Below are 115,343 nucleotides of genomic sequence, written 5' to 3' on the forward strand. Positions count from 1 at the left end.
CCCACTATTATAACCTCAACCCAAACCACACCTTCCCCCCCCCCCCCTCCCAGCCCCGCGCCCCCCCCCCCCGCGGGGGGGGGCGGGCCGGGGGGGGGGGGGGGGCCGGCCCCCCCCCCCGCGGCCGAGGGGTCCGACAGGGTGTCAGCCTGCCGTGGAGGCAGGCTGTTGTCCGCGAATCTTTCAGAGGTCAGTCAGGGTTGCCGCCGTAGGGCCGCGGTGACTGGTCATCCTCACGTCATGGGTACTCACACGAAAAGCCGTTGGTTCGTCGGTGTCCCTCACGACGGCGTCCAGGAGTGCGTGCTGTACGCCTTTCCGCACGCGGGCGCCGGCGTGGCCACGGTGCGTCAGCTGTGCGTCGAGCTGTCCGACACGTTCGACGCCTTCGCGGTGCGCCTCCCGGGCCGGGAGTCCCGCGTCGGGGAGCCGGTGGAGACCGTCATGGCGGAGCTCGCCGACAAGCTCGCCGGCGAGCTGCTCGACCACGCGCGGGGGCGGCCGGTGGTGCTGTACGGCCACTGCGCCGGCTCGTCGATCGCCTACGAGGTGGCGCGGCGCCTGGGCCCCGGTACCGTGCGGGCGCTGGTGGTCTCCTCGCACCCGGCTCCCGGGAGCGTCCGCCGCGAGCCGACGTGGGCGTTGCCGCGGCCGGACTTCCTCCGGCAGGTCGTCACGGACGGGTACCTCCCGTCGCAGCTCCTCGCCAACGAGGAGCTGCTCGACATCGTGGAGCCCGCCCTGCGCGCGGACTACGAGCTCGTCGAGGCGTACGAGCTGGAGCTGTTCGAGAGCGGTGCCGCCGAGCCCGTCGCGGTGCCGACGGTGGCCGTGTACGGCCGTGACGACCACACCGTCGACCCGGTCGGGATCGAGGCGTGGTCCGCGCTCACCACGGGGCCGTTCCGGGTCGTGCCGGTGCCCGGCGATCACGACCTGCCGACCAGCCGTCCCGCGGACCTGGCGGCGATCCTCCGCGACACCTTGGCCTCCGTCGCCTGACACCGCCCGGCCGGGTCCGCCGGGTCCGCCGTGTCCCCGGTGGCAGGGATCAGGAGGAGGGCGAGTGGGGTGGGAGGGGCAGCTCGTAACGGCTGACCCAGGTGACCGGGCCGTCGTTCAGGCGCTGGCCGGGTGCGCCGCCCACCGGTGCGTCGCCCCGGTGGGTGAACCCTCGCGCTTCGTAGCCGCCACCCTCGGCCACCGCGACGACCCACCCGCGCACCCCTGACCACCCCGCGCCTCGTCCGAGCCCTGGCCCCGGCACCGCATCGCCCGCGAGGCGTCGAGACCTCACGGCGGCCGGTCCCAGCCCGGTGGGGAGCGGGCAACCATTGAGGTGCTGGACGTGTCATGGCGGGCATGAACGACATCGTCGCGCCCCTGGTGCTCATCTCCGTCTTCCTCCTCGTACCGTGCGGCGCGCTGCTGGTGCGCGACATCCCGCTGCGCAGCCGAGGTCTGACGGCCGAAGGCATCTGCGTGGCGGTGCACCACCATCGCAGTGCCGCGAAGCCGAGCTTCCGGTGCGAGTTCGAGTTCACCACGGCGGCCGGGCAGGTGACCCGGATGAAGACGACACCGCACAACCACCCCCTCGCCGCGGTCGGCGAGACCCGCACGGTGCACTACCTGCCGAAGAAGCCGCAGAGGGCGCGGATCGCGCAGGACTTCTTCCTCGGGGGAGCCGTCTTCGGCCTGGTGGTGGGCATCGCCCTGATCGCCCTGATGGTGTTCCTGCGGTGACCCGTCGGCCGGTGTCCCCCTCCTCCCCACCCCGCGGGCCGACCGCCGCGGCCGGACCGCGGTCCGCCCGGGCCCCGCGGGCGGGCCGCCGGGCGCGGTGCCCGCGGGGGCCGGGAAGCGGCTGTTACCCTGCTGGGGACGTTGACCGATTCGTCGAGGAGCCCAGACATGGTGGTGGACGACGACATCTCCGGGTGATACCCGGACCCGACAGGCCACCGGCCGGTGCGCGGACGCACCGCCGCCGTCGTGGCCTCGTTGTCGTTCCTTCCTTCCCTGTGTCTGCCGCCGAGGCAGAAGTGTCTTTCTGCCTCCCTCCCGCACGAGGTCACCTCCATGTCCGACGCCCGCGTCGTCTGCACCAACCTGTCCTTCTCCTGGCCCGACGACACCCCCGTCCTCGACGGCCTGTCCTTCACCCTCGGCGCCGGCCGCACCGGCCTGGTCGCCCCCAACGGCACCGGCAAGAGCACGCTGCTCAAGCTGCTCGCCGGCGAGCTGGAACCCCGCGCCGGGTCGGTCTCCGTGGCCGGTACGCTCGGCCACCTCCCGCAGACCCTCCCCCTGACCGGCGACCTCACGGTCGCCGAGGTACTGGGCGTCGCCGCCGTCGTCCGGGCCATCGACGCCGTCGAGTCCGGGGACGTCGCCGAGGAGCATTTCACGACCATCGGCGACGACTGGGACATCGAGGAACGCACCCGCGCCCAGCTCGACCGCCTCGGTCTGGCGGACCTCACGCTGGACCGCGGCCTGGCCACCCTCAGCGGCGGCCAGATCGTCTCCCTGGGCCTGGCCGCGCAGCTGCTGAAGCGGCCCGACGTCCTCCTGCTCGACGAGCCCACCAACAACCTGGACACGGACGCCCGCCACAAGCTGTACGCCGTGCTGGAGGACTACAAGGGCTGCCTGCTCCTGGTCAGCCACGACCGCGCCCTGCTGGACCGCATGGAGAACATCGCGGAGCTCGACTCCGGCGAACTCCGTTTCTACGGCGGCAACTTCGCCGACTACGAGGCGGCGGTGCGGGCCGAGCAGGAGGTCGCCGAGCGCAACGTCCGCAACGCGGAGCAGGAGCTGAAGCGGGAGAAGCGGGAGATGCAGCAGGCCCGCGAGCGCGCCGAACGCCGGCAGAGCAACGCGGCCCGCAACCTGAAGAGCGCGGGTCTGCCCCGCATCTTCGCCGGCGCCATGAAGCGGGGCGCCCAGGAGTCCGCCGGGCGGGCCGGCCAGGTGCACGCCGGCCGGGTCGGCGAGGCGCAGGCCCGGCTGGACGAGGCCGGGCGCGCGCTGCGCGACGAGCAGCGCATCACCCTCGACCTGCCGGACACGAACGTGCCCGCCGGGCGCACCCTGTTCTCCGCCGAGAACGTCCGGGTCCGCCTCGGCGGCAAGGACGTCTTCGCGGGCGACGGCGTCGACCTGACGATCCGCGGTCCGGAGCGCATCGCGCTGACGGGCCCGAACGGCGCGGGCAAGAGCACGCTGCTGAAGGTGCTCAGCGGTGACCTGACGCCGCTCGGCGGGGAAACCCGGCGGGCCGAGGGCCGCGTCGCCCATCTGTCGCAGCGCCTGGACCTGCTGGACGCGGACCGCACCGTCGCCGAGAACTTCGCCGAGCACGCGCCCGGGCGGCCGGAGGCCGAGCGGATGAACCTGCTCGCCCGCTTCCTCTTCCGGGGGCCGCGCGCCCATCTGCCCGTCGGCGTCCTCTCCGGCGGTGAGCGGCTGCGCGCCACGCTGGCCTGCGTCCTGTGTGCCGAACCGGCTCCCCACCTGCTGCTCCTGGACGAGCCGACCAACAACCTGGACCTGGTGAGCGCGGGCCGCCTGGAGGACGCCCTCAACTCCTATCAGGGGGCTTTCGTGGTGGTCAGCCACGACGAGCGGTTCCTGCGGGAGATCGGCGTGCGACGGTGGCTGCGGCTGGCCGACGGCCGGCTGAGCGAGGCGGGCTCCCCCGAGGCGGGCGCTCCCGAGGCGGGCGGTCCCGAGGCGGGCACTTCCGAGATGTGAGCCGCCGCGTGTCGCCCTGGCCCGTGTCGCGGCGTCCCGCCCCACGGGCCGTACACCGATCACGTTCTGGACGGACCTCATGCCTCACCCCGCCCTGCTCGCCCACGACCTCGTCCGCACCCTCGACGGCCGGCGCGTGCTCGACGGCGTCTTCCTGACCGCCTCGCCCGGACAGCGCATCGGGCTCATCGGGGAGAACGGCGTCGGCAAGTCGACCCTGCTGCGCCTGCTGGCCGGGACCGACGAGCCCGACTCCGGCCACGTCACCCGCCCGCCCGCGCTGGGCTTCCTCCACCAGGAGATGCCCTACGACAGCGACGCGACGATCTCCGACGTCCTCGACGACGCCCTGCGCGAGGCCCGGGAGGACCTGCTCGAGCTGGAACGGCTGGCCGAGCGGCTGGCCCGGACCGCGCAGGACGCGCCGGAGTACCCGGACCTGCTCGACACGTACGGCGCCCGCCTGGAGCGGGCGCAGGCCCGGGAGGCGTGGGACGCCGACCGGCGTGCCACGCTGGTGCTCGACGGCATCGGCCTGGGCGCCCTCACGCACGACCGGACGCTCGGTTCGCTGTCCGGCGGGCAACGCGGCCGGCTCGCCCTGGCCGCGCTGCTGGTCCGGCAACCCACCGCCCTGCTGCTGGACGAACCGACCAACCACCTCGACGACGACGCGGCCGCCTTCCTCGAGGAGCGGCTGCGCGCCCTGCCCGGCGTCGTCGTGCTGGCCAGCCACGACCGTGCCTTCCTGGACGCCGTGTGCACGGACCTCGTCGACCTCGACCCCGCCCTGGACGGGCCGGTCCGCTACGGCGGCAACTACACCGCCTACCTGGCGGGGAAACGTGCCGCCCGCGAGCGCTGGGAGCGCCGCCGGGCGGCGGAGCAGGAGGAGCTGGCGGCCCTGCGGGTCTCCACGGAACTGACCGCGCACCGCGTCGCGCCGGACCGGGGGCCGCGCGACAACGAGAAGATGGGCTACGGCCGCCGCGGGAACCGGGTGCAGCACCAGATCTCCCGGCGGGTGCGCAACGCCGCCCGGCGCCTGGACGAGCTGGAACGCGGCCAGGTCGGCGCACCTCCGCCGCCGCTGCGGTTCGTCGGCACGGCGCTGGCCTCGCCGTCGGAGGAGGGGGAGGGGGAGGGGCCGCTGGTGGCCCTCACGGAGGTGACGGTGCCCGGCCGGCTGGCGCCGGTGTCCGCCGAGGTGCCGGAGACCGGCCGTCTCCTCGTCACGGGCGGCAACGGGGCGGGGAAGTCGACGCTGCTGGCCGTGCTGGCCGGACGGCTCGAGCCCGAGGGCGAGCTGCGGCGGCGGCCCGGGCTGACCGTGGGCCAGCTCGCGCAGGACACCGTCTTCGACCGGCCGGAGCGGTCGGCCCGGCTCACCTACGTGTTGACGCTGGGCGACGAACGGGCGGAGGCGGTGCCGCTCGACTCGCTGGGCCTGCTGCGCGCGGCGGACCTCGACAAGCCGGTCGGCGCGCTCTCGGTCGGCCAGCGGCGGCGGCTCGCGCTGGCCCTGCTGGTGGCGATGCCGCCGCAGTTGCTGCTGCTCGACGAGCCCACCAACCACCTGTCGCCGAGCCTGTGCGACGAACTGGAGGAGGCGTTGCGGACCGGGCCCGGGGCGATCGTGGTGGCCAGCCACGACCGGTGGCTCCGCAGCCGCTGGCAGGGCCGCGAACTCCCCCTCACCCCTCCCGGGTGACGCCCGGTTCGCGGCCACGGCGCCCCGGGCCCGTCGGGCGGTGCCGGGGCGGCGCCCGATCAACGCATCGAGGGCAACAGTGCCTCCTTCGGTCACGCGGCGGGGCCCGCAGGCTTCCGACGGGCCTCCGTGACCTGCTGGACGGCGGGCGACTCGACTGCGGCCGCGCGGTGTCGGGCTCAGGGCGGGATCACCGTGCAGCGGCGGAGTTCGCGCACCAGCTGGCGGGCGACGACGAAGGGCAGGTCCGGGCTGCCGTCGAGTACCAAGGCGTCGCTGTCCGGTGGCCCTGGCTCGCCCGGCCTGGGGTGGAGCACTCCGCGGACGCCTACGCGTCCGGCTTCGCGTACGCGGAGCCGGACGTGGCCGGCCCGTAGTTGGGGGCAGTGCCGCGAGGCCAGTTCCGCGTCGTCCGCGCAGAGGGGCGGGATGGACGTCAGGACGCCGTCCCACGCGCCGTGGGGCGGGCTGTCCAGGAGGGGCAGGAGCCAGAGCATGCCGAGACCGGGGCGGCGATCGGCCGGCGTGGCGCATACCGCGCAGAGCAGGCGTTCCATGGCGTGCCTCTGGCGCTGCGGGTGCAGGTCGGTGTGCCGGGGGCGGCCGGTGCGGGTGCCGGTACATAGTTCCCACAGAATTCCGTCGTCGTCCCGGGCGGCCCGGTCGAGGTCGGGGTCGGCGTAGGAGACGCCGCCGGGGCTCACCACGGTCCGTGCGGGGAGCGGGTGTTCTCCGCTCCAGCCGGTGACATAGGGGACGTGCGTGTCGACCGTCGTCATGCCGTCCTCTTCCGCCCGGGCCCGGGCTCGGGCTCGGCCGAGGTGGGCCGGAGCCGGGCGCACGCCGCCTTGCCGCCGTCGCGCAGCGGGGTCCAGGTCAGGGATGCGCACAGCGCCGCCACGATGGGCAGGCCGCGACCGGAGACCTGTTCCTCGTCCGGCAGCGACCCTGCGGGAGCGGGACCGCCGGTGTTGTCGAGGTGGACCGGGCTGGGGTCGGACACGCGCAGCAGCACATCCCCGTCGGGTCCCGCGTTCAGGCAGACGCCGACCTGGCCGTCGGCTCGGAAGGCGTGTCGCACGGCGTTGGTGACGAGTTCGGACACCACCAGGAGCACGTCGTCGGTGGCGCCCTCCCGGCGGAGGTCGGCCAGCCGCCCCGCCGCCCACAGCCGAGCCAGGGCCGGGGCGCGGTCCGTCATCGGCAGCACGAGGCATTCGAGGCCGTGCCTCTGGAGTTCACCGGACACGGCGTCGTCCTGTGGGTGCGCAAGGACGGAACAGGGCATGTGCGGGCACCTCCCCTACTAGGCTTTTCCGGGACGTCAATGACGGTAGAGAGCCGCGTACGCGCCTCGAAGTGACTGCGAGTACAGGTGAGTTTCCGGCCCTCACCAGGAATGGACCTCCTATGAGGCCGAGCTCCCGGCAAACCCTGACCGGCGGTACGGGTACGGCGTCCCGTGCCCGCGCAGGACACATCAGCGGCTATGTCTTCCGGGTCGTCCGGGAGCAGCTGGGCTGCACGCAGCAGGAGGTCGCGGAGCATCTCCTGGTCTCTGTCGACACGATCGCCGGGTGGGAGACGGGCCGGCGCCCTCTGACCGCCGTGCCGGTCGGGCAGGTGCTCGTCCACCGGCACCGGCTCATGCGGTTGGGTACTCCGCCGGCGCTGCTGCAGGCGCTGGAGCGCGCGCTCGAGGCCGACGTACTGCTGCAGAGCGTGCTGGACAGGGACGTGCCGGTGGAGGAGTCGCCGTTGAACACCATGGTGCTGCGGCGTGACCTGGCCGAGGTTCTGACCTGGCCTCTGTCCGGCATCGCGCCGCGTCCGCTCCAGTCGCTGCCCGTTGCCCCGCGGCCTCGGCGGGGCCCGGCGCCGTCCGGGCCGGAGCTGAGCGCGGCGGAGCGCCGGCTGTTCTTCGAGCGGATGCGCCGCACGGCGGAGCAGGCCCGCGGCCCTGGCCAGTTCCTCCTCCGCCGGCAGGCCCTGTACCTCTCCGGCTACGACCGCGAGGCCGACACCGCGTCCTGGCTTGCCCATCAGCAGCGCAGTGAGCGGCCGTCCGACTGGCTGACCGGCTGGCTCAACCACCGTTCCGTGGCCACCGTGGCCGCCCGCCAGGGCGACCGTGACCGGATGCGGCACTTCATCGACGCCGCCCTCCTCGACGACAACGCCGGTGAGGCCGCCAACCTGACGTACTGGGCGTACTGGGTCGGTGAGACACCCACACCGCAGTTGTCCGACCACTTCATCGCCGACGGTTCCCTCGGTCCATGGTCCGGCGACGTGCTCCTCGCCCACCTCGTCGGCGGTCTGGCACCCCACCACGGGTACGTGGACCTGAACGTGCACACCCTCTGGGCCCTGCTGCAGGTCCGTCCGAACCTCCTGCGGCCGGGAACAGCCGCTGGGGAGGCCCTGCGCGAAAGGCTCCCGATCATGTTGGATGGCAAGGATCTTTCGCCGCAGGCGCGGCGGGAGGTGGAGAGCATCCGGTACGCGATCCGCCTCGCCGAGGCATGAGAGGAGCCCCACGGTGTCCGAGGACCTGAGCGCGGTTGCGCGATTCCTGTTCGAGGCGGGGACGCTGAAGCACACCAAGCGGACCGGCTGGTGGATGGCCGGGGTGAAGGATCCCGAGTCCGTCGCCGACCACAGCTGGCGCACCGCCGTCATCGCCACGGTCATCGCCAGTCTCGAAGGTGCCGACCCGGCCCGGGCCGCGTTCCTGGCCGTGTGGCACGACTCCCAGGAGACCCGCACCGGAGACGTCAACTACGTGGGCAAGAAGTACGGGGCGGGAGACGCCGACCCGCAGGCCGTCACCGCCGACCAGGTCACCGGTATGCCCGAGGCGCTCGCGAAGACGGTACGCGACGTGGTCGCCGAGTACGAGGCGAAGGACTCCCCCGAGGCCGTCTGCGCCCGCGACGCCGACAAGCTCGAGTGCCTCCTGCAGGGCGTCGAGTACCGGGACCAGGGCTATGCCAACGCGCAGCGGTGGATCGACAACAGCCGCGGCCGCCTCGTCACCGACACCGCCAAGCGGCTCGCGGACGCGGTGCTGGAGACGGGGTCGCTCGACTGGCTGCGGGCGGCCTTGGGCGAGAAGGGCTGATGAGCGGGCAGACGTCACCAGGCGGTTGGCGGCCGCGGCTAAGAGAGCACTGGTCGGCGAGCGTGCCCGGCTTGGCGGTCAGCGTGCGCAACCGAGGCAGGCCGGTGACAGGCGCGAGGCTGAACGGTGCGTGGTTCGACGCGCCGATGATCAGCACTTCCAGCCCGGGGTGAGCCGCGGCTTCGACGGTGCGGGCCCCCGAGGCACCGACCCGGACAACCACGGTGGGGCGGCGCCTGTCCTGTGATCGCCCACTGCTGCCGTTCGTCACCAGGCCGGTGAGGGAATCAGCGACAAGGTCGGCGCCCATGACGCGATCGTGACCGATGGCGATGACCTGCCCGTGGTGTCCGCCAGGGCCTGGAGTCACGTCGACGGCCATCAGGTCGCCCCAGCCGTTACCTCCGAACACGATCCACCCCGGCGAACCGGGCAGTCCCTGCACGGCGTCATCGGGTCCGGTGACAGCTGCTTCCTGAGCTGCGTAACACCATGAGGGCATGCGAAGGGTCCCCTCGAAGATGTGCAGTTCGTCCAGGGGAAGGAGGTCGCACCCCACGGCCTCGCGGTGACGTGTGTCCTCCTCGTCCTGGTCGTCCCAGTCCTCCCACCCGGCGCGGGTCACCCGGTAGAGCGTCTTGAGTTCCTCGGGCAGGGGGATGCCGAGGCGCCTCTCGGCGGCGGTGATCTCGTCCTCGTCGGCACCGGTGGCAGTGGGCAGACGCTCGCGCAGGATCCGCGCCAGCAGTTCCGGGTGCGCAGACTGCGCGGGCGCCGCGTCAGGTGTCGGATCGGGGAGCCGACGCCAGGGTTCGGGCAAGGCGCCCTCGACCAGGACGAGTTCTTCCGGGTGCGCGGTACCGAGTCCGGCTCCCGCGTCTTCGGTGGGGCCGAAGAGGAGAAGCACCGTTTTCCCGGTCGGGTGGATCTCCGCCGTGAAGGAGACCTCGTCCACGCCGGTATCCACGAGCGCGTCCTGCACAGGTCTCACCGCGGCGAAGTGTTCCGGCATGGGGCGCGGCAGTGGCAGGCTTGATCCGCTCCTGCTGATGCAGCCCGTCACCCGGAAGAGCAAACCGGACTCCTGCTCCTCCCGCCACAGGAGCCGGAGCACGGGTTCCCAGGTCGCGAAGTCGTCCATCCCCGCAGAGCGAGATACCTGATCAGCCATGAGCGGAACCTATGCCGAGGAGCTGACATCGCCGGTCGCGTTCGCCGAAGCAGCCGCCCGAGCCGCTGTCGGTACCGCTGTCGCACGCTGGATGTCGTCGTGATCTACGTCTCGAACATGTCACCCGAGTGGCGTCGGCGTCCGTGGCGGGTGTTAGCGTGGTGGTCCGAGCGATGACCAGTTCGCTCCCGGAGATCCAAGGAGGTGTGTTGATGACTGTCGTGGAGACGACCGCCGTGTGCGGCGCCCGGATCATCCTCACCTCCCGGGCCTCGTCCTGACCTTCGCCTGCCCTCCTCCCTCGTAGGGAGTGTCTTCGGCACGCCTGTCGTCCGGCGGGGCCCCCGTTCAAGGGTCTCCACGTTGTTTCATCGATCCACTCGATCCACTTCATTTCCACCTGCTCTCCCTCATGAGCGCGTCCTGACGCTCGCCGACTACGGCTGGGACACGGAACGTGAGCGCTCCTTCGCCCCGTCGCGGGCCGATGGGCTGGTTCCGGGCCGTGTCGTGCGGGCCGAGCGCGGCCTGTGCGATGTCGTCGCCGAGACCGGTGCCGTCCGTGCGGTGGTGCTTCCCTCCCAGGGCACCGGTGATCGGCCGACGCCGTGCACCGGCGACTGGGTGGCCGTCCGGCCGGCCGGCGCGGCGACGTCCGCCACCGTGGTGGAGGTGCTGGAGCGCCGCACCGCGGTGGTCCGCTCCACCTCCTCGCGCACCTCGCAGGCCCAGGTACTGGCCGCGAACGTCGACACCGTGGCGGTGGCCGTCTCCCTCGCCGACCCGCTCAAACCCGGGCGGATCGAGCGGATGCTCACCCTGGCGTGGGAGAGCGGCGCCACACCCGTGGTGGTGCTGACCAAGGCCGACCGGTCCGCCGACCCCGCGTCCGCGGCCGCCGAGGTGGCCGAGGTCGCCCCGGGTACGGAGGTGCTGGTCACCAGTGCCACCACCGGCGAGGGCCTGGACGTGCTGACCGCGGTCCTGTCGGGCACGGTCGTCCTGCTCGGGCCCTCGGGCGCGGGCAAGTCCACGCTCGGTAACCGCATGCTGGGCGAGGACCTCCTGGCCACCGGCGCGGTGCGCGGCGGCGACGGCAAGGGCCGGCACACCACCGCGTGGCGGGAACTGCTGCCGCTCCCCCACGGCGGGGTCCTGCTCGACACCCCGGGCCTGCGCGGCGTGGGCCTGCACGACGCCGACGAGGGTCTGGAGCAGACCTTCGCCGAGATCACGGAGCTGGCGGAGGACTGCCGCTTCACGGACTGCGCCCATGCCACCGAGCCGGGCTGCGCGGTGCTGGCCGCCGTCGAGGACGGCCGCCTCACCCAGCGGCGCCTCGACAGCTACCACCGGCTGCGGCGCGAGAACGCCTACGCCGCGGCCCGCACCGACGCGCGGCTGCGCGCCGAGCTGGAACGGCCCCTGAAGCAGATCTCGCGCCAGGTGCGCGCCCTCAAGCGGTCCCCGAACTTCAAGGCATGACGGAAAGGAATCAGGTCATGGACCTTCCCCGCATCTTCACCATCCGCGAAGGCAACCACCGCATCCACAACCCGCTGACCGCGGACCAGTTCGCCGTCCTGGGCGCATCGCTCCGCCTCCCCGCCGGGACCCGCGTGCTCGACCTGGCCAGCGGATCGGGCGAGATGCTGTGCACCTGGGCACGCGACCTGGGCTTCACGGGCACCGGGGTCGACATCAGCACGCTCTTCACCGAGCAGGCCCGGGCCCGCGCCGCCGAACTCGGCGTCGCCGACCGGGTCGAGTTCGTCCACGGTGACGCCGCCGGCCATGTCGCCGACCAGCCGGTCGATCTGGCCGCCTGTGTCGGCGCCACCTGGATCGGCAACGGCGTCGCCGGAACGACCGAACTGCTGCAGCGCAGCCTGCGGCCCGGAGGGATGATGCTGATCGGCGAGCCGTTCTGGCGGCAGCTCCCTCCGGACGAGGAGACCGCCCAGGCATGTCACGCCACGTCCGTCGCCGACTTCCTGCTCCTCCCCGCTCTGATCGGGCGGTTCCAGGAACTCGGGTACGACGTGGTGGAGATGACGCTGGCCGACCGGAACAGCTGGGACCGGTACGCCGCAGCCCAGTGGCTCAGCATGCGCCGCTGGCTCGACGAGAACCCGGACGACGAGCTCGCTCCCCAGGTGCGGGAGGAACTCACCACCGAGCCCGCCCTCTACGCCCGTTACGGGCGTGAGTACCTCAGCTGGGGTGTCTTCGCCCTCATGAAGCGCTGACGGTCTCGTCCCGTGCGGGGCCCGGATGCCATGCCACTCCTTCCGGGCCCCGCACGGGCCACACGTCACCGCGTCGTTCACTGCGGCGTTTCAGCGCGGCGCTCACTGCGGCACGTCAGTTCGCCTCCGGGCCGAACCGGCGCCTGTACGCCGACGGCGTGATGCCGGTCTCGCGGCGCATCAGCGTGCGCAGATGGGCGGCGGTTCCGAGCCCGCTGCGTCGCGCGACCACCTCGAAGCGGGACTCGCCTCGCTCGATCAGCCGGCACGCCAGGGCGAGCCGTTCCCCCGTCAGCCACGCCAGCGGTGTGGTGCCCAGTTGCGCCTGGAAGCGGCGGTGCAGCGTGGCCGGGCTGATCGCCGCCCGTGCCGCGAGGCCGGACACGGTGAGCGGTGAGTCGAGCCGTTCCTGGGCCCAGGCGAGGACGGGCGCCAGGGACTGGTCCGGCACGTCGGGCATGGGGCGTTCCACGAACTGCCGCTGCCCGCCGTCGCGGTGGGCAGCGAAGACCAGGCGTCGGCTGACGGCGTTGGCGACCTCCGCGCCGTGGTCGCGGCGGACCACGTGCAGCCCGAGGTCGAGCGCCGCCGCGCTGCCCGCCGCGGTGAGGATGTCGCCGTCGTCCACGAAGAGCACGTCCGTCTCGAGCCGGACGGAGGGGAAGCGGGTCCGGAAGGAGTCCGCCCATTGCCAGTGGGCGGTGGCCCGGCGTCCGTCGAGGACGCCGGCCTCGGCCAGGGTGAAGGCGCCGCTGCAGAAGCCGAGCAGGCGCGCGCCCCGGGCGTGTGCCCGGCGGACGGCGTCGAGCACGGCGGGTCGGCGGGGCACCTCGGTGTCCGGGCGGTTGGGGACGATCAGGGTGTCCGCCGTGTCGGCCGCCTCCAGGCCGGCGACTCCCGTGAGCGTGAAGAAGCCGTCGCGCATCAGGGTGCGGGGCTCGGGGGAGCAGAGGCGGAAGTCGTAGAGGTCACGGCCGAGCTCCGGTCTGCGCAGCCCGAAGACCTCGGTGGCGCAGCCGAGCTCGAAGGGGTTCGAGTTCTCGTCGACGATCACGACGACCCGGTGCGCGCCCGCCGTGCGGGCCTCGTGCGAGGATTCTTTCGCCATGTGCGATTCCTAGCACTCACGGCGGTCGGCCGGAAGGGCCGAGGGTGAGCGCATGAGCAGCGAACCCATCTCCCTCGGCGAGGCTCTGGCCTCCTTCGACGCCCTGTGGAGCCCCCGTATCGTCACGCGTGTCAACGACTACGACGTCCGTGTCGCCAAGGTCGAGGGCGAACACGTCTGGCACGTGCACGACGACACCGACGAGTTCTTCCTGGTGCTCGACGGCGAGTTGCACATCGCCCTGCGCGAGCCGGACGGGGAGCGCACGGTCGTTCTCCCGCGGGGAGCGGTCTTCACCGTCCCGCGCGGCACGGAGCACAGGCCGTCCGCTCCGTCCGGCGCCGCGATCCTCCTGTTCGAGCCCACCGGGACACCGAGCGTGGGTGATCGCCACGACGAGATCCCGGACCACGTCGACGCGACGACCGGGCACGCGCTCGGCACCTGAGCACGGGCGGGGAGCGGAAGGCCGCGCGCCCGGCACCCGGGGCCCGGCCGGGGCCGTCCCGCCCCGGCCGGGCCTCGGGTGGTGCTCGCCCGCTCCGGGGTCAGTGGTCGGAGCAGCAGGCGGTCTGGTGGCGCACCTCGAAGGGGATCAGGGCGTCCGCGCCCTGCTGGACGAGCAGGACGCACCGCCCGTCGCGCCACACGGGGCGGGCGAATCCGGTCAGGTCGAGGCGGGTGTCGGGGGTGACGACGGTGCCGGCGAGTCCCTCGACGGCGTCGAGGCAGCTCGCGGCGACCGCCTCGGCGGGGGTGATGCGGCGTTCGACGAGGGAGCGTCCCGGGTAGCGGGCCAGCCGGCCGGCGGTCCGGTGCCGTGCCTCCTCGACGGCGCTGCCGGAGTCGTCGACGACGGCGTCGGGCAGCGCGGCCCGCAGCCGGGCCGCGACCTCGCCGGGCTCCGGCCCGTCCGACCAGCTCACCACCGCCACGAACCGGCCGACCGGTTCCCGCACCGTGTGCGTGCTGACGATGTGGTCCTCGCCCGGGAACAGCCCCGCCAGCGCCTCGTCGAGGTCGTGGACCAGGTGCTCGGCCGCGCCGAGGCTGCCGGCCGCCCGGTCCACGGCCACCGCTGCGCGTTGCGTACTCACCGGACCGGGAGCACCCAGATCGGGTTGGTGTAGAACCACAGGTCCAGCCACGGGTCGGCGTCGCCGACCACGTCGATGGCCGGGCCGGCGGGGTCGATCCGCGAGCCGAGGTAGCCGGGCTGCTGCCGGTTGCCGTCGGTGCCGCGCAGCCGCACGTAGAACGGCTCCTCGAGCACGCCCAGGTCGTACCGGAGGGTGAAGGTGCCGGTGCGGCCGGAGGTGTCCGTCTGGACGACGACCCGGGTGTCCGGGGCGGTCAGCTTGTCGCGGTCGGAGTCGGCGTGGGCCGGGTCCACGGCGCCGCGGATCAGGTCGACCCGGTTCAGCTTGGGCAGGAACATGCCCCAGTTGGGCACGTCCTGCGCGGTGACGGTGACGACCAGTTCGAGCCGGCTGCCGCGCTTCGCGGTCAGGGTGCCGCCGAGGGTCTCCTCGCCGCGGCCGCGGCCCGAGGCCACCAGCCGGACGTCGAGGTTCTTCACCAGGTTGCCGTGGTCGACCCAGATCCGGCCCTCGCGGATGCCCCGCATCACCGCGGTGTAGCCGCGGGCGGACGCGCCGACGTGGGTGCGGCTGTACATGCCGGGCCAGAAGTCGCCGAGCTCGAGGTTGACCTGGCCGGCGTAGACCGGGTCGCCGTAGCGGCCGTCGCGGTCGAACTGGGCCGAGCCCGAGCCGTCGGGACGGCGAGAGGTGTCGCCCCAGTTGCGGTGCGAGTCGGAGTTGGCGGAGATCGACCAGGCCTTGCCCTCGGCGAGCAGCGAGTCCCACAGGCCGCCCACGGTGGCCGTGTAGAAGTCGAAGCCGCCCCACGAGCGGTAGCTCTCCGGCGGGTAGCCGGGGAACGAGCTGGGTCCGGCGGAGTTGCCGTAGCCGCCCCGCGCGTCGCCGGGACCGTAGCCGGTGCGGATGCCCGCGGCCTGGTGGCCGGGGGCGCCCTCCCAGCCCACCGCGATCCGCGGGTCGGCGTCGCGCCAGGCACGCACCTCGTGCGGGCTGTCGATGCCGTTGCGGGCCGGGTGGTTGGCGAGGAACAGGGCGTCCTCGATGCGGCGCCGGTCCTTCTGCGTGCCCAGCCACTGGATGCCGGCGACGGCCAGCGCCTCGTTCTGCGGGGTGTTGTCGCGGGCGTTCCTGACGCTGCCGTCGTAGTCGTTCTCGAACTGCTTGAGGACCTCGACCTCGTTCTTCCCCGGTGCGACGAAGACGGTGCCGTGCTCGGCGGCCGGGATGTTCCACTCGAGGCCCTGGAAGATCAGGGTGTCCTTCAGCTCGGCGCGCGCCGCCCGGATGTCCGGGTTCACGAGGTCCACGCCGAGGCGGGCGTGGGTGGCGCCGCCGTGGTCGGTGATGACCAGCCAGTCGAGGCCGTAGGCGGCGGCGTGCTGCGCCTGGTCCATGACCGTGTACTGGCCGTCGGAGGAGTACTGGGTGTGGATGTGGTGGTCGCCGGCCAGCCAGTGCCGGACACCCTTGCCGCCGTCGCCGTCCCGGCCGCGGCCGCGGTCGGCCTGGTCGGCCATGGCCGGGGTGACTCCCAGCATCCCGGAGAACCCGGCGGTGACGGCGCCGGTCACACCGGCGGCCCTGAGCAGCCGGCGGCGGGAGAGTTCACGCGGCGTCAGGTCCTTGTCGGAGACGGAGGTGTCCGCGGCGGCCCGGGTCGCCGGGTCGGCCTCGTGCGCGTGGGTGTGGCTGTGGGAGTGCGGGTGGGAGTGGGTGTGGCTGTGCCCGTGGTGGTCCGACACTTCGGCCCTTTCTCGTGGTGAACGAGGTGGAGGGGATGGCTGGTGGGCGCAGCGAATCCCGGGGCTCCTGCCGGGAAGGGGCGCCGGGATGGCGGAAGTCTGACCATCGGGTGAAACCGAGAAGCCGGAACCGGCCACCCGCGGGCCGGCGGGGGCGCGTGCCCCGCGCATTAAGGAACTCCACACCCGAGCACCCCGCGCCGGTCATGCACCGGTCAGGCCCGATCGGCAGAACAAGGGCTGACGGCGGCGCGCCCGGCCCGCCGCTCCGCATTCCTCCGGCCCTCAGGAGAACCCCGATGACCGTCGTCCTGGCCGCCCCTTCCCGGCCCGAGCTCTCCGACATCCCGCCGCGCTACACCGTCGCCCTCGCCCGTACGGAGGCGGAGGTGCGCGCCGCCCAGCGACTGCGGCACGAGGTCTTCGCCGGCGAGATGGGCGCCGTGCTGTCCGCCCCCCTGCCGGGGCACGACGTCGACGCCTTCGACGAGCACTGCGACCACCTTCTCGTGCACGACACCACCACCGGCCAGGTCGTCGGCACCTACCGGCTGCTGCCCCCGGAACGCGCCGCGGCCGCCGGACGGCTGTACGCGGAGACCGAGTTCGACCTGCGCGCCCTGGCGCCCCTGCGTTCCGCGATGGTCGAGGTCGGCCGGTCCTGCGTCCACCCGGACCACCGGGACGGGGCGGTGATCGCCCTCATCTGGTCCGGCATCGCCCGCTACATGACCGAGCGCGGTCACGAGTGGCTGGCCGGCTGCTGTTCCCTCCCCCTGGCCGACGGCGGTGTGTCGGCCTCCGCGGCCTGGGAGCGGGTCCGCGCCCGGCACCTCTCGCCCGAGGAGTACCGCGTCACCCCGCTGCGCGCCTGGCAGCCGCAGGAGCCGTCGTCCGGACGGGCCCCGCTGCCCGCGCTGCTGCGCGGTTACCTCCGGCTGGGCGCCTGGGTGTGCGGCGCGCCCGCCCACGACCCGGAGTTCGGCGTCGCCGACCTGTACGTCCTGCTGCGGATGAGCGACATCGACCAGCGCTACCTGCGCCACTTCCTCTCCTTGACGCCCGCCGCCCGATGAGCCCCTGGGACCCGACGGCGCCGTGCGCGGTGCCGTCCTGCGTGGAGGCGTTCCCCCGGGTGGGGCGGGCGCGCGCCGCGGCCCGTGCCGGAGCGCTGCTCGCGCTGCTGCTGGCCGGGCTGGCGGCGTGCCCGTTCGCCCGGCTGCTCCCCCGCCGGGCGGTCCGGCTGTGGTGCCGGGGTGTCGTCCGGGCGGCGGGGGCACGCGTCCGGACGTCCGGCGCGGCCCCGGGCCGTGGTGGGCTGCTGCTGGTCGCGAACCACGTGTCGTGGCTGGACGTCGCGCTGCTGGCCTCGGTCCGTCCCGCCCGGATGGTGGCCAAGGCCGAGATCCGGCGGTGGCCGGTGGCGGGGCGGCTGGCCGCGCTCGGGGCCGTCTTCATCGACCGGCAGCGGCTGCGCGCACTGCCCGGCACCGTCGCCGAGCTGGCGGAACTGCTGCGCGGGGGCGCCGCGGTGGCGGTCTTCCCCGAGGGCAGCAGTTGGTGCGGCCGGGCCCAGGGGCGCTTCCGGCCTGCCGTCTTCCAGGCGGCCCTGGACGCGGGCGTGCCCGTCCAGCCGGTGCGTCTCCGTTACCGGTTCGCCGACGGCACGCCGGCCACCGCCGCCGCGTTCGTCGGCGACGACACCCTCCTGGCCTCGGTGTGGCGCGTGGTGAGCGTGCGGGGGCTGGTGGCCGAGGTGGACGTCCGGCCCGCCCTCCCCGCCGGGAGCCGCCCGGACCGCCGCGCCCTGGCCTGTGCCGCGCAGCCGCACACCGCCGATCCGCTGCACGGTGCGGCGGGGGGACGCCGCCCTGACGTGCGGCGCCCTGACGTGCGGCGCGCGGGCGCGCGGGGCCGCGGCGCGCCCGTTCCCGGCGCGTCCGCGCCGGCGTCGCCCGCGGCCTCGCCCGTGTCCGTGTCCGCTGCCGCGGATGCCTTGGACTCGGCGGCGCGGGCTGCTCGGACGGCCAGGGCGACCGCGGAACCCGCGTCCGCGTGAAGGTGGCGGAGCAGCCGGGCGCGGGCCGCCCGTGCCCGTGTGCTCGCCGGGGCCGGCGGCATACGATGCCCCGACCTGGTCGAGTGGAGGGGCTTCCATGGCGGAACTGCCCGGCGCACGCGCGGAGTTGGAAAGGCTCGCTGACGACCTGCGGGAGCGGATCGCGGAGTTGGCCGAACGGCTGACCCCCGGTGCCGACCTCGGCCTGCTCCTCCCCCGCGAGCCGTCGGTCGTCGACCGGCACGAGCCCCTGGGCTTCCGGTACTCCGTCATGGCCCGCGGACACCGGCCCCGCGGGCTCGGCGCCCCGGCGCTCGTCGCCCGCGCGGCGGACCTGCTCGGCCGCCTCGACTGGGCCGTCACGGAACGGGACGGGGACGCGGCGGCCTCGGCGACCGGGACGGACGGGGAGGCCCTGATCACCGGCGGCACCGGCTACCGGCACATCCTCACCGCCCGCCACCCCGACGGCAGCGTGATCGAGGTACGCGTGGACGCCGACGGCCCGACCGTGCTGTACCTCGGGGAGACGCCCGTCACGGCCCTGTACGAGCCGGAGGAGTTCCGGTGGCCGGAGCCGGTGCGGACGCCGGGCACCGTCACGCCCGGCCACCTGCTCTGCTACGAGTGCGACGGCCTCGGTGCGTGCGACTGCTGCGGGGGCCGCGGGTGGCTGCCCGGTGAGCCGCACGGGCGCCGCCGCTGCCCCTAGTGCGCGACTCGGCGCGTCTGCCCGATCTGCCGCGGCGCGGGCGAGCTGTCCGTCTCCCTGCTGTCGCCGTACCAGCGGACGATGTACCCCGAGCTGGACCGGTGACCGTCACCCGCTGGCGCCGCTGCCGCTGCCGCCGCCACCGATGCACCGAACGACGCCGACGCTCAGGCGCGTTCCGCCTGTTCGGCGGCGCGTGAGGCAGCAGGGACCGCCGCGGGGGTGGAGCGGCGGGCGAGGTCCGGCAGGACGGTGGCCAGGCCGGCCAGGGCCATGAGCGCTCCGAGCCAGAGCGGGGCGCGCAGACCCCAGGCGTCGATCACGAGGGCGCCGATGGAGGAGCCGAGGATGATGCCGAGCGTGATGAAGGAGGAGTGGACGGTGTTGACCAGCGGGCCCGCGTTGCCGGCGCGCTGGACGCGGGTCGCCATCGCCGGGTTCATGGTGACGCCGACCAGGCCGATGCCCGTCATGCAGACGACGGCGGGTCCGGGCAGGTCCGCGAGGAGAGCGAATCCGGCCAGGAACACGGCGTTGAGAACGAGGCCGACGGCGAGCACGGGGACGGTGTGGCGGTCGGCGAAGCGGCCGACGACGTTGTTGCCGACGACGGTGGCGGCCCCGTAGGCGATCAGCAGGAGCGGGACAGTGCCGGTGGAGAAGCCGGCGAGTTCGGTGAGGATGGGGTTGAAGTAGCTGAAGGCGGAGAAGGTGGCGCCGATGATGAGCGTGCTGGTGGACAGCGCCAGCCAGAGTGTGGGCCGCCTGAAGACGCCGACCTCCTGACGGAAGCCGCCGCCGCTGTCGGCGCGCTCGACGCGGGGCACGCCGAACCAGGTGGCCACGGCGGCGATCACGGTGATCAGGCCGATGGTCCAGAACGCCGCGCGCCAGCCGAAACGTTCGCCGACCAGGGTGGAGATCGGCAGTCCGAGCAGGGTTCCCAGCATCAGGCCGTTCATCGCTACGGCGATGGCCCGGCCGCGGATTTCGGGGCGGGTGATCCGGACGCACAGCGAGATGCCCACGCCGAAGAACGCCTGGGCGGCGATGCCGGTGACGATCCGCGCGGCCATCATCGTGGAGTAGCCGGTCGCGGTGGCGGCCAGTACGTTGCCCGCGAGAAGGATGCCGAACAGCGTCAACAGTGCTGTCCGGGGCGGGAACTTCATGAGCGCCATGGTGAGGAACGGCCCGCCCGCCGCCATGGCCACCGCGAACGCGGTGATGAGGTATCCGATCTGCGGGACGGTGACGTCCAGGCCGTCGGCCATCTGCGGCATCAGTCCGGCGACCACGAACTCGCTGGTCACCATCGCGAAGATGCCGAGGGCCAAGACGTATACGGCACGGGGCATGGCGTTGTCTCCTGTGCGGGGCGGGATGGGACGGGACGGGACCGACGCCGACCGAAGTGAGGTCCGGGCGACGCGGGGGTGGCGTGTTATGTACTGCCCAGTCCAAAACTTGGGCGTGTGCAGGCATCGCCCAAGGGGCGCACAACTCAGCGGATCAACGGGTCAGAAGGTCAGCGGGTCAGTGCGTCGAGGGTGACTTCGGCGATCGACTCGAGTGCGGCCCGGTCGGCACCGCCCTGGCTGGAGATGCGCATCCCGCCGATCGCCGCGTTGACGAAGCGGGCCAGCGCGCCGGCGTCCCGCTGGGAGGTGATGCTTCCGTCCCGGCGGCCTGCCTCGATCACCGCGCGCAGCACCGCGAGCCTGCGGGCCGTGTCGCGCTCCAGCAGTCGCGCCGCCCGGCTGTCGCGACCCGCCATTTCGACCGTGGTGTTCACGGTCAGACAGCCCAGACCGCGACCGCCGGCCCGGTGCTCGGTCTCACCGTCGACCACCATCGCGAACAGGCCGCGGATGCGGTCGGCGGCACAGCGCCGCGGGTCCTCCAGGACGGCCAGCTGAGCGGTCGTCATGGTGTCGATGTAGTGGGCCAGTGCCCGCTCGAACAGGTCGCGCTTGCTGGTGAAGGTGTTGTAGATGCTGCTGCGCCCCAGGCCGGTGGCTTCGCACAGGTCCTGGGTGGAAGTGGCCTCGTAGCCCTTCTCCCAGAACGTGCGCATCGCCGCGTCCAGGGCCCGTTGCTCGTCGAACATCCGCGGTCGGGCCATGCCGCCACCCTAGCTGTTTTGGATCGACCGTTGCAATACATGTCACTCACCTTGCGGACGAAGGCTCCGGCTGACGAAGCCGCGAAGGCCTCTGGCTAAGCTCTCGATCCTGTGGAGATCCCTCGACGCCGCCACCGCCGAGGCCGCGTTCCGCTCGTCGATGCACGCCACGCTGCGCGGATGGACGACCCCGGAGGCGTTCCGCACTCTTCGCCAGGCCGAACTCGCGGAGCCCGTTCAGGGCTGTTGAGCTTGGCCGGCGCGGCCGGACGCAGGCGGCCGACCGGGCGTCAGGCGGTCAGCGCCGCGAGTTCCGCGTTGGCGCGCTCGGTGACCAGGGCGAGGACGCGGCCGGCGGCGGCCAGGTCCGCCTCGGGGATGCCGCCCCAGATGCGGGCGCTGACCGGGGCGGTCGCCGCGCCGACGGCGGCCATCAGCTCGCGCCCCGCGTCCGTGGGGCGAAGTCGCGGGCCGTCCGTCTCGAGCAGTCGCGCGGCGAGCAGTTCGTCGAGGGTGGCGCGGATGTCGGCCGGATCGGCCTTCAGGGAGTCCCGCACCTGGGCGACGAGGTCGTCCGGCGCGAGCGGGGCGCCGGCGGTGAGGGCGGCGCGCAGGGTGACCTGCTGCTGGAACGTGATGCCGTGCCGGGCCAGGACGTGCTCCAGGACGCCGCGGGCGGCGTAGTGGGCCAGCGCCAGGTCGCGGGCGTTGGCGACGGGTCCGGTGGTGGATCCGGTGGTGGTCATGGTGGTGTCCCCCTGGTGCTCTCGTCGTTCGGTACGGGTGGAGCGAGAGGTGCGTCGAGCAGGGCCGTCAGGTCGTCGGTGAACGCCTGCGTCCGCGGGGCGTCGAGGCCGCCGAGCGGCTCCAGCAACTGCTGGAGCAGTTCCTGGACCACCGCGATCGCCCGCCGCACGACGGCCTGGCCCTCCTCGGTGAGAGCGAGCTGCACGGCGCGCGGGTCGCGGGGGTCGCGGGTGCGCTCGATCAGCCCGGCCGACTCCAGGGCGCGGGCCAGCTTCGAGACGTACAACGCCTCCAGGCCGGTGTGGTCGGCCAGTCGGCGCTGGCTGGGCCGCTCACCCGCGCGCTGCATGCCGTGCAGCGACGCGAGCAGCGAGTACTGCGCGTGGGTGAGGCCCAGCGGAGCCATCGCGCGGTCGACCGCGACACGCCACTTGTTGGCGAGCCGCCATACGAGGAAACCGGGCGTGGGACCCGGCGAACCCTTGCTCATGGCCGATAGAGTACATGGCTACTATGTACATGGCTAGTGTTTGCCCGGCCGCCGTCCGGGCTGCCGCCCGTGGCCGGGAGACGCGACCGGGGCCGCCCGCGGGTGGCGGGCGGCCCCGGTCGAGGGGGTGGGGGGATCAGCCGACGAGGGTCTTGCCGGTGTCCGGGGTGGTGGGGCCGTCGCCGGCCTCCTCGGCGAGGCGCTCCAGACCGCTGGTGGTCTTCAGCGGCTTCTCCTTGACGAACAGCACCGCGATCAGCGCGAGGAACGCGAACGGGGTGGCGATCAGGAACAGGTCGGCGGTGGCGACCCCGTAGGCGTGCTCCACGATGTCCCGCATGGGGGCGGGCAGGGTGCTGATGTCCGGGACGCTGTGGCCGCCGCCGCCCGAGGCCTCCGTGGTCCCCGCGGGGACACCGGCCTGCTGCAGGCCCTTGGTCATCTCGTCGGCGACCCGGTTGGCGAGGATCGCGCCGAGGACGGAGGTACCGATGGTGCCGCCCATGCTGCGGAAGAAGGAGAGCACCGAGGTCGCGGCGCCCAGTTCGGCGGCCGGGACGTCGTTCTGCGCGGCGAGCACCAGGTTCTGCATCAGCATGCCGACGCCGATGCCGAGGACGGCCATGTAGAGGCTGAGCAGGCCGAAGTGGGTGTCGGCGTCGATCAGGGAGAGCAGGGCGAGGCCGGCGGTCATGACGACCGCGCCCGCCACCAGGTAGCTCTTCCACTTGCCGGTGCGGCTGATCAGCTGTCCGGCGACGGTGGACGACACCAGCAGGCCCAGGATCATCGGCAGGCTCATCAGACCCGCGACCGTGGGCGACTTGCCGAGGGCCACCTGGAAGTACTGCGAGAGGAAGACGGTTCCGCCGAACATGGCGACACCGACCAGGAGGCTCGCGACGGTGGTGAGGGTGACCGTGCGGTTGCGGAAGATGTCGAGGGGGATGACCGGCTCCGCGGCGCGGGCCTCGACGAGGACCGCGAGGACCAGCAGCAGGACGCCTCCGGCGACGAGCGCGGCGGTCTGCCAGGACGCCCAGTCGAACTGGTTGCCGGCGAGCGAGACCCAGATGAGGAGCGCGCAGACGCCGGCGACGATGAGGAACGCGCCGAGCCAGTCGATCTTCACCTCGCGCTTGACGGTGGGCAGCTTCAGCGTGCGCTGCAGCATCAGGATGGCGAGGAGTGCGAAGGGCACGCCGATGAAGAAGCACCAGCGCCAGCCGAGCCAGTCGGTGTCGACGAGCACGCCGCCGATGAGCGGGCCGGCCACCGTGCCGACGGCGAAGACCGCGCCGAAGATGCCGGAGTACTTGCCCAGGTCCCGGGGCGGGATGACGGCGGCCATGACGACCTGGGCGAGGGCGGTCAGACCGCCCGCGCCGATGCCCTGCACGACCCGGCTGAAGATCAGCAGGGTGGTGTCCTGGGAGAAGCCCGCCAGGAGGGAGCCGACCACGAACATCAGCAGGGAGAGCTGGAGCAGCAGCTTCTTGTTGAACAGGTCGGACAGCTTGCCCCACAGGGGCACCGTCGCGGTCATGGCGAGGAGCTCGGCGGTGACGACCCAGGTGTAGGACGACTGGCTGGCGCCGAGGTCGGTGATGATCGTGGGCAGCGCGTTGGACACGACGGTGCCCGCGAGGATGGCGACGAACATGCCGGCCATCAGGCCGTACATGGTCTGCAGTATCTGCCGGGAGGTCATCGGGGCGGGAGGCGCGTCAGCGGGCGCCTGTGATGCGGTCACGACTTCTCTTTCGAACGGTGGCTGTGGTGTGTGGTCGGTGGTCCGGGCGGGGCCGGCAGGCCGGCGGCCAGGAGCGCGAAGGTCTCCCGGAACACGTCGCGGACGGCGCGCTCGTCGGGGCGGGCGCACCAGTGCTCGACGCTGATCCGCAGGGCGGTGACGGCCACCGCGGCCAGCAGTCTCGGGTAGAGGTCCAGTTCCTTGCGCCGGGCCTCGTCGGAGGCGGCCGGGGCCGCGGCGGCCGGGGGTTCCGGCGTGGCCGGGGGTTGCGGTGCGGTGTCCGGGCGGATGCGCGCGGCGATGGCCTCGGCCAGTTCCGTCTCGTCCGCCGCGTGCGCGCCGAGGAGGCGTACCAGCAGGTGCGGGGCGGCGCGCAGCACCTCGGCGTGCAGCCGCCACAGGTCGTGGTGGTGCTCGGCCTCGGCCAGCTCCGCCGCCAGGGCGTCCTGGAGTGCTTCCAGGGGGGTGAGGGCGGGCGGCGCTCCGAGCAGCGCGCGGCGTATCCGCGCGCCGGCCTCGGCGTCGGTGAGGACGAACACGTCGTCGCGCGTGTCGAAGTAGTTGAAGAACGTCCGCACCGACACACCGGCGGCCGCGCTGATCGCCTCGACGGTCACCTTCTCGGCCCCGTGCTCGGCGGCCAGGCGGATCGCGGCCTCGGTGAGGGCGGCGCGTGTCGCCCTCTTCTTCCGTTCCCGCAGTCCGCCACCCGCGGTGTTCCTCTCCGACATAAGTTGCATGGTATGCAAAGATGCACGTCGTGCAAAATTTGGATCCGAGGTGGACGCCGGGCCAGGAGCCCTCATGGGCGGCCCGGGTGGGGTGGTGGCGGGCGGATAGGGTCGCCGGATGAGCAGCGGTGCGGGGAGTCTGGCGGAACGGCTGAGGTGGGCGCGCGAGCGCGCCTTCGTGGGGCGGCGGCGGGAACTCGCCCTGTTCCGCGACGCGTTGGCGGGGGCGGCGGGTGCTCCCGCGGTGCTCCACGTGCACGGCCCCGGCGGGGTCGGCAAGTCGACGTTGCTGCGCCGGTTCGCCGACGAGAGCCGTGACGCCGGGCGGCCCGTGGTGGAGGTGAACGGACGGCTGATCGATCCCTCGCCCGCCGGGTTCCGGGCGGAGGCCGGGGCGGTCGCCGCCGCGTCCGACGCCGTGCTGCTCATCGACGCGTTCGAGCACTGCCAGGGCCTGGAGGGCTGGCTGCGCGACCACTTCCTGCCCGGACTGCCCGGCCGGACCCTGGTGGTGCTCGCCGGGCGGGAGGGGCCCAGCCCCGCCTGGCGGGCCGACCTCGCCTGGAGCGAGGCGCTGGCCGTGGTGCCGCTGGCCGGCCTGGAGCCGGCGGAGGCGGAGCGGCTGCTGGAGCTGCGCGGGGTGGCGCCCGCGGTGCGGGAGCGGGTGCTCGGCTTCGCCGGCGGCCACCCGCTCGCCCTGAGCCTGGCCTCCGGCGTCGCCGCGCCCGGCCCGGCGGGGAGCGGGAGCAGCGCCGGGAACCCGGGCGGGGACGACGGCGGGAACGCGGGCTGGGCCCCGACCCCCGACGTGCTGACGGCGCTGCTGTCCCGGATGGTCGGCGAGGTGCCCGGCGCCGAGCACCGGCTCGCCCTGGAGGTCGCGGCGCACGCCATGACCACCACCGAGGGGCTGCTGCGGGCGGTGGTCGGGCCGCAGCGGGGCGCCGAGATGTTCACCTGGCTGCGCAGGCTGCCGGTCGCCGACTGGGCCCGGCAGGGCGTGTTCCTGCACGACCTCGCCAGCGACGCCGTCGACGCGGACCTGCGCTGGCGCGACCCCGAGGGGTACGAGGAGATGCACCGGCGCGTCGGCCACCACCTGCTGGAGCAGGCGCGCACCGCCGCCCCGGCCGAGGCGCTGGTGGCGATCCGCGAGCTCAGCTACCTCAAGCGGTACGGGCCGATGGGCCGGTACTTCCGCATGAGCCGGGAGGGCGACCACCACGAGGACGTCCTGCGGCCCGGGGACCACGACGCGGTGCGCCGGATGATCACCGAGACCGAGGGCCCGGAGTCCGCCGCGGTGGTGGAGTTCTGGCTGGAGCGGCAGCCGGAGGCGTTCTGGATGTACCGGGACTCCGCGACGGGCGAGCCGGTCGCCTTCATGACCTGGCTGCGGCTCGGCGGCGAGCCGGACCCCGAGGAGCTCGCCGCGGACCCGGTGCTGGCCCAGGCGTGGGAGCACACCCTGCGCACCGGCCCGCTGCGGCCGGGCGAGCACCTGCTGCTGGCCCGCTTCCTGATCCACCCGCCCGCGTACTACGAGATATCGCCGGTGCTGCACCTGATGCAGCTGCGCATCTGCGCCGACTGGATCCGCTCCGGGGCCCTGGCCTGGTCGTTCATCATCAGCCCGGTCCCGGAGCTGTGGGAGGCGCTGATGGAGCACCTGGGGCACGAGCGGGCCACCGCCCTGCCCTGGCCCAACGGGCACACCTACACGCTCTTCGCCTGCGACTGGCGGGTCACGCCCCTGTCGATCTGGTTCGACCGCACCCAGCCGGGCGCGCTGACCGAACCACCCTCCCGCCCGGCGGCCGACGCGGTGCCCGCCCCGCTGGCCCGCGCCGACTTCGACGCGGCGGTCCGCGCCGCCCTGCGCGACTGGCACCGCCCGGACGTCCTGGCCGCCGGTGCGCTGCGCACCGCCCGGATGGTCACGGGTCAGCCCGGGTACGCCGCCGAGCACACCGGGGAGATGCTGCGCGAGCTGCTGAGCGACGCCGTGGACGCCCTGCGCGCCGATCCGCGCGACGCCAAGCTGCACCGCGTGCTGGCCACCGCGTACTTCCACCGGGTGCCCAGCCACATGGTCGCCGCCGAGCGGCTGAGCCTGCCGTACAGCACCTACCGCAGGCACCTGCGGCGCGGCGTCGACAAGGTCTGCGACATCCTCTGGCAGCGGGAGACGGCCGGCGTCCCGATCCCCGCGCCGAGCGTCTGAGGCGGAGCCGAGCCCGCAGCGGGCCGGAACCGAGCCGGAAGTGAGCACCGAACGGCGGGCGGTGAGCGGGGAATGGACTGCCGGCCGAGCGGCGATCACGGCGAACGTGGCCCCACGACGAACCGATGTTCTCTCGAGGAGGCTTCCGATGCAGCGACGACCGGACGGACCGGACGCGGACGTGATCGTGATCGGCGCGGGACCCGTCGGCCTGGCGGCCGCGATGTCACTGGCTGGGCAGGGGCTGCGGGTCACCGTGCTGGAACGCGACGGACACGACCTGGGCCGGGGCCCGGATGTCGCGGAACGCGCGTGGGGGGACTGGCGCCGCCCCGGCGTGTCCCAGTTCCGGCAGCCGCACATCCTGCTGCCCGCCGGGACCGCGCTGCTGCGCGAACGGCTGCCCGAGGTCGCCGACGCGCTGGAGGCCGCGGGACCGCTGCGGCTCAACATCGCCGCCGCGGCACGGGAGTTGCCCGGCATGGACGGCCCGCGGCCCGGTGACGAGCGCTACGACACCCTCACCGCGCGCCGCCCGGTCCTGGACGCCGCCTTCGCCGCGGCGGCCGAGGCCGTGCCCGGGGTGGGTGTGCGGCGGGGTGTGGAGGTGACCGGTCTGCTCACCGGTCCCGCCGGTCCGGAGGGACGTCCCCGGGTGACCGGTGTGGTCACCCAGGACGGCGAGGAGCTGCGGGCCGCGCTGGTGGTGGACGCCGGCGGCCGGAACTCCCCGGTGCCCACGCTGCTCGCCCGGCTCGGCGGACCGCCGCCGGCCAGTGAACGGGCCGAGGCGGGCTTCGTCTACTACGCCCGCACCTACCGCGCCGCGGGCGGCGCCCCCGCCGCGCCCGTCTGGCCGCTCGTCCACCACGAGGGTCTGTCGACCATCGTGATCCCGGCCGACCACGACACCTGGTCCGTGGTCCTGGTCGTCTCCGGCCGCGACCACGCCCTCAAGGCCCTGCGCGAGCCGGCGGCCTGGGAGCGGGCCGCGCGGATCCTGCCCGAGCTGGACGGCCGGACCGGCGGGGAGCCGATCACCGCGCCGCAGGCCATGGCGGGCCTGCACAGCCGCATCCAGCACACGGTGGTCGACGGACGGCCGGTGGTGACCGGACTGGTGCCGGTCGGGGACGCCTGGGCGGCCACCGACCCGCAGTTCGGCCTCGGGCTGTCGATGGGGCTGACCCACGCGGTCGCCCTCGGCGACACGGTCGCCAAGACCGGGCTGTCCGACCCCCTCGACCTGGCCCTGCGCTTCGACGAGGTGACCGGGCGGACCCTCGCCCCGGTGTACGGGCGGCTGCGCGAGTGGGACCGGCACCGGATCGCCGAGATCGACGCCGCCGTCGCCGGCCGCCCCTACGAGACGGACGACGAGGCCTGGCACCTCACCAACGCCCTCGACGGCGTGAAGCTGAGGGACCCGGACGTGCTGCGGGCGATGACCGAGGTGGCGTGCATGCTCGACAGCCCGGAGAGCGCCTTCGCCGCGCCCGGCCTGGTCGAGCGGGCCCTCGCCCTGAACGGCGGCCCGGCCTGGACCTGGCCCGGCCCGGGCCGCGCCGAGGTGCTGGCCGCGGTCGAGGCGCGATAGCGGCGCACGCGGGCCCCTTCCCGGGCGGGGGCCCCTCCCCCACCGGCGCGGCGCCGGCCCGGGCGCTCGCACGGGGCCCGGGGGTTCAGGGAACCTGGCCGCCGGTCGTCCGCCGTGCTGCGACCAGGTCGAGGCACCGCTGCCGTTGCCCGGGGTCCGTGGCCAGTTCCACGCCGACGTGGGCGAGCGCGGTCGCGGCGTCGACGACGGCGCGGTCGGCTCCCGGCGAGTTCCCGTGGCGGGCGAAGGGCTCGGTGTGGTGGAGGGCTCCTCCGGTGTCGTAGCCGATGGTCGGGTGGAGGGCGGGCAGGACGTGGGAGACGTTGCCCATGTCGGTGGAGGCCATGACCTCGTTCCGTCGGTCGACGGGGTCGCGGCCGAGTGCGCGGGCCGCCCGGGTGTAGGCCGCGGTGAGGAACTCGTCCTGCCGCAGGTCCGCGAAGTCGGCGCCGTGCGGGGTGAGTTCGATTTCCGCGCCGGTGGCCAGGGCCGCCGCCTCCAGGCAGGCCCGTACCCGGCGGCGGGCGTGGGCCAGGTCCTCGAGGGTGCGGGCGCGCAGCTCGTAGCGGGCCCGGGCCGACTCGGGGATCACGTTGACCGCGTGGCCGGCCTCCAGGACGATGTCGTGGACCATGGTGCCCGGGGGCAACTGCTGGCGGAGCATGCCCACCGCGGCGTGGGCGAGGGTGATCGCGTCCAGGGCGTTGACGCCTTCCCAGGGGGCGAGCGCGGCGTGGGCCGGCCTGCCCCGGTAGACGACGTCCCAGGCGCCGATCGCCAGGGAGGACGCGCCGACGGAGTCCTCCGGTGCGGCGTGGGCCATGAGGGCGGCGGCCACGTCGTCGAAGACGCCGGCTTCCAGCAGCAGCGCCTTGCCGCCGATGTCCTCCTCGGCGGGCGTGCCGATGAGCTTCACGGTGATCCCGAGGAGGTCGGCGACGGCGGCGAGGCCCAGGGCGGCGCCGGCCGCGGCGGCGCCGTTGACGTTGTGTCCGCAGGCGTGGCCGATGCCGGGCAGCGCGTCGTACTCGGCGCACAGCGCCACCACCAGGTCGCCGGTGCCGTGGGTGGCGACGAAGGCGGTGGGCAGCCCGGCCACCGCGCGGGTGACCTGGAAGCCCGCCTCCTCGGCGAGGGAGGTGATCTTGGCGGCCGACCGGTGTTCCTTCAGGGCGGTCTCGGGCTCGGCGTGGAGGCTGTGGCTCAGCGCCACGAGGGCCCGGCGGTGGCCGCTGAGGCGGGTCAGGGCGGGGTGACGCCGCCCACGCGGCGTGTCAGTTCCCGGGCCGTCTGGGTCACGTGGTCGGCGATCCGCTGCCGTTCGGCGGCGTCGGCGGCGTCGCCGGGGAAGGTGACGGACACGCCGGCGATCGGGTGGGCGTGATGGTCCAGCACGGGGGCGGCGATGGAGGACAGGCCGGGGGTGACCTCGCTCTCCTCCGTCGCGTATCCGCGGCGGCGGGCCTGGACCAGCAGGCCGCGCAGGGCCGTCAGCGAGGAGGGGCCGACCCCGTGCCGCAGCACGAAGGCCGACCGGTCGGGGAAGATCGCCCGCACCTGGGCGGCGGGGAGCAGCGCCAGCACCGCCCGGCCGCTGGCCGTCAGGTGGGCCGGCAGTCGGACTCCGACCTCGCTGACCAGCGGCGCCCGGCCCGGGGCGCGCTCCTCGATGACGTAGATGACCTCCCGGCCGTGCAGCACGGCGAGGTTCGCGTTGTGCCCCGTGCGGTCGACGAGCGTGGCCAGCGGCGCCCGCGCCAGACGCTGGAGGGGTGCCTGCCGCTGGTACCCGGAGGCGAGTTCGAAGGCGCTGACGCCGAGGCCGTAGCGCCGTTCCTCCGGGAGGTGGACCACGAAGCCGCCCGCCACGAGGGTGTCGAGCAGGTGGTAGGTCGTGGAGCGCGGCAGGCCGACGTCGCGGCTGATGGCGGCGGCGGGGACGGGCGCCGCCTGCCGCGCCAGGTAGCGCAGCACGGCGAGGACCTGCGCGGCGGCCGGGACGATACCCATGGGGCGACAGTAGACCAGCGGCGTGGACCAGCGGTCACGCGGTCCTGGTGTCCGGGATCCCAGACGTTTCACCGGAAAAAATCTGGGATCCCAGACAACGGTCCCGCCGCGCCTGTCGATACCGGCCCGGACCTGCGGCTTCGATGGGATCATGACTGTTGTTGTCGGTGTCGGCGCGCTCTCTGCCGACGAAGTTGTGTCCGTTGCCCGTCTCGGCGCCCCGGTGGCCCTCGCCCCCGAGGCGCTGGAGGAGATCGCCCGCAGCCGGAAGGTGGTCCAGGCCCTCGCCGACGACGCCAAGCCACACTACGGCGTCTCCACCGGTTTCGGCGCGTTGGCGACCCGTCACATCCCCGTCGAGCTGCGCGCCCAGCTCCAGCGCAGCCTGGTGCGCTCGCACGCCGCGGGTTCCGGGCCCGAGGTGGAGCGCGAGGTCGTCCGCGCGTTGATGCTGCTGCGGCTGTCCACCCTCGCCACGGGCCGTACGGGTGTCAGGACGCAGACCGCGCAGGCGTACGCGGCGCTGCTCAACGCGGGCATCACCCCGGTCGTCCACGAGTACGGTTCGCTCGGCTGCTCGGGCGACCTGGCCCCGCTGGCGCACTGCGCGCTCGCCGTCATGGGCGAGGGCGAGGTCCGTACCGCCGACGGCGTGCGCAAGCCGGCCGCCGAGGCGCTCGCCGAGGCGGGCATCACCCCGGTCGTCCTGGAGGAGAAGGAGGGCCTGGCCCTCATCAACGGCACCGACGGCATGCTCGGCATGCTCGTCCTCGCCGCCCACGACCTGCGCCGCCTGCTGCGCACGGCCGACATCGCCGCCGCGATGAGCGTCGAGGGCCAGCTGGGCACCGACGCCGTGTTCGCCGCCGACCTGCAGGCGCTGCGCCCGCACCCCGGCCAGGCGGACAGTGCCGGGAACCTCCGCTCCCTGCTCGCCGGGTCGGCGATCCTGGCGAGCCACGCGGGTCCGGAGTGCGTCTACGTGCAGGACGCCTACTCGCTGCGGTGCACCCCGCAGGTCCACGGCACGGCCCGGGACACCCTGGCGCACGCGGAGCTGGTGGCCTCCCGTGAGCTGGCGAGCGCCGTCGACAACCCGGTCGTCACCGCCGACGGCCGGGTGGAGAGCAACGGCAACTTCCACGGCGCCCCGGTCGCCGCCGTGCTCGACTTCCTGGCCATCTCCGTCGCCGACGTCGCCTCCATCTCGGAGCGGCGGACGGACCGGTTCCTCGACCCCGCCCGCAACCGCGGTCTGAACGCCTTCCTCGCCGACGATCCGGGCGTGGACTCCGGGCACATGATCGCCCAGTACACGCAGGCCGCGATCGTCTCCGAGCTGAAGCGGCTCGCCGCGCCCGCCTCCGTCGACTCGATCCCCTCCAGCGCCATGCAGGAGGACCACGTGTCGATGGGCTGGTCGGCCGCGCGCAAGCTGCGCCGCGCCCTCGACGGGCTCGGCCGCGTACTCGCGGTCGAGATCGTCACCGCGGCCCGCGCCCTGGACCTGCGGGAGCCGCTGGCGCCGGCACCGGCCACGGCGGCGGTGCGGGACGCGCTGCGCGAGACGGTGGCCGGCCCCGGCACGGACCGGTGGCTCGCCCCCGAGATCGAGGCGACCGTCCAGTACGTCGCCTCGGGCCGCGCCGTGGCCGCCGCGGAGTCCACCACCGGCCCACTCCTCTGACCCCACTCCCCCGCCACCCCGGCCGCCGCCTCGGGGTCACGACCCCGGTACCGGCTCCCGGTCGCCGCCGCCCACCTCCTGACGCCTTCGCGTCGGATGGTGGGCCGGGCTTCGGGACGGGAGGGCGCCGTCGACGCGCCGGGGCGGGCCCTCCCGTTGCGGCGGGGGCCCGCCCCGGGGCCCCGTGATGGCCGGGCCCCGCGCCAACCCCCGTACAGGAGTACCGCATGGATCCGCACCACCGGACGAGCACGCTGATCACCGGCATCGGCTCGCTCGTCACCAACGACCCCGCCCTCGGGAAGGGCCCGCTCGGGCTGCTCACCGACGCCGCCCTGCTGATCGAGGGCGCCGACGTCGCCTGGGCCGGCCCCGCCGCCACCGCCCCGGCGGCCGACGAACGGGTGGACGTCGGCGGACGGGCCGTCATCCCCGGCTTCGTCGACTCCCACTCCCACCTGGTCTTCGCCGGGGACCGCACGGACGAGTTCTCCGCCCGCATGTCGGGGCGCCCCTACAGCGCGGGCGGCATCCGGACCACCGTCGAGGCCACCCGCGCCGCCGACGACGACCACCTGCACGCGGTGGTCGCGCGTCATGTGCGGGAGGCGCTCCGGCAGGGCACCACCACGCTGGAGACCAAGTCCGGCTACGGGCTGACCGTGGCGGACGAGGCACGCGCCGTGTCGATCGCCGCCGCCCACACCGACGAGGTCACCTACCTCGGCGCCCACCTGGTGCCCCCGGAGTACGCCGACGACCCGGGCGGCTACGTCGACCTGGTCACCGGCCCAATGCTGGACGCGTGCGCGCCGCACGCCCGCTGGGCTGACGTCTTCTGCGAGCAGGGCGCCTTCGACGGCGACCAGGCGCGGGCGGTCCTGACCGCGGCGGCGGCGCGCGGTCTCGTGCCGCGGGTGCACGCCAACCAGCTCTCCCACGGGCCGGGCGTCCAGCTCGCCGTCGAGCTGGGAGCGGCCTCGGCCGACCACTGCACCTTCCTCACCGACGCCGACGTCGACGCCCTCGCGCAGGGCCGGACCGTCGCGACCCTGCTGCCGGGTTCGGACTTCTCCACCCGCTCGCCGTACCCCGACGCCCGCAGGCTGCTCGACGCGGGCGCCACGGTGGCCCTCTCCCCCAACTGCAACCCCGGTTCCTCCTACACCAGTTCGATGGCCTTCTGCATCGCGCTGGCCGTCCGGGAGATGCGCATGACGCCCGACGAGGCCCTGTGGGCGGCGACGGCGGGCGGCGCCCGCGCACTGCGCCGTACCGATGTCGGCCGGCTGTCCCCCGGGGCGCGGGCCGACCTGGTGGTCCTGGAGGCGCCCTCCCACGTGCACCTGGCGTACCGCCCGGGGGTGCCGCTGGTCTCCGCCGTCCGCCGGGCCGGCCGCGCCTGCGCGGGGACGGCGTCCACCGCCGTGTGAGTGCCGCCGGAGGTCCGCCGCTGCCGAACGCCTCCCTCCCACCGCCCGTCAGGGCCGGGGAGGGAGGCGTTCGGCGTCGGCCCTCGGCGCCGCCGGTCCTCCGCGCGGGAACGCCGCGGCCGCCAGGCCGCGGCACTCGTCGCTCGCACGGCCTGGCGGCCTGTTCGGGGGGGGCGGGCCGTGCGGGCCCGCAGCAGGGGTCACGCCAAAGCGGTGGCCATCCGGTGGATCAGGCGGGCGCCGGCCCGGGCGGTGCGCCGGTCCACGTCGAACTCCGGGTTGAGTTCGGCGACGTCGCAGACCAGGAGCTTGCCGCTGGCGGCGACCCGGTGGCAGACCCGCTCCACGACCTCCATCGGCACCCCGTAGGCGGCGGGCGCGCTCACCCCGGGCGCGACCGCGGCGGGCAGCACGTCGAGGTCGACGCTCAGGTGCACGACGTCGCAGCTCGCGAGGAAGTCGTCGACGAACCTCTCGGCGCGGTCCAGGTCGGTCGCCCCGCAGTCGGTGTCCGGCAGCCAGCGGACGCCGAGCCGTTCCGCCGTGGCGAACAGCCGCCGGGTGTTGCTGGGCTGGCTGATCCCCAGCACCCGGTAGGTGAACTCCCGGCCGTGCCGGGCCTCGTCCCGCGCCATCTGCAGGAAGGGGGTGCCGGAGCTGGGCCGGTCGTCGTCGCGCAGGTCGAAGTGGGCGTCGAGGTTGAGCACCCCGAGCCGGGCGCCCTGGCGCAGCGCGCGGGTGCGCGCCAGCCCGAGGTAGCTGCCGTACGCCACCTCGTGGCCGCCCCCGAGCACCATCACCGGGTGGCCGCGGTCGACGAGTGCGGCGACCGCGTGTCCCAGGCGCTCCTGCCCCGTCTCCAGGGCGTCGTCGCCCTCTCCGGCGACCTCGACGTCACCGGCGTCGAGCGCCCGCAGCGGCTTCGGCAGGGCCATCGACGCCAGGGCGTGGCGCAGGGCCGCCGGGCCGTCGGCCGCGCCCGGCCGGCCCTTGTTGCGGCGTACGCCCTCGTCACTGCGGAAGCCGACGAAGGCGAGGTCGCCGGGGGCCGTCCCGCGGGGGTCGAGGTGGACGGCCCCGTGCCAGCGCAGGTCCTCGGCGCCGGGCCCGTCGTCCCGCCCGGTCCAGGGGGCGGCCGGCAGGTCCGTGGGGACAGGCGGGACGGGTGGGACGGGCCGGGTCTCCTGGCGCGGCTCGTGCCGCGTCGGCGCGGCGCTCACGCGGCACCGCCGTCGGTCTCCGTCATCGGGATGCGCACGCCGCGCTGCTCGGCCACCGAGGCGGCGTGCTCGTATCCGGCGTCGACGTGCCGGATGACGCCCATGCCGGGGTCGTTGGTGAGGACGCGGGCGAGCTTGCGGGCGGCGAGTTCGGTGCCGTCGGCGACGCAGACCTGGCCGGCGTGGATGGAGCGGCCCATGCCGACGCCGCCGCCGTGGTGGATGGAGACCCAGGAGGCGCCGGAGGCGGTGTTGACGAGGGCGTTGAGCAGCGGCCAGTCGGCGATGGCGTCGGAGCCGTCGAGCATCGCCTCGGTCTCGCGGTAGGGCGAGGCGACGGAGCCGGAGTCGAGGTGGTCGCGGCCGATGACGACGGGCGCGGACAGCTCGCCGGAGGCGACCATCTCGTTGAAGCGCAGGCCGGCGCGGTGCCGTTCGCCGTAGCCGAGCCAGCAGATGCGGGCGGGCAGGCCCTCGAAGGCCACGCGTTCGCCGGCCATCTTCAGCCAGCGGTGCAGGTGTTCGTTCTCCGGGAAGAGCTCCATGACGGCCTTGTCGGTGGCCTCGATGTCCTTCGGGTCGCCGGAGAGGGCGGCCCAGCGGAAGGGGCCGAGGCCTTCCTCGAACAGGGGCCGGATGTGGGCGGGCACGAAGCCGGGGAAGTCGAACGCCCGCCCGTAGCCGGCCTTGCGGGCCTCGTCGCGGATCGAGTTGCCGTAGTCGAAGACCTCGGCGCCGGCGTCGAGGAAGCCGACCATCGCCTCGACGTGCCGGGCCATGGAGGCGCGCGAGCGCTCGGTGAAGCCGGCCGGGTCCTTGCGGGCCTCCTCGTGCCAGTCCTCCACGCTCACGCCGACGGGGAGGTAGGCCAGCGGGTCGTGGGCGCTGGTCTGGTCGGTGACGATGTCGATGGGCGCGCCCCGCTCCAGCAGCTCGGGGAAGACCTCGGCGGCGTTGCCGAGCACGCCGATGGAGAGCGGCCTGCGGGCGTCGCGGGCCTCCACGGCGAGGCGGAGGGCGTGGTCGAGGTCGTCGGCGGCGACGTCGAGGTAGCGGTGGGCGATGCGGCGCTCGATGCGGCTCGGGTCGACGTCCACGCAGAGGGCCACGCCGTCGTTCATGGTGACGGCGAGCGGCTGGGCGCCGCCCATGCCGCCGAGACCGGCGGTGAGGGTGATCGTGCCGGCCAGGGTGCCGCCGAACTTCTTGCGGGCGACGGCGCCGAACGTCTCGTAGGTGCCCTGGAGGATGCCCTGGCTGCCGATGTAGATCCACGAGCCGGCGGTCATCTGGCCGTACATGGTGAGCCCGCGGGCCTCCAGGCTGCGGAACTCCTCCCAGTTGGCCCAGTCGCCGACCAGGTTGGAGTTGGCGAGGAGCACCCGCGGCGCCCACTCGTTGGTCCGCATCACGCCGACGGGCTTGCCCGACTGCACGAGCAGCGTCTCGTCGTCCTCGAGCGTCCTCAGCGTGCGGACGATGGCGTCGTACGCCTCCCGGTTCCGGGCAGCCTTTCCGGTGCCGCCGTAGACCACGAGGTCCTCGGGGTGCTCTGCGACCTCGGGGTCGAGGTTGTTCATGAGCATGCGCAGGGCGGCCTCCTGCTGCCAGCCCCGGCAGGTGAGTTCGGTGCCGCGCGGCGCGCGGACGACGCCGGGGGCCTCGGACGAGACGCTGGTCATGTGCACTCCTTGGGAGGGGTGGAGCGGTTGCTCCGCCATGACACGGCAGCGGCGGGCGCGGTACCAGCGTCGATCGCGCGGATTCTCGGATCCGAGACCGTTTCGCTTTTCGGCCCCGGCTCCGGCTCCGGCTGCGGTTCCCGCTCCGGCTGCGGCTGCGCCTGCGGCTGAGGTCCGGTCCCCGGTCCGGCCGGGTCTACGCGTCACCGGTCCGCGGGGCGTGGCCCGAGACGGCCGCGGTGAGCCGTGCGGCGCCCCGGCGGAGGGCGTCCCGGATCTCGTCCGTGTCGTGCCGGGCGTGGTGCAGGCGCCAGGTGGTGCTGATGGCCGTGATGGGCCGCTCGAGGTGGTCGAACGCCGCCACTCCCATCGAGCAGAACCCCCGGGTGACGAGTTCGATCTCCTGGGACCAGCCGCGCTCCCGCTCCTGGGCCAGTTCCTCCGTGAGGGCGGCCAGGGTGCGCGGACCCTTGCCGGTGCGGGTGGTGAGGTCGCCGGGCCGGGCGAAGAGCGCCCGGAGCTGCGCCGGGGAGGAGTGGGCGAGGATCGCGCGCCCGTTGGCGGTGAGGTGGGCCGGCAGGCGCACGCCGACGTCGGTGACGAGCGCGATGTCGATGTCGCCCGCCCGGCCCGCGGGCGGCCGCTCCTTGAGGAGGTAGACGGTCTCCGCGCCGTGGAGGATGCCCAGGTGCACGGTCTGCCCCAGGCGTCGGGCGAGCGTGCGCAGGACGGGCCGGGCGAGCCGCTCGAGGGGTTCGTGGCGCAGGTAGGCGGACCCCACTTCGAAGGAGGTGACCCCGAGCCCGTACGCCTGCTCCGACGGCACGTAGGTGACGAATCCGCGGTCGGCCAGCACCGTGAGGATGTGGTAGGCGGAGGACCGGGGAATGCCGAGGTCGCGGGCGAGCGTCGCCGCCGACACCAGCCCGGGACGCTCGGCGAGATGGACCAGCATGTCCAGGGCCCGCCCGACGGCGGGCGAGGCGCTGGACGACGTGCTCGTGGCCGCCTTGCGCTCACTCACCGGGCCGCTCCTCGCTCTTGACGCACGGGCGAGAAGTTACCGGACCGGAGGGGTGGGTTCCGTCCGCTCCCGCTCCGGCCTCACGCTCCGGGGACGAGTTCGTCGAGGGTTTCGGCGAGGAGTGCGGGGTCCTGGGCGGCTCGGCCGAGGGCGACTCCGTCCCAGTCGCCCTCCCGGCGGAGGTCGGTGTAGGTGCCGGGCACGACGGCTCCGCCGTAGAGGAAGCGGGTGTCGTGGCCCTGGGTGGCTTCGCGCAGTGCGCGCAGGACGTGGCCGGCGTGGGCGGGGTCAACGGCCTTGGCTCCGCCGATGGTCCAGGCGGGTTCGTAGAGGAACAGCAGGGGCCGCCCGGCCGGGACGGTGTCGGTGACGGTGCGGGCCTGGGCGGCGGTCAGTGCCGCCGCGTCGTGTGCGGGTGTGGGGTGGGTCTCCCCCACGCAGACGACGGGGGTGACGCCGGCGTGGCTGGCGGCGGCTGCCTTCCGGGCGACGAGTTCGTCGCTCTCGCCGAAGAGGGCGCGGCGTTCGGCGTGTCCGGCCATGGTGTGGGTGCAGCCGATCTCGGCGAGGAGGGAGGGGCTCACCTCGCCGGTAACGGCGCCGGCTTCCAGCCACACGTCCTGGGCGGCGACGGTGATGCCGCTCAGGCGCAGGCGTTCCCGGGCCGGGTGGAGCACCGGGTGCGGGAGGCAGGCGAAGAACGACAGGGCTGCCAAACGCTGCGCGTTCGGCAGCAGGAGCGTGTCGATCCAGTCGAGGGTCTGGGCCAGGCCGAGGTTCATCTTGGTGCTGGTGAAGCTGATCGGTGCGGAGGGTCCGGGCATGGGCGGCCGCCTTCCGGTGAGTCGGGTGTCATTCGAGGTTGGTGTGGCGGGCGTACATCTCGGTGGGGTCGATGTCGTGGGTGCGCTGGATGGCCAGGGTGAGGCAGTCGAAGAAGACGAGGGCGCCCTGTTCGAAGAGGGTGCCGACGAACTGCGTCGACGCGTCGGGTTCGAAGTCCTGGCTGTACTCGGCGAGATGGACGCGGATGTCGGCGAGCCGGGCCAGCGGGGAGTCGAGGTTCGCGGTCACGGCGGCGATGCGGGCGCCGGCCCGCCGTGCGGCTTCGGCGCGCTGGACGACGGTCGGGGTGTGTCCCGATCCGCTGCAGGCCACCAGGAGGTCGCCCTCGGTGATCGCCGGGCAGGTCACGTCACTGGCCACGTGGGCGGTCAGGCCCAGGTGCATCAGCCGCATGGCGAAGGCGTCGACGGCGAGTTTGGACCTGCCCGCTCCCAGCACCATGACGCGCCGGGCGTCGAACAGGGCGTCCGCGAGTTCCATGGCCTGGGTCTCCGAGGCGCGGGTGAGCAGGGCCTCGATCTCCCGCAGGACCGTGCGGCGGGCCGCCGCCAGGGAGCCGTCCACGCCGACCGTCAGCGGCGCGGGAGGGGGCGGCGGAGTGTTCTGGTCGACCATCCTCGGTCCTTTCGTGCATCGGGTCGTGCAGCGGGCCGGATTACCAGGTGTCGTGATGGAGGACGGTGTCGAGTCCGCGGCGGGGCGCCGCGCGGAAGGTGTCCCCGGTGGGATGCGCGACGGCCAACAGGGCCGCCTGGGTGACCCCTTCGGGCAGGCCGAGGATCTCCCCCGCCTCCCGCGCCCGGGTCAGGTGCAGCGTGGTCACCGCGCTGACCAGCGACTGCGCGCGCAGGGCCAGCATCAGGCTCCAGACGGCCGGCCAGATCGACCCGTAGTAGACCGAGTGGGCGGCGTGGTCCGCGGGCGGCGGATATCCCAACTGGTCGAAGAGGCCGACGTAGTGGCCGGGCCCGGTCTCGAGGCAGGGCACGATCAGCACGGGCACCTGGTCGAGGACGTCCGCCAGGTGCAGGGAGGCCGCCAGCACGCCCGGGTCGACGGAGCCGTCCTCCGCCCGGTGGGCCATGGCCTTCAGGTAGGGCTGCGCGGCCTCGCGGTAGCAGCGGGCGAGCGCGGCGCGTCGGTCGGGGGCGGTGACGACGATCCAGTGCCACGGCTGGTCGTTCGACCCGTTGGGCGCCTGGAGGGCCACCTGGAGCGCCGTGTGGACGAGGCCGAGGTCGACGGGCCGGTGGACGTCCAGCCGGCGCCGCACGGAGCGGGTGGTCTGCAGGATCCGCAGCACGGCGTCCCGGTCGGCGGCCGGTACCCGGCTGGGCATGGTGGGTTCGGGCATGACGCGTCCTTCGGGGGTCGGCGGCGACGGGGTACGGGGACCGACGTCAGACCGACGTGATCTCCAGGATCACCGTGCTGTAGATGCTCTGGACGGTGCCCAGGCCGAGGGTGCACTGGAGGACCTGGGTCGCGGGACCGGTCTGGGTCAGGAGCACGGTGTCGCCCTGGAACAGGCCGGAGGTGACGGTCCCGGTGATGACGACCTGCAGCAGCGCACCGACCACGGTGGTGTTGAAGTTCGCCGACACGGTGCTGGTCTGCCCGGTGTTCCAGGTGATGCCGATCGTCATGCTGCCACCGGCCAGGAGGTCGAGGCAGGACCGTTCCCGGGGCTGGTTGACGACCGTGGCCGTCCCGGAGGTGATGCCCGGCTCCGACAGCGAGACACAGGGCCCGAACTGGTAGGAGATGGAGGACTGGGAGGTCTGCGGCGTGTTGGTCAGCGGCGGGCTGTAGCTGGAGACCGCGCTGCTCGGCGGGGTGCAGGTGACGTCGAGCAGGCCGGCGGAGGAACTCGCGGCCGCGCCGGCCGGTGCCGCGGTCAGCAGGGCGCCCGCCAGCAGGCAGGCCGCCGAGAGCAGCCTGACGGGCCTGCTGCAGAGGAGGCTTCGGGTACGTGAGGTGGGGCTGGGAGACATGCCTGGTCCCTTTCCGTGCGTGATGCGCCGAGGGCCGGGGGCCGGTGAGGGCTCGCGACGGCTGCCGTGCACACGAGGCTGCTCCTCGCGGGGTGCGACGGACAAGGGTGTGCGGGGACGCCGATGGTGTGAACGGAACGCCCCCGCGCGCGACGGGAGTTGGCCACCGCGCGCGGGTGCTCGGGCTTGCCCGTGACCGGGTCGCGCGAGACCGCCGGCCCGGGCCGCCTTCGGCCACCACGCCCGCTCCCCCGGCAGCGCGGTCCAAGTCCTCCCCGGCGGGGTGACGGTGCCGCGCGGTGGCGACCGGTCGGACGGCGTCCCGTCCCAGGGGCGGTCGGGTGAATCGCCTGGCACCGGGGGTCGTCCGGCGACGAGACTGCACCGGTGAACGCCCTGCCTGCGCCGCCCGAGCGCCCGCCGCTGCCGGTCCCGGACCCCCGCTCCCGCCATCTCGCGCTCGATTACGCGGACATGCACGACCTGGTCGCCGGCCTGGTCCTGCCCGGTCACGCCTCGATGTGCGTCATGAGCGCGCTGGAGACCTCCCGTGAGCTGATCCGGCACTCCTCCTACCGGTACGAGTTCGCCACCGTCGCCGTGACGCACTCCCTGGTCGCCCTGGAGCACGTCCTGGCGGAGCGACTGGGCGCGGGGGACCCGCTCCCGGTCCTCGTCGAGCGGGCCGTCGGAGCGGGGCTCGTCCCGGCCGGGACCGCCGCCGAGCTCGACCGCGGCCTGCGGCTGCGCGACAACCTCACGCGGGGCGCCGTGTCGAGCGGCGCCCTCCCCCCGCTCGGGGCCCTCGCCGTCGTGCGTGCCGTCTTCGACGCCGTCTCCCTGCTCCTCCCGCCGCCGTCCACGGCCGGGGCGGCGGCCTTCGACGGGGGCGGAGCGCATCCCGGCGGCGACCTCGGCCGGCTGAGCGAGGAGCACCGGCGCGCCCCGTTCCCCGACGGCTTCCGCGGCGTGAGCATCGCCGACGTGGAGCTCGTCCTCCTGGACGCCGACACCGCCGGCCTCGTGCTGACGGAGCTGGAACGCGCACTCGACGGCGACGGCGTCGCCTCGCTCTGGCGCTGCGTCGCCGACCTCGACAGGGTCCTGCCGCTGATCGGCGAGGAGTACTGCGCCTCCTACTTCGCGAGACTGCGGACCATGGCCCGTCTCGCCGCGGCGCGCCACCTGCCGACCGCGACCTGACCGCCCGTCTCCGTCCCCTCTCCGTCCTGTCCCCTCTCCGTCCCGTCCCTCCTCAGCGGGCGTCGATGATCATGAGGGCGGTGTGGAGGGAGGTGCGTGAGGCGGGGTCGTCCAGGGAGACGCCGAGGATGCGCTCGACGGCGTGGAGCCTGCTGTAGAGGGTGGGGCGGCTGAGCCCGGTCAGCCGGGCCGTGCGGGTCTTGCTGCCGCCGCCGTCGAGGTGGGTGCGGAGCAGGTCCAGGAGGCTGTCGCCGGTGCGGACGTCGTGGTCGAGGAGGGCGCCCAGTTCGGTCTGGGCGAACCGCTGCACGCGGTGGTCCTCGCGGAGCAGGGCGACGAGTCCGCGCAGGCGCACGTCGGTGGAGCGGTAGAGCCGGTTCGTCTCCGGCATGGCGAGGCCCACTTCGGCGACGTGTTCGGCTTCGGCGATGCCGCGCGCCGCGGTGACCAGGCCGGCCGAGGCCGCCGCGGTGCCGGCGGCCCAGGTCTCCGCCTCGGCCTTGCCGGCGAGCCGTTCGCCCAGTCCGGAGCAGATGGCGCGCAGCACCCGGTCCGCTCCGTTCGCCGGGCAGGAGACGACGGCCGACACGGTTCCCTCGCGGCGGACGGCGAAGATCGCGCCGGCGCCGGCCGCGGCGACGGCCTGGCGCAGGGAGGCGAGCAGCCGCCGGTCGGACTCGCCCTGGGCCAGGACGCCGGTGTCGGCCGGACGTGGGACGCGGACGCAGAGCGGGGCGTAGGCGCTGTTGGGGCGCAGTCCCAGGGAGGTGGCCCTGGCGAGGGCTTCGGTCTCCTCGCGGATCCTGCCGTGGACGAGGTCGTCGAGGAGTCCTCCGAGGGCCTGGACGACGAGGGCTTCGCGTTCCTGCTGGATCATGCGGTGCAGCTGGAGGGACTGGGCGGCGCGTTCGAGGACGGCGCGGGCCCGGGGGTGGGCGGGGCCGTGGCCGGGCATGACCAGGCGTCCCCATTCCTCGGAGCCGACGCCGACGGGGACGGCCGTCCACGACGGGCCGGGTTCGGGGGCGCCGTCCGCCGGGGTGTGGAGGCGGGAGCGTTCGGCCCACTGGTGGAGGAGCCCGGCGGTGGAGGTGTCGAGGGCGCAGAAGGCGAGGACGTGGCGGCTGAGGTCCTCCAGGACCAGGGAGGCGCCGAGCGTCTGCGCGGCCTTGGTGACGATGTCGGTGGTGGAGGCCCGGGCGAGGTTGAGCGAGGTGAAGACCTCGTGCGTGGTGCGGGCGAACTCGACCTCCTCGTACTGCTCCGCCACGATCAGCCGGTGGACCTGCTGGGTGACCTCGATGAAGCGTGTCCTGGCCGCCAGGGTCACCACGGGGAACGCCAGGGAGCGGGCCAGGGGGGCCAGGCAGTCGGGTGCCGCGTCCAGGAAGGTGCCCAGTTCGACGACGAGTCCGGCGACGTCCTGCTCGGCGAGCATGCCCAGGTACGCCTCGACGGCGCGGGCGTCGCCGGTCAGGGGAGCGCCGGTGGTCAGGACGAGTTCGCCGCCCTCCAGGAGGTCCGTCAGGTCCGTCAGGTCGCTGACGTGCACCCAGCGGACCGGGCGGTCGAGGTGGGCGTGACCGCCGACGACGGTCGGCCGCCCCCTGGCCAGGGCGGAGAGCTGGAGGACTTCCCGGACGGTGGGCTGCATCGACACAGTGTAAAGATCCTCCGTCGCTGCTGTACAGACTGTCTGCTCCGTGGGCTGGGAGGCTGCTCGCGGGCCGGCCGCCGCGCTCCGCCGCGGCCGGGCCCGCCAGCTCGTGCGCGACCGGAACAAGGTGAGGGATCAGTGGTGACGACGGACCTGCAGCGCGTCGGACATTGGGTGGACAACAAGCCGTTCGCCGGAAGCGGCGGGCGCACGGCGCCGGTGACGAACCCGGCGACCGGGGCGGTGACCCGCGAGGTGGCGCTGGCGGACGTGGCGGACGCCCGGGCCGCCGTCGAGGCCGCCGCGGCGGCGTTCCCGGCCTGGCGGGACACCTCGCTGGCCAGGCGGACCTCGGTCGTCTTCCGGTTCCGGGAGCTGCTCAACGCGCGCAAGGAGGAGCTGGCGGCGATCATCACCGCCGAGCACGGCAAGGTGCTCTCCGACGCGCTGGGCGAGGTCGCCCGGGGCCAGGAGGTGGTGGAGTTCGCCTGCGGCATGCCCCACCTGCTCAAGGGCGCGTTCAGCGAGAACGTGTCGACGGGGGTGGACGTGCACTCGGTGCGCCGGCCGCTGGGCGTCGTCGCGGTCATCGCTCCGTTCAACTTCCCGGCCATGGTGCCGATGTGGTTCTTCCCCATCGCCATCGCGGCCGGCAACACCGTGGTGCTGAAGCCGAGCGAGAAGGCGCCGTCGGCGGCGCTGTGGCTGGCCGAGCTGTGGGCCGAGGCGGGTCTGCCCGCGGGCGTCTTCAACGTGCTGCAGGGCGACAAGCCGGCCGTGGACGAGCTGCTGTCGAACCGGGCGGTGAAGGCCGTGAGCTTCGTCGGGTCCACGCCGATCGCCCAGTACGTGTACGCGACGGCCACCGCGCACGGCAAGCGGGTGCAGGCGCTCGGCGGCGCGAAGAACCACGCCGTGGTGCTACCCGACGCGGACCTGGACACGGCGGCGGACGCGCTGGTCTCCGCCGGTTTCGGCTCCGCGGGCGAGCGCTGCATGGCCGTCTCCGCGGTGGTGGCGGTCGGCGGCGTCGGCGACGCGCTGGTGGCGAAGATCGCGGAGCGGGCGCGCGCGCTGCGCACCGGGGACGGCACCCGGGGCTGCGACATGGGGCCGCTGGTCACCGCCGCGCACCGGGACCGTGTCGCCGGGTACGTCGACCGCGCCGAGGCGGAGGGCGCGACCCTCGTGGTGGACGGCCGCGAGGTCGCCGCGGACGGCGAGGCGGACGGCTTCTGGCTGGGGCCGACGGTCGTCGACCACGTCACCACCGACATGTCGTGCTACACCGACGAGATCTTCGGCCCCGTCCTGTCGGTGCTCCGGGTGGACACCTACGACGAGGCCCTGGACCTGGTGAACGCCAACCCGTTCGGCAACGGCACGGCGCTCTTCACCAACGACGGCGGTGCGGCCCGGAGGTTCAACAACGAGGTGGAGGTGGGCATGGTGGGCATCAACGTGCCCATCCCGGTGCCCACGGCGTACTACAGCTTCGGCGGCTGGAAGAACTCCCTGTTCGGCGACAGCCACGCGCACGGCACCGAGGGCGTCCACTTCTTCACCCGGGGCAAGGTCGTCACCACCCGCTGGCGGACCCCCGCCGAGGGCGGCGTCGACCTCGGCTTCCCGCAGAACGTCTGAGAGGACGACCGTCATGACCGAAGTTCCCGCCGAGTCCCTGCTCGACGCCGCCGCCCGGACCTACGAGCTCGACCGCCGGCACGTCTTCCACTCCTGGTCGGCACAGGCCGAGATCACCCCGATGGTGATCACCCGCGCCGAGGGCTCCTACGTCTGGGACGGCGCCGGCAACCGCCTGCTGGACTTCTCCTCCCAGCTGGTGAACACCAACATCGGCCACCAGCACCCCGACGTGGTCGAGGCGATCGTCGAGCAGGCCCGCACGCTGGCCACGGTCGCCCCCCAGCACGCCAACGACCGGCGTTCCGAGGCCGCCCGGCTGATCAGCGAGCACACCCCGGGCGACCTGAACCGGATCTTCTTCACCAACGGCGGCGCCGACGCCAACGAGCACGCCGTGCGCATGGCCCGGCTGAGCACCGGCCGTCCCAAGGTCCTCACCCGCTACCGCTCGTACCACGGCGGGACCGAGACCGCGATCAACCTGACCGGCGACCCCCGGCGCTGGGCCAACGACAAGGGGGACGCGGGCGTCGTCCACTTCTTCGGCCCGTACCTGTACCGCAGCCACTTCCACGCCTCCTCCGAGGCCGAGGAGTGCGAGCGGGCCCTCGCCCACCTGGAGCAGGTCATCGAGCTGGAGGGGCCGCAGACCGTGGCGGCGGTCCTGCTGGAGTCGATCCCCGGCACGGCCGGCATCATGCTGCCGCCGCCGGGCTACCTCGCCGGGGTGCGGGCGCTGTGCGACCGGTACGGCATCGTCCTGATCCTCGACGAGGTGATGACCGGGTTCGGGCGTGCGGGCAGCTGGTTCGTCGCCGAGGACGAGGGGGTGGTCCCGGACCTGCTGACCTTCGCCAAGGGGGTCAACTCAGGGTACGTGCCGCTCGGCGGCGTCGCGATCGGGGAGCGGATCGCGGACCACTTCGCGCACCGCCCGTACCCCGGTGGTCTGACGTACTCGGGGCATCCGCTGGCCTGCGCGGCGGCCGTCGCGGCGATCACCGTGATGGAGCGGGACGGCGTCGTGGACAACGCCCGCCGGGTCGGCGAGGAGGTCCTCGGCCCGGGTCTGGCCGCGCTCGCCGCACGGCACCGCTGTGTCGGGGAGGTGCGGGGCCGGGGCGTGTTCTGGGCGGTGGAGCTGGTCGCCGACCAGGTGACCAGGGAGCCCGTGGCGCCGACCGGGGGCGGCAGCCCGGTGATGGCGGAGGCCGTCCGCGCCTGCAAGGAGCTGGGCATGCTGCCGTTCACCAACTCCAACCGGATCCACATGGTCCCGCCGTGCACCGTCACCGACGACGAGGCGCGGGAGGGCCTGCGCATCCTCGGCGAGGTCCTCGGCCGGATCGACGACCTGCTGGCCAAGGGCGACGGCTGACCCTCGTCCTCGCGGGCCCGCGGGCACCCCGGCCTCCGGGGTGCCCGCGGCGTCGCGTCCGCACGCATCCTTCCTTCGGTACCGACGAGCTGGAGAACTGACGGCAATGCAGATCGACGCAGACCACTTCATCGCGGGGCGCCGCCGCCCCGGTACGTCCGGCGAGCGGTTCGCGGTGACGAGTCCCGCCACCGGCGAGGTCCTGGCGTCCGGCGTCCTGGCCGGCCCCGAGGACGTGGACGAGGCGGTCGCCGCGGCCCGGGAGGCGTTCCCCGCCTGGTCGCGGGCCACGCCCGCCGAACGGTCCGAGGCGCTGTCGCGCTGGGCGGACCGGGTGCGGGCGCGCGAGGAGGAGTTCGCCGCCGTCGAAAGCCGGATGTGCGGCAAGCCGATCCGGCTGACCCGGGGTTTCGACGTGCCGGGCACGATCGACAACATCCGCTTCTTCGCCGGGGCCGCCCGCAACCTGGAGGGCCGTGCCTCGGCCGAGTACTCCGCCGAGCACACCTCCTCGATCCGGCGTGAACCGCTGGGTGTGGTCGGCTCGGTGGCGCCGTGGAACTACCCCCTGCAGATGGCGGCGTGGAAGCTGCTGCCGGCGGTCGCGGCCGGGAACACCGTCGTGCTGAAGCCGTCCGAGCTGACCCCGCTGACCTCGCTGATGTTCGCGGAGGCGGCGCGGGAGGCCGGCATCCCCGACGGCGTGATCAACGTCGTCACCGGCACGGGCCCGGTCGCCGGGCAGGCGCTGGTCGGTCATCCGGACGTCGCGATGGTGTCGTTCACCGGCTCCACCGCGGTGGGCCGGCGGATCGCGGCGCAGGCCGCCGGGACGGTCAAGCGGGTCCACCTGGAGCTGGGCGGCAAGGCCCCGTTCATCGTCTTCGACGACGCCGACCTGGAGGCCGCCGCCCGGGGCGCCGTCGCCGGCAGCCTCATCAACGCCGGCCAGGACTGCACGGCCGCCACCCGGGCCTACGTCCAGGGTCCGCTGTACGACCGGTTCGTGGAGCGGGTCGCCGAGCTGATGGACCAGGTCCGTCTCGGCCCGGTGGACGATCCGGCCACGGACATGGGCTCGCTGATCTCGTCCCGGCAGCGCGACCGGGTCGCCGGGATGGTCGACGCCGCCCGTGCGGCGGGTGCGACGGTGGTCCGCGGAGGCCGGGCTCCCGGTGGCGGCCTGGCGGGTGGCGCGTACTACGAGCCCACGCTGGTCACCGGTGCGGCGCAGGACTCCGCGATCGTGCAGCAGGAGGTCTTCGGGCCCGTCCTCGTCTGCCTGCCGTTCGGCTCCGACGACGACGGCATCCGGCTCGCCAACGACACGCCGTACGGGCTGGCCGCGTCCGCGTGGACCACCGACGTCTTCAGGGCGGGCCGCGCCACCCGTGAGATCCAGGCGGGCTGCGTGTGGGTCAACGACCACATCCCGATCGTCAGCGAGATGCCGCACGGCGGCTTCAAGGCGTCCGGCTTCGGCAAGGACATGTCGGTCTACTCCTTCGACGAGTACACAAACGTCAAGCACGTCATGTCCGAGAACACCGGTGCCGCCCACAAGTCCTGGCACGACATCGTCTTCACCGGCCGGTGACGGCGCCGCGCTCCCGGGTGCGGGGCCGGGGCGCCCGGCCCGGGAGCGGGCGGTGGGTCACAGGCTGATGTCGACGTGCTGGACGTCGGTGAACTCCACCGCCAGCCCCTGGGCGCGCCGGTCGTTGTCGCGGAAGTACATCCGGCCGAGGCCCTCGGCGGCGATCTCGCGGAGCCGGTTCTCGTCGGCGCCCTGGTCCCGGGCCGCGAACAGCCGGTCCGCGAACTCCGGCGGCAGCGCCTGCGTGATGTCGCGGATCCGGGCGTCGTCGGTGGTGCCCGGAGCCGCGGTGAAGCCGAACCGGGCGCGGGTGGAGACGACCAGGCCGTCGGTGGAGGCGGCCCTCTCCTTGGCCCGGGCGCGGATCTGCGGCTGCCACCGCTTCCTGACCTCGCGTTCCATGCGCTCGCGCAGGGCGGCGCGGGGCCGCTTCAGCTGCCCCTTGACGTAGCGCTCCACGGTGCGCTGGGAGACGCCGAGGGCCCGGGCGACGGCGGCGGTGCCCTTGAGCTGCTTGACCAGGTACCGCATCTGCGCCGGGGCGCTCCGCGGGACGGGGCGCGTGAACGCCGCCTCCAGCGCACGGTCCAGGCCGTCCCCGATCGAGTCCACCGGCGGTTACTCCCCTTCTCCCGCGTTCCGGTCCGTCTTGACGAGGTTGGCGATGTTGAAGACGCCGCCGTGCTCCTCGAACTGCTGCTCCGCCCACAGCACGGTCTCGGTGCCCTGGTGCTTGACCATGCCGGGCGAGACGCCGAGCCGGAAGGTGCCCGGGACCGGCCTGCCGTCGGGGGTGCGGGGCAGGAAGTCGAGGGGGGACGGTCCGGGCGAGGGGTAGACGAGGGCGTCCGTGCCGATGGCGACGGGGTAGACGCCGGCGGTGGCGGCGGTCTTCATCATCTTGCGGTGCATGCTCACCCGTACCCCGGCCAGCACGGCGGCCCGGATGTCCGGACGCCACGTCGGACGCTCCAGGGCCGGCCAGGGCTCGTAGTAGGGCACCTGGCCGCGGTTGCGCTGCCGCAGCTTGCCGATGCCGCCCTTCGCGGTGGCCTTGACCGCCTTCAGCACGAGGGCCAGCGCCGGGTCGGCGTCCCGGGAGCGGGCCATGGCGTCGAGGAACTCCTGGCCCCCGAGGTCCGTGGTGACGCCGAGGTCGGCCATCGTCGACACGTAGGCGTCCCGCAGGCGCTTGTACCAGGGGTCGAGGTAGCGGCCGGTGCGGGTGCGGACGTACGCCTCGAGGGGCGCGACGTCGAAGCCGAGTTCCCGGGCGTAGGCGACGGTGGGGGTGGCGTACCAGGCCGGGCCGGTGGGGCGGTCGCCGGTCGGCGTGAACGGGGACGGCAGCCGGTCCGCGTCGACGGTGCGGCCGTCGACCTGGACGCGGCCGAGGTCGACGTGGGAGAGGTCGACCAGCCAGGAGCCGGGGAGCGCCGGGTCGAACGGGGGGTTGCCGGTGAGGTGGGTGGGTCCGTCCAGGCCGACGGTGAGGCCGTTCGCGGCGGCGGCGAACGCCATGTTGACGTCGATGGCGACCAGGTACGGACGCATGCACTCGTCGTCGGTGAGCGGCCGGCACCAGTTGTACGGCTCCTCCATCAGCATCTCGGCCGGGGTGCGCTGGTGGTGCCGGGGGAACCTGCCCCTGAGGACCGGGTGCTCGTCGGGGACCTCGCACTCGACCACGTCGTACCGGCGGGTGAGCGCGTCGTCGTTGAACGCCTGCCGGAACTCGCCGGTCGCCGGGTCCTTCTCCGCACGGGTCGGGGGGCGCAGTGCCGTCATCAACTCCAGGCCGGTGACGGCCGTGGTGCCGCGCGGGGTCATCACCCGCTCGGCGTAGGTGCCGAGGAAGCGGGCCAGGTCCGCGGCGTGCATGGCGGGGAGGCGGGGGTCGTGCCGGTCGTCCCACTCCTCGGCGGGCAGCGCGCCCCAGGCGGGGACGGCGAGTTGTACGCAGCGGCGCCGGGAGCCCTCCGGCTCGCGGTAGACCCGCGTCCACGCCCCGAAGCCGCGCTGGGTGAGGTGCAGACCGGCCCGGGCGATCTGCTTGACCACCTTGTGGCCGGCGGGGAGGCGGCCGGCGCGTCGTTCCTCCGGCGAGAGCTCGGCGGGCAGGCCGTAGCGCTCGAGGGCGGCGGGGGCGAGGACGAGGACGGGGTCGGCGTCACGGCCGTGGCGGTGCAGGCGCGGCTGGCCGAGCCGGGCCTCGGTCAGTGTCCAGTCCACCAGGGCCGGGAGGGACTTGGCGGGCACGTCCAGGACCAGGCCGCCGACGCAGTACGCGACGACGCGGCCGTCGTCGTCGACGTCCACGACGGCCAGCGGTCCGTTCTCGAACCGAGGGTCCACGGCGGTCGCGTCCGCCTTCTGCGCCGCCCCCCGCGCCACCGGCCTCGCCGCCTTCTGCGCCGCCTCGCGCGCCGCGGGCCGCCGCCCGGCCACCGAGGCCCCGCCGCTCCCCGCCCGCGCGGGCGGGGCCGGGGCCGGGGTCGAGGCCGAGGCGGGAGCCGGGGCCGAACCCCGGGCGGGGCCTCGGACCGTGGCGGGGGCGGAACCCTGGGCGGGGTCGAGGACCGGGGCGGGAGCCGGGGTCGAAGCCGTGACCGGGGCGGGGTCCAGGACCGGGGTGGGGGGCGCCGGGGCCGGAACCGGGGCGGGGGCAGGCGGGGCCGGAACCGGGGTGGGAGCCGCCGGGGCCGGAACCGGAGTGGGGGCAGGCGGGGTTGCCGGCTGCGGCGGGGTCTGGGCAGGGCCGGGGGGCGTCTCGGCCTCGGCGCCGGGGGTGGGGAAGCGTTCGGCCAGGCGTTCCAGCAGCCGGGCGTACGCGGCCCGCTGCGGCGGCCGCGGCTCGTTCCGCCCGGACTCCCAGCTCGCGACGGTCTCGCGGCGCGTGTTCAGCGCCGCCGCGACCTGAGCCTGGCTCAGCCCGGCCGCCTCGCGCAGCCTCTTCCGCTCGGCGGGGGCCGGGAGGTCGTTCTGGGCGACCTGTTCCAGGAGCGCGTCCACCGCGCTGAACAACTGGTCCTCAGTGGACACGGACCTCACCTCCGGCGGCCACCCTACCCCAGTCCAACATCGAACCGCTCTTTCCTTCTCGCACGGATCTCACACGGAGAATGCGCCCTGGCGGAATGGGCAACGAGCGCTCGACGCATGATCTCTCGCAGCGAAGGTGGAGTGATCGTTTACGGCTGACTGTCCGGGGAGACGGTGGGGGGGAACCGGTAGGCGCGAGGACGATGTCGACGAGCGGACCGCGGAAGCGTTCGCCGCTAGCGAGCGGGCCTGTTCGGCGGCGGGCTGGGAGTACGCGCACGTCGGTGTTCCGGATCCGGTGTTCCTGGCGAACGTGCGGTGGCTGGCCCGTTACCGGTACGGCCGGTGCGGCCGTGAGAGCGACATCGCCGAGCGCCTGGGCGGTGTGGGCGGTCGGGTGCGGTTCGCCGGCCAGGTGCAGGCGGTGCTCGCGGTGTCCGCTCGTGCGGTGACGCTGCCCAAGGAGGACGACTCGCTGCGGGACGTCCCGCTGGCAGTGCTGCTGGGTGATGAGGGCGGGAGCGGGCGAAGGCGGCCGAGCTGACGGCCGCGGGCTACCGGGTCTGCGTGGGTACGGCTGGCAACTTCCGCCGCCGCTACCGCCTGGTTCGGTACCCGGCCGGCCCCAGGATGCGGGGCCGGCCGCGGGGTGCTGGGGATGCCCGCGCACCTGTCACCTGGTCGGAGTCCGCACCGTAGGGGTTGGCCGGTGCGGGCCTCCTGCCGGGGATCACCCGGACACCACGACGATGACAGGACGGCGGTCTCCAGGCGACAGGCCGAGCATCATCACGCATATGTCGAGCGTGGTTCACTCGACCCGCAAGGAACAGGGGAGCTTTCGGCGCGCGACTCGTTGCGTGGCGCGCACGATTCGGGGAGTTGGCCGTGGACGCGATCGACCGTCACATACTGGACATCCTCCGCAAGGACGGGCGAGCGCCCGTGTCGGAGATCGCGCGTGCTGTGGGACTCTCGGCGGCTCCGTGCGCGCGCCGCATCGAGCGCATGGAGAGGGCGGGCGTGATCCGCGGCTACACCGCAGTCATCGAGGACAGCCGGGCGGGCATGCTTCAGGCGTTCATCGAGATCCGCCTGCTCGGCGCGACCGACAGCGAAGAGATCCAGGGCATCGCCGAGAGCATCCCGGAGATCGAGGAGAGCCACAGCATCGCCGGCACCTCCGACGCCCTGCTCAAGCTCCGGGTCAGGGACGTGAAGCATCTTCAGCAGGTGATCAACGCCGTACGCCGGACCGGCACGGTGGAGGGCACCAAGACCTTCATCATCATGAACACCTGGACCCGCGCGACCGCGCGTGCCGCCACCCCGTAGCCCCGGAACGACGTCGTGCTGTGGCCCGGAGGCCGTCCCGCCTGCCGACGGCGACCCGATCGGTGGTGCGGGCCCGACGTCGTCGCCCGCTACACGACTGAACCCGGCGGCTTCAGGGGCCGTCGGGGCGGATCACTCGCGTGCTGGTGTGACGGTGTGCGCGAGTTGGAAGCGTGAGTGCAGGCCCAGTTTCCGGTAGACGCGGGTGAGGGTCGCTTCGACCGTCTTGACGCTGACGGTGAGGATGGTGGCGATGTCCCGGTTGCTCGCTCCGGCGGCGGCGAGTTCGGCGCAGCGCTGCTCGGCGGAAGTGAGGCGGGGGTGGGCGTCTCCGCCCGTGGGGACGGCTTCCAGCCGGCGGAGGGTGTGCGCGGCGGTTTCGGCCCAGGGGTGTGACTGGTGGGCGGTAAAAAGGTCGGCGGCGCTTTGCGCGGCGGCGCGGGCGCTGGCGCGGCGGCGTCCGCGGCGTTCGGTGTGGCTGAGCGCCAGGAAGGTCCTGCCGCGTTCGAGGGGGAGGTGGCGGAGCCGGTCGGCCGCGTCGGTGAGGCGCCGGGCCGCGGTGTCGTAGTGGCCGCGGGCGGCGTCCAGGAGTGCCTGGGCACGTTCGAGGGAGGGCAGGACAGTGTCCCTGCCGAGGTCGGTCGCGGTGCGGCGGGTGTCGTCCAGGAGGCTCTGTGCCTGGTCGAGGTGGCCGAGGGCGATGAGGGTCTCGGCGAGTTCGGGGTGCCAGCGCAGGACGGACGGGTCGCGGACCTGCTGGAACTCCTCCAGGGTGCGGACCTCCTCCAGGGCCTCCAGGGCTTCCTTGGGGCGGCCGGTGGCCAGGAGGAGGTGGCCGAGGGCGAACAGGTTGCGGGAGAGGAAGACCTTGTTGTCCTCATACCGGGCGGTGTCGACTCCGCGGCGTGCGTGGACGAGGGCGAGGTCGGTGTGCCGGGCGGTGCCCTCGACGAGGGCGGAGGTGTAACAGGCCGGTGCGGCCGACAGGGCGGTCCCGTCGGTCAGGGCCTGGGCGCGGTGGGCATGGTCGAGTGCTCTGGTGCACCGTCCGGCGCGGAGTTCGGCCTCGGCGAGGCTGCGCAGGATGTCCACGGTCGCCTCGACGTCTCCCGTCCGTTCGGCTTCGACGAGCAGGGGTAGCAGCGCGGTGCGGGCCTCGTCCGGGTGGTCGTCGAAAAGGGCGTGCCGGGCGGCGAGGTGCTGAGGCGTGCCGTTGACCGGGATGGAGGCGGCGCGTGGCAGGGACAGGGCACGACCGAGCGTGGTCCCGGCGTCGGGATGGCCGACGACGCGTTGAAGGCGGGCCCGCATCGTGAGGGCCATGACCGCGGTGGTGGTGTCGCCGGCGCTCTCGGCAAGGACGGTGGCCCGACCGGCCAGGGCACACGCCCGGTGGGGGTCACCCTCGCTGACGTTGGCCCAGACGGACTGGCGGATGAGGATCCGCGCGGTGAGGTCGGATCGTCCGGCCGCCGCGCGGAGTGCGGCGGCGAACAGTTCGTCCGCGCTGTACAGGTGCTGGCCGCTCGCGTCGATCAGGGCGACGAGGGCATCGACCCGCTGGTCCGGGGTGGTGTCCTGGCCCAGGACAAAGCGGGCGGCGGCCCGAGCGCGGGGGAGGTCACCGTAGTGGGCGGCGTCGCGTACGGCGGTCAGGGCCCGTTCGGTGAGCAGGTCGCCCTCGTCGTGCGGGGTGCGCTGGGCGGCGAGGAGGGAGAGCTCTGCCGCGAGTGCGTGGTCGCCGCGCTGCCGGGCGCGTACGGCAGCGCGGGCTGCGTGGAGGGCCGACCGCGGGTCGGCTGCATCGGCCGCCAGCACGGTGTGCCGGTCGCGGCGGACGCTGTCGTGGCTGGCCTCGGCCAGGCGGGCGTGCAGGCGCCTGCGCTCGTGGCCCGGCAGCCGGGCCACGAGTTCGGTAGCGATCGCGGAGGCGGTGAACCGTACGCTCCTGTCCGCCCGTCCGCTGTCGAGCAGCCCCGCTGCCTCGGCCTGGGCGAGGAGGGTCTCGGTTTCCAGGCCGGCGAGGCGGCCGAGCAGTTCGAGGTCGGGCCGGTCGTCCAGTGCGGCGAACGTCAGCAGTCCCTGTACCTGGGCCGGTACCTCGTCCAGCCACCCGCCCACCAGTCGGCGGACCGTCGGCGGCAAGGCCGACTCGCCAACACCATCCCGGCCTGGGGACGGGCGCGAGGCGTCGGCCAGGGCCAGGGCCAGGGCCGGGTTCCCGCCGCTGCGGGCGTGGATGCGCGTGACCTCGCGGGGGGTGAGCCGGTACGGGGACAGCAGAGTCGCGACCTGAGGGGCCGCCAGGGGTGGGATGCGCACCGCGCACACGTCCTCCCCGCACCAGTGGCCCGTGGCCCCCGGACGCCAGGTGCGCTCGGCCGCGATGACGGGAAGGTCCGGAGCCAGGCGCAACGCCCAGCCCAGAACGGCCGCACTGGCCGGGTCCAGCCACTGGGCGTTGTCCACCACCAGCGTCATGGGCGGTGCCTTCCGCAGCAGTTCGGCGGTCAGGCGGCGCAGCCGAAGTGCCTGACCGGCATCGTCCGGAGAACCGGACCGGCCGGCGGTCTCGTCGAGTGCCGCCGTCAGCTCCCGTGAAGCGGGCAGGGCCGGGAGGGCCAGCGCGAGTTCGAGCAGCCCGGTGTACGGGATCCCGGTGTCCTGTGGGCCCGGCGCCAGCCGGAGAACCGGCAGGCCCGACCGCCGCCCCAGGACACCGGCCGCGGTGGTCTTGCCACTTCCGGGCGGCCCGAACAGGACCACCCGGCGGATGCCGTCCACGTCTTCCGGCACCACCGGCAGCACGGGACCGGCCTCGTCGGACGCGTTCATCCCCATCGCAGAGTCTGGCATCGGGCCATGGTGCGCCCGCCGGGCCTCCCCGTCCAGGTCAAGGGGTTGCCCCGATGTCGGCCGCTCTCCGCGTCCCTAGCCTCATGGCCACAACCGAGCCAACTGCCGCCGAACACCCCCCGCACTCCAGGTGACGTCCTGCGGCGATCCCCGACGAGGCCCGGTGGAAGGATTTGTCATGTACCGCAAAAACGTCTTGGCTGCCGGTGTCGCGGCAGCCCTCGCACTGGGTTCCCTGACCATGGTGGCCACCCAGTCCACCGCCTCCCCCCAGCCCACCGCGGCCGCCGGCACCTCCGCCGACCAACCCGGCGCCGGCTTCCGGGCGATGACGGCCGACACGCGCAGCGAGGCGATACGCACGGCCAACCGGAACGCGGCCGCCACCGCCCGCGAACTCGGCCTGGGCCCCGACGAGCGCCTGGCGGCCAAGGACGTGCTGATCGACACCGACGGCACCAGGCACGTGCGCTACGACCGCACCTACAGAGGACTGCCGGTGATCGGCGGCGACCTGGTGGTCCACCTCGCCGAAGACGGCACGACCACCGGCTCAGACCTCGCGCACCAGGGCGCGATCAGGGTCGCCGGGACCACCCCGAAACTCACGGCCGCCGACGCCTCCGCCAAGGCCGTGAAGCACGCCAAGCACGTGAAGAAGGCGAAGGCCGGCAGCAAGGACAGCACCCTGATGGTGTACGCGGTCGGCAAGATCCCCGTCCTCGCCTACCGCTCGACCGTCACCGGCGAGGGCGAGACCGGCCCCACCTCGCGGGAGGCGGTGATCGTCGACGCCACAACCGGCGCGCCGCTGGACCAGTACGAGCTGCACCAGAACGTCACGGGCACCGGCAACGGCGTCACCGTCGGCCAGGTCTCCCTCGAGACCACCCAGACCGGCAGCGGCTACACCCTCACCGACCCGGCGCACGGCGGCACGGTCGTCTACGACTCCTACAACAGCCCGCAGTCGAACCCCAGGCAGAACGCCCGGGCCTTCTCCAAGACCACCAACTCCTGGGGCAACGGCACCACGTCCAGCCGCGAGAGCGCCGCGGTGGACGCCTCCTACGGCCTGGCGAAGACCTGGGACTACTTCAAGAACTCCTTCAACCGCTCCGGCATCCGCAACGACGGCCGCGGCGCTCGCGCCTACGTCCACGTCGACACCAACCTGCTCAACGCCTTCTACGACGACAACTGCTTCTGCATGTACTTCGGCGACGGCTCCTCGCAGAACGGCAACACCCCGCTCGCCACGCTCGACGTGGCCAGTCACGAGATGACCCACGGCGTCACCGCCGCCACCGCCAACCTCACCTACTCCGGCGAGTCCGGCGGCCTCAACGAGGCCACCAGCGACATCTTCGGCACCATGGTCGAGTTCTCCGCCGGCAACGCCGCCGACCCGGGCGACTACTACATCGGCGAGAAGCTCAACATGTCGGGCGGTTACATGCGCCGGATGGACAACCCGGCCGCCGACGGCAGATCGCTGTCCTGCTGGAACTCCGGCGCCGGTTCGGTGGACGTGCACCTCTCCTCCGGCATCGGCAACCATTTCTTCTACCTGGCCGCCGAGGGCACCGGGGCGAAGACCATCGGCGGACGCTCGCACACCGGTACCACCTGCAACAACGACACCTTCGCGGGCATCGGCAAGGACAAGGCCGCCGCGGTCTGGTACCGGGCGCTGACCACCTACATGACTTCCACCACCAACTACGTCGGCGCCCGCACCGCCACCCTGCAGGCCGCCGCCGACCTGTACGGCGCCAACTCCCAGGAGCGCTACCGCGTCTCCAAGGCGTGGGCAGCCGTCAGCGTCGGCACCGCCCTGCCCGACCCCGGCACGGGCACCCCCACCCCCTCTCCGACCGCCCCGACGCCCTCTCCGACCACGCCTCCCGGCGGGAACGCGCTGACCAACGGCAGCTTCGAGCAGGGCACCGGCGGCTGGACCCAGAGCGACAACATCATCACCAACTCGTCCCTGCAGACCGCGCGCGACGGGTCCTGGTACGCCTGGATGATGGGCTACGGCGCCGACGCCGTCGAATCCCTGTCCCAGTCGAACGTCGCGGTGCCCTCCACCGGCACCCCGAAGCTCACCTTCTGGCTGAAGGTCTCCACCCAGGAATCCGGTCCCACCGCCTACGACACTCTCAAGGTCAACGTCAACGGCACCACGCTGGCCACCTACTCCAACGCCGACGCGAGCTCCGGATACGTCCAGAAGACCGTCGACCTGTCCGCCTACAAGGGCCAGACGGTGAGGCTGGAGTTCGCCGGCACCGAGGACACCTACCTGTCGACCATCTTCCTGGTCGACCAGATCGCCATCGGCTGACCAGTCCTGCGCACCACCCGTGCTCCCGCGGCCGGACCCGCTCAGGTGCTCCGGCCGCGGGAGCGTGCCAGACGGTTCGGACATTCCCGCCCCCAGCGCACACCGCAGGCGAGCCCCCACGCTCGTCCCTCCGGCGTGCGTGGAAATCCATGAGGAGAGTCCATGTCACTCCTGCCGCGTAGAACATCGAGCAACCGGCGAGCCGGCCTCGCCGCCTTGCTCACCACCGCCCTTGCCGCGCTCAGCCTTCCCCTCGCCACGACCGCCACCGCCGTCCCCGCCGCCTCCCCGATCGCCGAATCCGCCACGGGCACCTACCTGGTCACCCTCGCCGACGAGCCCTTGGTCACCTACGACGGCGGGGTGGGCGACCTGCCCGCCACGGAGCCCGCCGAGGGCGACAAGCTTGATGTCGCATCGGCCGCCGCCAAGCGGTACCGCGCCCACCTGACGGACCAGCAGACCCGCGTCGCCAAGAAGGTCGGCGCCACCGTCCGGCAGCACTACGCGGTCACCACCAACACCTTCAGCGCCCGGCTCGACGCCCGCCAACTGGTGCGCCTCGCTCACACCGGGAGCGTCGTGCACATCGCCCCCGACCGGTTCCACCACGCCACCGACGACCGGAACTCCACCGACTTCCTCGGACTCTCCGGCCGCAAGGGGCTGTGGAACGCCCTCAGCGGGACCGCCGAAGCCGGCAAGGGCATCGTCATCGGCGACATCGACACGGGCATCTGGCCCGAGAACCCCTCCTTCGACGCCCCGGCCCTGAGTTCCCTCGAACCCGGCACGAGGGACCGCCACCGCCCCTACCGCGTGGGCACGACCACCGTGATGCACAAGGCGGACGGCGGAACCTTCAAGGGCACCTGCCAGAGCGGCGACAGCTTCACCGCCACGGCCTGCAACGAGAAGGTCATCAGCGCCCGCTACTTCGGCGACGCCTGGTTCGACGCCGTTCCGGAGTCCAACCGGGCCGGATACGTCTCCCCGCGCGACAGCCAAGGCCACGGCACCCACACGGCGGCCACCGCGGCCGGCAACGCCGACGTCCGCGCCGAGGTCGACGGTGAGGACCTCGGCACCGTCTCCGGCGTGGCCCCCGCAGCCACCATCGCCGTCTACAAAGCCCTCTGGCAGAGCAGGGGCGGCCAAGCGGACGGCGGTCTGACCAGCGACATCGTCGCCGCCGTCGACCAGGCCGTCGCCGACGGCGTGGACGTCATCAACTACTCGCTCGGCGGCACGTTCGAGAGCGCGTACGACGACCCGGCCCAGGTCGCGCTCCGCAACGCGGCCGCGGCCGGAGTCTTCGTCGCCACCGCCGCGGGCAACTCCGGCCCGGGGGCGTCCAGCCTCGACAACACCGCGCCCTGGACCACCACGGTCGCCGCGGGCACCATCAAGTCGCACACCGGCACGGTGACCCTTGGCAACGGCGCGAGCCACACCGGCATCAGCACCACCGTGCACCGGCAGGTCGGCCCCGCCCCGCTCGTCCGGGGCTCCGCGGTCCGGGACCCCGACACCGTGGACGTCTACGCGGACCACTGCATGCCGGACTCCCTCGACCCCGTCCGCACGACCGGGAAGATCGTCGTCTGCGAACGGGGCGTCAACGGCCGCGCCGACAAGTCCGCCGAGGTCAAGCGGGCCGGCGGCATCGGCCTCGTCCTGGTGAACCCCGGCAACGAGAGTACGGACGGCGACCTGCACAGCGTGCCGGCCGTCCACCTCGACAACGCGGACGCGGCCCCCGTGCGCACCTACGCCGCCACCAGCGGAGCCACCGCCACCCTCACCGAGGGAGGCACCTCGGACGTCTATCCCCAAGTGGCCGGCTTCTCCTCGCGCGGCCCCTCGCTCACCGGCAACGGCGACCTGCTCAAGCCCGACATCACCGCGCCCGGCGTCACGATCCTCGCGGCCGTGTCCCCGGACGGCAACCACGGCCACGACTTCGGCTACTATTCCGGCACCTCCATGGCCACCCCGCACATCAGCGGCCTGGCGGCGCTCTACCTCTCGGAGCACCCCAGCTGGTCCCCGATGAGCATCAAGTCGGCCATGATGACCACCGCCAAGCCGACGAAGACCGCGGACGGCAGGAACAGCGACGACGCCTTCGCGCAGGGCGCCGGCGAGGTGGACGCACGGGCCATACCGCGGCCCGGACTCGTCTACGACTCGGGCGAGCGGGACTGGCTCGCGTACCTCGAGGGCTCCGGTGTGGACACCGGAACCGGCGTCGAGGCCATCGACCCGAGCGACCTCAACCACCCGTCCATAGCCATCGGCGACCTGTTCGGCAAGCAGACCGTCACCCGCACCGTCACCGCGACCACGGCCGGCACCTACCGCGCCCGGGTGGATCTCCCCGGCATCAAGGCCACCGTGAGCCCGTCCGTACTGCACTTCAGCCACCCCGGCCAGAAGCGCACCTTCACCGTCACTCTGGACGTGACCACCGCGCCCGCCGGACGCGCCGCCACCGGGGCCCTCACCTGGACCTCCGGTCGCACCACCGTCCGCAGCCCGATCGTCGTCACCCCGCAGGTCGTCCGCGCCCCTGCCGAGATCAAGGGCTCCGCCTCCAGCGGCTCGACCAAGTTCCCGGTCACCCCGGCCACCAGCACTCTGACGGCCACCGCCTACGGACCCGTCACCTCACCCGCCACCCAGGGCAACCTGACCTCGACGCAGCAGATCTCCTACGACGCCGAGATCCCCTCCGGCACCAAGGCGTCGCAGATCACGGTCCGCTTCGACGCGGCGCACGACACGATCACGGGCGTCCTGTGGGGCAACAAGGTCGACGGGGTCCTCCAGGACGTCCACGTCGCCGTCCCCGACAGTGACGGAGTGGTCACGATCACCGTGCCGCATCCCACGGCCGATGCTCTCTTCGTGTCCCTGGTCGCGATGGGGGCCGACGGGGAGACCGTCACCCCGTACACCTACCGGGCGAACCACATCACCGCGGGCAGCCCCGTCACCGGCAAAGTCACGGTCACGCCCGACCGGGCCCGCGTCACCCCCGGCGTGCCGACCGACCTGACCGCCACCTGGTCCGGCGTCCCAGCGAACGCCCGGTCCGGCGCCTGGATCGAGTACGGCAACGAGGCGGGCTCCTTCCTGACCCTCAACTGAATCCCTGTACCCACCGGCGGGGCGGCACGCCCCCACGTGCCGCCCACACACACGCTCCGCACATGCCGGCTACTCGAACCGCGAGGTGTCGCCCGCGCCCCTGCGGACGATCTGCAGCTCGCCGGTGGGGAAGTCAATGACGGTCGTCGGCTCGGTGCCCCAGTCACCCGAGCGAGTAGTGGAGGCCCTCTGGGCGAGTGCGCCTTTTCACCCTTCAGCACAGGTGAAAGAGGCTCACTCCACCTTCGCGAAGAAGCGCTCAACCTTCACTGCGACAGGTCGGCATTTCCCCGGCGTCCGCGAAGGCGCGCGCCCGCGCATTTCGCGGCCCGCTCGAGAAGGCGTCCAGAGCGGCTCGAAGGACGCCTCGGTCCCGCTGTTCGCGAGAAGGGGCCCGCGGCGGCCCCCGGGAACGGCCGGTGCGGGGACGCGTCGTGGCCAAAAACCGTCCCGTCGGTCTCCGGCCAGGGAGAAGGGCCGGTCCCGGGGGTCACGGGCGCGTCGGCGCAGTACGGGATCGCCGCACCGACGGGATCACGTCACGGCGCCGACGGGGGCGCTCCACCGCTCCGCCCCGATGACCTCTGTTGCTTCTCCTGAGTCAGACATGCAAATCTGCCGACGGTTTGACTTCGGCATTGCCTCGGTTTTGAGAATTCTTATCGGAACCGGGAATCCGTGGGCCGGTATCTCGGCGGCGCGGGACGGGGAGCGGCGTCGGATCGGCACCACCGCTGGTCCGGAACCGTAGACGGGGAGGCGGAACCAGTCGTGCTGATCGAACGAGTCAATGAATTCGCCCGGCTCCGGCGGGACCTGCACGAGTGCGCGCACCACAGGAAGGGCCATGTGGCCCTGGTGACCGGCCCGGTCGGCAGCGGGAAGACGCAGTTGCTGGAGACCTTCCACCGGGGCGCGGTCGCCACCGGCGCGCGGGTGCTGACGGCCGCCGGGTCCCGTGCCGAGCAGGGCCTGCCCTTCGGAGTGCTGGGGCAGCTCCTGCACGGCGCCCGGCTGGCGGGCAGCGACACGGCGCGGGCCGAGAAGCTGATCCGCGAGGCCGCCGACGTCGTCCCCGCGGCCGAGGCCGGGTGGGAGGCGGCGGACGAGCTGCCGGCCGAGGGGGCCCAGTGGGCACCGCTGTCGCGCGAGGTGTTCGCGACGCTGCTCGAGCTGGTCGACCAGGGTCCGCTGGTCCTGGTGGTGGACGACCTGCACCACGCGGACGCGACGTCGCTGCACTCCCTGTTGTACGTGACGCGGCGGCTGCAGCACGTGCCGGTGATGGTGCTGCTGTCGGAGGCCCTGACGTCCCGTCCGGCGAACCCCTTGTTCCACGCGGAGCTGCGCAGCCAGCCGCGCCTGTCGCAGGTGGCGTTGCCGCCGCTGACCGCGGACCTGGTGGCGCGGGCGCTTCCCGCCCGCGGCACAGGGTCGCAGGGTGCGGGGGGCGGCGAGGCGCTGGAGGAGGCGCGGCGCCTGGTGGGGACGACGGGCGGCAGTCCGCTGCTGGTGCAGGCCCTGCTGGCCGAGGAGGGGCGCGAGGGCGAGGACGGCGGGTCCGCCCCGGTGCCGCGCGCCGGTGACGCCTTCGGCCAGGCCGTGCTGCACAGCCTCTACCGTCACGAGCCGGAGGCGCGGAAGGTCGCGCAGGCGCTGGCGGTGCTGGACCGGTCGGCGTCGCAGGAGCTGGTCGGCCAGCTCCTCGGCATGCCGCCCGGCTCCGTGGCGTCGGCGCTGCGGGTGCTGCACAGTTCGGGGCTCGTGGACACCGACCGGCTGCGGCATCCGCGCATCCTGCAGTCCGTCCTGGCCGACACGCCGGCCGAGGTGCGGCAGCGGCTGCACGAGCGGGCCGCCAAGGCGCTGCACGAGCACGGCGCCGCGTCGAGCGTGGTCGCCGGGCACCTGGTCGCCTCCGGGTGGACGGGCGAGGAGTGGGTGGCGCCGGTGCTGCGGGACGCCGCCGAGCAGGCCCTGGCGGCGGGCCGGCCCGATCTGTCGGTGGCGTACCTGCGGCTGGGCCGCGGGGCCGGTGCCGACGAGGGGCGGCGCGGCGCCCTGGCGACCATGCTGGTCGGGGCGCGCTGGCAGGTGAACCCGCTGGCGGCGGACCGTGATCTGGACCTGTTGGTGCAGTCGGCGGGGGAGGACGAGGACCCGGCGCCCGCGCCCGTCTCGGCGGTGCCGTACCTGCTGTGGCAGGGGCGGGCGGAGGAGGCCGCCGACGCGGTCGCCCCGGGCCGGGAGGCGAGAACCCCCGTCCCGGGGAAGGCGGAGCCGAAGGCGGGCGGGGCGGCGGGTACCGTGGACGGCCGGCTGCAGGCGATGCGCCTGCTGGTCTCCCTGTCCCACCCGGACTTCCTGGTGTCGGTGCGGGAGTCGCGGGACCGGTGGAGCCGGGCGGCCACCGCGCCGCACTCGGTCAGCCCGCTGCTGCAGGCCGTCTCGGTGCTGGGCAGTGCCCTGCTCCCCACGGAGGGGGTGGACAGCGCGGCCGCCGCCGAGCAGTTCCTGCAGCGGCACCACCTGGACCGGGGCAACCGCGGTCTGCTGGTCGCTCCGCTGCTGGCGCTGCTGTACGGGGGGCGCGCCGGCCGGGTCGTGGCGTGGAGCGACACGCTGCTGGGCCGCCCCGAGGCCCGTCACACCCCGGTGTGGCGGGGCGTGCTGCAGTCGATCCGCGCCGAGGCGGCGCTGCGGCTGGGCGACCTGGCCGAGGCGGAGCAGGGGGCCCGTGCCGCGCTGGAGGGTCTGCCGGCGCCGGCGTGGGGGGTGGTCGTCGGCGCGCCGCTGGGCACGCTGATCAGCTGTGCGACGGAGACCGGCAGGCACGCCGAGGCCGAACGGTGGCTCGCGGAGCCGGTGCCGGAGAGGATGTTCCGCACCCCGATCGGCGCGCACTACCTGGTCGCCCGGGGGTCGCACCATCTGGCGATGGGGCGCCGGCAGGCCGCCTCCTCGGATTTCCAGCGCTGCGGCGCCATGATGCGGGGCTGGAACCTGGAGGCGTCCGGGCTGGTGCCGTGGCGGCTGGAGCTGGCGCGGGTGCAGATGGGGCTCGGGGAGCGCACGCTCGCCGCGCAGCTCCTGCGGGACCAGCTGCACGTGTCGCAGGGGCTCGACGAGCGGACGCGGGGCCGGGCGTTGCGCCTGCTGGCCTCGACCGCCGCGCCCGACCACCGGCGCAAGCTGCTCTCCAAGGCGGTGGAGCTGTTCCAGTCCTGCGGTGACCGGCAGGGCCTCGCCCGGGCGCTGGCCGACATCGACCAGGTGATGCGGCAGTCCGGGGAGGCGGGTCACGCCCGGCGTTTCCTGTTCCGCGCGGACGAGACGGCGCAGGGTGCGGATGCCGCGTCGTGGGTGCGTCAGGCGCAGGAGTGGCAGGGCGCGCAGGGCGGGCAGGGCGAGTCGCAGGCCGGGGAGGGCGGTGACCGGGACGACCTGCTGAGCGAGGCGGAGCTCCGGGTGGCGGTGCTGGCCGCGCGGGGGCGGACCAACCGGCAGATCTCCGACGCGCTCTTCATCACGGTGAGCACGGTGGAGCAGCATCTGACGCGCACCTACCGCAAGTTGAACGTGCGGCAGCGCACCGACCTGCCGAGCTGGCTGCTGGCGGTGGACGGCGAGCAGCCGAGGAAGGTGCAGGAGAAGGTGAGCTGACCCGCTGACGGCACGACGGCGTGGCCCGGACCGGTGGTGAACCGGTCCGGGCCACGCTGTTGTGCCGGGAGGGTCAGTCGTCCAGGCCCGCGCCGAGCTGCTCCCGGATGAGGTTGATCAGCTCCTCGTCGTCGTCGGTGGCGGCGATCCGGTCGGCGACGGGTTCGCCGTCGGTGGCGGTGTCGGCCGTCGGGGCGGTCCTGGTGTTCCGGCCGGCCGGGCCGGTCGCCGTCCAGCTGTCCAGGAAGGCCTGGAGGCGGACGGTGAGGCGTGCCTTGGACAGTTCGTCCGGCGGGTTGTCGGCCGCCACGGCCTCCAGGGCGTCCAGGGCGCCGATGAGCGGGGCGACGTCGGTGACGGGTGCGGCGCCCGGGAGCGTGCGGTGCAGGTGCTCGGTGAGGGCGGCCGGGGTCGGGTGGTCGAAGACGAGCGTGGCCGGGAGGGGCTGCCCGCACTCGCGGGCCAGCAGGTCCCGGAACTCCACCGCGGTGAGGGAGTCGAATCCGAGGTCGCTGAAGGGCCGTGAGTCGTCGATCCGCTCGTCCGGGGCGTACCGGAGGACGACGGTGAGGGTGCGCCGGATCAGCCGGCCGAGTTCGGCAGGCCGTTCGCCGGCGCTCAGGCCGGCGAGCCGTTCGCCCAGGCCGGTGGCGCCCTCGTCGTCAGGGGCCTCGGCGGTCAGCGCGTGGAGGGCCTCGGGGAGTTCGCCGAGCAGCGGGCTGGGCCGGCCGGAGGTGAACACCGGTGCGAAGCGTGTCCAGTCGACGTCGGCGACGGTCAGCGAGGACTCTCCGCCGTCGACGGCCTGGGCGAGGGCGGCGGTGGCGAGCCGGGGGTCGAGGGGGGTGATGCCGCGGCGGAGCAGGAAGTCCTCCGCCTCCCCCGTCGCCGCCATGCCGGATTCCGCCCAGGGGCCCCAGGCGATCGAGGTGCCGGCCAGCCCGCGGTCCCGGCGTGCCCGGACCAGGGCGTCCAGGTAGGCGTTGCCCGCCGCGTAGAGGGCCTGTCCGCCGCTGCCCCAGGTGGCCGCGATGGACGAGAAGACGACGAAGAGTTCGAGGTCGGCGTGCGTGTCGGGTGCGGTGGTCAGGGCGTGCAGGTGGGCCGCGCCGCGGACCTTGCCGCCGGTGACGTCCGCGACGGCCTCGGGCCCGGTGTGTTCGACCAGTTCCGACTGGGGCACGCCGGCGGCGTGGACGACGCCGGTCAGCGGCAGGTCCGCCGGGACGGAGGCGAGGAGCTCGGCCACCGCCTGCCGGTCGGAGACGTCGCACTGCGCGACGGTCACCCGGGCGCCCCTGGCCTCGAGTTCGGCGCGCAGTTCCGCGGTGCCGGGTGCCCGCGGGCCCCGGCGGCCGGTGAGCAGGAGGTGCGCGACGCCGCGGTCGGCCAGCCATCGGGCCGTGGCGGCGCCGAGGGCGCCGGTGCCGCCGGTGACCAGGACGGTGCCGGGCCGTGACGGGGTCCAGGCCGGTGCGGTCTGCTCCGCGCGGTCGGCCCGGACGAGGCGGCGGCCCAGGACCCGGCCGCCGCGCACGGCGACCTGGTCCTCGCCGGTGACGCCCGCGAGGACGGCGATCAGCCTGGCCGGGTTGCAGCCGCCGTCGGCGGGCAGGTCGATCAGGCCGCCCCAGCGCTTGGGGTGTTCGAGGGCGGCGACCTGTCCGAAGCCCCACAGCTGGGCGTGGTCGGGCCGGGTGACCCGGTCGCCCGCGTTGACCGCGACGGCGCCGCGGGTCACGCACCACAGGGGGGCTTCGATGCCGGTGTCGCCGAGGGCCTGGACGAGGGCGAGTTCCATCGGGAGGGCGGCGTGCGGTCCCGCCACGTGGACGATGCCGGTGACGCCGCCCGAGACGGCTTCGGCGGAGGCGCGGAGCCGTGCGGCCACGTCGTGCCGGTCGGAGCGGGCCGTGTCCACCGCGAGGCGGACGACTTCGGCGCCGGCGGACCGGAGCGCGTCGCCGACACCGGCGTCGTCGTCGCAGTCGCCGGTCTCGATGACGAGCAGCCAGGTGCCGTCGAGGGCGGTGTCCGGGACCACGACGGGCCGCCAGTCCACCCGGTAGCGCAGCCCGGCCAGCTCCGAGTCCTCCCGGGTGCGTCGGCGCCAGGTGGAGAGCGCCGGGAGGAGGGTCCCGACCGCGTCGGGGACGTCGGGCAGGCCGATGGTGTCGGCGAGTCCGGCGAGGTCCTCGTGTTCGACGGCCTCCCAGAAGCGGGCCTCGTCCTCGTCCTGGTGCCCGGCCTCCTGGGCGTGCGCGCCGACCGCGGGCTCGGGCCAGTAGCGCTCGTGCTGGAAGGCGTACGTCGGCAGCTCGACGGGACGGCACTCGGGCAGCACCGCCGACCAGTCCACCTCCACGCCCGCGGCCCACAGGCGTCCGAGCGCGGCCGTCACCGACCCGCACTCGTCGCGGTCCTTGCGGAGCGAAGGCACGAACACGCCCTCACCGGCGGACTGCTGCGCGAGCGCGCACAGGACACCGTCGGGGCCCAGTTCGAGGAAGCGGGTGGCGCCGGAGTCGTGGGCCAGGGCGACGGCGTCGGCGAAGCGGACGGGCTGCCGGATCTGGCTCACCCAGTAGTCCGGGGTGGCCATGTCGCCAGGGGCGGTGGTGACGACGGGGATCGTCGGAGGGTTGTAGGTGAGCGACTTCGCGACGGAGGCGAACTCGTCGAGCATCGGCTCCATCAGGTGCGAGTGGAAGGCGTGCGAGACGACCAGCCGCTTCACGCGGACGCCGTGGGCGCGGAGCCGCTGCTGGAGGGCGTCGATGGCGTCGGCCGTGCCCGAAAGGGTGATGGAGGTGGGGCCGTTGACGGCCGCCAGGTCCACGCCGTCGGGCAGTTCCAGCCGATCCTCGGCGGTCTCGACGGCGAGCATCGCGCCGCCGGACGGCAGGGCGTCCATCAGCCGGCCGCGCGCCGAGACGAGGGCGCACGCGTCGTCCAGCGACAGCACCCCGGCGCAGTGGGCGGCGGCCAGCTCGCCGATGGAGTGACCGATCATGACGTCCGGGGTCACCCCCCACGACTCCACCAGGCGGAACAGCGCCACCTCGACCGCGAACAGGGCGGGCTGGGTGTACACGGTCCGCGCCAGCAGCTCCGCGTCGTCCCCGAACACCACGTCGCGCAGCGGCAGTTCGAGGTCGACGCGGGCGCACACGGCGTCGAAGGCGTCCGCGAAGACGGGGAACGCGTCGTACAGCTCACGCCCCATCCCGACCCGCTGGGCGCCCTGGCCGGAGAACAGCAGGGCCGGCCCGCCGGACCCGGCCTGGTCCCGCACCACGCCCCGGGCCTGCTCGCCGGTGGCCAGTGCGCGCAGCCCGTCCAGCAGTTCGTCCCGGTCGGCGCCGTCGACCACCGCGCGGTGGTCGAGCCGGGCACGCGAGAGGAGGGTGCGGGCCACGGCCGCGGGGGCCAGGTCCGGCCGTCCGGCGAGGAATCCGCGCAGCCGGTCCGCCTGCTCGACCAGTGCCGCGGCCGACCGGCCCGACAGCAGCCAGGGCGCGGCGGCGCCGTCCGTCTGACCGGCCGGGTGGGCCGGGTCGGCCTCGGCGGCCGGGGTGGCCGGGGCGGCTTCGAGGATGACGTGGGCGTTGGTGCCGCTGATGCCGAAGGAGGACACACCCGCCCGGCGCGGACGGTCCGCCTCGGGCCAGTCGCGTGCCTCGGTCAGCAGCCGCACCGCGCCCGTGGACCAGTCGACCTGCGAGGTCGGCTCGTCGACGTGCAGCGTCGCCGGCAGGACTCCGTGCCGCAGGGCCAGCACCATCTTGATCACGCCGGCCGCACCCGCGGCCGCCTGCGTGTGACCCAGGTTCGACTTCACCGACCCCAGGTACAGCGGCTCCTCACGGTCCTGCCCGTAGGTCGCGAGCAGCGCCTGCGCCTCGATCGGGTCGCCCAGCCGCGTACCGGTGCCGTGCGCCTCGACCACGTCCACGTCCGCCGGGGAGAGGCGGGCATTGGCCAGCGCCCGCCGGATCACCCGCTCCTGCGACGGACCGTTCGGCGCCGTCAACCCGTTCGACGCACCGTCCTGGTTGACCGCCGAGCCGCGCACCACCGCCAGCACCCGGTGCCCGCGCGCCACGGCGTCCGACAGCTTCTCGAGGACCAGTACGCCGACGCCCTCGCCCCAGCCGGTGCCGTCCGCCGCGTCCGCGAAGGCCTTGCAGCGGCCGTCGGCGGCCAGGCCGCCCTGCCGCTCGAACTCGGCGAACACCGTCGGTGTCGACATCACGGTCACGCCGCCGGCCAGCGCCATCTCGCACTCGCCGCTGCGCAGCGCCTGCGCCGCCAGGTGCATCGCGACCAGCGACGACGAGCACGCCGTGTCCACCGTCACCGCGGGCCCCTCCAGGCCGAAGGCGTACGCCACCCGGCCGGAGAGGATCGCGGCGGCGTTCCCGGTGGCCACGTGTCCTGCGACGTCTTCGCCGGAGGCGGCGACGACCTGGGGGTAGTCCTGGCCGTTCGTGCCGGCGAAGACGCCGACGGCGGTTCCCCGGACGCCGCGGGGGTCCACCCCGGCGGATTCGAACGCCTCCCAGGTGGCCTCCAGCAGCAGCCGCTGCTGCGGGTCCATCGCCAGCGCCTCACGCGGCGAGATCCCGAACAGCCCGGCGTCGAACCCGGCGACGTCCCGCAGGAAGCCGCCCTCGGGCACGGACGCCCTCCGGCTGTCGGCGGGGTTCCAGCCGCGGTCGGACGGGAACGAGGTCATCGCGTCGACCCCGCCGGTCAGGAGTCCCCACAGGTCCTCGGGCGTCGCCACGTCGCCGGGGAAGCGGCAGCTCATGCCGACGATCGCGACCGGCTCCTCGGTCGTGCCGTCCCCGGGTCCGGTGACGGGTCCGGCCACGGCCGCGTCCGGGGACCGCTCCCCGCCGAACATCTCCTGTTCGAGGAAGCGTGCCAGGTCCTTGGGCGTCGGCCGGTCGAAGACCAGGGAGACGGGCAGGGTCAGTCCGGTGCGGGCGCCGATCAGGTTGCGGAGTTCCACGGCCGCCAGCGAGTCGAAGCCGAGGTCCCGGAACGCCTGTCCGGTGCCCACCGCCTCGGCCGAGCGGTGACCGAGCACCGCCGCCGCCCAGGTGCGGACCGCGTCCAGCAGGAGGTGTCCGCGTCGGCCCGCGGGAGCCGCCGCCAGCTCGGCCCGGAAGCCGTCGGCGGGGCCGGTGTCCCCGCCCGGGGTGCGTGCGGTGGTGGCGGCCTCGGGCAGTTCGGACAGCAGGGGGTTCGGCCGGGTCTCGGTGAGGCCGGCGGCGAACAGCGGCCAGTCGATGTCGGCCACCGCCGGATGCGGTGTGGTGTCGTCTCCCGCGATGACCTGTTCGAGCGCGGTCACGGCGAGGCCGGGGTCCATCGGGGTCAGGCCGGCGCGGCGCAGCCTTCCGGCGACCGTCCGTTCGTCGGCGGCCATGCCGTCCTGCGCCCACGGTCCCCAGGCGATGGACGCCCCGGGCAGTCCGCGGTCGCGTCGCCCGCGCATCCAGGCGTCGACGAAGGCGTTGGCCGCCGCGTAGTTGCCCTGTCCGGCGCTGCCGAGCGTTCCGGCCAGCGAGGAGAAGGCGACGAAGAAGTCGAGGTCGTGCGAGCGGGTCACCTCGTCGAGGGCCACGAGGCCGCCCACCTTGGCCGCCAGTACCGTCTCGAAGCGCTCGGGGGTGAGCGTGTCGAGCGTGCCGTCGTCCAGGGCGCCGGCGGCGTGGACGATGCCGGTCAGCGGAAGGTCCGGCGGGAGCTGGTCGAGGGCGGCGGTCAGCGCGTCCCGGTCGCCGACGTCCGCGGTGGCCACGACGACCCGGGTGCCCCGCGCGCCGAGTTCCGCGACGAGTTCGGGCACGCCGGGGGCCTCGGTGCCGCGGCGGCTCAGCAGGAGCACGCACGGCACGCCCCGGTCGGCGAGGCGGCGGGCGACGACCGTGCCCAGCGCGCCGGTGCCGCCGGTGACCAGGACGGAACCGGGCCGCGACGGCGACCACGAGGCGCCGTTGCCGGTGGCCTCGGCGCGCACCAGGCGCCGCCCGTACGCGGCGGAGTCGCGGACGGCCACCTGGTCCTCGCCTGTGCCGCCGCCGAGGACCGCGGCCAGGCGTGTCCCGCCCCGCGCGTCCGGGACGGGCGGGAGGTCGACCAGGCCGCCCCAGCGGTCCGGGTGTTCCAGGGCGGCGACCAGTCCCAGTCCCCAGGTCTGCGCCTGGACGGGCCGGGCCGGCAGGTCGGCGCGCCCGACGCGGACCGCGCCGGAGGTGAGGAACCAGCAGCGGGCGGCGATCCGGGCGTCACCGAGGGCCTGGAACAGGTTCAGGTTGAGCGTGAGCCCGGCGGGGACCGCCGAGCCCGGTGCCGGCTGCTCGGCCCAGGCGGCGAGCGAGACCACTCCCCCGACCGGGCCCTCGGCGGCGAGCCGGGCGGCGAGCGTGGCCCGGTCCGTGTCGACGGGCACGGCGAACCGGACCGGCTCGGCGCCGGCGGCGGCGAGCGCCGCGGCGACGGCGTCGGCCGGTGCGGACGCGGCGTCGTCGGTGGGCGTCCCGGGGACGACCAGCAGCCAGCGGCCGGTGAGGTCGGCGGAGGCGGGCAGCTGGTTCACCGGGCGCCACGTCGTGCGGTAACGCCACGACGCGAGCGCGGAGTCGCCGCGCCGTCGGCGGTTCCACGAGGAGAGCACCGGCAGCGCCGGGGCGAGCACCTCACGGGAACCGTCGGAGCCGAGGAGGTCGGCGAGCTGGTCCACGTCGGCGCGGTCGACCGCGTCCCAGAAGCGGGCGTCCGCCGCGTCGGCGCTGGGAGCGCCGGCCACGGGACCGGCTTGCGGCCAGTACCGCTCGCGTTGGAACGCGTACGTCGGCAGCGTGACGCGACGGCCCTCGGGCAGCACCGCCGCCCAGTCGACCGCGGCACCCGACGCCCACAGGGCCGCCAGTGCGCGCAGCGCGGTGGCCGTCTCCGCCCGGTCCTCGCGGAGCAGCGGCACCGAGGGGTGGTCGGGGAGGGTCTGCCGGGTGAGGGCGCAGAGGACGCCGTCGGGGCCGAGTTCGAGGAAGGCCCGGGTGTCGGTGAGGGAGGCGACGGCGTCGGCGAAGCGGACGGGCTCACGGATCTGGCTCACCCAGTAGTCGGGGGTCGCCATGTCACCGGGAGCGGTGGCGACGACAGGGATCGTCGGGGCGTGGTAGGTCAGCGACTCGGCGACGGCGGCGAACTCCGCCTGCATGGGCTCCATCAGGTGCGAGTGGAACGCGTGCGAGACGGTCAGCCGCTTCACGCGCACGCCCTCGGAACGGAGCCGCTGCTCCAGCGCGTCGATCGCGGCGGCCTCACCGGAGACCGTGACGGAGGTCGGGCCGTTCACCGCCGCCAGGTCCACGCCCTCGGGCAGCTGCAGACCCTCCTCGGCGGTTTCGACGGCCAGCATGGCGCCGCCGGACGGCAGGGCGTCCATCAGCCGGCCGCGCGCCGACACCAGGCGGCACGCGTCGTCCAGCGACAGCACCCCGGCGCAGTGCGCGGCGGCGAGCTCGCCGATGGAGTGGCCGACCAGCACGTCCGGCCGGACGCCCCACGACTCCACCAGGCGGAACAACGCCACCTCGACCGCGAAGAGCGCGGGCTGCGTGTACACGGTCCGCGCCAGCAGCTCCGCGTCGTCCCCGAACACCACGTCGCGAAGCGGCAGTTCGAGATCGACCCGGGCGCACACCGCGTCGAAGGCGTCCGCGAACGCCGGGAAGGCGTCGTACAGCTCACGCCCCATCCCGACCCGCTGGGCACCCTGGCCCGAGAACAGGAACGCGGAACCACCGGGCGCGGCCTCGTCGCGGACGACGGACGGATCGGCCATGTCCTCGGACAGGGCCCGCAGCCCGGCCAGGAGTTCGTCCCGGTCGTCGCCGAGCACGACCGCCCGGTGGCCCAGCGCGGCGCGGCCCGTCGCCAGCGACCACGCCACGTCCTGCGGGGCGATGTCGAGTTCCGCGTGCACGTCGACCAGGCGTTCCGCCTGGGCGCGCAGTCCGTCCGCCGTGTGGGCCGAGACGACCCAGCCCAGGGTGCCCGGCGCGGTGGCCGGAACGGCGGCCGGGACGGCGGCCTGCGCGGTGGGCTCGGCCTGTTCGAGGATGACGTGGGCGTTGGTGCCGCTGATGCCGAAGGAGGAGACGGCCGCCCGGCGCGGACGGTCCGCCTCGGGCCATGCGCGTGCCTCGGTCAGCAGCCGCACCGCGCCCGTGGACCAGTCGACCTGCGACGACGGTTCGTCGACGTGCAGTGTCGCCGGGAGGACGCCGTGCCGCAGGGCCAGCACCATCTTGATGACGCCCGCGACGCCGGAAGCCGCCTGGGTGTGGCCGATGTTGGACTTCACCGACCCCAGGTACAGGGGCTCCTCGCGGTTCTGCCCGTAGGTGGCGAGCAGCGCCTGGGCCTCGATGGGGTCGCCCAGTCGCGTGCCGGTGCCGTGGCCCTCGACCGCGTCGACGTCCGACGGCGACAGGCCCGCCGCCGTCAGCGCCTGGCGGATGACCCGCTGCTGGGAGGGGCCGTTCGGGGCGGTGAGGCCGTTGGACGCGCCGTCCTGGTTGACGGCCGAGCTCCGCACGACCGCCAGCACGTCGTGGCCCAGCCGTCGCGCGTCGGACAGTTTCTCGAGGACCAGTACGCCGACGCCCTCGCCCCAGCCGGTGCCGTCGGCCGCGTCCGCGAAGGCCTTGCAGCGGCCGTCGGCGGCCAGGCCGCCCTGCCGCTCGAACTCGGCGAACACTCCCGGTGTCGTCATCACGGTCACGCCGCCGGCCAGCGCCATCTCGCACTCGCCGCCGCGCAGGGCCTGCGCCGCCAGGTGCATCGCGACCAGCGACGACGAGCATGCCGTGTCCACGGTGACCGCGGGCCCCTCCAGGCCGAAGGTGTACGCCACCCGGCCGGAGATCACGCTGTTGGCCGTGCCGGCGAGGAGGTACCCCTCCGCCCCGTCCAGGGCGCCGGTGCCGCCGTAGCCGGAGGAGGAGGCGCCCGCGAAGACGCCGACCGGCCGGCCGCGCAGCGAGCGCGGGTTCATGCCCGCCGACTCGAACGCCTCCCAGGAGGCTTCCAGCAGCAGCCGCTGCTGCGGGTCCATCGCCAGCGCCTCACGCGGCGAGATCCCGAACAGTCCGGCGTCGAACTCCGTCGCGGTGTCCACGAAGCCGCCACGGGCGGAGGCGCCTTCGACGGCTCCGGCGGGCCATCCCCGGTCGGCCGGGAAGCCGGCGACGCCGTCGCCCATGGTCGCGACGAGGTCCCACAGTTGCTCGACGGACCGCACTCCGCCGGGGTACCGCGCGCTCATGCCGACGATGGCGATCGGCTCGTCCGCGGCGGCCGCGGGGGCCGGGACGGCCGGGGTCGCCGAGGCGGACGGGCCGGCGTGCTCCAGCAGCGCACCGGTCAGGTGTTCCGCCAGCGAGCCGGGGTCGGGATGGTCGAAGACGAGGGTCGCGGGCAGGGCGAGGCCGGTCTCGGCGGCCAGGAGGTCGCGCAGTTCGACGGCGGTCAGGGAGTCGAAGCCGAGGTCGCGGAAGGACCGGTCGGCCTCGACCGCGGCCGGGGTGGGCAGACCGAGGCAGACGGCGGCACGCGAGCGGATCAGGTCGAGCAGCATGCCGTGGCGTCGGTTCTCGGGCGCCGCGAGCAGGCTGTCGCGGAAGCCGGAGGTCCGCTCGCCGGGCGCCGGCGCGGGCGCGAGGGCCGCGGCGGCTTCGGGCAGCGCGGTGAGGAGGGCGCTGTCGCGGCCGGACGCGAAGGCGGGGGCGAACCGCGCCCAGTCCACGTCGGCGACGGTCACGCAGCCCTCGCCCAGGTCGACGGCGCGGGCGAGGGCGGCGACGGCGAGGTGCGGGTCGAGTGCGACCAGGCCGTGGCGGTGCAGGTGCTCCTCCGCGCCGCCGACCTCGGCCATGCCGGGCCCGGCCCAGGGTCCCCAGGCCACCGAGGTGCCGGCGTTCCCGTGTGCGCGCCGCTGTTCGACCAGGGCGTCCAGGTAGGCGTTCGCGGCCGCGTAGACGGCCTGTCCGCCGCTGCCCCAGGTCGCGGCGATCGACGAGAAGACGACGAACAGGTCGAGTTCCAGGCCGCGTTCGCGGGTCAGTTCGTCGAGGTGCGCGGCACCGGCCGCCTTGGCGTCCAGGACGCGGGCGATCTCCGCGTCGTCGGTGTCCGCGAGCGGCGTCGCCTGTCCCGCTCCCGCGGCGTGGACGACGCCGGTCAGCGGGCGGGTCTCCGGGATGGCGTCCAGGACGGCCGCGAGCGCCGCCCGGTCGGTGACGTCGCACGCGGCGACGGTCGTCGCGGTGCCGAGGGCGGCCAGTTCGGCCACCAGCGCCTCGGTGCCGGGCGTGTCCGGACCCCGGCGGCCGACGAGCACGAGGTGGGGCGCGCCGCGTCCGGCGAGCCAGCGCGCGACGTGTCCGCCGAGGGCTCCGGCCCCGCCGGTGACGAGGACTGTGCCGGTGGGCGTCCAGGGCTCGGCGGCCGGGGTGTCGGCGGCCGGGGTGTCGGCGGTCGCCGTCCGGACCAGACGCCGTCCGTAGGCCCCGGAGGAGCGCACGGCGACCTGGTCCTCGCCGGAGCCGCCCGCGAGGAGGGACACCAGGAGCCGGGTGGCGCGGGCGTCGGGCTCGGCCGGGAGGTCGATCAACCCGCCCCAGCGGCGCGGCAGTTCCAGGGCGGCCACGCGGCCGAGTCCCCAGGCCTGGGCCTGCTCGGGATGGAGCAGCGGGTCGGAACGGCCGACCGAGACCGCCCCGCTCGTCACCATCCACACCGGTGCGTCGATCTCCGCGTCGGCGAGCCGCCTCAGCAGGTCCACCGATCCGGTCACCACCCCGGTGGCCGGGACGGCCACCAGGACGCCGGTGACGTCGCGCGGTGTGTCCTGGAGGCCGGTGGCGTCCCCGGTGGTCTCCAGGACGTCGGCGCCGGCGGCGCGCAGCGCGGTGGCGACGGCGGGCCGGTGGTCGCCCACCAGCAGCCAGGTGCCGGTCAGGTCGCCCGTCGACGCGGAGGTCTGCGGGAGGCCGGAGAGGGGCGTCCAGGTGACGCGATAGCGCAGGGACTCGATCCTCGCCTCCTCGCGGCGCGAGCGCCGCCAGGCGGAGAGTGCGGGGAGCACGGAGTCCAGGTGTTCCGGTGTGTCCGGGAGTCCGATGGTGTCGGCGAGCCCGGCGAGGTCCTCGTGTTCGACGGCCTCCCAGAAGCGGGCCTCGTCCTCGTCCTGGTGTCCGGCCGGACCGGCGTGCGCGCCGACCGCGGGCTCGGGCCAGTAGCGCTCGCGCTGGAAGGCGTACGTCGGCAGCTCGACGGGACGGCCCTCGGGCAGCACCGCCGTCCAGTCCACGTCCGTGCCCGCGGCCCACAGGCGTCCGAGCGCGGCCGTCACCGACCCGCACTCGTCGCGGTCCTTGCGGAGCGACGGCACGAACACGCCGTCACCCTCACCCTCGCACTGCTGGACGAGCGCGCACAGCACGCCGTCGGGGCCCAGTTCGAGGAAGCGGGTGCGCCCGGCGTCGAGCGAGGTGATCGCGTCGGCGAAGCGGACGGGCTGCCGGATCTGGCTCACCCAGTAGTCCGGGGTGGCCATGTCGCCGGGGGCGGTGGTGACGACGGGGATCGCCGGGGTGTGGTAGGTGAGCGACGTGGCGACGGTGGCGAACTCGTCGAGCATCGGCTCCATCAGGTGCGAGTGGAAGGCGTGCGAGACGGTCAGCCGCTTCACGCGGACGCCGTCGGCGCGCAGCCGCTCCTCCAGGCCCGCGATGGCCTGGGCATCGCCGGAGACCGTGACGGAGGTGGGGCCGTTGACGGCCGCCAGGTCCACGCCGTCGGGCAGTTCCAGCCGGTCCTCGGCGAGTTCGACGGCCAGCATCGCGCCGCCGGACGGCAGCGCGTCCATCAGCCGGCCGCGCGCCGACACCAGCCGGCACGCGTCGTCCAGGGACAGCACGCCCGCGCAGTGGGCGGCGGCGAGCTCGCCGATGGAGTGGCCGACCAGCACGTCCGGCCGAACGCCCCACGACTCCACCAGCCGGAACAACGCCACCTCGACGGCGAACAGGGCGGGTTGCGCGTACACGGTCCGGTCCAGCGCCTCGGCGTCGTCGCCGAACACCACGTCCCGCAGCGGCAGTTCGAGGTCGACCCGCGCGCACACCGCGTCGAAGGCCTCGGCGAACACCGGGAAGGCGTCGTACAGCTCACGCCCCATCCCGACCCGCTGGGAGCCCTGACCCGAGAACAGGAACCCGGTCCGGCCCTCGCGCACCGCGCCGGTGACGACCCGGTTCGAGGGTTCGGCGGCGGACAGCGCTGCCAGGCCGGCCGTGAGGTCGGACGGGGTGCTGCCGGTGATCACCGCGCGGTGGTCGAGGGCCTCACGGGTGGTGGCCAGCGACCACGCGACGTCCCGCGGGTCGAGTTCCCGCTCCGCGGACAGCCGGGTGAGGCGTTCCGCCTGGCCGCGCAGCGCCTGAGCCGTGTGGGCGGAGAGCACCCAGCCGAGGGAGCCGGGCACGGCCCCGGCCGGTGCGTCGTCCGTCGGACCGGCCGGGTCGGCCGGGTCGGCCGGGGCGGCCGGGGCGGCCGGGGCGGCCTCGGCGGACGGTGAGGCCTGTGCGGCCGGGGTGACCGGTGCGGCTTCGAGGATGACGTGGGCGTTGGTGCCGCTGATGCCGAAGGAGGACACACCCGCCCGGCGCGGACGGTCCGCCTCGGGCCAGTCGCGTGCCTCGGTCAGCAGCCGCACCGCGCCGGTGGACCAGTCGACCTGCGAGGTCGGCTCGTCGACGTGCAGCGTCGCCGGCAGGACTCCGTGCCGCAGGGCCAGCACCATCTTGATGACGCCGGCCGCTCCCGCGGCCGCCTGCGTGTGTCCCAGGTTCGACTTCACCGAGCCCAAGTACAGCGGCTCCTCACGGTCCTGCCCGTAGGTCGCGAGCAGCGCCTGCGCCTCGATCGGGTCGCCCAGCCGCGTACCGGTGCCGTGCGCCTCGACCACGTCCACGTCCGCCGGGGACAGGCGGGCATTGGCCAGCGCCCGCCGGATCACCCGCTCCTGCGACGGACCGTTCGGCGCCGTCAACCCGTTCGACGCACCGTCCTGGTTGACCGCCGAGCCGCGCACCACCGCCAGCACCCGGTGCCCGCGCGCCACGGCGTCCGAGAGTCGTTCGACGAGGAGGACGCCGACGCCCTCGGACATGCCGGTGCCGTCCGCGTCGTCGGAGAACGCCTTGCACCGGCCGTCGGAGGCCAGGCCGCGCTGCCGGTCGAACTCCGTGATGACGCCGGGGGTGGACATCACGGTCACACCGCCGGCCAGCGCCATCTCGCACTCGCCGTTGCGCAGGGCCTGCACGGCGAGGTGCAGGGCGACCAGGGACGACGAGCAGGCGGTGTCCACCGTCACCGCGGGCCCTTCCAGGCCGAAGGTGTACGCCAGCCGGCCGGAGGCCACGCTGGTCGCGGTGCCGGTCATCACGTGCCCGGCCGCCGACTCCGGCAGGTGCATGCCGAGCCCGTACTGGGCGTGGGCGGCGCCGACGAACACGCCGGTGGCCGATCCGTGCACGTCGGAGGGGACGATGCCGGCGGACTCGAACGCCTCCCAGGTGGCTTCCAGCAGCAGCCGCTGCTGCGGGTCCATCGCCAGTGCCTCACGCGGCGAGATCCCGAACAGCCCGGCGTCGAACTCGGTCGCCCCGTCGACGAAACCGCCGCGCGCGGCGTCTCCGGCGACGACCCGGGCCGGCCAGCCCCGGTCCTCCGGGAAGCCGGCGACGGCGTCCGCGCCGGTGCTGACCATCGACCACAGGTCGGCCGGTGAGCTCACGCCGCCGGGCAGGCGGCAGGCCATGCCGACGATCGCGACCGGCTCGGTGGCCGCGTCGGCGGTGACCGTCTCCGGTCGGACGTCGGCCTCCGGCGCGGGTTCGCCGCCGAGCAGGCCGAGGAGGTGGTCGGTGAGCACCGCCGGGGTGGGGTGGTCGAAGACCAGGGTGGCCGGGAGCCGGAGGCCGGTCGCGGCGTTGAGACGGTTCCGCAGTTCCACGGCGGTCAGCGAGTCGAAGCCGAGGACGCGGAAGGCCTGGCGCGCGCCGATGGCGTCGGTGCCGGCGTGCCCGAGGACGGTGGCGGCGTTGCCGCGTACGAGGTCGAGGACGGTTTCGCGCCGTTCCGCGGCGGACAGCCCGTGCAGTCGCCGGGCGAGGGTGGTGTGGGTGTCCGTGGCCTGGTCGGCCGCGCGCCGGCCGAGCGGGCGGATCAGCCCGCGCAGCAGCGCCGGGACCTCCGCGTCGCGTGTCCGGTCGAGGGCGACGGGCACCAGGTGCGGGCGGTGGTGGGCGGTGGCGGCGTCGAAGAGGGCCAGGCCCAGTGCGGTGTCGAGGGTGGGGACCGTCCGGTTTCCGGGCCTGCTCGCGGAGGGCGCGGCCGAGGCGTCGAGGAGGTGGCCGGTCATCGCGCTGGCCTGTTCCCACAGGCCCCAGCCCAGGGACTGCGCGGGCAGGCCCTGGGAGCGGCGCCAGGAGGCGAGGCCGTCGAGGAGGCCGTTCGCCGCGGCGTAGTTGGACTGGCCGCCGGTGCCGAAGGTGGCCGCGGCGGAGGAGTACAGCGCGAACAGCGCGAGGTCGGCGTCGGCGGTCAGTTCGTGCAGGTGGAGGGCGGCGTCGGCCTTCGGGCGCAGCACGGCGTCCAGGCGGTCCGGTGTCATGGACTCGAACACGCCGTCGTCGAGGGCTCCGGCCGCGTGCACGACGCCGGTGAGCGGATGGTCGGCGGGGACGGCCGCCAGGACGTCGGCCAGTGCCTGCCGGTCGGAGACGTCGCAGGCGACGATCTCGGCGTGGGCCCCGGCCGCTTCGAGGTCGGCGAGCAGGTCGGCCGCGCCGGCGCTCCGGGAGCCCTGACGGCCGAGCAGCAGGAGGTTGCGGACGCCGTGTTCGGCGACGAGGTGCCGGGCGAGGAGTCCGCCGAGGGTGCCGGTGCCGCCGGTGACGAGGACGGTGCCGTCGGGGTCGAGCGGCGCCGGGACGGTGAGGACGTTCTTGCCGACGTGGCGGGCCTGGCTGATGTGGCGGAAGGCGGAGACCGCGTCGCGCACGTCCCACACGGTGGTGGGCAGCAGGGTGAGCGCGCCGCTGTCGAAGAGGGCGAGCACCTCCTGGAGGATCTCCCGCATCCGGTCGGGCCCGGACTCGGCGGGGTTGAACGCCCTGTAGTGCGTTCCCGGGCGGTCGGCGGCCACCTGTGCGGCGTCGCGCAGGTCGGTGCGGCTCATGTCGGCGAACCGGCCGCCGTCGGCGAGGAGCCGCAGCGACGCGTCGACGAATTCGCCCGCCAGCGAGTTGAGCACCACGTTGACGCCGCGGCCGCCGGTCGCGGACCGGAAGCTCTCCTCGAAGGCGAGGTCGCGGGAGGAGGCGATGTGCGCGTCGTCCAGACCGGCGGAGCGCAGGACGCCCCACTTCCCGGGGCCGGCCGTGCCGAACACCTCCAGGCCGAGGTGGTGGGCGAGCTGGACGGCCGCCATGCCGACGCCGCCGGCCGCGGAGTGCACGAGCACCGACTCGCCGGGGCGGGCGGCCGCGACGTCGACCAGGCCGTAGTACGCGGTGGAGAAGACGACCGGCACGGTCGCCGCCTGGGCGAATGTCCAGCCGTCCGGGACGGCCGCCAGCAGGCGGCGGTCGGTGACGGCCCGTGAGGCGATGCCTCCCTGGAAGAAGCCGAACACCCGGTCGCCGACGGCCAGGTCGGTGACGCCGGGGCCGGTCCCGGTCACCACGCCGGCCGCCTCGGCGCCCATCCGGGCCTGGTCGGGGTACATGCCGAGGGTGATCAGGACGTCGCGGAAGTTCACGCCGGCGGCGCGCACGGCGACCCTGACCTGACCGGCCTCCAGGGGCGCGTCGGCCTCGGGGGCGGGGACGAGGGCGAGGTTCTCGAGGGTTCCCTGGTCGGTGACGTCCAGCCGCCAGGCGGCGTCCGTGGCGGGGAGCGGGAGCGCGCCGTCGGCGTCGGGGTGGGCGAGGCGCGGGGCCCAGACCCGGCCGTCGCGGAGGGCGATCTGGGGTTCGTCCTCGCTGACGGCCCAGGCGGGCCAGGTCGCGTCGTCGCCGCCCGCGGGGTCGCGGTCGAGGAGCAGGATCCGGCCCGGGTGTTCGGTCTGCGCCGAGCGCAGCAGGCCCCAGACGGCCGCCCCGGCCAGGTCGGTGACGGCCTGTCCGGGCGCGGCGGGCACGGCGCCGCGGGTGACGACGACCAGGCGGGCCCGCGCGGACTCCTCGTCGGCGAGCCATGTCTGGACGGCGCGCAGGACGTCGTGCGTGGTCCGCCGGACCGTGTCGGCGGTGCCGGGGCCGGACGTGGGCTCCGGAAGGGTGAGCACGGTGACCGGTGCGGGCGCGGTGGCGCCGGCCGCGCGGGTGCCGAGGGCGGACGGGTCGGTGGTGACCCAGTCCGTGGTGTCCGGCGACGGGTTCGCGCCGTCCGGCAGGGGCGTCCAGTCGAGGGCGAAGAGGGTGCTGCGGAGGGTGTGGTCCTGGTCCCGGGTCAGCGCCTCGGAGAGGGCGTCGGGGGTGATCTCGCGCAGCGCCAGGGAGTCGACGTCGACCACGGGCAGGCCGGAGGGGTCGGTGGCGCGGACGACGATCCCGTCCGCCCCGACGGTCAGCGTGACCCGCAGGAACGTGGCGCGGGTGGCGTGGAGGGTCACGCCCTTCCACGCGAACGGCAGCCGCGGCCCGCCGTCCTGGCCGGCGGTGACCAGGGCCGCCGCGTGCAGGGCGGCGTCGAGCAGGGCGGGGTGCACGCCGAACCCGTCGGCGTCGGCCTCGGGGGTCAGCGCGACCTCGGCGTGGACGGTCCCGCCCTGCCGCCACACGGCCCGCAGCCCTCGGAACGCGGGGCCGTAGGCGTAGCCGGCGGCGGCCAGGCCGTCGTAGAAGCCGGTGGTGTCCACCGGGCGCGCGCCGGCCGGGGGCCACGCCTGGTCACCGGGTGTGCCGGGGGCCGCCGGTGCGGGGGCGTCGGCCGGGCCCAGCAGGCCCGCCGCGTGGCAGACCCAGTCGGCCTCCTCGCCGGGGCGGGAGTAGATCTCCACGGAGCGTTCGCCGTCGTCGTCGGCGCCCACGGCCACCCGGATCTCGGCGCCGCCCGGCGCCAGGGCGAGCGGTGTGCGCAGCACGAGTTCGCGCAGTGCTCCGCGGCCGACCTGGTCGCCGGCCTGCAGGGCCATCTCGACGAGCGCGGTGCCGGGCACCAGTGCCGCGTCGAGCACGACGTGGTCGGCCAGCCAGGGGTGGGCGGACGGTGAGATCCGCCCGGTGAGCACGACGCCGCCGTCGGGCAGTGCGACGGCCGCGCCCAGCAGGGGGTGGCCGGTGCGGGACTGGCCCACGGCCGACACGTCCGCGGTCAGGGCCTGCTTCGGCCAGTAGCGCTCGCGTTGGAAGGCGTACGTCGGCAGCTCGACGCGGCGGGCGGCGGGGAGCAGTGCCGACCAGTCCACCTCGACGCCGGCGGTCCACGCCTGGGCCAGCGCGGTCAGGAACCGCCGGGCGCCGCCTTCGTCGCGGCGCAGGGTGCCGAGGGCGGTCCCTTCCACGCCGGCGGCTTCCAGGGTCTCCTCGATGCCGGGGGTCAGCACCGGGTGGGGGCTGCTCTCCAGGAAGACGGTCCGCCCGTCGGCCAGCAGCGCGCTGGTCGCCTCACCGAACCGCACCAGGGAGCGGAGGTTGTCGTACCAGTACTGCGCGCCCATCTCGGCGGTGTCGATCCGGCCGCCGGTCAGCGAGGAGTACAGCGGGATCGTCGACGACACGGGCGTGATCGGGGCGAGCTCGGCGAGGATCCGCTCGCGCAGCTCCTCCACCTGCACGGAGTGCGAGGCGTAGTCCACCGGTATCCGGCGGGCGCGCACGCCCTGCTCCTCACACGCCGTCATCAGCGCGTCCAGTGCCTCCGGCTCACCCGACACCACCGTCGAGCCCGGGCCGTTGACCGCGGCGACCGACACGCGGCCGTCGAAGCGGGCCACCAGCTCACCGGCCACCTCGGCCCCGGCGGCCAGGGAGACCATGCCCCCGCGTCCGGCCAGAGCGCGCAGAGCACGGGAACGCAGGGCCACCACGCGCGCGCCGTCCTCGAGGGACAGGCCGCCCGCGACGACGGCGGCGGCGATCTCACCCTGCGAGTGCCCGACCACGGCCGAGGGGACCACACCGGCCGCCCGCCACAGCTTGGCGAGCGAGACCATCAGCGCCCACAGCACCGGCTGGACCACGTCGACGCGACCCCACAGGGCCTCGTCCTCGCTCTCCAGCACGCCCCACAACGACCAGTCCACGAACGGCTCCAACGCCGCCGCACACTCCTCCAACGACTCCCGGAACACCGGCGACCACGCAGCCAGCTCACGCCCCATCCCCAGCCACTGCGACCCCTGCCCCGGGAAGACCAGGACCGGACCGGTCTGCGCGGCGCTCGCGGTACCCGTCACCGTGTCGGCGGCCTCGCGGCCCTCGGCGAGTTGCTCGAGCGCGCGCCGGAAGTCGTCGAGGCCGGAGCCCAGCACCACCGCGCGGTGGCCGAGGGCGGCACGGGTGGTGGCCAGCGAGAAGCCGATCTCCCCGGCCGTGGTCCCGTCGTCGACGCGGTCGAGGTGTGCCAGCAGATGGGCCGCCTGTCCGCGCAGGGCCTGCTCGGTGCGGCCCGAGACGACCCACGGCACCGGAGCGCCGGCGGACGGCGGTTCCTCGGCCGGCGCGGCGTCCGCCGCGCGGGCGGGCGCGGGCGCTGCCTCCAGGATCAGGTGGGCGTTGGTGCCGCTCATGCCGAACGAGGACACGCCGGCCCGGCGCGGGCGGTCGGTCTCCGGCCAGGGGCGCGTCTCGGTCAGGAGCCGGACGGCTCCCGCGGACCAGTCGACGCGCGAGGACGGCTCGTCCACGTGCAGGGTGGCCGGCAGCGTCCCGTGGCGCAGCGCCATGACCATCTTGATGACGCCGGCGACGCCGGAGGCGGCCTGGGTGTGCCCGATGTTGGACTTCAGCGACCCGAGGTACAGGGGCTCGTCGCGGTCCTGGCCGTAGGTGGCGAGGAGGGCCTGGGCCTCGATCGGGTCGCCGAGCGTCGTGCCGGTGCCGTGGGCCTCGACGGCGTCCACGTCGGCCGTGGTGAGCCGGGCGGCGTCCAGCGCGGCACGGATCACCCGTTCCTGCGACGGCCCGTTCGGGGCGGTGAGGCCGTTCGACGCGCCGTCCTGGTTGACGGCCGATCCGGCCACCACGGCCAGCACCTGGTGGCCGTTGCGGCGGGCGTCGGAGAGCCTCTCGAGGAGGAGCAGGCCGGCGCCCTCGCTCCAGCCGGTGCCGTCGGCGGTGTCCGCGAAGGCGCGGCAGCGGCCGTCCGAGGAGAGGCCGCCCTGCCGTTCGAACTCCGCGAAGATGCTCGGCACGGACATCACGGTGATGCCGCCGGCCAGGGCGAGTTCGCACTCCCCCTGGCGCAGTGCCTGGACGGCGAGGTGCACCGCCACCAGCGACGACGAGCAGGCCGTGTCCACGGTGACGGCGGGGCCCTCGAGTCCGAAGGTGTAGGCGACGCGCCCCGAGATCACGCTGTTGGCGCCGCCGGCGAGGACGTGTCCTTCCGTCCCGGAGGCCAGGTCGGTGCCGATGCCGTAGCCGGAGGAGGAGGCGCCGACCAGGACGCCGGTGGAGGTGTGGCGGAGGGAGAGGGGGTCGATCCCGGCGTGCTCGAAGGCCTCCCAGGCGGTTTCCAGGAGCAGCCGCTGCTGCGGGTCCATCGCCAGCGCCTCGCGCGGCGAGATGTTGAACATGCCGGCGTCGAAGTCCGTCGCCGCGTCCACGAAGCCGCCGCGCAGGGCGTAGGCGGCGTGGGCGGTGTCGGCCTCCCAGCCGCGGTCGGCCGGGAAGGGGCCGGTCGCGTCGGTGCCGGAGGCGACGGTGTCCCAGAGCGACTGCGGGCCGTCGACGCCGCCCGGCAGCCGGCAGCTCATGCCGACGATGACGATCGGGTCGTCGTCCGCGGCGGTGGGGGCGGCCGCGGTGGCGGGGGATGCCGTGGCCGGGGTGCGGGCCGTGCCGGTCAGTTCGCCGAGCAGGTACTCGCTCAGCGCCAGCGGGGTGGGGTGGTCGAAGACGAGGGTGGCCGGCAGCCGCAGCCCGGTCTCGGCGGTGAGGACGTTGCGCAGTTCGACGGCGGTCAGCGAGTCGAAGCCGACGTCGCGGAAGGCGCGGCGGGGTTCCACGGCCTGGGTGTCGGCGTGGCCGAGCACCGTCGCGGTGTGAGCGCGGACGGCTTCGAGCAGCAGGCGGGGCCGTTCCGACTCGGGCGCGGCCGCCAGCGCGTCGCGCAGCGCGGTGGACGGGGCGTCGTCGCCGTCGGGGGTCCCGGCCGCGGCGGCTTCGGGGAGTTCGGAGAGGAGTGGGCCGGGCCGTCCGGAGAGGAAGGCGGGCGCGAACCGCTGCCAGTCCACGTCCGCGATGCTGACGCAGGTCTCGTCGCGGTCCACGGCGTCGGCGAGTCCCCGGACGGCGAGCACGCGGTCCAGGGCCATGAGTCCGCGGCGGCGGTGGGCCTCGACGACCTCGTCGTCCTTGGCCATGCCGATCTCGGCCCACGGCCCCCAGGCGATGGCCGTCCCGGACAGGCCGCGGGCGCGGCGGGCGGCGGCCAGCGCGTCCAGGTAGGCGTTCCCGGCGGCGTAGGCGCCCTGGCCGCCGCCGCCCCAGGTCGCGGCGATGGAGGAGAACATGACGAACCGGTCGACGTCACCGGCGAGTTCGTCGAGGAGGGCCGCGCCGGTGACCTTGCCGTCGATCACCTCGGTGAGGGTGGCCCAGTCGGTGTCCGTCAGCGGGGCGCCCACGCCGATGCCGGCCGTGTGGACGACACCGGTGAGGGGGAACTCGGCGGGGACGGCCGCCAGCAGGGCGGTGAGCGCGTCGCGGTCGGCGACGTCGCAGGCGGCGACGGTCACCCGTGCGCCGAGCGCGGTCAGTTCGGCGGTGAGGTCGTCGGCGCCGGGGGCGTCCGGGCCGCGGCGGCCGGCCAGCAGCAGGTGCGGCACGCCCCGGCGAGCGAGCCACCGGGCGACGTCGCCGCCGAGACCACCGGTTCCGCCGGTGACGAGCACGGTGCCGTCGGTGGTCCACGGGCGGGTGGCGGTCTCGGCCCGCGGGGCCCGGACGACACGGCGGCCGTGGGCGCCCGCGTCGCGCAGGGCGATCTGGTCCTCGTCGCGGTCGCCGGCCAGGAGCGCGGTCAGGCGTGCGCCGGTGGCGGCGTCCAGGGCGGGCGGCAGGTCGATCAGGCCGCCCCAGGCCGCGGGGTGTTCGAGGGCGGCGACCCGGCCGAGGCCCCACAGGAGGGCCTGTGCGGGGCGGGTCGGCGGGTCGGTGTCGGCGACGGACACGGCGCCCCGGGTCAGGCACCACAGCGGGGCGCCGGTTCCGGCGTCGGCGACGGCCTGGAACACGGTGAGCAGCGCGGCGAGTTCGGCCGCGGCGTCCCGCGGCGGGTTGCCGTCGCGGTCCGCGGCGACGTACACGACGGCGTCGGGGGTGGTGTCGGCGAGGAGCGCGGCGACGGCGGCGCGGTCGTCGCCGGGGGTCAGTGCGGTCGTGCGGACCCGGGCTCCGGCGGAGCGCAGCGCGTCGGCGACGTCCTGGGCGGGGGTGTCCGGGCCGGAGGTGAGGAGCAGCCAGGTGCCGGTGAGGGCGGCGGCGGGGGTGTCGGGGAGCGGCTTCCAGGTGACCTGGTAGCGCCACGAGTCGAGGACGGCTTCCTCGTGCCGGGACCGCCGCCAGGTGGAGAGGGCGGGGACGACGTCCTCCAGGGCCTGGCCGTGGTCGTCCATGCCGAGGGTCTCGGCCAGCCGGGCGAGGTCCTGCCGTTCGACGGCGTCCCAGAACCGGGCCTCGTCGGCGTCGGCGGGGGTGGCGGCGGGGGCGGGGTCGTCGGGGTGGGTCTCGGGCCAGAAGCGTTCGCGCTGGAAGGGGTAGGTGGGCAGCGGGAGGCGGCGGCCTTCGGGCAGCACGGCGGGCCAGTCGACGTCGGCGCCGCGGACCCACAGGCGGCCGAGGGCGGCGAGGGCGGCTTCCCGCTCGTCGCGGTCCTTGCGCAGCAGGGGGGCGCAGGCGAGGTCGGGGGCGCTCTGCTGGGTCAGGGCGCACAGCACCCCGTCGGGTCCCAGTTCGGCCGCGCGGGTCACGCCGTCGGCGTGCAGTCGCCGCACGGCGTCGGCGAAGCGGACGGGTTCCCGGATCTGGCGTACCCAGTAGCCGGGGGTGGCGAGGTCGCCCGGGGCGGTGGTGACGACGGGGATCTCGGGGGTGTGGTAGGTCAGCGACTCGGCGACGGCGGCGAAGGCGTCGAGCATCGGCTCCATGAGGTGCGAGTGGAACGCGTGCGAGACGGTCAGCCGCTTCACGCGCACGCCCTGGGACCGCAGCGACCGCTCCAGCGCGTCGATCGCGTCGGCGTCGCCGGAGACGGTGACGGAGGTGGGTCCGTTGACGGCGGCGAGATCGACGCCGTCGGGCAGGTCGAGGGTTTCCTCGGCGGCCTCCACGGCGAGCATGGCGCCGCCGGGCGGCAGGGCGTCCATCAGGCGGCCGCGCGCCGACACCAGCCGGCAGGCGTCGTCGAGGGAGAGCACGCCCGCGCAGTGCGCGGCGGCCACCTCACCGATCGAGTGCCCCAGGAGGACGTCCGGGAAGACGCCCCAGCTCTCCAGGAGGCGGAACAGCGCGACCTCGAGCGCGAACAGGCCGGCCTGGGCGTACACGGTCCGGCCGAGGGCGTCCGCGTCGCCGAACACGACGTCGCGCAGGGGCCGTTCCAAATCCATGCGGGAGCACACCGCGTCGAAGGCTTCGGCGAAGGCGGGGTGGGCGTCGTGGAGTGCGCGGCCCATGCCCGCCCGCTGGGCGCCCTGGCCGGTGAACAGGAACGCGGTGCGGCCCTCGGCGACCACGCCGGAGACGACGCCCGGGGCGGGCGTGCCGGCCGCGAGCGCGTCGATCCCGGCGAGCAGGGCGTCGTGGTCGGCGCCCGACGCCACGGCGCGGTGGGTGAGACCGGCCCGGGTGGTGGCCAGCGACCAGGCGACGTCGGCCGGGTCGTCGGTCCGTGCGGCGAGCCGCCCGGCCAGTTGCCCGGCCTGGGCGCGCAGCGCGGCGGCGGTCTGCGCCGCAACCGGCCAGACGACGGGCCCGCGCCGCTGTGCGGGCGGCGCCTCGTGCGGCTCGTCGGGTTCCGGGGCGGGCGCCTCCTCGAGGATCACGTGGACGTTGGTGCCGCTGATGCCGAACGCGGAGACGCCGATCCGCCGGGGCGTCCCGCGGCGCGGCCACGGCTGTGCCTCGCGCAGCAGGCGGACGCCGCCGCCGGGGCGGGAGGCGTGCGGGGTCTCCTGCTCGACGTGCAGGGTGCGGGGCAGCTGGTCGTGGTGCATGGCCAGCACGCTCTTCATGACGCCGGCGACGCCCGCGGTGGCCTGGGTGTGGCCGATGTTCGACTTGAGGGAGCCCAGCCACAGCGGGCGGTCGGCGTCCCGGTCGCGGCCGTAGGTGTCCTGGAGGGCCTTCAGTTCGATGGCGTCGCCGAGCACGGTTCCGGTGCCGTGCGCCTCGACGGCGTCGACGTCGGCGGGGGTGAGCCGGGCGGCGGTGAGCGCGGCGCGGATGACGCGCTGCTGGGAAGGTCCGTTGGGGGCGGTGAGGCCGTTGGACGCGCCGTCCTGGTTCATGGCGGTGCTCCGCACGACGGCGAGGACGTCGTGTCCCAGCCGGCGCGCGTCGGAGAGCCGTTCGACGAACAGGACGGCGACGCCCTCGCTCCATCCGGTGCCGTCCGCGGCGGCCGAGAAGGACTTGCAGCGTCCGTCGGAGGACATGCCGCCCTGCTTGCCGAACTCGGTGAAGGCGCTCGGCGTGGTGATGACGGTGACGCCGGCGACGAGGGCCCGGCCGCACTCGCCGCGGCGCAGGGCCTGCACGGCCAGGTGGAGGGCGGTCAGCGAGGACGAGCAGGCGGTGTCGACGGTGACCGCCGGGCCCTCCAAGCCGTAGACGTAGGAGAGGCGCCCGGACAGCACGCTGTGGGCGGTGCCGGTCAGCTGGTAGCCGACGGTGCTCTCCGGCAGCCGGCCGAGGGTGGCGTACCCGGTCGGCGAGGCGCCGACGAAGACGCCGGTGTCGGTTCCGGCCAGCGAGTGGGGGTCGATGCCCGCCCGTTCGAGGGCCTCCCAGGACGCCTCCAGCAGCATGCGCTGCTGCGGGTCCATGGCGAGGGCCTCGCGCGGGTTGATGCCGAAGAGCGCGGCGTCGAAGTCGGGGGCGTCGGGGACGAATCCGCCCCGGCGGGCGTAGCCCTCCGGGGCGGGCCCGGTCTCCGTCCAGCCGCGGTCGGCCGGGAAGTCGACGATGGCGTCGCGGCCGTCGGCGACCAGTCGCCACAGGTCCTCGGGGGCGGCGACGCCGCCGGGGAGCCGGCAGCTCATCGCGACGACGGCCACCGGTTCGCGGGCGGCCTCCCGCATCTCCCGGTTCTGCCTGCGGAGGCGTTCCACCTCCTTGAGGGAGGCCCGGAGGGCTTCAACGGCCTTATCGTCACGAGTATTCATCGCGTTCTCCACCGCTCAGGGATGGTCTCGGCCGGCACCGACGACGCGCCATCGTAGGAAGCGGTGATCCGTGCCCGGCAACCCCTAGCCGACCCCTCAGAGCGTGGTCAGGCCGTGCGAGGGGGCGTTGACGAGGACGGCGAAGTTGCCGAGCCCCTGCTGGTTCTCGTAGAGCTTCTGGTGGCCGTCGGCGATCTCGTCGAAGGTGCCGCACCAGGTGATGCACGGGTCGAGGCGGCCCTCGGACATGAGCCGGATGACCGCGCGGTTCTCGCGGGTGTCCGAGCCGTGCGAGCCCTGCAGGCGCTTGCTGCGCATCCACAGGTAGCGCAGGTCGATGTCACCGTTGTAGCCGCTGGTGCCGCCGCAGAGGACGACCATGCCGCCGTTGTCGCAGACGAACATGGAGGTCGGCAGGGTCGCCTCGCCGGGGTGTTCCACGACGACGCGCGGGTTGCGGCGCTCGCCGAGGGCCTCCCAGAAGGCGGCGCCGAAGCGGCGGACCTCGGCGGTCCAGGCCCTGGCGGCGGCCTTGTCGTCGAGGTCGGGCAGGCGCCCCCAGTGGTTGAAGTCGGAGCGGTTGATCACGCCCTTGGCGCCGAGGTCCAGGGCGTACTTGGCGCGTTCCTCGCTGGAGACGACGGCGATCGGGATGCCGCCGAGCAGGTTGGTGACCTGGATGGCGGCCGAGCCGACGCCGCCGGAGCCGCCCCAGATCAGGACGGGGTCCCCGGGCCGCACGTCGTGCGGCGCCCAGTGCGTCAGCTGGCGGTAGGCCGTCGCGCCGGTCACCAGGAAGCTGCCCGCCCGCTCCCAGGACAGGTTGGCGGGCTTGGGGTGGCACTGCTGTTCCTTGACGCGGGTGAACTGGGCGAAGGAGCCGTAGTTCGACTCGTAGCCCCACGCGAGCAGGGACTTCGACGCGAGGGGGTCGAGCCCCATCCGGACGTCCTCGGCGGTCTCGTCCCAGATCGCGCCGGAGGTGACGACCGCGTCGCCGACCTTGAACTGCGTCACGCCCTCGCCGACGGCCCAGACCACGCCGGAGGCGTCGGTGCCGCCGATGTGGAAGTCCTCGGTGGCGCCGTGCAGCTTCTGCCGCATGGCGATCACGTCGATGGGCTGTCCGAGGGAGGCCCACACGTTGTTGTAGTTGATCCCCGCGGCCATCACGTAGACGAGGACCTCGCCACGGCCGGGACGGGGCACCAGCATGACCTCGGTCTGCATCGCCTTGGCGGGCTCGCCGAAGCGGTCCTGCCGGATGACGTTGGCGTACATCAGGTCGGGGACCTCGCCCAGTGGCGGGGGGTCGCCCAGTTCGTAGAGTCGTTGTGACACGTCGCATCGCCCCCTCGCCCGGCTCCGGCGGCCACGCCGGCCCGGTTCGGATTTGTCCTCATGGATGAGTCATGCGGAGCCGGACGCTACTGAACGCGCGGAAGGCCCGGACACCCCTACCGGCCCGGCCGAACCCCAGTCCTGGCGCGCGGGCGGGGGCGCCTGGGCCGCTCGCCCCCTGACTCCGCCGCCCCGCGCCCCAGTCCTGCGGCTTCCCCCTTGTCCGCGCCCCGGCGAGGTGTTGGCATCACGACAGCCATTCCGGACCCGAGAAGTGGACGACCACATGACGACTCACGACACTGCCTCGACCTGGGTACGCTCCTACGCCCCCGCGCCGGCCGCCGCGACCCGGCTGGTGTGCCTGCCGCACGCCGGCGGGTCGGCGAGCTTCTGGCTTCCGGTGGCGAGGGCGCTGTCCCCGCTGGTCGACGTCGTCGCCATCCAGTACCCGGGACGCCAGGACCGCCGTCACGAGCCGTGCATCGACAACCTGCCGGAGCTCGCGCTGCGGGTGCACGAGGTGCTCGGCGAGCTGGACGACCGGCCGACGGCGCTGCTCGGCCACAGCATGGGCGCCACCGTCGCCTTCGAGCTGGCGCGGCTGATGGAGGCCCGCCGGCCGGCGGCGCACCTCTTCGTCTCCGGGCGGCGCGCGCCGTCGGCCCACCGGAGCGAGAACGTGCACCAGCGGGACGACGACGGTCTGCTCGCCGAGGTGCGCGCGCTGGCCGGCACGGACACCCGCCTGCTGCAGGACGACGAGGTCATGCGGATGGCGCTGCCCGCGGTCCGCAACGACTACCGCGCCGCCGAGACGTACGAGTGGACGCCGGGCGAGCCGCTGAGCTGCCCGGTGACGGCGCTGGTGGGCGACGACGACCCGAAGGCGCACATCCCGGAGGTCGAGGCCTGGTCCAAGCACACCACCGGTCCCTTCCGGCTGGAGGTCATGCCCGGCGGGCACTTCTTCCTGGTCGACCAGAGCGCGCGGGTGCTGAACGTGATCCGTACCGCGCTCGCCGAGAGCTGAGCCGGCCGTCCACCGACGCGGAGGGAGCGCGGGCATGAGTGCGCTGTACGACCTGAACGACCCCGCCCTGGCGGCCGACCGGTTCGGCTACTACCGGCGGCTGCGGGAGACCGATCCGGTGCACCGTACGCCGCTGGGCTACTGGGTGCTGACCCGCTACGACGACGTGGCGGCGCTGCTGCGCTCCCCGCACTCCTCGAGCGCCTTCCCCAAGGAGCCGGGCTGGGCGATGACCCGCGGCGGGCCGACCTGTCCGGTGATGCGCAGCGTCGACAAGTGGCTGCTGCTGCAGGACGGGGCGGACCACCGGCGGCTGCGCAAGCTGATCGCGCGGGTGTTCACGCCGCGCTTCATCGACCGGCTGCGGCCGCGCATCACGGAGATCGTGGACGGTCTGCTGGACTCCATGGGCGACGGCGAGGTGGACCTGGTCCGGGACCTGGCGCTGCCGATGCCGGTCGCGGTGGTCGGGGAGCTGCTCGGCATCCCCGCCGAGGACCGCGCGCGCTGCCGTGACTGGACGGACAAGGTGGGTTACGTCCTCGATCCGGACGTCTCGCCGAGCCGGCGGATCGCCATGAACAAGGCGGAGCCGGAGTTCCGCAGGTACCTGCTGGACCTGATGGCGCAGCGGCGCGGCGCGGACCCGGAGCACGACCTGCTGTCGGTGCTGATGCAGGCGGAGGACGGCGAGCAGCTCACCGAGGACGAGATCGTCGCCAACATCCTGCTCATCTTCAACGCCGGTCACGAGACCACGGTGAACCTCATCGGCAACGGCATGCTGGCCCTGCTGCGGCAGCCGGAGGCGCTGGAGGCGCTGCGGGCGGACCCGTCGCTGATGCAGACGGCGGTGGACGAGCTGTCCCGTTTCGACCCGCCGGTGACGCTGGCCACCCGGATCGCCACCGCCGACCTGGAGATCGGCGGGAAGGTGATCCCGAAGGGGGCGCACGTGATGGGTCTGCTGGACGCCGCCGGGCGGGACCCGGAGCGCTATCCCGACCCGGACCGGCTGGACCTGTCCCGCACCGAGCCGAAGACGCTGGCGTTCAGCGCGGGACCGCACTTCTGCCTGGGCGCGGTGCTGGGGCGGCTGGAGGCGGCGACCGTCTTCTCGCACCTGCTGGAGCGGTACGGGAAGATCGAACTGCTCCGTGAGGACCTGCCGGTCAACAAGCACTTCAACCTGCACGGTCTGCTGGAGCTGCCGCTGCGCCTGACGTACTGACCGTGCCGCCCCGCACCGGCCGGCGTCACAGCGTGCGCAGCACCTCGCGCAGCGCGGTGATCACCTTGTCCTGGCGTTCCTCGGTGAGCGAGGCGTACATCGGCAGGGAGAAGATCTCGCCGGCCAGTGCCTCGGTGACCGGCAGTGACCCGGCCGGCTGCCCGAGGTGGGCGAAGCCGGTCATGGTGTGCACCGGCCAGGGGTAGCTGACGTTGAGTTCGACGCCGTGCGGGCGCAGTGCCTCGATGACGGCGTCGCGGCGCGGGTGCCGCACGACGTAGAGGTAGTAGACGTGGTCGTTGCCGTCGGTGACCTGCGGCAGGACGAGGTCGGTGTCGGCGAGGGCCTCGGCGTAGCGTTCGGCGACGCGGCGGCGGGCCTCGACGTAGCCGTCGAGGCGGCGCAGCTTGCGGCGCAGGATCTCGGCGTGCACCTCGTCCAGGCGGGCGTTGTGGCCGGGGGTCGCCTCGACGAAGTAGCGCTTCTCCATGCCGTAGTAGCGGTACCGGCGCAGTGCGGCGTCGGTGGCGGCGTCGTCGGTGACGACGGCGCCGGCGTCGCCGTAGGCGCCGAGGACCTTCGTCGGGTAGAAGGAGAACGCCGCGGCCCGGCCGGTGGTGCCGGCGAGGCGGCCGTTCTGCCGGGCTCCGTGGGACTGGGCGCAGTCCTCCAGGAGCGCCAGGTCGTGGCGGGCGGCGAGCTTCTCCAGCGGGGCGAGGTCGACGCACTGGCCGTAGAGGTGGACGGGCAGCAGGCAGCGGGTGCGCAGGGTGACGGCGGCCTCGGCCTGAGCGGTGTCCATCAGGTAGTCGCTCTCCCGCACGTCCACGAAGACGGGGGTGGCGCCGACCTGGTCGATGGCGATGACGGTGGGCGCGGCGGTGTTGGAGACCGTGACGACCTCGTCGCCCGGTCCCACGCCGAGGGCGCGCAGGGCCAGCACGAGGGCGTTGGTGCCGTTGTCGACGCCGACGCCGTGGGCGAGCCCGTGGTAGGCGGCGAACTCCTTCTCGAATCCGGTGGTGGAGGGGCCGAGGACGAGTTGTCCGGAGCGGAAGACCTGGTCGACGGCGTCGAGGATGTCCTCGCGCTCCGCCTCGTACTCGTCGAGGTAGTCCCATACGCGCAGGGTCATGATGTCTCTCTTCCGTCCCGGCCGGCGAGGCCGTGCAGGCAGGCGAGGATGGACCGGGCCTGGATGTTGAGGTAGTTGCTGTGGCGGAGGAGGGCCGCCGTGTCGTGCAGGGCGGTCCAGCGGTAGTCGGGGCGGTCGGCGAGGGAGAGGCCGGGGTCGGCCTCGAGGATCACGTAGCGGGTGCGGGCGTGCAGGAAGCGCCCGCCCTCCTCGGAGTGGACGGCGCTGAAGAGCACCCGCTCCGGCGGCGCCTGGAGCACCGTGTCGAGGAAGTGGGGGCGGGCGTCGGGGGGCAGGTGGGTGTAGGTCTGCGGGGTGCACTGCACGGTGGGGCCGAGTTCGAGGACGTCGAGGTTGCCGACCTCGGTGCGGGCGTGCAGCAGCACGTGCGGGACTCCGTCGACCTCGCGGACCAGCAGGGCGACCAGGCCGGTGCCGTGCGGGGCGAGCAGCGGCTGGTCCCAGTGGCCGACCTCGCGGCCGGCGGCCTCCACGGAGACGCCGACGACGTCGAAGAACAGCCCGTCGCGGTGGGTGATGCGGCCGTCGCTGAGCTGCCAGCCGGTGACGGAGTTCAGCGGTATCTCGCGGACGTGGCGTTCGCGGCCGGTGCGTTCCTCGGTGACCCAGCGCAGCAGTTCGCCGTAGGACGGGCCGGCCTCGGCGTGGCGGGTGTCGGGGACGGCGGCGGGGAAGCAGGACAGCACGGTGCGGGTGTCCATGTTGACCAGGTCGTCCTCGTCCAGCAGGCGGTGGATCTGGCCGAGGGTCAGCCAGCAGAAGCCGTCGAGGACCTCGACGGGGCCGGTGGCCTCGACGATGAGGTTGCGGTTGCGTTTGCGGTGGAACCACGCGCCCTGTTCGGACTGGAGGACGTCGGCGAGGACCCGGTGCGGGGCGGTGTCGCGGAAGTGCTCGAGGTAGGGGACGGCCTTGCCGCGGTGGACGCCGCTGTAGTTGCTCCGGGTCGCCTGGACGGTCGGGGAGAGCTGGACGCCGTTGACGTTGCCGGGTTCCACCTTGGCCTGCATCAGGCAGTGCAGCACCCCGTCGAACTCCTTGACGAGGATGCCGAGGATGCCGGCTTCGGGCTGGCTGATGATGGGCTGCTGCCAGTGGTCGACGGCGGCGCCGGGCAGGTGCACGTCGAGGCCGCGGATGGTGAAGAACCGGCCGCTGGCGTGTCCGACGTCCCCGGTGCGCGGGTCCACCGACCAGCCCTGGAGGGCGTCCAGCGGGCGCAGGGAGACGGTGTTGCGGAAGCGGTCGCGGCAGTCGGCGAGCCAGGCGTCGAAGGCGGCTGGGCCGGTGGCCACGCCGTCGACGGCCCGCGCGGAGTCGGCGAATCTGGTGGTGGGGAGGTGTTCGATCGTCTGTGTCGTCATGTCGGCCTCGTCAGACGCGGACGGCGAGGAACAGCCCGCGGCCGTTCTGCACCCCGGGCAGGTACTCGGCGCTCAGGCCGGCCTCGGCGAACGCCTTCTCGTACTGCTCGCGGGTGTAGAGGCGCGCCAGGTAGGTCTCGACGAAGTGCCGGATGCCGCCCTCCGGGTCGGCCACGGTGTAGTGGACCTCCATGCGGGACTTGTCGTCCTGGCGGGAGGCGTGGGAGACGCGGGCCATGGTGAGCCCGTCCACGGTGCAGACGTCGCCCGCGACGTGGCCCGGGGTGAAGGTGTCGTCGAACCACCAGGGGTCGACGACGATCACGCCGTCGTCCTCGAGGTGCGCCTCGAACCGGCGGAGCGCGGCGACGAGGTCGGGCTCGGTCATGGCGTGGCCGATGGAGCCGAACATGCAGGTGACGACGGAGAACCGGGTCCCCAGGTCGAAGTCGCGCATGTCGCCCTGGTGGACGACGTCGCCCAGTTTGCGGCGGGCCACCTCGGTCATGGGGGCGGACAGTTCGACGCCGGCGACGGTGTCGAACATCTCGGCGAAGGCGCTCAGGTGGGAGCCCGTGGCGCAGGCGACGTCGAGCAGCGAGGTGGCGGCGGGGGCCTTGCGGCGGGCGTGGCCGGCGACGAACCGCGCCTCGGCGGCGTAGTCCTTGCCCCGGCCCTGGTGGATCAGGTCGTAGATCTCGGCGAACTCTGCTCCGTACACGGCTGTGGTCCTCTCGGGGTGCTCAGGCGGCGCTCTTGTGGCGGGCGGTGAGGTCCTCGAGGACCGGGACGACGTCGTTGGGGGAGGGCGCGGAGAGCAGGTCCTTGCGCAGCGCCTCGGCGCCGGTGCGGTAGGAGGGGTCCTCCAGCAGCCGGACGAGGGCGTCGCGCACGCCGTCGGGCGTGATGTGGCCCGGCGGCAGGGAGATGCCGGCGCCGGACCGCTCGAGGAGGTCGGCGCGTACGAGCGTGTCCCAGAAACCGGGCAGGACCAGCTGCGGTACGCCGTAGTAGGCGGCGGTGGACTGGATGCCGGCGCCGCCGATGTGGATCACGGCGGAACAGGTCGGCAGCAGGCCCTGCATGGGCACGAAGTCGAGGACGGTGGCGTTGTCCGGCGCCATGTCGGCGGACTCGCCCGGGGCGGGCAGCAGGGTGGCGATCAGGTCGATGTCGAGGCCGGCGAAGGCCTGGAGGGCGGAGACGCTGAACATGTCGAAGCCGAAGTAGCCGCGCACGGAGACGCCGGCGGTGACGGCGACGCGGGGCCGGGGCGGCTCGGCGGCGAGCCATTCGGGGAGCTCGGCCTGCCCGTTGTAGGGGATGTAGCGGACGCCGACCACCGGGAGGCCGTTGTCGATGCGGTGGCTGGGCGGGCCGACGTCGATGGTCCACTGCCCGTTGGCGACGGTCTCGTCGTAGGCGGCGCCGTGCCGGGCGAGCGACTCGGTGAGCCAGTCGCGCAGCGGGTCCGTCCGCTGTTCCTCGGGGAGTTCGGCGAGGCGGTCGAGGAAGTCGTTGCGGGTGCGGGTGACGACGTCGGCGCCCCACAGCATGCGGGCGTGGGCGGCGCCGGTGACCTGCGCGGCGACGGCTCCGGCCCAGGTGAACTGCTCCCAGACGACGAGATCGGGCTGCCACCAGCGGGCGTATGCGACGAGCGCGTCGGTGAACTCGTCGTTGTTGACGGTGCGGAAGTACCGGCCGGTCGTCTCGTCGAAGAAGCGGTGGAGTTCGTCGTGGCCGAGGTTCGCCGAGTGGGTGACGGCCTCGGCGACCCGGGCCCCCCACCCTTCGTCCTGGCTGGCCTCCATGACCTGCTTCCAGCGGTGGTCGCTGCCGAGCGGCACCGCGGTCAGTCCGGTCCTGGTGACGGTCTCCGCCATCTCCGGCTGGGTGGCGACCCGGACCTCGTGGCCCGCCGTGCGCAGTGCCCAGGCGAGGGGCACCATGCTGAAAAAGTGCGTCTTCTCCGCATGTGCCGCGAAGAGAATGCGCATTGCCGTCCTCCAGACGGGACCGTTGAGGGAACGGGCCTGTTTCGCTGCCGAGGTTTCTCGTACTCGGCAGGAACATAGGGACCGGCGCGGCGCGCCGAACACCCCTATCGCCCCTACACCTGGCGCGCTGCACCCCAGTACGCGGGCGAGGGCGCGAGGGCCGCGGCGGTGCTCCTCAGGGCGTCGTCGAGGGGCACCCGGGGGCGCCAGCCGGTGACGGCGCGGAAGGGCCGCGGGTCGACGACCACGTCCTCGCTGTCGGCCGGGTCGGCGTGGTCGGGCGGGGGCACGGTCACGACGGGGACGGCGGGGGCGCCGGTGTGTCCGGCGACGGCCTCGGCGATGCCGGTGAAGAGGGCGAGGAGGGTGACGCCGGTGCCGGTGCCGATCTCCCAGTGGGTGCCGGAGAGCCGGTCGGCGTGGTCGTGGGCGGCGAGCAGCGCCTCCACGACGTCGTCGACGTGGACGAGGTCGCGGCGGACCGAGCCGTCGCCCCAGACGGTGAGCGGTTCGCCGGCCAGGGCGCGGCGGGTCATGGCGGCGACCACGCCGCGGTCGGGCGCGGTGGTGGCGGGTCCGTGGCCGAAGACGGTGGGCAGGCAGAGCGACACGCCGCGCAGCACGCCGTCGGCGGCGGCCTCGGCGAGGGCGTTCTCGGCGAGCAGCTTCTGCCGGACGTACGGGCTCTTCACGTCGGCGGGGCGGACCTCGCCCCCGGGGCCGCCACCCGGGTGGGTGATGGTGCTGGGGAAGACGACGACGGGGGGCCGGGGCCCCCGCGGCCGGGCGCGGAGTGCCGCGGCGAGGTCGTGGACCAGGCCGACGTTCAGCCGCTCGGCGGCGGTGTCGCCCTCGGCGACCCGCCAGCCCGCCTCGGTGGCCGCGACCAGGTGGAAGACGGCGTCGGCCCCTTCGACGGCGTCGGCGATCGCTCCGGGGGCGGCGAGGTCCGCCGTGCGCACCTCGACGTCGGCGACCGCCCCGTCGGGGACGGGGGTCTCGCGGCGGGCCACCAGCCGCAGCCGGACGGGCCGGCGGGCGAGGGCGCGGCAGAGGGGTGAGCCGATGAACCCGGACGCGCCGAGCACCACGACCAGGGGACGGCCGTCGCCGCCGGGGCGGGCCGTCACCGGTACATCGCCTTCTCGATCTCCAGGCACCGCTCGTACACCGGCAGCGTCCCGGCCTCGGCGGCCTCGGCCAGGGTGGGGGCGACGGAGTCGCGGTCGGAGAGGATCATCCGGTCGCGGTCGGGCAGCGGCAGGCCCAGCGCGGGGTCGAGCGCGGTCAGGGCCAGCTCGTTCTCGGCGACGTAGCCGCCGGAGAGCATGTACGACATGACCGTGTCGTCCTCGAGGGCGACGAAGGCGTGGCCGACGCCGAGCGGGAAGTACATGGCGCGGTGGTCCGTCTGGTCGAGCAGGACCGCGTCCCAGGCGCCGAAGGTGGGTGATCCGACGCGGATGTCCACCACGATGTCGACGGCGCTGCCGCGCGCGCAGTAGACGTACTTGGCGGTGCCGGGCGGGGTGACGGTGTAGTGGATGCCGCGCACCACGTCGCGGGCGGAGACGCTGTGGTTGGTCTGGGCGACGGGGAAGAGCGGGTGGCCGACGGCGGCGGTGAACGCGGCTTCCTGGTAGGGCGAGAGGAAGGCGCCGCGGCTGTCGGGGAAGACCTTCGGGGTGAAGGCGAAGGCGCCCGCCACCCGCAGGGGGCGGACGGACATGGTGCCGGTGTCGACGATGTCGGCGGTGTCGCTCGCGGTGGCGGCGGGGGCTTCGGGCACGGCGGACCTCACGGTTGGGGGACGGGTGGCGGGGTGCTCAGTGGAAGCGGCGGCCCTCGTCGGAGCGGTAGGCGCGGTAGGCGACGAGCGCGAGGGCGACGGTCCACGCGCCCTGCGCGATCAGCGCGGCGGGGTTCGGGGTGTAGTCGCTCACGGCCGCCCACACCAGTTCCGCCGCGCCGCGGACCGGCGTGTAGGGAGCGATGGTGGCGATGAAGCCGTCCGTGGCGTACGGGTCGGCGAGCAGGCCGCCGAGGACGACCAGGACGAGCGGGACGATGCTGGTCAGCATGGCGACCAGGTAGGGGTTGACGGAGTACCCGATGGCCAGCATGACGAGCGCGAACGGCACCACGGCGAGGAGCAGCGCCCCCAGTCCCAGCAGGAGTTCGACCGGGGAGGCGCTGGCCTCCGTGCCGAGGGCGGCGACCAGGACCAGCGGGATCGCGCCGAGCAGGGTCATCAGCAGGCTCAGCGACATCATGGAGACCATGCGGGGCACCGGCCCGCCGGGCAGGGTGCGGACGTACCCTCCCCAGGGCTTCATGCGGGCGTCGGCGATGCCCATGCCGTACTGGGCGGAGCAGATGATGAGCACCGCGAAGAGGCACATGGAGGCGGTGCCCATGGTGGCGGTGGCGGGGTCGGAGCCCAGCGTGGGGATGACGAAGACGAACATGCCGCCGGCGGGCATGAAGAGCAGTCCGAGGAAGACCGCGGGGATGCGGACGGCCTCCAGGATCTCGAACTTCACGTAGGCGAGGGTGGTGTTCATCGTGCGACCGCCTCCGCGAGGGTGTCGGTGTCGGTGTCGGTGGCAGAAATGTCCGGGGTGCCGGGGGTGCCGGGGGTCTCGCCCCGGTTGCGGCCGAGGAGGGCCAGGAAGGCGTCCTCCAGGGATCCGGCGCTGACGTCGAGTTCGTCGAAGGGCGCGCCGGACGCCACCAGGTCGCGGACCAGCTGGTCGGAGTCCTGGGAGATCAGGTGGACCCGGTCGCCCTCCCGCTCGGCGGCGACGAGCCCGGGCAGGTCGGGCACCTCGGCCATGCGCACGCTGACCCGGCGCAGGCCGCTCACCCGGCGCAGGGAGGCGACGCTGTCGTCGGCGACGCAGCGGCCCTGGTCGATGATGACGACGCGTTCGGCGAGTTCCTCGACCTCGTCGAGGTAGTGGCTGGTCAGCACCACGGTGCCGCCGTCGGCGTGGAAGGCGCGGATGCCGTCCCAGAGGGCGCGGCGGGCCTCGACGTCGAGGCCGGTGGTGGGCTCGTCCAGGAAGACCAGGTCGGGGCGGCCGACGAAGGCCAGCGCGATGGCGAGGCGGCGCTTCTGGCCGCCGGAGAGGCCGCCGACCTGCCGGTCGGCGAACTCGGTGATGCCGAACTGCTCCTGGAGGGCCTTCTTGTCGGCGGTGCGGGTGAAGTGCGCGCCGACGAAGTCCATCACCTCGGTGGCCTTGAGGGTGTCGGGCAGGCCGGTCTCCTGCGGGGTCATGCCCATCCGGCGGCGGGCCTCGACGTCCCGGGGGTCGCGGCCGAACAGCTCGATCCTGCCCTCGGTGGGTTTGCGCAGGCCGGTGAAGAGGTTGATGAGGGTGCTCTTGCCCGCGCCGTTGGGGCCGAGCAGGCCGATCAGCTGCCCGGCGGGTATGTCGAGCGAGATGCCGTTCACGGCCGTGGTGGTGCCGTAGCGCCGGGTGACCCCGATCGCACGGGCCAGGGGTTGGTCGGTCATCGGGGTTCCTCCAGGGAACAGGTGCTTCCGGGCGTCGCCGGCGGGGCCGGCCGGGCTGTCGGTGGGGCGGGGTGCGCGGTGGTCATCGGGGCAGTTCTCCGATCCACCGATGGACCGCGCGGGCCGTGGTCCCGGCGTGCTCGGCCATCATCGTGAAGTGGTCGCCCGGCACGTCGACGACGTCGTCGGCGGCCTTCCACGTGCTGCGCCAGTCGCGGCCGTCCGCGGGTTCGCGCAGCGGCTGCGAGGCGCGCAGCAGGAGAGTCGGGAACCGGGTGTCGGGGGACGGGTTCGTCCAGAACAGGTTCCCGTACCAGGCCATCGCCGTGAGACGGCTGTCGTCCATGGCGACGAACTGCTCGACCCGGTCGAAGACTCCCTCGGAGAGCTCGGTGTTCCACTCCACCATCAGTGGGTCGTCGAGAGCGTAGACGTCCGCGAGGATCAACGCAGCCGGGGCGGAGCCGAGTTCGGCCATCCGCACGGCCAGCCGGTGGGCCAGCAGCGCGCCTCCGGAGTGCCCGAAGAGGACGACGGGCGTGCCCTGGGCGTGGTCGAGAACGCCCTGCGCCTGCCAGTCGAGGGCGACCTCGTCGGTGGCGGGCAGGAGTTCGCCGCGGCCGTAGCCGAGGACGGGGACCGCGGCCACGCGGCGGGCGCCGCGCAGCGGTGCGGCCAGCCGGGCGAACTCGTGCGGGCCGCCGCCCGCCGTGAGGCCGCTGACGCAGACCAGCAGTTCGGGCGCGGGGCCGTCGGCGAGGGTGGTGAGCTGCGCAGGTCCGCCCGCCTCGGCCACGTCGTCGGCCGTGGGACGGAACTTCGCGGTCTCGCCGACGAGTTCGAGGAATTCGTGGATCCGCCCGGTGCGCACGGCCTCCCGGTAGAGGGAGTCGAGCAGGCCGACCGGGTTCCGGTCGGTGGGCGAGATGCCGAGCACCGGGGCGGTCTCCGTCCCGGCCGGCGCGGCGCCGCCGCCCCCGGCCGTGCCCGCGGTGAGCCGGCGGGCGAGCGCGGCGGGCGTGGGGTGGTCGAAGACGAGGGTGCCGGGCAGCGTCTGGCCCGTTTCCCGTTCCAGTGTCGAGCGGATCTCGAGCGCGGCCAGAGAATCGACGCCCAGTTCGAGGAAGGGGCGGTCGGCCGAGACGGACGAGGTGTCGGCGTGGCCGAGCACGGTGGCGACGGTCGTGCGGACGAGGTCGAGCGCCGTCCGGTCCCGGTCGGGTCCGGTGAGTGCGGGCCCGGTGCCCGTGCCGGGGGCCGGGGTGCGGGGGGCGGCGGACAGGGCGCGGACCTCGGGCAGTTCGTCGAAGAGCGGGCGGTGCCGGGCCAGGGTGTAGGCGGGGTGGAAGCGTCCCCAGTCCACGTCGGCGACGACGGCGCAGGCCTCCGGCGCGGCGGCCGTCTCGACGAGGGCGGTCCAGGCCGCCGCGGGTTCGACGGGGCGCAGGCCGTGGCGCGGGGTGGCCGGGTCGTCCTCGCCGGTGGCCCAGGGGCCGAAGGAGAGGGAGGTCGCGGGCAGCCCGAGGGAGCGGCGGTGCGCGGCGAGGGCGTCCATGCGGGCGCTCGCCGCGGACCGTGCGGCCGTTCCCGTGCCGCCCCAGACGCCGGTGACGGAGGAGATCAGGACGAACGCCTCCAGGCCGGGGGCGAGCTCGGCGGTCACCTCGTGGAGGACCTGGGCGCCGTCGGCGGCGGCCGAGGCGCGCAGGTCGTCGGGGCGCAGCTCCGTCCACGGCGTGTCCGCCTCCGGGGTGACGGCGTGGACCACGGCGGTCAGCGGCCGGTCGGCGGGGATCGCCGCGAGTGCCGCGGCGACGGCGGCCGGGTCGGTGACGTCGGCGGCGACGAGGGTGACGCCGACGGGCAGGCTGTCGGCGAACGCGCGGGCGCCCGGCGCGTCGGCGCCGCGGCGGCCGAGCAGGACCAGGTGGCCGGCCCCGTGGTCGGCGAGCGCCGTGGCCAGGGCCCGGCCGCGGCGGCCGGTGCCGCCGGTGACGAGCACGGTGCCCGAGGGCTGCCAGGGCAGGGCGTCGGCGGGCCGTGCGGGGGTGGCGGTGATCCGGCGGGCGAGGGGGGTGGCGCGCAGGGCGATCTGGTCCTCGTCGGCGGTGCCGGCGGCGAGGAGCGCGGCGAGCCGTGGCGCGGTCCGCGCGTCGGGCCGCGCGGGCAGGTCCACCAGGCCGCCCCAGCGGTGCGGGGCCTCCAGGCCGAGGGTGCGGCCGAGCCCCCAGAGGGCGGCGCGGACGGGGTCGGGGGCCGGGTCGGCGGGGCCGGTGGCGACCGCGCCGGTGGTCAGGCACCACAGGGGGGCGTCGGCCGCGACGTCGTCGAGTGCCTGGGCGAGGGCGAGGACGGCGGCCGGTTCCTCGGCCAGGCAGAGGACGCCCGCGATCGCGGGTGTCTCCTCGTGCGCCGTGCGCAGTGCCTCGGCGTGGGACCTCCGGCAGTCGCCGGCGGTGGGGAGTGCGGTGATCCGCATGCCGTGCTCGCGCAGTCCGGCGAGCAGGTCGTCCGTGGCCGGGTTCCCGGCGCCGACGGCCAGCCAGGTGCCCTGCGGCACGGCCCGGACCGGTTCGGGCAGGGGGTGCCAGGTCACCTGGTAGCGGCCGGTCCGTCCGTCGTCCCGCGCGGTGACGGGGTGCGGTGCGGGCCAGTAGCGGCGTCGCCGGAAGGCGTACGTCGGCAGGTCCGGGCGGGGCCCGGTGACGGGCCCGAGGAGGGCCTCCCAGTCGACGGGGACGCCGGCCGTGTGCAGCCGTGCGACCGCCGTGAGCAGGGCGGCGGGCTCCGGCCGGCCGGAGCGCTGGAGCGCCACGGCGACGGGGGCGGTGGTGTCGTCGAGCGCGCGGGCGCGTTCCAGGGTCCGCTCCACCGGGACGGTGAGCGCGGCGCCGGGTCCGATCTCGGCGAAGCGGGTCACGCCCCGGCCGAGGAGGGTGCCGACGGCGTCGGCGAAGCGGACGGTGGCGCGTATCTGCCGGACCCAGTACCGCGGGGTGGACATCGCGCCGTCGTCCTCGACGCCGGTGACCGTGGACACCAGCGGGATGCGGGCGGGCCGGTAGTCGAGGGTCGCGGCCACGGCGGCGAAGTCGTCCAGCACGGGGTCCATGTGCGGCGAGTGGAAGGCGTGCGAGACGTCCAGGGGGCGGATCCTGCGGCCGGTGCGCCGGCCTGTCTCGGCGAGTTCCGCCAGGGCGTCGGCGTCGCCGGAGAGGACGACCTCGTCGCGGGTGTTGACGGCGGCGATCGCCACGCGGTCCTCGTACCCGGTGAGCGCGGCGCGCGCCTCGGCCTCGGGCATCCGCACCGACATCATCGCGCCGCCCTCGGGCAGTGCGCCCATGAGCCGGGCCCGGGCGGCCACCAGGGTGCAGGCGTCGGCGAGCGTGAGGACGCCGGCGACGTGCGCGGCGGCGATCTCGCCGACGGAGTGCCCGGCCAGCCGGTCGGGTGTCAGGTTCCACGACTCCAGCAGCCGGAAGAGGGCCACCTCGAAGGCGAACAGGGCGAGTTGGGTCCAGGCGGTGCGGCCGAGCGCGTCGGCGTCGTGGAGGACGACGTCGCGCAGCGGGCGCTCCAGGTCCGGGTCGAGGTGGGCGCAGACCGCGTCGAAGGCGTCGGCGAACACCGGGTAGGTCTCGTACAGTTCGCCGCCCATGCCGGCGCGCTGGGCGCCCTGGCCGGAGAAGACGAAGGCCAGGTCGCCGCTCGCGGCGACGCCGCGGACGACCTCGGCCGCCGTGCCGGTGCCGGCGTCCGGGACGCCCGTGCCGGCGAGTCGGGCGAGGCCGTGGCGCAGCCCGTCGGTGTCGGCCGCCAGGACGACGGCCCGGTGCTCCAGGCCGGCCCGCGCGGTGGCGAGCTGGTGGGCGGCGGCGCGCGGGTCGAGCGTGGCGCCGGTGCGGTCGAGGTGTGAGCGGAGCCGGTCGGCCTGGGCCCGCAGGGCGTCCTCGGAGCGGCCGGAGACGGGCCAGAGCAGGAGCGGGGCGGCGGTGTCCGGAGTGTCGGCCGGCGGGGTGACCTGCGGCGCCGGCTCACGTGGGGCCTCCTCGACCAGGACGTGCGCGTTGGTGCCGCTGATCCCGAACGAGGACACGCCGGCCCGGCGCGCGTGTCCGGTCTCCGGCCACGGCCGGTCCTCGGTCAGCAGCGACACGGCGCCCGCGGACCAGTCCACGTGCGGCGTCGGCTCGTCCACGTGCAGTGTCCGGGGCAGCTTGCCGTGGCGCATGGCCTGCACCATCTTGATGACACCGGCGACGCCCGAGGCGGCCTGCGTGTGACCGATGTTGGACTTCACGGACCCCAGGTAGAGGGGTGTCTCGCGGTCCTGCCCGTAGGTGGCGAGCAGGGCCTGGGCCTCGATGGGGTCACCCAGCCGGGTGCCGGTGCCGTGCGCCTCCACCGCGTCGACCTCGGACGCCTGCAGCCCGGCGGCGGCCAGTGCGGCCCGCACCACCCGCTGCTGCGCCGGACCGTTCGGCGCGGTCAGTCCGTTGGACGCACCGTCCTGGTTCACCGCGGAGCCCCGCACCACGCCGAGCACCTCGTGCCCGTTGCGCCGCGCGTCCGACAGCCGCTCCAGCAGGAGCAGACCCACGCCCTCGCCCCAGCCGGTGCCGTCCGCGGCGGCCGCGAACGCCTTGCACCGGCCGTCGGTCGCCAGGCCGCCCTGACGGCCGAACTCGGCGAACACCGCGGGCGAGGGCATCACCGTCACACCGCCGGCGAGGGCCATGGAGCACTCCCCCGTGCGGATCGACTGGGCCGCCAGGTGCAGCGCGACCAGCGACGACGAGCACGCGGTGTCGACGGTGACGGCCGGGCCCTCCAGCCCGAAGGTGTAGGAGATCCGGCCGGACAGGACGCTGTTGGAGGTGCCGGTCATGGCGTGGCTCTCCGAGCCCTCCGGCAGCACGCCGGCCATGGCGTAGCCCGCGGCGGACGCGCCGACGAAGACGCCGACGCGCGTGCCCCGGACGGAGGTCGGGGCGATGCCGCCGCGCTCCAGCAGCTCCCAGGAGGCTTCCAGGAGCACCCGCTGGTGCGGGTCCATGGCGACGGCCTCGCGGGGCGAGATGCCGAAGAGGTCGGCGTCGAACTCCGTGGCGTCGTGCAGGAAGCCGCCCTCGGGGGTGAAGCCGCCGGCTCCCGACAGGTCCCAGCCCCGGTCGACGGGGAACGGCGACATGGCGTCGGTCCCGGCCGAGACGAGCTCCCACAGGCCCTCCGGGGAGTCGGCGCCGCCGGGGTAGCGGCAGCTCATCGAGACGATGACGACCGGGTCGTCGGTATCGGCGACCGCGGTGGCCGGTCCCCGCGCGGGTGCGGCGCCCGGCTCGACGAGGCCGAGCCGGGAGAGCAGTTCGGCGGCCGCGAGGCGCGGGGTGGGGTGGTCGAAGACCAGGGAGGCCGGGAGCCGCAGGCCGGTCGCCGCGGCCAGGCCGTCGCGGACGCGGAGCGCGGTGAGGGAGTCGATGCCGAGCCCGGTGAAGACCTCGTCGGGGTCGACGGCCTCGGGGCCCGTGTGGCCGAGCACACCGGCGACGACGGTGCGCACCAGGTCGGACAGGACGCGGGCGCGGTCGGCGGGGAGGGCGGCCTCGAGCCGGGCGCGCAGCTCCGCGTGGCCGACGCGTGCGTCCTCGGTCGGCGACGGGCCGTCCGCCCGGGCGTCGGCCGCCTCCGGCAGGTCGGCCAGCAGCGGGCTCGGGCGGCGCAGGGTGAACGACGGCGCGAAGCGGCCCCAGTCGATGTCGGCGACCACGCCGGTGGCGCGGCCGGAGTCCACGGCGGCGGACAGCGCGGTCAGGCACAGCGCGGGCGGCATGGCGGTGATGCCCCGGTCCCGCAGGAAGTCCCCGGCGTCCCGGTCGGCGGCCATGCCGCTGCCGCCCCAGGCGCCCCACGCCACGGAGGTGGCGGCCCGGCCGCGGGCCCGGCGTCGCTCGGCGAGCGCGTCGAGGGCCGCGTTGGCGGCGGAGTACGCGGCCTGCCCGCCGCTGCCCCAGACCCCGGCGATCGAGGAGAACAGCACGAACAGCTCGGCCCTCTCCTCCAGCAGGGCGTCCAGGTGGAGCGCGCCGAGGACCTTGGCACGGGCGGCCTCGGCGACCTCGGCCGGCGAGGTGCCGGCCAGCGGCACGGTGGCCGCGACACCGGCGGTGTGGACGACGCCGGTGACCGGGTGGTCGGCGAGCAGCGCGGCGAGTGCGTCGCGGTCGGCGACGTCGCAGGCGACGACGGTCGCCGCGGCTCCGAGCCCGGCCAGTTCGGCGACCAGTTCGCCGGCGCCGGCGGCCCGGGGGCCGGTGCGGCTGACGAGGACCAGCTCGGTGACCCCGCGTTCGGCGGCCAGCCAGCGGGCGACCTCGCGGCCGAGCGCGCCGGTTCCGCCGGTGACGAGCACCGGGCCGTCGGGCGACCACGGCTCGGTGACCGGGTGGGGCTCCGGGGCGGCGTGCCGGATGCGCCGGACGAAGACTCCGGACGGCCGCACCGCCAGCTGGTCCTCGTGTCCGGCGGCGCCGGCCAGGACGGCGCCGAGCCGGGCGGCGGACCGGTCGCCGGTCGTGGACAGGTCGATCAGTCCGCCCCAGCGTTCGGGGTGTTCCAGGGCGGCGCTGCGGCCGAGGCCCCACAGTGTGGCCTGGGCGGGGCTCACCTCGCCGTCGGCACGGCCCACGGCGACCGCGCCGCGGGTGAGGCACCACAGGGGTGCGCCGGAGCCGGCGTCGCCGAGCGCCTGGAGCAGGGTGACGGTGTCGCCGGTTCCGGTGGGCAGCGCCGCGCCCTCGGGGTGCGGGCGCTCGTCGAGCCCCAGCAGGGAGAGCACGCCGGTGAGACCGTCCGTCTCCGGCAGCGCGGCGGCGAGTGCGGCACGGTTCGCGCCGGCGGGGACGGTGAGCTCGGTGACGTCCGCCCGGGCGAGCGCGGCCCGCACGGTCGCGCGGTCCGCCTCCGCCCCGGACGACGGGAGCACCAGCAGCCAGTGGCCGTCTGGTGCGGTGGACGGCAGTCCGACGAGGGGGGTCCACGCCACGTCGTAGCGCCAAGAGGCGACGGCCGTCTCCTGGCGGCGCCCCTGCCGCCAGGCGGTCAGGGCGGGCAGTACCTGGGCGAGTTCCGGCGCGTCGATGCCGAGGGTCCTGGCGACGGCCTCCGTGTCACCGCTCTCGACACCGCCCCAGAACGCCTCCTCCACGGGATCGGCGCCCGCCTGGGCCTCCGGTCCGGCGGCTCGGTGCTCGACCGGTGCGGGCCAGTAGCGGTCACGCGCGAAGGCATAGGTGGGGAGGTCGACGGGGCGGGCGTCCGGGAGGACGGTGGTCCAGTCGACGGGGACGCCGGCCACGTGCGCCTCGGCGAGCGCGGTCAGCCAGCGGGTGGCGTCACCGCGGTCGCGGTGCAGGGACGCCAGGGTGACTCCGGGGAGTCCGGACTCCTCCAGCGTCTGCTCGATGCCGGGGGTCAGAACGGGGTGGGGGCTGCTCTCCAGGAAGACGGTCCGCCCGTCGGCCAGCAGCGCGCTGGTCGCCTCGCCGAACCGGACGAGGGAGCGGAGATTGTCGTACCAGTACTGCGCGCCCATCTCGGCGGTGTCAAACCGGCCACCCGTCAGCGACGAGTACAGGGGCACCACGGAGGACACGGGCCTGATCGGGGCGAGCTCGGCGAGGATCTGCTCCCGCAGCTCCTCCACCTGCACCGAGTGCGAGGCGTAGTCCACCGGTATCCGGCGGGCCCGGACCCCTCGTTCCTCACACGCCGTCATCAGCGCGTCCAGCGCGTCGGGCTCACCGGAAACCACCGTCGAGCCGGGACCGTTGACCGCAGCGACCGACACGCGGCCGTCGAAGGCCGCCGCCAGTTCCTCGGCGACGTCCGAGCCGGCGGCCAGGGACACCATGCCCCCGCGTCCGGCCAGCGCCCGCAGCGCACGGGAACGCAGTGCCACCACGCGCGCGCCGTCCTCGAGGGACAGGCCGCCCGCGACGACGGCGGCGGCGATCTCGCCTTGGGAGTGCCCGACCACGGCCGACGGCGTCACGCCGGACGCCCGCCACAGCTCCGCCAGGGACACCATCAGGGCCCACAGCACCGGCTGGACCACGTCCACCCGGCCCCACAGCGCCTCGTCCCCGCTCTCCAGCACGTCCCACAGGGCCCAGTCCACGAACGGCTCCAACGCCGCCGCGCACTCCTCCAAGGACGCCCGGAACACCGGCGACCACGCCGCCAGCTCACGCCCCATCCCCAGCCACTGCGACCCCTGACCCGGGAACACCAGCACCGGTGCGCCCTGGCCCGAGCCGCGGACGCTGGTGACCACGCCGGGCGCCTCGCGGCCCTCGGCCAGGGCCGCAAGGCCCCGCCGGAAGTCCGCCAGGTCGGAACCCAGCACCACCGCACGGTGCCCGAGGGCGGCACGCGTGGTCGCCAGGGAGAAACCGATCTCACCGACCGTCGCCCCACCGCCCGTGCCCTCGACATGGGCCAGCAGACTCGCCGCCTGCCCCCGCAACGCCTGCTCCGTCCGACCCGACACCACCCACGGCACCGGACCGGATGTGGCCAACTCCGTTGTCTCGTAGCGGGATTCCTCGGACTGCGGCGCGGCTTCGATGATGACGTGGGCGTTGGTGCCGCTCACGCCGAAGGAGGAGACACCGGCCCGGCGCGGGCGGTCGGACTCCGGCCACGGGCGCGTCTCCGTCAGCAGTTCGACGGCCCCCGCCGTCCAGTCCACGTGCGGCGTCGGCTCGTCGACGTGCAGGGTGGCCGGCAGCACGCCGTGGCGCATCGCCTCGACGAGCTTGATCACTCCGGCGACGCCCGCGGCGGCCTGGGTGTGACCGATGTTGGACTTCACCGAACCCAAATACAGCGGCTCCTCGCGGTCCTGCCCGTAGGTGGCGAGGAGGGCCTGGGCCTCGATCGGGTCGCCCAGCTTGGTGCCGGTGCCGTGCGCCTCGACCACGTCGACGTCGGCCGTGGTGAGCCGGGCGGCGTCCAGCGCGGCACGGATCACCCGTTCCTGCGAGGGTCCGTTCGGCGCGGTCAGCCCGTTCGACGCGCCGTCCTGGTTGACGGCCGTGCCGCGCACGACCGCGAGCACGCGGTGCCCGTTGCGCTGTGCGTCCGACAGCCGCTCGACGAGCAGCACGCCGACGCCCTCGCCCCAGCCCGTGCCGTCGGCGTCCGAGGAGAACGCCTTGCAGCGGCCGTCGGTGGAGAGCGCGCCCTGGGTGCTGAATTCGACGAAGGTGCCGGGAATCGGCATCACGGTGACGCCGCCGGCCAGGGCCAGGGAGCACTCGCCGTTGCGCAGCGACTGAGCCGCCAGGTGCAGGGCGACCAGCGACGACGAGCACGCCGTGTCCACGCTGAGCGCGGGTCCCCGCAGACCGAAGGTGTAGGAGATGCGGCCGGACAGCACGCTGGCGGTGTTGCCGGTGCCCAGGTGGCCCTCGGTGGCGGCCTCGGAGCCGAGCAGCAGGGCGGCGTAGTCCTGGCCGTTGGTGCCCGCGAACACGCCGGTGTCGCTGCCGCCGACGGAGGTCGGGTCAATGCCGGCCCGCTCGAACACCTCCCAGGAGGTCTCGAGGAGAAGCCGCTGCTGCGGATCCATCGCCAGCGCCTCGCGCGGCGAGATGTTGAACAGGCCCGCGTCGAAGTCGGCGACGTCGTCGAGGAAGCCGCCCGCGCGGCTGGAGGAGAGGCCGTCGGGGCCGAGCAGGGCCTCGAGGTCCCAGCCCCGGTCGGCCGGGAAGTCGCCCATCGCGTCGGTTCCGGTGGCCACCAGGTTCCACAGCGCCTCGGGCGAGTCCACCCCGCCGGGGAAGCGGCAGGCCATGCCGATGATGGCGATGGGCTCGTCGGTCGCTGGCCGGGCGCCGCCCTGGGCGGGGCGGGTCGCGGAGGCCGGTGCGCCGGACAGCAGGGTGACCAGGTGGGCGGCTAGGGCCGCGGGGGTCGGGAAGTCGAAGACCAGGCCGGCCGGGAGGGAGAGTCCGGTCCGGGAGGACAGCAGGTTGCGGAGCTCCAGGGCGGTCAGGGAGTCGAAGCCGAGGTCGTGGAAGGCGCGTTCGCGGTTCACGGCCCCGGGCGTGCCGTGGCCGAGGACGGCCGCGACGGCTTCGAGGACGAGGTGCTCCGCGCCGCGCGCCAGCTCGGCGGCGTCCGCGTCGGGGGCGGCGAGCGCGGCGGGACCGGTGTCCTCGACCGCGCGGACGACCGGGGCGGCCTCGGGGAGTTCGGCGAACAGCCTGCTGGGCCGTACCGCCGTGAAACCGGGGGTGAACCGTTCCCAGTCGATGTCGGCGACGACGAGGGTGCCGTCCCGCTCGGCCAGGGCGGTGGCCAGGGCTCCCAGCGCCCGGTCCTCGGGCATGGCGGGCAGTCCGCCGCGGGCCAGCCGGGCCGCGGCGGCCGGGTCGGCGGCCATGCCGGCTCCGGCCCAGGCGCCCCAGGCGAGGGCGGTGCCGGGCAGGCCGCGGGAGCGCCGGCGCTCCACCAGGGCGTCGAGGTGCGCGTTGGCGGCCGCATAGGGGCCCTGGCCGGCGCTGCCGATGACGCCCGCGACGGACGAGAAGACGACGAAGTCGGTGAGTTCGCCGGAGAGTTCGTCGAGGAGGTCGGCGGAGTGGGCCTTGGCGTCGAGGACGGCGGTGAGCCGTTCGGGCGTCAGCGCGTCGAGCACACCGTCGTCGACGATCCCGGCGGCGTGCACGACGGTGGTCACCGGGTGACGTTCCAGGAGGTCGGCCACGGCCTCGCGGTCGCTCAGGTCACAGGCGACGACGACGGCGGTGCAGCCGCGCTCGGCGAGGTCCGCGACGAGCTCGGACGCGCCCGGTGCGGCGGGCCCGCGCCGGCTCGCCAGGACGATGCGGGTGGCGCCCCGGTCGGCGAGCAGACGGGCGACCTTGCCGCCCAGCGCGCCGGTGCCGCCGGTGACCAGGGCCGCTCCGTCGGTGCGCCACTCGGCCGGCCGGGTGTGCCCGTCCGTGGCGGTGGGGGCCCGTCTGATCCGGCGGACGTGGATACCGGTCGGCCGGACGGCGGCCTGGTCCTCGCCCGCGTCACCGGCCAGCAGCTGGGCCAGGCGTTCGGCCGCCCGGCGGTCGAGGCGCTCCGGCACGTCGACCAGGCCGCCCCAGCGGTCGGGGTTCTCGAGCGCGGCGACCCGGCCGAGTCCCCACAGCTGGGCCGCGGCGGGCAGGCACTCGTCGCCCGGCACGGCCGCGACCGCGCCGGTGGTGAGGCACCACAGCGGTGCGGCGAGTCCGGCGTCGCCCTGTGCCTGGAGGCCCAGCAGCAGTTCCGCGGTGGTGCGCACGCGGGCGAGCACCCCGGTGACGGGCCGGCCGGCTTCGGCGGCGGCCGTCGCCAGTTCGGCCATGCGGGCGGCGCACCGGGCGCGGTCCGTGCCGAGGTCCGTCATCTCGACCACGTCGGCGCCCGCGGCACGCAGGCCCTCGGTGAGCCCGTCGGGGGCCTCGTCGCCGGTGACCAGGAGCCAGGTGCCGCTCAGGCGCAGGTGGCGGTCGGTGAGCGGGGTCCAGGCGACGCGGTAGCGCCAGGCGTCGGTGGTGGCCTTCTGCCGGCTCCGCTCGCGCCAGGCGGCGAGGGCGGGCAGGACGGTGCCGAGGCCCTCCCGCTGGTCGTCGTCGAGGCTCAGGGCCCCGGCCACGGCGTCGGTGTCGGCCGAGTCCACGGCCGACCAGAACTCCCGCTCGGCCGGGTCCTCCACCGTGACGGGGCGGGGCAGGCCCGGGGTGGGCCAGTGCCGTCGGCGTGCGAAGGGGTAGGTGGGCAGCGCGATCCGGGCGCCGCCGAACGGGGCCAGGTAGGCGGACCAGTCCACCGGAACGCCGCGGGTGTGCAGCCGGGCCAGCGCCCGGACGAGGGTCGCGGCCTCGGGCCGGTCCGCGCGCAGGGCGGGCACGGCGGCCAGACCGTCGGCCTGCTCGGCCACCAGGGCGGAGAGAACCCCGCCGGGGCCCAGCTCCAGCGCCGTCCGCACCCCGCCGAGGGAGGCGATCGCGTCGGCGAACCGGACGGGCTCGCGGATCTGGCCCACCCAGTAGTCCGCGGTGGCGATGTCACCGGGCGCCGTGGTCACGACCGGGACGGACGGGGCGTGGTAGGTCAGCGACTCGGCGACGGCGGCGAACTCCGCCTGCATCGGCTCCATCAGGTGGGAGTGGAACGCGTGCGAGACGACCAGCCGCTTCACGCGAACACCCTCGGCACGCAGCCGCTCCTCCAGCGCGCCGATCGCCTCGGCGTCCCCGGAGACCGTGATCGAGGTCGGGCCGTTCACGGCCGCCAGGTCCACCCCGTCGGGCAGCTCCAGACCGTCCTCGGCCACCTCGACCGCCAGCATGGCGCCGCCGGACGGCAGCGCGTCCATCAGTCGGCCACGCGCCGACACCAGCCGGCACGCGTCGTCCAGCGACAGCACGCCCGCGCAGTGCGCGGCGGCGAGCTCACCGATGGAGTGACCGACCAGCACGTCCGGGGTCACACCCCAGGACTCCACCAGCCGGAACAGCGCCACCTCGACCGCGAACAGGGCGGGCTGGGTGTACACGGTCCGCGCCAGCAGCTCCGCGTCGTCGCCGAACACCACGTCACGCAGCGGCAGTTCGAGCTCCACCCGCGCGCACACCGCGTCGAAGGCGTCCGCGAACACCGGGAAGGCGTCGTACAGTTCACGCCCCATCCCGACGCGCTGCGCGCCCTGCCCCGAGAAGAGCAGGGCCAGACCGCCGTGGACGACCTGGTCCCGGACCACGTCCTGCGGCTGCTCACCGGCGGCGAGTGCCGTCAGCGCGGCGGTGTGGTCGTCGAGGACCACCGCACGGTGGTCCAGGTCGGCACGTGTGGTGACGAGGGTGTGAGCCAGGTCGGCGAGTTCCGCCTCCACGCCGGCGAGCCGGCCGGCCTGCCGGGCGAGGGCGTCCGGCGTGGCGCCGGACAGCGGAACGGGCAGCGGGACGGAGAGCGGGAGGTCCGGGCGCTTGGGCTTCCGCGGGGCGTCGGCGGGGGTGTCGGCGGGTGCGGCGGCCGGGTCCGGGGCCTCCAGGATGGTGTGCGCGTTGGTGCCGCTGATGCCGAACGACGACACGGCCGCGCGCCGGGGCCGGTCCGCCCGCGGCCACGGGCGGTTCTCGGTGAGCAGTTCCACGGCGCCCGCCGACCAGTCGACCTCCGGGGTCGGCGCGTCGACGTGCAGCGTCCTGGGCAGTTCGCCGTGCCGGAGTGCCATGACGGCCTTGATGACGCCGACGACGCCGGCGGCGGCCTGCGTGTGCCCGATGTTGGACTTGACCGACCCCAGGTAGAGCGGCCGGTCGGCCTCCCGGCCCTGGCCGTAGGTGGCCAGCAGCGCCTCGGCCTCGATCGGGTCGCCCAGCCGCGTGCCGGTGCCGTGCGCCTCCACCACGTCCACGTCGGAGGGCTCGAGGCCCGCCGACGCCAGCGCGGCGCGGATGACCCGCTGCTGCGCGGGCCCGTTCGGCGCGGTGAGCCCGTTGGACGCGCCGTCGGAGTTGACGGCGCTGCCGCGGACCACCGCGAGCACCTCGTGTCCGTTGCGGCGCGCGTCCGAGAGCCGCTCGACGAGCAGCACGCCGACGCCCTCGCCCCAGCCCGTGCCGTCGGCGTCCGAGGAGAACGCCTTGCAGCGGCCGTCGGCGGCCTGGCCGCGCTGCTTGCTGAACTCGGCGAAGACGGACGGCAGGGAGATGACGTTGACGCCGCCGACCAGGGCCAGGTCGGACTCCCGGTGGCGCAGCGACTGGCAGGCCAGGTGGAGGGCCACCAGGGAGGAGGAGCACGCGGTGTCGACGGTGACCGCGGGGCCCTCCAAGCCAAAGGCGTAGGCGACGCGGCCCGAGAGCACGCTGGGGGACCCGCCGGTGACCAGGTAGCCACTGCCCGCCTCGGGGTCCGCCGCGAGGACGGTCAGGTAGTCCTGGCCGCCGGAGCCGGCGTACACCGCCGTCCGCGTTCCGGCGAGTGAGCGGGGGTGGATGCCGGCGCGCTCCAGGACCTCCCAGGAGGCTTCGAGGAGCAGCCGCTGCTGCGGGTCCATGGCCAGCGCCTCGCGCGGGGAGATGCCGAACAGGTCGGCGTCGAAGGCGGTGGCGTCGGGGAGGAATCCGCCCGTGCGCGGGTAGTCGGCGCCGGGCGCGTCGAGGTCCCAGCCGCGGTCGGCGGGGAAGGGGCCCATGGCGTCGGTTCCGGAGCGGACGAGTTCCCACAGGTCTTCCGGGGAGCGGACGCCGCCCGGGAAGCGGCAGGCCATGCCGACGAGGACGATCGGGTCGTCGTCCGCCGCGCCGGCGTCGGCGCGGACGGGGACCGCGGGGGCCGCGGGCTCGGCGGCCGCCGTGGCGTTCTCTCCGGTGATCTGGGCGGCGAGGAAGCGGGAGAGGGCGAGCGGGCTCGGGTGGTCGAAGACGAGGGTGGCGGACATGCGCAGGCCGGTGGTGAAGGTCAGGCGGTTGCGCAGTTCGACGGCGCCCGCCGAGGTGAGCCCGAGCTCGCCGAAGGCGCGTCCGGGCTCCACCTCGGAGGCGGAGTCGTGGCCGAGCACCAGCGCCACCTGGTCCCGGACCAGGTCGAGCAGGAACCTGTTGCGTTCCGCCTCCGAGGCCCCGGCCAGTCGCTGCGCCGGGGGCAGGTCCTCCTGCTCGGCGGCGGGGCCCTGGGCGGTGGTCTGTTCGGCCGCCTGGCGGAGGGCGCGGACGTCGGGCAGTTCGTCGAGGAGCCGGCTGGGGCGGGTCGCG

The 115,343-nt window shown here is 74.5% G+C and carries 62 protein-coding genes and 2 pseudogenes (1 of these 64 running past the window's edge); 27 read left to right on the top strand and 37 right to left on the bottom strand.

All coding sequences use genetic code 11. The features are described from left to right. Positions 1 to 240: 240 nt before the first annotated feature. From ACWD3O_RS19680 to ACWD3O_RS19695, 4 genes are all read left to right on the top strand, one after another. Positions 241 to 1,002 (top strand): thioesterase II family protein, encoded by a 762-nt coding sequence (locus ACWD3O_RS19680; protein WP_451416747.1) that lies wholly within the window; start codon positions 241 to 243, stop codon positions 1,000 to 1,002. 360 nt (positions 1,003 to 1,362) lie between these two features. Beyond that, on the top strand, positions 1,363 to 1,746 hold the full coding sequence (locus tag ACWD3O_RS19685) for a DUF3592 domain-containing protein (protein ID WP_451416748.1): 384 nt from the start codon (positions 1,363 to 1,365) through the stop codon (positions 1,744 to 1,746). A 336-nt stretch (positions 1,747 to 2,082) separates the two neighbouring features. Further along, positions 2,083 to 3,762 (top strand): ribosomal protection-like ABC-F family protein, encoded by a 1,680-nt coding sequence (gene abc-f, locus ACWD3O_RS19690; protein WP_451416749.1) that lies wholly within the window; start codon positions 2,083 to 2,085, stop codon positions 3,760 to 3,762. Positions 3,763 to 3,841: 79 nt separating this feature from the next. After that, positions 3,842 to 5,473 (top strand): ABC-F family ATP-binding cassette domain-containing protein, encoded by a 1,632-nt coding sequence (locus ACWD3O_RS19695; protein WP_451416750.1) that lies wholly within the window; start codon positions 3,842 to 3,844, stop codon positions 5,471 to 5,473. Between the two features lie 179 nt (positions 5,474 to 5,652). On the opposite strand, the gene ACWD3O_RS19700 is transcribed toward ACWD3O_RS19695, so the two are convergent. Both ACWD3O_RS19700 and ACWD3O_RS19705 read right to left on the bottom strand, forming a co-directional pair. After that, complete coding sequence (locus tag ACWD3O_RS19700; RefSeq protein WP_451416751.1) at positions 5,653 to 6,252, bottom strand: hypothetical protein; 600 nt, start codon at positions 6,250 to 6,252, stop codon at positions 5,653 to 5,655. After that, positions 6,249 to 6,722: an ATP-binding protein gene (locus tag ACWD3O_RS19705; protein WP_451416752.1), complete on the bottom strand. Its 474-nt coding sequence runs from the start codon at positions 6,720 to 6,722 to the stop codon at positions 6,249 to 6,251. Before ACWD3O_RS19705 ends, ACWD3O_RS19700 begins: the two co-directional genes overlap by 4 nt. 161 nt (positions 6,723 to 6,883) lie before the next feature. On the opposite strand from ACWD3O_RS19705, the gene ACWD3O_RS19710 reads away from it, so the two are divergent. Next, positions 6,884 to 8,002 carry a helix-turn-helix domain-containing protein gene (locus tag ACWD3O_RS19710; RefSeq protein ID WP_451416753.1) on the top strand — a complete coding sequence of 373 codons (1,119 nt, stop codon included), beginning with the start codon at positions 6,884 to 6,886 and terminating at the stop codon, positions 8,000 to 8,002. A 13-nt stretch (positions 8,003 to 8,015) separates the two neighbouring features. Continuing rightward, positions 8,016 to 8,597, top strand: coding sequence for an HD domain-containing protein (locus ACWD3O_RS19715; RefSeq protein ID WP_451416754.1), 582 nt, complete (start codon positions 8,016 to 8,018; stop codon positions 8,595 to 8,597). On the opposite strand, the gene ACWD3O_RS19720 is transcribed toward ACWD3O_RS19715, so the two are convergent. Continuing rightward, positions 8,509 to 9,768: an SMI1/KNR4 family protein gene (locus tag ACWD3O_RS19720; protein WP_451416755.1), complete on the bottom strand. Its 1,260-nt coding sequence runs from the start codon at positions 9,766 to 9,768 to the stop codon at positions 8,509 to 8,511. The two genes, ACWD3O_RS19715 and ACWD3O_RS19720, sit on opposite strands and share 89 nt — an antisense overlap. Before the next feature lie 423 nt (positions 9,769 to 10,191). Here ACWD3O_RS19720 and rsgA point away from each other — a divergent pair, with 423 nt between their 5' ends. Continuing rightward, complete coding sequence (gene rsgA, locus ACWD3O_RS19725) at positions 10,192 to 11,253, top strand: ribosome small subunit-dependent GTPase A (RefSeq protein ID WP_451416800.1); 1,062 nt, start codon at positions 10,192 to 10,194, stop codon at positions 11,251 to 11,253. A 17-nt stretch (positions 11,254 to 11,270) separates the two neighbouring features. Then, a complete protein-coding gene (locus tag ACWD3O_RS19730) occupies positions 11,271 to 12,017 on the top strand; it encodes an SAM-dependent methyltransferase (RefSeq protein WP_451416756.1) in 747 nt (248 codons plus the stop codon). A 115-nt stretch (positions 12,018 to 12,132) separates the two neighbouring features. Here the strand turns inward: ACWD3O_RS19730 and ACWD3O_RS19735 are convergent, their stop codons facing one another. Then, entirely contained in the window at positions 12,133 to 13,125 is a 993-nt protein-coding gene (locus tag ACWD3O_RS19735) for a GlxA family transcriptional regulator (RefSeq protein WP_451416757.1), read from the bottom strand. Between the two features lie 52 nt (positions 13,126 to 13,177). Between ACWD3O_RS19735 and ACWD3O_RS19740 the strand changes: the two genes are divergently transcribed. Further along, positions 13,178 to 13,573, top strand: a complete 396-nt coding sequence (locus ACWD3O_RS19740; protein ID WP_451412115.1) for a cupin domain-containing protein — start codon at positions 13,178 to 13,180, stop codon at positions 13,571 to 13,573. A gap of 100 nt (positions 13,574 to 13,673) precedes the next feature. Here ACWD3O_RS19740 and ACWD3O_RS19745 read toward each other — a convergent pair whose 3' ends face one another. After that, a complete protein-coding gene (locus ACWD3O_RS19745) occupies positions 13,674 to 14,222 on the bottom strand; it encodes a hypothetical protein (protein WP_451416758.1) in 549 nt (182 codons plus the stop codon). After that, the gene (locus ACWD3O_RS19750; protein ID WP_451416759.1) at positions 14,219 to 15,970 is read right to left on the bottom strand and encodes a PHP domain-containing protein; all 1,752 of its coding nucleotides are present in this window, start codon (positions 15,968 to 15,970) and stop codon (positions 14,219 to 14,221) included. Before ACWD3O_RS19750 ends, ACWD3O_RS19745 begins: the two co-directional genes overlap by 4 nt. 299 nt (positions 15,971 to 16,269) lie before the next feature. Here ACWD3O_RS19750 and ACWD3O_RS19755 point away from each other — a divergent pair, with 299 nt between their 5' ends. The 3 genes from ACWD3O_RS19755 to ACWD3O_RS19765 all read left to right on the top strand — a co-directional run bounded on the left by ACWD3O_RS19755 (position 16,270) and on the right by ACWD3O_RS19765 (position 18,741). Next, complete coding sequence (locus ACWD3O_RS19755) at positions 16,270 to 17,046, top strand: GNAT family N-acetyltransferase (RefSeq protein ID WP_451416760.1); 777 nt, start codon at positions 16,270 to 16,272, stop codon at positions 17,044 to 17,046. Further along, positions 17,043 to 18,029 carry a lysophospholipid acyltransferase family protein gene (locus ACWD3O_RS19760; protein ID WP_451416761.1) on the top strand — a complete coding sequence of 329 codons (987 nt, stop codon included), beginning with the start codon at positions 17,043 to 17,045 and terminating at the stop codon, positions 18,027 to 18,029. Before ACWD3O_RS19755 ends, ACWD3O_RS19760 begins: the two co-directional genes overlap by 4 nt. A 97-nt stretch (positions 18,030 to 18,126) precedes the next feature. Next, the gene (locus ACWD3O_RS19765; RefSeq protein WP_451416762.1) at positions 18,127 to 18,741 is read left to right on the top strand and encodes a hypothetical protein; all 615 of its coding nucleotides are present in this window, start codon (positions 18,127 to 18,129) and stop codon (positions 18,739 to 18,741) included. Between the two features lie 167 nt (positions 18,742 to 18,908). Here ACWD3O_RS19765 and ACWD3O_RS19770 read toward each other — a convergent pair whose 3' ends face one another. The 6 genes from ACWD3O_RS19770 to ACWD3O_RS19795 form a co-directional block, all read right to left on the bottom strand. After that, positions 18,909 to 20,099, bottom strand: coding sequence for an MFS transporter (locus ACWD3O_RS19770; protein ID WP_451416763.1), 1,191 nt, complete (start codon positions 20,097 to 20,099; stop codon positions 18,909 to 18,911). 170 nt (positions 20,100 to 20,269) lie between these two features. Beyond that, positions 20,270 to 20,866: a TetR/AcrR family transcriptional regulator gene (locus ACWD3O_RS19775; RefSeq protein ID WP_451416764.1), complete on the bottom strand. Its 597-nt coding sequence runs from the start codon at positions 20,864 to 20,866 to the stop codon at positions 20,270 to 20,272. A 290-nt stretch (positions 20,867 to 21,156) separates the two neighbouring features. Further along, positions 21,157 to 21,612 carry a MarR family transcriptional regulator gene (locus tag ACWD3O_RS19780; RefSeq protein WP_451416765.1) on the bottom strand — a complete coding sequence of 152 codons (456 nt, stop codon included), beginning with the start codon at positions 21,610 to 21,612 and terminating at the stop codon, positions 21,157 to 21,159. After that, the gene (locus ACWD3O_RS19785; RefSeq protein WP_451416766.1) at positions 21,609 to 22,103 is read right to left on the bottom strand and encodes a MarR family winged helix-turn-helix transcriptional regulator; all 495 of its coding nucleotides are present in this window, start codon (positions 22,101 to 22,103) and stop codon (positions 21,609 to 21,611) included. Before ACWD3O_RS19785 ends, ACWD3O_RS19780 begins: the two co-directional genes overlap by 4 nt. A gap of 136 nt (positions 22,104 to 22,239) precedes the next feature. Beyond that, positions 22,240 to 23,814: an MDR family MFS transporter gene (locus ACWD3O_RS19790; RefSeq protein ID WP_451416801.1), complete on the bottom strand. Its 1,575-nt coding sequence runs from the start codon at positions 23,812 to 23,814 to the stop codon at positions 22,240 to 22,242. Between the two features lie 38 nt (positions 23,815 to 23,852). Further along, complete coding sequence (locus ACWD3O_RS19795) at positions 23,853 to 24,596, bottom strand: TetR/AcrR family transcriptional regulator (RefSeq protein ID WP_451416767.1); 744 nt, start codon at positions 24,594 to 24,596, stop codon at positions 23,853 to 23,855. Between the two features lie 109 nt (positions 24,597 to 24,705). Between ACWD3O_RS19795 and ACWD3O_RS19800 the strand changes: the two genes are divergently transcribed. Both ACWD3O_RS19800 and ACWD3O_RS19805 read left to right on the top strand, forming a co-directional pair. Continuing rightward, positions 24,706 to 26,811, top strand: a complete 2,106-nt coding sequence (locus ACWD3O_RS19800; protein WP_451416768.1) for an AAA family ATPase — start codon at positions 24,706 to 24,708, stop codon at positions 26,809 to 26,811. Positions 26,812 to 26,959: 148 nt separating this feature from the next. After that, positions 26,960 to 28,408 (top strand): FAD-dependent oxidoreductase, encoded by a 1,449-nt coding sequence (locus tag ACWD3O_RS19805; protein ID WP_451416769.1) that lies wholly within the window; start codon positions 26,960 to 26,962, stop codon positions 28,406 to 28,408. 85 nt (positions 28,409 to 28,493) lie between these two features. On the opposite strand, the gene ACWD3O_RS19810 is transcribed toward ACWD3O_RS19805, so the two are convergent. Both ACWD3O_RS19810 and ACWD3O_RS19815 read right to left on the bottom strand, forming a co-directional pair. After that, complete coding sequence (locus tag ACWD3O_RS19810) at positions 28,494 to 29,621, bottom strand: amidohydrolase (protein ID WP_451416770.1); 1,128 nt, start codon at positions 29,619 to 29,621, stop codon at positions 28,494 to 28,496. Between the two features lie 29 nt (positions 29,622 to 29,650). Beyond that, a complete protein-coding gene (locus ACWD3O_RS19815) occupies positions 29,651 to 30,418 on the bottom strand; it encodes an IclR family transcriptional regulator (protein WP_451412131.1) in 768 nt (255 codons plus the stop codon). A gap of 151 nt (positions 30,419 to 30,569) precedes the next feature. Here ACWD3O_RS19815 and hutH point away from each other — a divergent pair, with 151 nt between their 5' ends. After that, positions 30,570 to 32,105 carry a histidine ammonia-lyase gene (gene hutH / locus ACWD3O_RS19820; RefSeq protein ID WP_451416771.1) on the top strand — a complete coding sequence of 512 codons (1,536 nt, stop codon included), beginning with the start codon at positions 30,570 to 30,572 and terminating at the stop codon, positions 32,103 to 32,105. 227 nt (positions 32,106 to 32,332) lie between these two features. Then, positions 32,333 to 33,538 carry an imidazolonepropionase gene (hutI, locus tag ACWD3O_RS19825; protein WP_451416772.1) on the top strand — a complete coding sequence of 402 codons (1,206 nt, stop codon included), beginning with the start codon at positions 32,333 to 32,335 and terminating at the stop codon, positions 33,536 to 33,538. A gap of 200 nt (positions 33,539 to 33,738) precedes the next feature. On the opposite strand, the gene hutG is transcribed toward hutI, so the two are convergent. The 7 genes from hutG to ACWD3O_RS19860 all read right to left on the bottom strand — a co-directional run bounded on the left by hutG (position 33,739) and on the right by ACWD3O_RS19860 (position 40,304). Further along, positions 33,739 to 34,758: a formimidoylglutamase gene (hutG, locus tag ACWD3O_RS19830; protein WP_451412134.1), complete on the bottom strand. Its 1,020-nt coding sequence runs from the start codon at positions 34,756 to 34,758 to the stop codon at positions 33,739 to 33,741. Next, positions 34,755 to 36,440, bottom strand: a complete 1,686-nt coding sequence (gene hutU / locus ACWD3O_RS19835) for a urocanate hydratase (RefSeq protein WP_451416773.1) — start codon at positions 36,438 to 36,440, stop codon at positions 34,755 to 34,757. The genes hutG and hutU overlap by 4 nt, the downstream gene beginning before the upstream one ends. Positions 36,441 to 36,636: 196 nt before the next feature. After that, the gene (locus ACWD3O_RS19840) at positions 36,637 to 37,464 is read right to left on the bottom strand and encodes an IclR family transcriptional regulator (protein WP_451416774.1); all 828 of its coding nucleotides are present in this window, start codon (positions 37,462 to 37,464) and stop codon (positions 36,637 to 36,639) included. A gap of 80 nt (positions 37,465 to 37,544) precedes the next feature. After that, positions 37,545 to 38,288, bottom strand: coding sequence for a triose-phosphate isomerase (locus ACWD3O_RS19845; RefSeq protein ID WP_451416775.1), 744 nt, complete (start codon positions 38,286 to 38,288; stop codon positions 37,545 to 37,547). Positions 38,289 to 38,316: 28 nt separating this feature from the next. Further along, on the bottom strand, positions 38,317 to 38,925 hold the full coding sequence (hxlB, locus tag ACWD3O_RS19850; protein ID WP_451412138.1) for a 6-phospho-3-hexuloisomerase: 609 nt from the start codon (positions 38,923 to 38,925) through the stop codon (positions 38,317 to 38,319). Positions 38,926 to 38,965: 40 nt separating this feature from the next. Then, the gene (locus ACWD3O_RS19855; RefSeq protein ID WP_451416776.1) at positions 38,966 to 39,664 is read right to left on the bottom strand and encodes a nitroreductase family protein; all 699 of its coding nucleotides are present in this window, start codon (positions 39,662 to 39,664) and stop codon (positions 38,966 to 38,968) included. Positions 39,665 to 39,710: 46 nt separating this feature from the next. Continuing rightward, on the bottom strand, positions 39,711 to 40,304 hold the full coding sequence (locus ACWD3O_RS19860; RefSeq protein ID WP_451416777.1) for a hypothetical protein: 594 nt from the start codon (positions 40,302 to 40,304) through the stop codon (positions 39,711 to 39,713). A gap of 387 nt (positions 40,305 to 40,691) precedes the next feature. On the opposite strand from ACWD3O_RS19860, the gene ACWD3O_RS19865 reads away from it, so the two are divergent. Beyond that, positions 40,692 to 41,507 (top strand): hypothetical protein, encoded by an 816-nt coding sequence (locus tag ACWD3O_RS19865; protein WP_451416778.1) that lies wholly within the window; start codon positions 40,692 to 40,694, stop codon positions 41,505 to 41,507. A gap of 52 nt (positions 41,508 to 41,559) precedes the next feature. On the opposite strand, the gene ACWD3O_RS19870 is transcribed toward ACWD3O_RS19865, so the two are convergent. Next, entirely contained in the window at positions 41,560 to 43,161 is a 1,602-nt protein-coding gene (locus tag ACWD3O_RS19870) for a PucR family transcriptional regulator (protein ID WP_451412142.1), read from the bottom strand. Between the two features lie 141 nt (positions 43,162 to 43,302). On the opposite strand from ACWD3O_RS19870, the gene ACWD3O_RS19875 reads away from it, so the two are divergent. The 3 genes from ACWD3O_RS19875 to ACWD3O_RS19885 all read left to right on the top strand — a co-directional run bounded on the left by ACWD3O_RS19875 (position 43,303) and on the right by ACWD3O_RS19885 (position 47,786). Continuing rightward, on the top strand, positions 43,303 to 44,808 hold the full coding sequence (locus ACWD3O_RS19875) for a CoA-acylating methylmalonate-semialdehyde dehydrogenase (RefSeq protein ID WP_451412143.1): 1,506 nt from the start codon (positions 43,303 to 43,305) through the stop codon (positions 44,806 to 44,808). Between the two features lie 13 nt (positions 44,809 to 44,821). Next, entirely contained in the window at positions 44,822 to 46,189 is a 1,368-nt protein-coding gene (locus ACWD3O_RS19880; protein ID WP_451412144.1) for an aminotransferase class III-fold pyridoxal phosphate-dependent enzyme, read from the top strand. Between the two features lie 106 nt (positions 46,190 to 46,295). Beyond that, positions 46,296 to 47,786, top strand: a complete 1,491-nt coding sequence (locus ACWD3O_RS19885) for a gamma-aminobutyraldehyde dehydrogenase (protein WP_451416779.1) — start codon at positions 46,296 to 46,298, stop codon at positions 47,784 to 47,786. Positions 47,787 to 47,843: 57 nt separating this feature from the next. Here the strand turns inward: ACWD3O_RS19885 and tpg are convergent, their stop codons facing one another. Both tpg and tap read right to left on the bottom strand, forming a co-directional pair. Continuing rightward, a complete protein-coding gene (tpg, locus tag ACWD3O_RS19890; RefSeq protein ID WP_451416780.1) occupies positions 47,844 to 48,398 on the bottom strand; it encodes a telomere-protecting terminal protein Tpg in 555 nt (184 codons plus the stop codon). A gap of 6 nt (positions 48,399 to 48,404) precedes the next feature. After that, entirely contained in the window at positions 48,405 to 50,828 is a 2,424-nt protein-coding gene (gene tap, locus ACWD3O_RS19895; RefSeq protein WP_451416781.1) for a telomere-associated protein Tap, read from the bottom strand. A gap of 298 nt (positions 50,829 to 51,126) precedes the next feature. Here tap and ACWD3O_RS19900 point away from each other — a divergent pair, with 298 nt between their 5' ends. Together ACWD3O_RS19900 and ACWD3O_RS19905 are read left to right on the top strand one after the other, a co-directional pair. After that, a complete protein-coding gene (locus tag ACWD3O_RS19900; protein WP_451416782.1) occupies positions 51,127 to 51,372 on the top strand; it encodes a hypothetical protein in 246 nt (81 codons plus the stop codon). 344 nt (positions 51,373 to 51,716) lie between these two features. Next, the gene (locus tag ACWD3O_RS19905; RefSeq protein WP_451416783.1) at positions 51,717 to 52,163 is read left to right on the top strand and encodes an Lrp/AsnC family transcriptional regulator; all 447 of its coding nucleotides are present in this window, start codon (positions 51,717 to 51,719) and stop codon (positions 52,161 to 52,163) included. Between the two features lie 132 nt (positions 52,164 to 52,295). On the opposite strand, the gene ACWD3O_RS19910 is transcribed toward ACWD3O_RS19905, so the two are convergent. Continuing rightward, positions 52,296 to 55,019, bottom strand: a complete 2,724-nt coding sequence (locus tag ACWD3O_RS19910; RefSeq protein ID WP_451416784.1) for a LuxR C-terminal-related transcriptional regulator — start codon at positions 55,017 to 55,019, stop codon at positions 52,296 to 52,298. 178 nt (positions 55,020 to 55,197) lie between these two features. Here ACWD3O_RS19910 and ACWD3O_RS19915 point away from each other — a divergent pair, with 178 nt between their 5' ends. After that, positions 55,198 to 57,369 (top strand): M4 family metallopeptidase, encoded by a 2,172-nt coding sequence (locus ACWD3O_RS19915; RefSeq protein ID WP_451416785.1) that lies wholly within the window; start codon positions 55,198 to 55,200, stop codon positions 57,367 to 57,369. Between the two features lie 162 nt (positions 57,370 to 57,531). Beyond that, on the top strand, positions 57,532 to 60,522 hold the full coding sequence (locus ACWD3O_RS19920) for a S8 family serine peptidase (protein ID WP_451416786.1): 2,991 nt from the start codon (positions 57,532 to 57,534) through the stop codon (positions 60,520 to 60,522). Between the two features lie 69 nt (positions 60,523 to 60,591). Here ACWD3O_RS19920 and ACWD3O_RS19925 read toward each other — a convergent pair. Then, positions 60,592 to 60,693: pseudogene (locus ACWD3O_RS19925) on the bottom strand (L-threonylcarbamoyladenylate synthase); the annotation flags it as partial. A 600-nt stretch (positions 60,694 to 61,293) separates the two neighbouring features. On the opposite strand from ACWD3O_RS19925, the gene ACWD3O_RS19930 reads away from it, so the two are divergent. Further along, positions 61,294 to 64,185: a helix-turn-helix transcriptional regulator gene (locus ACWD3O_RS19930; RefSeq protein WP_451416787.1), complete on the top strand. Its 2,892-nt coding sequence runs from the start codon at positions 61,294 to 61,296 to the stop codon at positions 64,183 to 64,185. Positions 64,186 to 64,570: 385 nt separating this feature from the next. Here the strand turns inward: ACWD3O_RS19930 and ACWD3O_RS19935 are convergent. Together ACWD3O_RS19935 and ccrA are read right to left on the bottom strand one after the other, a co-directional pair. Next, a pseudogene (locus tag ACWD3O_RS19935) lies at positions 64,571 to 88,891 on the bottom strand (type I polyketide synthase); the annotation flags it as partial. Positions 88,892 to 88,987: 96 nt separating this feature from the next. Beyond that, positions 88,988 to 90,232: a crotonyl-CoA carboxylase/reductase gene (ccrA, locus tag ACWD3O_RS19940; RefSeq protein WP_451416788.1), complete on the bottom strand. Its 1,245-nt coding sequence runs from the start codon at positions 90,230 to 90,232 to the stop codon at positions 88,988 to 88,990. Positions 90,233 to 90,518: 286 nt separating this feature from the next. Here ccrA and ACWD3O_RS19945 point away from each other — a divergent pair, with 286 nt between their 5' ends. Beyond that, positions 90,519 to 91,265 (top strand): thioesterase II family protein, encoded by a 747-nt coding sequence (locus ACWD3O_RS19945; protein ID WP_451412150.1) that lies wholly within the window; start codon positions 90,519 to 90,521, stop codon positions 91,263 to 91,265. A 34-nt stretch (positions 91,266 to 91,299) separates the two neighbouring features. Further along, a complete protein-coding gene (locus ACWD3O_RS19950) occupies positions 91,300 to 92,496 on the top strand; it encodes a cytochrome P450 (RefSeq protein WP_451416789.1) in 1,197 nt (398 codons plus the stop codon). Between the two features lie 25 nt (positions 92,497 to 92,521). Here the strand turns inward: ACWD3O_RS19950 and ACWD3O_RS19955 are convergent, their stop codons facing one another. The 9 genes from ACWD3O_RS19955 to ACWD3O_RS19995 form a co-directional block, all read right to left on the bottom strand. Beyond that, positions 92,522 to 93,631, bottom strand: a complete 1,110-nt coding sequence (locus tag ACWD3O_RS19955) for a DegT/DnrJ/EryC1/StrS family aminotransferase (RefSeq protein ID WP_451416790.1) — start codon at positions 93,629 to 93,631, stop codon at positions 92,522 to 92,524. Beyond that, positions 93,628 to 95,016 carry an NDP-hexose 2,3-dehydratase family protein gene (locus ACWD3O_RS19960; protein WP_451416791.1) on the bottom strand — a complete coding sequence of 463 codons (1,389 nt, stop codon included), beginning with the start codon at positions 95,014 to 95,016 and terminating at the stop codon, positions 93,628 to 93,630. The genes ACWD3O_RS19955 and ACWD3O_RS19960 overlap by 4 nt, the downstream gene beginning before the upstream one ends. Before the next feature lie 10 nt (positions 95,017 to 95,026). Next, on the bottom strand, positions 95,027 to 95,737 hold the full coding sequence (locus tag ACWD3O_RS19965; protein WP_451416792.1) for a class I SAM-dependent DNA methyltransferase: 711 nt from the start codon (positions 95,735 to 95,737) through the stop codon (positions 95,027 to 95,029). Positions 95,738 to 95,759: 22 nt separating this feature from the next. Next, positions 95,760 to 97,016: an activator-dependent family glycosyltransferase gene (locus ACWD3O_RS19970; RefSeq protein ID WP_451416793.1), complete on the bottom strand. Its 1,257-nt coding sequence runs from the start codon at positions 97,014 to 97,016 to the stop codon at positions 95,760 to 95,762. 113 nt (positions 97,017 to 97,129) lie between these two features. Then, complete coding sequence (locus ACWD3O_RS19975) at positions 97,130 to 98,146, bottom strand: NAD-dependent epimerase/dehydratase family protein (RefSeq protein WP_451416794.1); 1,017 nt, start codon at positions 98,144 to 98,146, stop codon at positions 97,130 to 97,132. Further along, positions 98,143 to 98,745: a dTDP-4-dehydrorhamnose 3,5-epimerase family protein gene (locus tag ACWD3O_RS19980; RefSeq protein WP_451416802.1), complete on the bottom strand. Its 603-nt coding sequence runs from the start codon at positions 98,743 to 98,745 to the stop codon at positions 98,143 to 98,145. The genes ACWD3O_RS19975 and ACWD3O_RS19980 overlap by 4 nt, the downstream gene beginning before the upstream one ends. Positions 98,746 to 98,842: 97 nt before the next feature. Continuing rightward, positions 98,843 to 99,580 (bottom strand): ABC transporter permease, encoded by a 738-nt coding sequence (locus ACWD3O_RS19985; protein WP_451412157.1) that lies wholly within the window; start codon positions 99,578 to 99,580, stop codon positions 98,843 to 98,845. Then, positions 99,577 to 100,539 carry an ABC transporter ATP-binding protein gene (locus tag ACWD3O_RS19990; protein ID WP_451416795.1) on the bottom strand — a complete coding sequence of 321 codons (963 nt, stop codon included), beginning with the start codon at positions 100,537 to 100,539 and terminating at the stop codon, positions 99,577 to 99,579. Before ACWD3O_RS19990 ends, ACWD3O_RS19985 begins: the two co-directional genes overlap by 4 nt. Positions 100,540 to 100,621: 82 nt before the next feature. Further along, a protein-coding gene (locus tag ACWD3O_RS19995) for a type I polyketide synthase (protein WP_451416796.1) crosses the window boundary here: on the bottom strand, positions 100,622 to 115,343 show its 3' portion. It continues 4,283 nt past the right edge of the window; the window shows 14,722 of its 19,005 coding nt (coding positions 4,284-19,005); its start codon lies beyond the right edge, outside the window; it ends in the stop codon at positions 100,622 to 100,624.

This window comes from Streptomyces sp. NPDC002640, assembly GCF_053592575.1.

Bases quoted from the DNA above. Each gene is read 5' to 3' on its own strand.
- ACWD3O_RS19680 (WP_451416747.1), top strand. From the start codon at position 241: ATGGGTACTCACACGAAAAGCCGTTGGTTCGTCGGTGTCCCTCACGAC.
- ACWD3O_RS19685 (WP_451416748.1), top strand. From the start codon at position 1,363: ATGAACGACATCGTCGCGCCCCTGGTGCTCATCTCCGTCTTCCTCCTC.
- abc-f (WP_451416749.1), top strand. From the start codon at position 2,083: ATGTCCGACGCCCGCGTCGTCTGCACCAACCTGTCCTTCTCCTGGCCC.
- ACWD3O_RS19695 (WP_451416750.1), top strand. From the start codon at position 3,842: ATGCCTCACCCCGCCCTGCTCGCCCACGACCTCGTCCGCACCCTCGAC.
- ACWD3O_RS19700 (WP_451416751.1), bottom strand. From the start codon at position 6,252: ATGACGACGGTCGACACGCACGTCCCCTATGTCACCGGCTGGAGCGGA.
- ACWD3O_RS19710 (WP_451416753.1), top strand. From the start codon at position 6,884: ATGAGGCCGAGCTCCCGGCAAACCCTGACCGGCGGTACGGGTACGGCG.
- ACWD3O_RS19720 (WP_451416755.1), bottom strand. From the start codon at position 9,768: ATGGCTGATCAGGTATCTCGCTCTGCGGGGATGGACGACTTCGCGACC.
- ACWD3O_RS19730 (WP_451416756.1), top strand. From the start codon at position 11,271: ATGGACCTTCCCCGCATCTTCACCATCCGCGAAGGCAACCACCGCATC.
- ACWD3O_RS19735 (WP_451416757.1), bottom strand. From the start codon at position 13,125: ATGGCGAAAGAATCCTCGCACGAGGCCCGCACGGCGGGCGCGCACCGG.
- ACWD3O_RS19740 (WP_451412115.1), top strand. From the start codon at position 13,178: ATGAGCAGCGAACCCATCTCCCTCGGCGAGGCTCTGGCCTCCTTCGAC.
- ACWD3O_RS19755 (WP_451416760.1), top strand. From the start codon at position 16,270: ATGACCGTCGTCCTGGCCGCCCCTTCCCGGCCCGAGCTCTCCGACATC.
- ACWD3O_RS19760 (WP_451416761.1), top strand. From the start codon at position 17,043: ATGAGCCCCTGGGACCCGACGGCGCCGTGCGCGGTGCCGTCCTGCGTG.
- ACWD3O_RS19765 (WP_451416762.1), top strand. From the start codon at position 18,127: ATGGCGGAACTGCCCGGCGCACGCGCGGAGTTGGAAAGGCTCGCTGAC.
- ACWD3O_RS19770 (WP_451416763.1), bottom strand. From the start codon at position 20,099: ATGCCCCGTGCCGTATACGTCTTGGCCCTCGGCATCTTCGCGATGGTG.
- ACWD3O_RS19775 (WP_451416764.1), bottom strand. From the start codon at position 20,866: ATGGCCCGACCGCGGATGTTCGACGAGCAACGGGCCCTGGACGCGGCG.
- ACWD3O_RS19780 (WP_451416765.1), bottom strand. From the start codon at position 21,612: ATGACCACCACCGGATCCACCACCGGACCCGTCGCCAACGCCCGCGAC.
- ACWD3O_RS19785 (WP_451416766.1), bottom strand. From the start codon at position 22,103: ATGAGCAAGGGTTCGCCGGGTCCCACGCCCGGTTTCCTCGTATGGCGG.
- ACWD3O_RS19790 (WP_451416801.1), bottom strand. From the start codon at position 23,814: ATGACCTCCCGGCAGATACTGCAGACCATGTACGGCCTGATGGCCGGC.
- ACWD3O_RS19795 (WP_451416767.1), bottom strand. From the start codon at position 24,596: ATGCAACTTATGTCGGAGAGGAACACCGCGGGTGGCGGACTGCGGGAA.
- ACWD3O_RS19800 (WP_451416768.1), top strand. From the start codon at position 24,706: ATGAGCAGCGGTGCGGGGAGTCTGGCGGAACGGCTGAGGTGGGCGCGC.
- ACWD3O_RS19805 (WP_451416769.1), top strand. From the start codon at position 26,960: ATGCAGCGACGACCGGACGGACCGGACGCGGACGTGATCGTGATCGGC.
- ACWD3O_RS19815 (WP_451412131.1), bottom strand. From the start codon at position 30,418: ATGGGTATCGTCCCGGCCGCCGCGCAGGTCCTCGCCGTGCTGCGCTAC.
- hutH (WP_451416771.1), top strand. From the start codon at position 30,570: ATGACTGTTGTTGTCGGTGTCGGCGCGCTCTCTGCCGACGAAGTTGTG.
- hutI (WP_451416772.1), top strand. From the start codon at position 32,333: ATGGATCCGCACCACCGGACGAGCACGCTGATCACCGGCATCGGCTCG.
- hutU (WP_451416773.1), bottom strand. From the start codon at position 36,440: ATGACCAGCGTCTCGTCCGAGGCCCCCGGCGTCGTCCGCGCGCCGCGC.
- ACWD3O_RS19845 (WP_451416775.1), bottom strand. From the start codon at position 38,288: ATGCCCGGACCCTCCGCACCGATCAGCTTCACCAGCACCAAGATGAAC.
- hxlB (WP_451412138.1), bottom strand. From the start codon at position 38,925: ATGGTCGACCAGAACACTCCGCCGCCCCCTCCCGCGCCGCTGACGGTC.
- ACWD3O_RS19855 (WP_451416776.1), bottom strand. From the start codon at position 39,664: ATGCCCGAACCCACCATGCCCAGCCGGGTACCGGCCGCCGACCGGGAC.
- ACWD3O_RS19860 (WP_451416777.1), bottom strand. From the start codon at position 40,304: ATGTCTCCCAGCCCCACCTCACGTACCCGAAGCCTCCTCTGCAGCAGG.
- ACWD3O_RS19870 (WP_451412142.1), bottom strand. From the start codon at position 43,161: ATGCAGCCCACCGTCCGGGAAGTCCTCCAGCTCTCCGCCCTGGCCAGG.
- ACWD3O_RS19880 (WP_451412144.1), top strand. From the start codon at position 44,822: ATGACCGAAGTTCCCGCCGAGTCCCTGCTCGACGCCGCCGCCCGGACC.
- ACWD3O_RS19885 (WP_451416779.1), top strand. From the start codon at position 46,296: ATGCAGATCGACGCAGACCACTTCATCGCGGGGCGCCGCCGCCCCGGT.
- ACWD3O_RS19910 (WP_451416784.1), bottom strand. From the start codon at position 55,019: ATGCCAGACTCTGCGATGGGGATGAACGCGTCCGACGAGGCCGGTCCC.
- ACWD3O_RS19915 (WP_451416785.1), top strand. From the start codon at position 55,198: ATGTACCGCAAAAACGTCTTGGCTGCCGGTGTCGCGGCAGCCCTCGCA.
- ACWD3O_RS19920 (WP_451416786.1), top strand. From the start codon at position 57,532: ATGTCACTCCTGCCGCGTAGAACATCGAGCAACCGGCGAGCCGGCCTC.
- ACWD3O_RS19945 (WP_451412150.1), top strand. From the start codon at position 90,519: ATGACGACTCACGACACTGCCTCGACCTGGGTACGCTCCTACGCCCCC.
- ACWD3O_RS19950 (WP_451416789.1), top strand. From the start codon at position 91,300: ATGAGTGCGCTGTACGACCTGAACGACCCCGCCCTGGCGGCCGACCGG.
- ACWD3O_RS19955 (WP_451416790.1), bottom strand. From the start codon at position 93,631: ATGACCCTGCGCGTATGGGACTACCTCGACGAGTACGAGGCGGAGCGC.
- ACWD3O_RS19960 (WP_451416791.1), bottom strand. From the start codon at position 95,016: ATGACGACACAGACGATCGAACACCTCCCCACCACCAGATTCGCCGAC.
- ACWD3O_RS19970 (WP_451416793.1), bottom strand. From the start codon at position 97,016: ATGCGCATTCTCTTCGCGGCACATGCGGAGAAGACGCACTTTTTCAGC.
- ACWD3O_RS19980 (WP_451416802.1), bottom strand. From the start codon at position 98,745: ATGTCCGTCCGCCCCCTGCGGGTGGCGGGCGCCTTCGCCTTCACCCCG.
- ACWD3O_RS19985 (WP_451412157.1), bottom strand. From the start codon at position 99,580: ATGAACACCACCCTCGCCTACGTGAAGTTCGAGATCCTGGAGGCCGTC.
- ACWD3O_RS19990 (WP_451416795.1), bottom strand. From the start codon at position 100,539: ATGACCGACCAACCCCTGGCCCGTGCGATCGGGGTCACCCGGCGCTAC.